The organism is Enterobacter sp. PL1 (assembly GCF_945957325.1).
Taxonomy (GTDB): domain Bacteria; phylum Pseudomonadota; class Gammaproteobacteria; order Enterobacterales; family Enterobacteriaceae; genus Enterobacter; species Enterobacter roggenkampii.
This window is the reverse complement of the sequence record NZ_CAMFKT010000009.1, coordinates 1-112217: the sequence shown is the minus strand read 5'-3', so window position 1 is coordinate 112217 and position 112217 is coordinate 1. Positions and strand designations below refer to the sequence as shown.

At 56.0% G+C, this 112217-nt stretch carries 114 protein-coding genes, 2 tRNA genes, 1 other RNA gene and 1 other annotated feature; of the genes, 58 read left to right on the top strand and 59 right to left on the bottom strand.

Annotation, left to right across the window (positions count from 1 at the left end):
- Positions 1-87: 87 nt before the first annotated feature.
- Positions 88-378 carry a type V toxin-antitoxin system endoribonuclease antitoxin GhoS gene (ghoS, locus tag N6P30_RS10580; protein WP_008500661.1) on the bottom strand — a complete coding sequence of 97 codons (291 nt, stop codon included), beginning with the start codon at positions 376-378 and terminating at the stop codon, positions 88-90.
- Between the two features lie 106 nt (positions 379-484).
- Positions 485-1417, bottom strand: coding sequence for a 6-phosphofructokinase II (gene pfkB / locus N6P30_RS10575; protein WP_021241080.1), 933 nt, complete (start codon positions 1415-1417; stop codon positions 485-487).
- 295 nt (positions 1418-1712) lie between these two features.
- On the opposite strand from pfkB, the gene N6P30_RS10570 reads away from it, so the two are divergent.
- A complete protein-coding gene (locus tag N6P30_RS10570; RefSeq protein ID WP_021241081.1) occupies positions 1713-2471 on the top strand; it encodes a YdiY family protein in 759 nt (252 codons plus the stop codon).
- A gap of 80 nt (positions 2472-2551) precedes the next feature.
- On the opposite strand, the gene yniD is transcribed toward N6P30_RS10570, so the two are convergent.
- Positions 2552-2659 carry a small membrane protein YniD gene (gene yniD / locus N6P30_RS10565; protein ID WP_008500658.1) on the bottom strand — a complete coding sequence of 36 codons (108 nt, stop codon included), beginning with the start codon at positions 2657-2659 and terminating at the stop codon, positions 2552-2554.
- A 98-nt stretch (positions 2660-2757) separates the two neighbouring features.
- On the bottom strand, positions 2758-2850 hold the full coding sequence (yncL, locus tag N6P30_RS10560) for a stress response membrane protein YncL (protein ID WP_021241082.1): 93 nt from the start codon (positions 2848-2850) through the stop codon (positions 2758-2760).
- A gap of 324 nt (positions 2851-3174) precedes the next feature.
- Here yncL and thrS point away from each other — a divergent pair, with 324 nt between their 5' ends.
- The 14 genes from thrS to selO all read left to right on the top strand — a co-directional run bounded on the left by thrS (position 3175) and on the right by selO (position 15811).
- On the top strand, positions 3175-5103 hold the full coding sequence (gene thrS / locus N6P30_RS10555) for a threonine--tRNA ligase (protein WP_008500657.1): 1929 nt from the start codon (positions 3175-3177) through the stop codon (positions 5101-5103).
- A 3-nt stretch (positions 5104-5106) separates the two neighbouring features.
- Positions 5107-5649, top strand: a complete 543-nt coding sequence (gene infC / locus N6P30_RS10550; RefSeq protein ID WP_023616141.1) for a translation initiation factor IF-3 — start codon at positions 5107-5109, stop codon at positions 5647-5649.
- A gap of 97 nt (positions 5650-5746) precedes the next feature.
- Positions 5747-5944: a 50S ribosomal protein L35 gene (gene rpmI, locus N6P30_RS10545; protein WP_001124225.1), complete on the top strand. Its 198-nt coding sequence runs from the start codon at positions 5747-5749 to the stop codon at positions 5942-5944.
- 49 nt (positions 5945-5993) lie between these two features.
- Complete coding sequence (gene rplT / locus N6P30_RS10540; RefSeq protein ID WP_000124850.1) at positions 5994-6350, top strand: 50S ribosomal protein L20; 357 nt, start codon at positions 5994-5996, stop codon at positions 6348-6350.
- A 117-nt stretch (positions 6351-6467) separates the two neighbouring features.
- Positions 6468-6592, top strand: a sequence feature (Phe leader region).
- A complete protein-coding gene (gene pheM, locus N6P30_RS10535) occupies positions 6473-6517 on the top strand; it encodes a pheST operon leader peptide PheM (protein ID WP_001386830.1) in 45 nt (14 codons plus the stop codon). It overlaps the preceding feature by 45 nt.
- Before the next feature lie 62 nt (positions 6593-6654).
- Positions 6655-7638 (top strand): phenylalanine--tRNA ligase subunit alpha, encoded by a 984-nt coding sequence (gene pheS / locus N6P30_RS10530; protein WP_010426091.1) that lies wholly within the window; start codon positions 6655-6657, stop codon positions 7636-7638.
- A 15-nt stretch (positions 7639-7653) separates the two neighbouring features.
- Positions 7654-10041, top strand: coding sequence for a phenylalanine--tRNA ligase subunit beta (gene pheT / locus N6P30_RS10525; RefSeq protein WP_023292673.1), 2388 nt, complete (start codon positions 7654-7656; stop codon positions 10039-10041).
- 4 nt (positions 10042-10045) lie between these two features.
- A complete protein-coding gene (ihfA, locus tag N6P30_RS10520; protein ID WP_003857805.1) occupies positions 10046-10345 on the top strand; it encodes an integration host factor subunit alpha in 300 nt (99 codons plus the stop codon).
- Between the two features lie 103 nt (positions 10346-10448).
- A complete protein-coding gene (gene btuC / locus N6P30_RS10515) occupies positions 10449-11429 on the top strand; it encodes a vitamin B12 ABC transporter permease BtuC (RefSeq protein WP_021241086.1) in 981 nt (326 codons plus the stop codon).
- A 22-nt stretch (positions 11430-11451) separates the two neighbouring features.
- Complete coding sequence (locus tag N6P30_RS10510; protein WP_023292671.1) at positions 11452-12003, top strand: glutathione peroxidase; 552 nt, start codon at positions 11452-11454, stop codon at positions 12001-12003.
- A complete protein-coding gene (gene btuD, locus N6P30_RS10505) occupies positions 12003-12758 on the top strand; it encodes a vitamin B12 ABC transporter ATP-binding protein BtuD (protein ID WP_008500651.1) in 756 nt (251 codons plus the stop codon). Before N6P30_RS10510 ends, btuD begins: the two co-directional genes overlap by 1 nt.
- 74 nt (positions 12759-12832) lie before the next feature.
- The gene (locus tag N6P30_RS10500) at positions 12833-13297 is read left to right on the top strand and encodes an NlpC/P60 family protein (RefSeq protein WP_008500650.1); all 465 of its coding nucleotides are present in this window, start codon (positions 12833-12835) and stop codon (positions 13295-13297) included.
- A gap of 293 nt (positions 13298-13590) precedes the next feature.
- Positions 13591-14307 (top strand): EAL domain-containing protein, encoded by a 717-nt coding sequence (locus tag N6P30_RS10495; protein WP_008500649.1) that lies wholly within the window; start codon positions 13591-13593, stop codon positions 14305-14307.
- A 61-nt stretch (positions 14308-14368) separates the two neighbouring features.
- Positions 14369-15811 carry a protein adenylyltransferase SelO gene (selO, locus tag N6P30_RS10490; RefSeq protein WP_023292670.1) on the top strand — a complete coding sequence of 481 codons (1443 nt, stop codon included), beginning with the start codon at positions 14369-14371 and terminating at the stop codon, positions 15809-15811.
- A 38-nt stretch (positions 15812-15849) separates the two neighbouring features.
- On the opposite strand, the gene N6P30_RS10485 is transcribed toward selO, so the two are convergent.
- From N6P30_RS10485 to ppsR, 8 genes are all read right to left on the bottom strand, one after another.
- Positions 15850-16629, bottom strand: coding sequence for a heme ABC transporter ATP-binding protein (locus tag N6P30_RS10485; RefSeq protein WP_023292669.1), 780 nt, complete (start codon positions 16627-16629; stop codon positions 15850-15852).
- Positions 16622-17614, bottom strand: coding sequence for a FecCD family ABC transporter permease (locus tag N6P30_RS10480; protein ID WP_023292668.1), 993 nt, complete (start codon positions 17612-17614; stop codon positions 16622-16624). The genes N6P30_RS10485 and N6P30_RS10480 overlap by 8 nt, the downstream gene beginning before the upstream one ends.
- Positions 17614-18435, bottom strand: a complete 822-nt coding sequence (locus tag N6P30_RS10475) for a hemin ABC transporter substrate-binding protein (protein WP_023292667.1) — start codon at positions 18433-18435, stop codon at positions 17614-17616. The genes N6P30_RS10480 and N6P30_RS10475 overlap by 1 nt, the downstream gene beginning before the upstream one ends.
- Positions 18432-19460: a hemin-degrading factor gene (locus tag N6P30_RS10470; protein WP_023292666.1), complete on the bottom strand. Its 1029-nt coding sequence runs from the start codon at positions 19458-19460 to the stop codon at positions 18432-18434. The genes N6P30_RS10475 and N6P30_RS10470 overlap by 4 nt, the downstream gene beginning before the upstream one ends.
- A gap of 35 nt (positions 19461-19495) precedes the next feature.
- Positions 19496-21478, bottom strand: coding sequence for a TonB-dependent hemoglobin/transferrin/lactoferrin family receptor (locus tag N6P30_RS10465; RefSeq protein ID WP_023292665.1), 1983 nt, complete (start codon positions 21476-21478; stop codon positions 19496-19498).
- A gap of 72 nt (positions 21479-21550) precedes the next feature.
- Positions 21551-21733: a hemin uptake protein HemP gene (hemP, locus tag N6P30_RS10460; protein WP_021241095.1), complete on the bottom strand. Its 183-nt coding sequence runs from the start codon at positions 21731-21733 to the stop codon at positions 21551-21553.
- Between the two features lie 196 nt (positions 21734-21929).
- On the bottom strand, positions 21930-22976 hold the full coding sequence (gene aroH, locus N6P30_RS10455) for a 3-deoxy-7-phosphoheptulonate synthase AroH (protein ID WP_008500645.1): 1047 nt from the start codon (positions 22974-22976) through the stop codon (positions 21930-21932).
- 152 nt (positions 22977-23128) lie between these two features.
- Positions 23129-23962 carry a posphoenolpyruvate synthetase regulatory kinase/phosphorylase PpsR gene (gene ppsR, locus N6P30_RS10450; RefSeq protein WP_008500644.1) on the bottom strand — a complete coding sequence of 278 codons (834 nt, stop codon included), beginning with the start codon at positions 23960-23962 and terminating at the stop codon, positions 23129-23131.
- Between the two features lie 335 nt (positions 23963-24297).
- Between ppsR and ppsA the strand changes: the two genes are divergently transcribed.
- The 3 genes from ppsA to N6P30_RS10435 all read left to right on the top strand — a co-directional run bounded on the left by ppsA (position 24298) and on the right by N6P30_RS10435 (position 30690).
- The gene (ppsA, locus tag N6P30_RS10445) at positions 24298-26676 is read left to right on the top strand and encodes a phosphoenolpyruvate synthase (protein ID WP_023292664.1); all 2379 of its coding nucleotides are present in this window, start codon (positions 24298-24300) and stop codon (positions 26674-26676) included.
- A 234-nt stretch (positions 26677-26910) separates the two neighbouring features.
- Positions 26911-28311 (top strand): MFS transporter, encoded by a 1401-nt coding sequence (locus N6P30_RS10440; RefSeq protein ID WP_023292663.1) that lies wholly within the window; start codon positions 26911-26913, stop codon positions 28309-28311.
- A 3-nt stretch (positions 28312-28314) separates the two neighbouring features.
- Complete coding sequence (locus N6P30_RS10435; RefSeq protein ID WP_023292662.1) at positions 28315-30690, top strand: glycoside hydrolase family 3 N-terminal domain-containing protein; 2376 nt, start codon at positions 28315-28317, stop codon at positions 30688-30690.
- A 5-nt stretch (positions 30691-30695) separates the two neighbouring features.
- Here N6P30_RS10435 and rprA read toward each other — a convergent pair.
- Together rprA and ydiK are read right to left on the bottom strand one after the other, a co-directional pair.
- An RNA gene (gene rprA, locus N6P30_RS10430) (antisense sRNA RprA) lies at positions 30696-30803 on the bottom strand.
- A 207-nt stretch (positions 30804-31010) separates the two neighbouring features.
- Entirely contained in the window at positions 31011-32126 is a 1116-nt protein-coding gene (gene ydiK, locus N6P30_RS10425) for an AI-2E family transporter YdiK (RefSeq protein WP_021241100.1), read from the bottom strand.
- Between the two features lie 200 nt (positions 32127-32326).
- Between ydiK and N6P30_RS10420 the strand changes: the two genes are divergently transcribed.
- The 3 genes from N6P30_RS10420 to N6P30_RS10410 all read left to right on the top strand — a co-directional run bounded on the left by N6P30_RS10420 (position 32327) and on the right by N6P30_RS10410 (position 36070).
- Positions 32327-35383 carry an FAD-binding and (Fe-S)-binding domain-containing protein gene (locus N6P30_RS10420; RefSeq protein WP_023292661.1) on the top strand — a complete coding sequence of 1019 codons (3057 nt, stop codon included), beginning with the start codon at positions 32327-32329 and terminating at the stop codon, positions 35381-35383.
- Complete coding sequence (gene menI / locus N6P30_RS10415; protein WP_008500638.1) at positions 35380-35790, top strand: 1,4-dihydroxy-2-naphthoyl-CoA hydrolase; 411 nt, start codon at positions 35380-35382, stop codon at positions 35788-35790. The genes N6P30_RS10420 and menI overlap by 4 nt, the downstream gene beginning before the upstream one ends.
- An 85-nt stretch (positions 35791-35875) precedes the next feature.
- Positions 35876-36070: a YdiH family protein gene (locus N6P30_RS10410; RefSeq protein WP_003857766.1), complete on the top strand. Its 195-nt coding sequence runs from the start codon at positions 35876-35878 to the stop codon at positions 36068-36070.
- A 50-nt stretch (positions 36071-36120) separates the two neighbouring features.
- Here the strand turns inward: N6P30_RS10410 and N6P30_RS10405 are convergent, their stop codons facing one another.
- Together N6P30_RS10405 and N6P30_RS10400 are read right to left on the bottom strand one after the other, a co-directional pair.
- On the bottom strand, positions 36121-36750 hold the full coding sequence (locus tag N6P30_RS10405; RefSeq protein ID WP_023292660.1) for a helix-turn-helix domain-containing protein: 630 nt from the start codon (positions 36748-36750) through the stop codon (positions 36121-36123).
- A gap of 69 nt (positions 36751-36819) precedes the next feature.
- Positions 36820-37479, bottom strand: coding sequence for a winged helix-turn-helix transcriptional regulator (locus N6P30_RS10400; protein ID WP_023292659.1), 660 nt, complete (start codon positions 37477-37479; stop codon positions 36820-36822).
- 444 nt (positions 37480-37923) lie between these two features.
- Between N6P30_RS10400 and N6P30_RS10395 the strand changes: the two genes are divergently transcribed.
- Genes N6P30_RS10395 through N6P30_RS10370 form a run of 6 tightly spaced genes read left to right on the top strand, consistent with a single transcriptional unit; the run spans position 37924 to position 43938 of the window.
- Positions 37924-38454, top strand: a complete 531-nt coding sequence (locus tag N6P30_RS10395; RefSeq protein ID WP_023292658.1) for a fimbrial protein — start codon at positions 37924-37926, stop codon at positions 38452-38454.
- A 55-nt stretch (positions 38455-38509) separates the two neighbouring features.
- Positions 38510-39187, top strand: a complete 678-nt coding sequence (locus N6P30_RS10390) for a molecular chaperone (protein ID WP_023292657.1) — start codon at positions 38510-38512, stop codon at positions 39185-39187.
- Positions 39188-39231: 44 nt separating this feature from the next.
- Positions 39232-41772, top strand: a complete 2541-nt coding sequence (locus tag N6P30_RS10385) for a fimbria/pilus outer membrane usher protein (RefSeq protein ID WP_023292656.1) — start codon at positions 39232-39234, stop codon at positions 41770-41772.
- Between the two features lies 1 nt (position 41773).
- Entirely contained in the window at positions 41774-42721 is a 948-nt protein-coding gene (locus N6P30_RS10380) for a fimbrial protein (RefSeq protein WP_023292655.1), read from the top strand.
- An 11-nt stretch (positions 42722-42732) separates the two neighbouring features.
- Positions 42733-43245 (top strand): fimbrial protein, encoded by a 513-nt coding sequence (locus N6P30_RS10375; RefSeq protein ID WP_032663709.1) that lies wholly within the window; start codon positions 42733-42735, stop codon positions 43243-43245.
- Positions 43246-43296: 51 nt separating this feature from the next.
- The gene (locus N6P30_RS10370; protein WP_023292653.1) at positions 43297-43938 is read left to right on the top strand and encodes a helix-turn-helix transcriptional regulator; all 642 of its coding nucleotides are present in this window, start codon (positions 43297-43299) and stop codon (positions 43936-43938) included.
- A gap of 86 nt (positions 43939-44024) precedes the next feature.
- On the opposite strand, the gene fdhF is transcribed toward N6P30_RS10370, so the two are convergent.
- The 4 genes from fdhF to ycgZ all read right to left on the bottom strand — a co-directional run bounded on the left by fdhF (position 44025) and on the right by ycgZ (position 47237).
- Entirely contained in the window at positions 44025-46175 is a 2151-nt protein-coding gene (gene fdhF / locus N6P30_RS10365) for a formate dehydrogenase subunit alpha (RefSeq protein ID WP_023292652.1), read from the bottom strand.
- A 189-nt stretch (positions 46176-46364) separates the two neighbouring features.
- Entirely contained in the window at positions 46365-46643 is a 279-nt protein-coding gene (locus N6P30_RS10360) for a biofilm/acid-resistance regulator YmgB/AriR (protein ID WP_008500635.1), read from the bottom strand.
- A 29-nt stretch (positions 46644-46672) separates the two neighbouring features.
- Positions 46673-46993: a hypothetical protein gene (locus N6P30_RS10355; protein WP_021241105.1), complete on the bottom strand. Its 321-nt coding sequence runs from the start codon at positions 46991-46993 to the stop codon at positions 46673-46675.
- A 4-nt stretch (positions 46994-46997) separates the two neighbouring features.
- Positions 46998-47237 carry a regulatory protein YcgZ gene (gene ycgZ / locus N6P30_RS10350; protein WP_008500634.1) on the bottom strand — a complete coding sequence of 80 codons (240 nt, stop codon included), beginning with the start codon at positions 47235-47237 and terminating at the stop codon, positions 46998-47000.
- A gap of 340 nt (positions 47238-47577) precedes the next feature.
- On the opposite strand from ycgZ, the gene N6P30_RS10345 reads away from it, so the two are divergent.
- The 9 genes from N6P30_RS10345 (at position 47578) to N6P30_RS10305 (ending at position 56657) form a co-directional block, all read left to right on the top strand.
- A complete protein-coding gene (locus tag N6P30_RS10345) occupies positions 47578-48798 on the top strand; it encodes a diguanylate phosphodiesterase (protein WP_023292651.1) in 1221 nt (406 codons plus the stop codon).
- A 188-nt stretch (positions 48799-48986) separates the two neighbouring features.
- Entirely contained in the window at positions 48987-49715 is a 729-nt protein-coding gene (locus N6P30_RS10340) for a MerR family transcriptional regulator (protein ID WP_008500632.1), read from the top strand.
- Between the two features lie 313 nt (positions 49716-50028).
- Complete coding sequence (sufA, locus tag N6P30_RS10335) at positions 50029-50397, top strand: Fe-S cluster assembly scaffold SufA (protein ID WP_008500631.1); 369 nt, start codon at positions 50029-50031, stop codon at positions 50395-50397.
- An 8-nt stretch (positions 50398-50405) separates the two neighbouring features.
- Positions 50406-51896: a Fe-S cluster assembly protein SufB gene (sufB, locus tag N6P30_RS10330; RefSeq protein WP_021241107.1), complete on the top strand. Its 1491-nt coding sequence runs from the start codon at positions 50406-50408 to the stop codon at positions 51894-51896.
- A gap of 9 nt (positions 51897-51905) precedes the next feature.
- On the top strand, positions 51906-52652 hold the full coding sequence (sufC, locus tag N6P30_RS10325) for a Fe-S cluster assembly ATPase SufC (protein ID WP_008500629.1): 747 nt from the start codon (positions 51906-51908) through the stop codon (positions 52650-52652).
- Positions 52627-53898 carry a Fe-S cluster assembly protein SufD gene (gene sufD, locus N6P30_RS10320; protein WP_023292650.1) on the top strand — a complete coding sequence of 424 codons (1272 nt, stop codon included), beginning with the start codon at positions 52627-52629 and terminating at the stop codon, positions 53896-53898. Before sufC ends, sufD begins: the two co-directional genes overlap by 26 nt.
- The gene (gene sufS, locus N6P30_RS10315; RefSeq protein WP_023292649.1) at positions 53895-55115 is read left to right on the top strand and encodes a cysteine desulfurase SufS; all 1221 of its coding nucleotides are present in this window, start codon (positions 53895-53897) and stop codon (positions 55113-55115) included. Before sufD ends, sufS begins: the two co-directional genes overlap by 4 nt.
- Positions 55116-55129: 14 nt before the next feature.
- The gene (gene sufE, locus N6P30_RS10310) at positions 55130-55546 is read left to right on the top strand and encodes a cysteine desulfuration protein SufE (protein ID WP_008500626.1); all 417 of its coding nucleotides are present in this window, start codon (positions 55130-55132) and stop codon (positions 55544-55546) included.
- Between the two features lie 97 nt (positions 55547-55643).
- Positions 55644-56657 carry a L,D-transpeptidase family protein gene (locus N6P30_RS10305; RefSeq protein WP_023292648.1) on the top strand — a complete coding sequence of 338 codons (1014 nt, stop codon included), beginning with the start codon at positions 55644-55646 and terminating at the stop codon, positions 56655-56657.
- A gap of 60 nt (positions 56658-56717) precedes the next feature.
- Here the strand turns inward: N6P30_RS10305 and lpp are convergent, their stop codons facing one another.
- The 4 genes from lpp to N6P30_RS10285 all read right to left on the bottom strand — a co-directional run bounded on the left by lpp (position 56718) and on the right by N6P30_RS10285 (position 61581).
- Positions 56718-56954, bottom strand: a complete 237-nt coding sequence (gene lpp / locus N6P30_RS10300; RefSeq protein WP_001082307.1) for a murein lipoprotein Lpp — start codon at positions 56952-56954, stop codon at positions 56718-56720.
- Positions 56955-57263: 309 nt separating this feature from the next.
- On the bottom strand, positions 57264-58676 hold the full coding sequence (gene pykF, locus N6P30_RS10295) for a pyruvate kinase PykF (RefSeq protein ID WP_008500621.1): 1413 nt from the start codon (positions 58674-58676) through the stop codon (positions 57264-57266).
- Positions 58677-59053: 377 nt separating this feature from the next.
- The gene (locus N6P30_RS10290; protein ID WP_023292647.1) at positions 59054-60199 is read right to left on the bottom strand and encodes a trans-sulfuration enzyme family protein; all 1146 of its coding nucleotides are present in this window, start codon (positions 60197-60199) and stop codon (positions 59054-59056) included.
- 11 nt (positions 60200-60210) lie between these two features.
- Positions 60211-61581, bottom strand: coding sequence for a pyridoxal-phosphate dependent enzyme (locus N6P30_RS10285; RefSeq protein WP_032663697.1), 1371 nt, complete (start codon positions 61579-61581; stop codon positions 60211-60213).
- 400 nt (positions 61582-61981) lie between these two features.
- On the opposite strand from N6P30_RS10285, the gene N6P30_RS10280 reads away from it, so the two are divergent.
- The 4 genes from N6P30_RS10280 to fumD all read left to right on the top strand — a co-directional run bounded on the left by N6P30_RS10280 (position 61982) and on the right by fumD (position 64946).
- Positions 61982-63004 carry a methionine ABC transporter ATP-binding protein gene (locus N6P30_RS10280; RefSeq protein WP_008500618.1) on the top strand — a complete coding sequence of 341 codons (1023 nt, stop codon included), beginning with the start codon at positions 61982-61984 and terminating at the stop codon, positions 63002-63004.
- The gene (locus tag N6P30_RS10275) at positions 62997-63665 is read left to right on the top strand and encodes a methionine ABC transporter permease (RefSeq protein WP_008500617.1); all 669 of its coding nucleotides are present in this window, start codon (positions 62997-62999) and stop codon (positions 63663-63665) included. The genes N6P30_RS10280 and N6P30_RS10275 overlap by 8 nt, the downstream gene beginning before the upstream one ends.
- 148 nt (positions 63666-63813) lie before the next feature.
- Complete coding sequence (locus N6P30_RS10270) at positions 63814-64626, top strand: MetQ/NlpA family ABC transporter substrate-binding protein (RefSeq protein ID WP_008500616.1); 813 nt, start codon at positions 63814-63816, stop codon at positions 64624-64626.
- 110 nt (positions 64627-64736) lie between these two features.
- Positions 64737-64946 carry a fumarate hydratase FumD gene (gene fumD, locus N6P30_RS10265; protein ID WP_008500615.1) on the top strand — a complete coding sequence of 70 codons (210 nt, stop codon included), beginning with the start codon at positions 64737-64739 and terminating at the stop codon, positions 64944-64946.
- On the opposite strand, the gene N6P30_RS10260 is transcribed toward fumD, so the two are convergent.
- The 4 genes from N6P30_RS10260 to N6P30_RS10245 are packed head-to-tail and all read right to left on the bottom strand — an operon-like array spanning position 64927 to position 68021.
- Positions 64927-65613, bottom strand: coding sequence for an amino acid ABC transporter permease (locus N6P30_RS10260; protein WP_023292645.1), 687 nt, complete (start codon positions 65611-65613; stop codon positions 64927-64929). The genes fumD and N6P30_RS10260 overlap by 20 nt on opposite strands.
- Positions 65597-66373 carry an amino acid ABC transporter permease gene (locus N6P30_RS10255; RefSeq protein ID WP_023292644.1) on the bottom strand — a complete coding sequence of 259 codons (777 nt, stop codon included), beginning with the start codon at positions 66371-66373 and terminating at the stop codon, positions 65597-65599. Before N6P30_RS10255 ends, N6P30_RS10260 begins: the two co-directional genes overlap by 17 nt.
- Positions 66373-67188 carry an amino acid ABC transporter ATP-binding protein gene (locus N6P30_RS10250; RefSeq protein ID WP_058673547.1) on the bottom strand — a complete coding sequence of 272 codons (816 nt, stop codon included), beginning with the start codon at positions 67186-67188 and terminating at the stop codon, positions 66373-66375. The genes N6P30_RS10255 and N6P30_RS10250 overlap by 1 nt, the downstream gene beginning before the upstream one ends.
- A 2-nt stretch (positions 67189-67190) precedes the next feature.
- Positions 67191-68021 (bottom strand): ABC transporter substrate-binding protein, encoded by an 831-nt coding sequence (locus N6P30_RS10245; protein ID WP_072207185.1) that lies wholly within the window; start codon positions 68019-68021, stop codon positions 67191-67193.
- A 245-nt stretch (positions 68022-68266) separates the two neighbouring features.
- Here N6P30_RS10245 and N6P30_RS10240 point away from each other — a divergent pair, with 245 nt between their 5' ends.
- Together N6P30_RS10240 and N6P30_RS10235 are read left to right on the top strand one after the other, a co-directional pair.
- Entirely contained in the window at positions 68267-68434 is a 168-nt protein-coding gene (locus tag N6P30_RS10240) for a hypothetical protein (protein WP_008500610.1), read from the top strand.
- A 144-nt stretch (positions 68435-68578) separates the two neighbouring features.
- The gene (locus N6P30_RS10235) at positions 68579-69985 is read left to right on the top strand and encodes a DUF1996 domain-containing protein (RefSeq protein WP_023292640.1); all 1407 of its coding nucleotides are present in this window, start codon (positions 68579-68581) and stop codon (positions 69983-69985) included.
- A gap of 45 nt (positions 69986-70030) precedes the next feature.
- Here the strand turns inward: N6P30_RS10235 and N6P30_RS10230 are convergent, their stop codons facing one another.
- Entirely contained in the window at positions 70031-70171 is a 141-nt protein-coding gene (locus N6P30_RS10230) for a hypothetical protein (RefSeq protein ID WP_008500607.1), read from the bottom strand.
- A gap of 125 nt (positions 70172-70296) precedes the next feature.
- On the opposite strand from N6P30_RS10230, the gene N6P30_RS10225 reads away from it, so the two are divergent.
- A complete protein-coding gene (locus tag N6P30_RS10225; RefSeq protein WP_008500606.1) occupies positions 70297-71079 on the top strand; it encodes an MBL fold metallo-hydrolase in 783 nt (260 codons plus the stop codon).
- 72 nt (positions 71080-71151) lie between these two features.
- Positions 71152-71787, top strand: coding sequence for a carbonic anhydrase (locus N6P30_RS10220; RefSeq protein ID WP_023292639.1), 636 nt, complete (start codon positions 71152-71154; stop codon positions 71785-71787).
- Positions 71788-71815: 28 nt separating this feature from the next.
- On the opposite strand, the gene N6P30_RS10215 is transcribed toward N6P30_RS10220, so the two are convergent.
- The 4 genes from N6P30_RS10215 to mdtK form a co-directional block, all read right to left on the bottom strand.
- A complete protein-coding gene (locus tag N6P30_RS10215; protein WP_023292638.1) occupies positions 71816-73411 on the bottom strand; it encodes an FAD-NAD(P)-binding protein in 1596 nt (531 codons plus the stop codon).
- Between the two features lie 119 nt (positions 73412-73530).
- Positions 73531-73607 (bottom strand) — tRNA-Val (locus N6P30_RS10210).
- A 4-nt stretch (positions 73608-73611) separates the two neighbouring features.
- Positions 73612-73688 (bottom strand) — tRNA-Val (locus tag N6P30_RS10205).
- Positions 73689-73841: 153 nt separating this feature from the next.
- Positions 73842-75215 carry an MdtK family multidrug efflux MATE transporter gene (gene mdtK / locus N6P30_RS10200; protein ID WP_032663687.1) on the bottom strand — a complete coding sequence of 458 codons (1374 nt, stop codon included), beginning with the start codon at positions 75213-75215 and terminating at the stop codon, positions 73842-73844.
- A gap of 225 nt (positions 75216-75440) precedes the next feature.
- Here mdtK and N6P30_RS10195 point away from each other — a divergent pair, with 225 nt between their 5' ends.
- Positions 75441-76082 (top strand): riboflavin synthase, encoded by a 642-nt coding sequence (locus N6P30_RS10195; protein ID WP_008500602.1) that lies wholly within the window; start codon positions 75441-75443, stop codon positions 76080-76082.
- Positions 76083-76113: 31 nt separating this feature from the next.
- Here the strand turns inward: N6P30_RS10195 and cfa are convergent, their stop codons facing one another.
- Complete coding sequence (gene cfa / locus N6P30_RS10190) at positions 76114-77262, bottom strand: cyclopropane fatty acyl phospholipid synthase (RefSeq protein ID WP_008500601.1); 1149 nt, start codon at positions 77260-77262, stop codon at positions 76114-76116.
- A gap of 298 nt (positions 77263-77560) precedes the next feature.
- Positions 77561-78760: a purine nucleoside transporter PunC gene (punC, locus tag N6P30_RS10185; RefSeq protein WP_023292636.1), complete on the bottom strand. Its 1200-nt coding sequence runs from the start codon at positions 78758-78760 to the stop codon at positions 77561-77563.
- Between the two features lie 114 nt (positions 78761-78874).
- Here punC and punR point away from each other — a divergent pair, with 114 nt between their 5' ends.
- Positions 78875-79786 carry a DNA-binding transcriptional activator PunR gene (punR, locus tag N6P30_RS10180; protein ID WP_008500598.1) on the top strand — a complete coding sequence of 304 codons (912 nt, stop codon included), beginning with the start codon at positions 78875-78877 and terminating at the stop codon, positions 79784-79786.
- A 17-nt stretch (positions 79787-79803) separates the two neighbouring features.
- On the opposite strand, the gene purR is transcribed toward punR, so the two are convergent.
- A complete protein-coding gene (gene purR, locus N6P30_RS10175; protein WP_014883552.1) occupies positions 79804-80829 on the bottom strand; it encodes an HTH-type transcriptional repressor PurR in 1026 nt (341 codons plus the stop codon).
- A 297-nt stretch (positions 80830-81126) separates the two neighbouring features.
- Between purR and N6P30_RS10170 the strand changes: the two genes are divergently transcribed.
- Both N6P30_RS10170 and N6P30_RS10165 read left to right on the top strand, forming a co-directional pair.
- Complete coding sequence (locus N6P30_RS10170; RefSeq protein ID WP_008500596.1) at positions 81127-81216, top strand: YnhF family membrane protein; 90 nt, start codon at positions 81127-81129, stop codon at positions 81214-81216.
- Between the two features lie 163 nt (positions 81217-81379).
- Entirely contained in the window at positions 81380-82546 is a 1167-nt protein-coding gene (locus N6P30_RS10165; RefSeq protein WP_023292634.1) for an MFS transporter, read from the top strand.
- 38 nt (positions 82547-82584) lie between these two features.
- On the opposite strand, the gene sodB is transcribed toward N6P30_RS10165, so the two are convergent.
- On the bottom strand, positions 82585-83166 hold the full coding sequence (gene sodB / locus N6P30_RS10160) for a superoxide dismutase [Fe] (protein WP_023292633.1): 582 nt from the start codon (positions 83164-83166) through the stop codon (positions 82585-82587).
- Positions 83167-83288: 122 nt separating this feature from the next.
- Positions 83289-84062, bottom strand: a complete 774-nt coding sequence (locus N6P30_RS10155; RefSeq protein WP_021241128.1) for a C40 family peptidase — start codon at positions 84060-84062, stop codon at positions 83289-83291.
- A 338-nt stretch (positions 84063-84400) separates the two neighbouring features.
- On the opposite strand from N6P30_RS10155, the gene grxD reads away from it, so the two are divergent.
- Positions 84401-84748, top strand: a complete 348-nt coding sequence (gene grxD, locus N6P30_RS10150; RefSeq protein WP_003832760.1) for a monothiol glutaredoxin 4 — start codon at positions 84401-84403, stop codon at positions 84746-84748.
- A gap of 75 nt (positions 84749-84823) precedes the next feature.
- Here grxD and rnt read toward each other — a convergent pair whose 3' ends face one another.
- From rnt to eptA, 5 genes are all read right to left on the bottom strand, one after another.
- A complete protein-coding gene (rnt, locus tag N6P30_RS10145; RefSeq protein ID WP_023292632.1) occupies positions 84824-85483 on the bottom strand; it encodes a ribonuclease T in 660 nt (219 codons plus the stop codon).
- A 95-nt stretch (positions 85484-85578) separates the two neighbouring features.
- Positions 85579-85986, bottom strand: a complete 408-nt coding sequence (gene gloA / locus N6P30_RS10140; RefSeq protein WP_008500591.1) for a lactoylglutathione lyase — start codon at positions 85984-85986, stop codon at positions 85579-85581.
- Between the two features lie 100 nt (positions 85987-86086).
- On the bottom strand, positions 86087-87184 hold the full coding sequence (locus tag N6P30_RS10135) for an alkene reductase (RefSeq protein ID WP_023292631.1): 1098 nt from the start codon (positions 87182-87184) through the stop codon (positions 86087-86089).
- Positions 87185-87238: 54 nt separating this feature from the next.
- On the bottom strand, positions 87239-87838 hold the full coding sequence (locus tag N6P30_RS10130) for a TetR/AcrR family transcriptional regulator (RefSeq protein ID WP_023292630.1): 600 nt from the start codon (positions 87836-87838) through the stop codon (positions 87239-87241).
- Between the two features lie 41 nt (positions 87839-87879).
- Positions 87880-89505, bottom strand: coding sequence for a phosphoethanolamine transferase EptA (gene eptA / locus N6P30_RS10125; RefSeq protein ID WP_260629943.1), 1626 nt, complete (start codon positions 89503-89505; stop codon positions 87880-87882).
- A 149-nt stretch (positions 89506-89654) separates the two neighbouring features.
- Here eptA and N6P30_RS10120 point away from each other — a divergent pair, with 149 nt between their 5' ends.
- From N6P30_RS10120 to sodC, 3 genes are all read left to right on the top strand, one after another.
- The gene (locus N6P30_RS10120) at positions 89655-89894 is read left to right on the top strand and encodes a DUF1289 domain-containing protein (RefSeq protein WP_008500587.1); all 240 of its coding nucleotides are present in this window, start codon (positions 89655-89657) and stop codon (positions 89892-89894) included.
- A gap of 48 nt (positions 89895-89942) precedes the next feature.
- A complete protein-coding gene (locus N6P30_RS10115) occupies positions 89943-90839 on the top strand; it encodes an aldo/keto reductase family oxidoreductase (protein ID WP_021241132.1) in 897 nt (298 codons plus the stop codon).
- Positions 90840-90918: 79 nt separating this feature from the next.
- Complete coding sequence (sodC, locus tag N6P30_RS10110; RefSeq protein ID WP_008500584.1) at positions 90919-91437, top strand: superoxide dismutase [Cu-Zn] SodC; 519 nt, start codon at positions 90919-90921, stop codon at positions 91435-91437.
- Here sodC and N6P30_RS10105 read toward each other — a convergent pair.
- Genes N6P30_RS10105 through N6P30_RS10095 form a run of 3 tightly spaced genes read right to left on the bottom strand, consistent with a single transcriptional unit; the run spans position 91416 to position 94548 of the window.
- Positions 91416-93449 (bottom strand): FUSC family protein, encoded by a 2034-nt coding sequence (locus tag N6P30_RS10105; protein WP_023292628.1) that lies wholly within the window; start codon positions 93447-93449, stop codon positions 91416-91418. The two genes, sodC and N6P30_RS10105, sit on opposite strands and share 22 nt — an antisense overlap.
- Positions 93449-94309: an HlyD family secretion protein gene (locus N6P30_RS10100; protein WP_023292627.1), complete on the bottom strand. Its 861-nt coding sequence runs from the start codon at positions 94307-94309 to the stop codon at positions 93449-93451. Before N6P30_RS10100 ends, N6P30_RS10105 begins: the two co-directional genes overlap by 1 nt.
- Positions 94310-94311: 2 nt before the next feature.
- On the bottom strand, positions 94312-94548 hold the full coding sequence (locus tag N6P30_RS10095) for a DUF1656 domain-containing protein (RefSeq protein WP_008500581.1): 237 nt from the start codon (positions 94546-94548) through the stop codon (positions 94312-94314).
- Between the two features lie 186 nt (positions 94549-94734).
- On the opposite strand from N6P30_RS10095, the gene slyA reads away from it, so the two are divergent.
- Positions 94735-95175 carry a transcriptional regulator SlyA gene (slyA, locus tag N6P30_RS10090; RefSeq protein WP_021241135.1) on the top strand — a complete coding sequence of 147 codons (441 nt, stop codon included), beginning with the start codon at positions 94735-94737 and terminating at the stop codon, positions 95173-95175.
- 35 nt (positions 95176-95210) lie between these two features.
- On the opposite strand, the gene N6P30_RS10085 is transcribed toward slyA, so the two are convergent.
- Both N6P30_RS10085 and slyB read right to left on the bottom strand, forming a co-directional pair.
- Complete coding sequence (locus N6P30_RS10085) at positions 95211-96572, bottom strand: GGDEF domain-containing protein (RefSeq protein ID WP_023292626.1); 1362 nt, start codon at positions 96570-96572, stop codon at positions 95211-95213.
- 199 nt (positions 96573-96771) lie between these two features.
- Positions 96772-97239 (bottom strand): outer membrane lipoprotein SlyB, encoded by a 468-nt coding sequence (slyB, locus tag N6P30_RS10080; RefSeq protein ID WP_008500578.1) that lies wholly within the window; start codon positions 97237-97239, stop codon positions 96772-96774.
- Positions 97240-97494: 255 nt separating this feature from the next.
- On the opposite strand from slyB, the gene anmK reads away from it, so the two are divergent.
- The 5 genes from anmK to pdxY all read left to right on the top strand — a co-directional run bounded on the left by anmK (position 97495) and on the right by pdxY (position 102077).
- Positions 97495-98619, top strand: a complete 1125-nt coding sequence (gene anmK, locus N6P30_RS10075; RefSeq protein WP_023292625.1) for an anhydro-N-acetylmuramic acid kinase — start codon at positions 97495-97497, stop codon at positions 98617-98619.
- A gap of 87 nt (positions 98620-98706) precedes the next feature.
- The gene (mliC, locus tag N6P30_RS10070; protein WP_085930290.1) at positions 98707-99036 is read left to right on the top strand and encodes a C-type lysozyme inhibitor; all 330 of its coding nucleotides are present in this window, start codon (positions 98707-98709) and stop codon (positions 99034-99036) included.
- A 57-nt stretch (positions 99037-99093) separates the two neighbouring features.
- Positions 99094-99750, top strand: a complete 657-nt coding sequence (pdxH, locus tag N6P30_RS10065; protein ID WP_008500575.1) for a pyridoxamine 5'-phosphate oxidase — start codon at positions 99094-99096, stop codon at positions 99748-99750.
- Positions 99751-99875: 125 nt separating this feature from the next.
- A complete protein-coding gene (tyrS, locus tag N6P30_RS10060; RefSeq protein WP_008500574.1) occupies positions 99876-101150 on the top strand; it encodes a tyrosine--tRNA ligase in 1275 nt (424 codons plus the stop codon).
- Positions 101151-101216: 66 nt separating this feature from the next.
- The gene (gene pdxY, locus N6P30_RS10055; protein ID WP_023292624.1) at positions 101217-102077 is read left to right on the top strand and encodes a pyridoxal kinase PdxY; all 861 of its coding nucleotides are present in this window, start codon (positions 101217-101219) and stop codon (positions 102075-102077) included.
- Positions 102078-102168: 91 nt separating this feature from the next.
- Here pdxY and gstA read toward each other — a convergent pair whose 3' ends face one another.
- From gstA to ydgT, 11 genes are all read right to left on the bottom strand, one after another.
- Positions 102169-102774, bottom strand: a complete 606-nt coding sequence (gene gstA / locus N6P30_RS10050; protein ID WP_008500572.1) for a glutathione transferase GstA — start codon at positions 102772-102774, stop codon at positions 102169-102171.
- A gap of 105 nt (positions 102775-102879) precedes the next feature.
- Positions 102880-104388: a dipeptide/tripeptide permease DtpA gene (gene dtpA, locus N6P30_RS10045; RefSeq protein ID WP_008500571.1), complete on the bottom strand. Its 1509-nt coding sequence runs from the start codon at positions 104386-104388 to the stop codon at positions 102880-102882.
- Between the two features lie 592 nt (positions 104389-104980).
- Positions 104981-105616, bottom strand: a complete 636-nt coding sequence (gene nth, locus N6P30_RS10040; protein WP_008500570.1) for an endonuclease III — start codon at positions 105614-105616, stop codon at positions 104981-104983.
- On the bottom strand, positions 105613-106299 hold the full coding sequence (locus N6P30_RS10035; RefSeq protein WP_008500569.1) for an electron transport complex subunit E: 687 nt from the start codon (positions 106297-106299) through the stop codon (positions 105613-105615). Before N6P30_RS10035 ends, nth begins: the two co-directional genes overlap by 4 nt.
- 2 nt (positions 106300-106301) lie before the next feature.
- Positions 106302-106922 carry an electron transport complex subunit RsxG gene (rsxG, locus tag N6P30_RS10030; protein ID WP_023292623.1) on the bottom strand — a complete coding sequence of 207 codons (621 nt, stop codon included), beginning with the start codon at positions 106920-106922 and terminating at the stop codon, positions 106302-106304.
- Between the two features lie 10 nt (positions 106923-106932).
- Positions 106933-107985, bottom strand: coding sequence for an electron transport complex subunit RsxD (rsxD, locus tag N6P30_RS10025; protein ID WP_008500567.1), 1053 nt, complete (start codon positions 107983-107985; stop codon positions 106933-106935).
- Positions 107986-110007, bottom strand: coding sequence for an electron transport complex subunit RsxC (gene rsxC, locus N6P30_RS10020; protein ID WP_023292622.1), 2022 nt, complete (start codon positions 110005-110007; stop codon positions 107986-107988).
- The gene (rsxB, locus tag N6P30_RS10015) at positions 110000-110578 is read right to left on the bottom strand and encodes an electron transport complex subunit RsxB (RefSeq protein ID WP_008500565.1); all 579 of its coding nucleotides are present in this window, start codon (positions 110576-110578) and stop codon (positions 110000-110002) included. The genes rsxC and rsxB overlap by 8 nt, the downstream gene beginning before the upstream one ends.
- Positions 110578-111159, bottom strand: a complete 582-nt coding sequence (rsxA, locus tag N6P30_RS10010; protein ID WP_008500564.1) for an electron transport complex subunit RsxA — start codon at positions 111157-111159, stop codon at positions 110578-110580. The genes rsxB and rsxA overlap by 1 nt, the downstream gene beginning before the upstream one ends.
- Before the next feature lie 76 nt (positions 111160-111235).
- Positions 111236-111676, bottom strand: a complete 441-nt coding sequence (locus N6P30_RS10005; protein ID WP_021241142.1) for a DUF2569 domain-containing protein — start codon at positions 111674-111676, stop codon at positions 111236-111238.
- An 86-nt stretch (positions 111677-111762) separates the two neighbouring features.
- Positions 111763-111978, bottom strand: a complete 216-nt coding sequence (ydgT, locus tag N6P30_RS10000; protein ID WP_006174966.1) for a transcription modulator YdgT — start codon at positions 111976-111978, stop codon at positions 111763-111765.
- Positions 111979-112217: the final 239 nt, after the last annotated feature.

The window sequence follows — 112217 nt, the reverse complement described above, 5'->3', positions numbered from 1 at the left end:
TCTGCCAGATCATAAAGTTAGCGCATTATTGCGGTAAAAAAATACGAACTAACGCACACCTGAGCGGTTTAATTTCATACAGGGCACTTATTGTTCTTTTTTCTGCCAGCTTTCCCAGGTGTCGACGTCAATTTCGGCTGGCTTGTCGGTCACACTTTCCACCAGGCTGGCGGCCAGCGCATGGACCTCTTCTTTATTCAGGGCACCGATCAGACCAAATGCCAGGGTGCCTAAATCATGAATATTGCCTTCGTCATCCGTCAGGGTGAGGAGAAAATTAGCCCGGGTAAAGGCATTGTTGAGCTCATTTAGCTCGGTAAGCGATGCCTCATGAAGGTTGACGGTTACGACATAACGAGTGATGTCACCACTGCTCATAATTCACCTCATTGTTATCATGGAAGTTTTCTTAGCATAGTCGATAGTTTGCGTTTGGCGACTCGGGGATGACGTTCCCCTCCATGCAGATGAAGGGGAACAGACGTTAATTTCGGGACAGGTAATCGACGATTTTTTGCGTATCGGCCAGCGAACAGAGGCGCGTGCCCTGGTTGATGGTGGCGGCGCTACCCGCCGCCACGCCGTAGCGCGTCATCTCCAGCAGTGACGCACCCTGCGCCAGTTTAAGCGTCATCGCACCCACCATGCTGTCACCCGCGCCAACCGTGCTCTGGCTCTTCATCGGCGGTGGAACAACCTGAACGGACGACGTTTCATCGACGGCCAGCGCCCCCTGCGGACCGAGGGAAACCACCACGCGTCGCGCTTTGCCGCTGCGTACCAGCTCCTGCGCGGCGGTGCGCACATCGTCAGGCTGCGTCAGTTCGCGGTTGACCAGCGCGCTTAGCTCTTTCTGGTTGGGTTTGACCAGCTCAAGATTGCCCGGCACTAAGGCCGCCTGCAGAGCCTCGCCGCTGCTGTCAACGATGCATCGGATACCGCGTTGCTGCGCCGCCTGAATCAGCGCGGTTAATTTTTCCGTACTGACGCCGGGCGGCAGGCTGCCGCTGACCACCAGCAGCGCGCCGCTTTCTATCGTCAGCACTTTCTCTTCAAGCTGACGAAACTCGTCATCGGTGAGTTTCGCGCCCGGCATGACAAACCGGTACTGCTCGCCGCTGGATTCCACGTGGACATGCAGGTTTTGCCGCGTCCAGTCTTTCGCCTCGACGGTCTCTACGGCCACCTGTTCATCTGCCAGCAGGGAGACCAGGTGTTCACCGGTAGCACCGCCTGCGGGGAAAATGGCCGTGGCTTTGCCGCCGAGGTGGGTAATGGCGCGCGCCACGTTGATACCGCCACCGCCGGGCTCAAAGACCGGGGCGCTACAGCGCAATTTACCTTCCGGATAAATCTGCGGCGTCAGGGTGGCGGAATCAAGGGAAGGGGAGAGCGTCAGGGTGTAGATAGGAACCATCATTACCTCCTTTTAGCATGGGTTCCTTTTAGTCTGGCACCATTTGTCAGGAAGGCAATGTAAATAACAGTATGATTTTAAATATGAATAGTGAATAAAAGTGAGGCCGGAGACATATAAAATAAAACGCTTTTTGGGATCGTTCTTATTCAAAAAATGAAATAAGAAAACATTGCTATGTTATTTGCGGCTTTTTATAATTTGTTACCTTTCTCTGGACGCCTTGTCATTGATCCTCAAGAAAGATTCCGGGACCGTGTGGTCTCTTTTTTTGTTGTACGGACTCCTTAATAAAATGAAGCTTTTAAAGACAGTGCCCGCTGCACTGATGCTGGCGGGTGGCGTGTTTGCGGCTATGAACGCGACCGCCGATGATTCCGTTTTTACTGTCATGGACGATCCCTCCACCGCGAAAAAACCGTTTGAAGGTAACCTGAACGCGGGGTACCTGGCACAATCCGGTAACACGAAAAGCTCTTCTCTGACGGCGGACAGTACGCTCACCTGGTACGGTAATACCACCGCCTGGTCTCTGTGGGGTAATGCCAGCAATACGTCCGCTAATGACGAACGCTCTTCCGAGAAATATGCGGTAGGCGGACGTAGCCGTTACAACATGACCGACTATGACTACCTGTTTGGTCAGGCAAGCTGGTTAACCGACCGTTACAACGGTTATCGCCAGCGTGACGTGTTCACGGCGGGTTATGGTCGTCAGTTCCTGAACGGTCCGGTACACAGCCTCCGTTTTGAATTCGGTCCCGGTGTGCGTTATGACGAGTACACCAATGGCGATACCAAAACCCAACCGCTCGGTTACGCTTCTGGTACCTATGCCTGGCAGATGACTGATAACACCAAATTTACACAGGGTGTTTCTGTATTTGGTGCCGACGACACGACGCTGAACTCTGAGACGGCGCTCAACGTGGCCATCAACGAACACTTTGGTCTGAAAGTCGCCTACAACGTGACCTGGAACTCTTCACCACCAGAGTCTGCACCGGATCATACCGACCGCAGAACCACGGTTTCACTGGGTTATAGAATGTAATGAAGACGGGCCGATGATAATGTCGGCCCGTTTATTCTCTCTGATCTTGTGACGTCCCTTCTGATGAGCTGTACTCGCCCCTAACCCCAAATCATCGCCGCCCAACGGAGTAACAGCATTGCGCCGCAGATGGCAATCAGCACCAGCACCATTTTCCAGTGTTTTACGGCAAATCGTTTTGTTGGCATAACCTAATCCTTGTTCGTTGATATCCACAGTCTACCAAACAGGGCCTGAATATGCCCCTTCGCAGGAACGATTGGGTTATGCCAGCGTAGGGGGCGGTTCAGAACCAGTGGAATCGTTCGGCGAGAATCAACAATAAACCTGTGGCGGAAAGGATGTTCAATATCACAACCGTTCTACTGGATACGTTCATGGTATGCACCTTTGGGTTTAAAGACCTGTTCAAGAGTAGCCCTGCATTTCTAAATTGCGAGCGCCGGGAATATGCAACCTGCAAATTCATGCGAAAGTGCCAGCACATCAATCTGCCAGCAGAGGGTGCAATCTCCCTTTTGTTAGTGTTAACATTGCAAGGCTTGCCGTATATCCGGCGTTGTCTGATTTTCCGGCAGGTGAATGATGACGAACCAATTTGACGATTGTTGGTCAGATGGTGTCGTAATCTATTGTCAAATCACGATTATTTTCTTTGTATATGCTCTTATGTGTGGGGCATCACTGCAAATAAGGATATAAAATGCCTGTAATTACTCTTCCTGATGGCAGCCAACGCCATTTCGACCGCGCTGTTAGCCCAATGGATGTTGCCCTGGACATCGGTCCTGGTCTCGCGAAAGCGACCATCGCCGGCCGCGTCAACGGTGAGCTGGTGGATGCCTCCGATCTGATCGAAAACGATGCGACACTGGCCATCATCACCGCAAAAGATGAAGAAGGTCTGGAGATCATTCGTCACTCCTGCGCGCACCTGTTGGGCCATGCCATCAAACAGCTGTGGCCAAACACCAAAATGGCGATCGGTCCGGTTATCGATAATGGTTTCTACTACGACGTTGACCTTGACCATACCCTGACTCAGGAAGATATCGACGCGCTCGAAAAACGTATGCACGAGCTCGCCGAAACGAACTATGACGTCATCAAGAAGAAAGTCAGCTGGCACGAAGCGCGTGAAACCTTCGTGAAGCGCGGCGAGAGCTATAAGGTCTCGATTCTTGACGAAAACATTTCGCATGATGACAAGCCTGGCTTGTACCATCACGAAGAATACGTCGACATGTGCCGTGGACCGCACGTGCCGAACATGCGCTTCTGTCATCACTTTAAGCTGATGAAGATCGCAGGCGCCTACTGGCGCGGCGACAGCAACAACAAGATGTTGCAGCGTATCTATGGTACCGCATGGGCCGATAAAAAAGCCCTGAACGCTTACCTGCTGCGTCTGGAAGAGGCGGCGAAGCGTGACCACCGTAAAATCGGCAAGCAGCTTGACCTGTACCACATGCAGGAAGAAGCGCCGGGTATGGTGTTCTGGCATAACGACGGCTGGACCATCTTCCGTGAACTGGAAACCTTCGTACGCTCCAAGCTGAAAGAGTACCAGTATCAGGAAGTGAAAGGCCCGTTCATGATGGACCGTGTGCTGTGGGAAAAAACCGGCCACTGGGACAACTACAAGGATGCGATGTTCACCACCTCGTCTGAGAACCGTGAATACTGCATCAAGCCAATGAACTGCCCGGGCCACGTACAGATCTTCAACCAGGGCCTGAAATCCTACCGCGACCTGCCGCTGCGTATGGCGGAGTTCGGTAGCTGCCACCGTAACGAGCCATCAGGCGCGCTGCACGGTCTGATGCGCGTGCGTGGCTTTACGCAGGATGATGCGCATATCTTCTGTACCGAAGATCAGGTCCGTGATGAAGTTAACGCCTGTATTCGTATGGTCTACGATATGTACAGCACCTTTGGCTTCGAGAAGATCGTGGTCAAACTCTCAACGCGTCCGGAAAAACGTATCGGTAGCGATGAGACCTGGGATCGCGCAGAAGCGGATCTCGCCGTGGCGCTGGAAGAGAACGGCATTCCGTTCGAATACCAGCTGGGCGAGGGCGCATTCTACGGTCCGAAAATTGAATTTACCCTGTATGACTGCCTCGATCGCGCATGGCAGTGCGGTACTGTACAGCTGGACTTCTCCCTGCCGCAGCGTTTAAGCGCCTCTTATGTTGGCGAAGACAACGAGCGTCAGGTGCCGGTAATGATTCACCGCGCCATTCTCGGTTCTCTGGAGCGCTTCATCGGCATCCTGACCGAAGAGTTCGCCGGCTTCTTCCCAACCTGGCTTGCGCCGGTGCAGGTGGTGGTGATGAACATTACCGATTCTCAGGCAGATTACGTTAAAGAATTGACGCAGAAACTACAAAATGCGGGCATTCGCGTAAAAGCAGACTTGAGAAATGAGAAGATTGGCTTTAAAATCCGCGAGCACACTTTACGTCGTGTCCCGTATATGTTGGTCTGTGGTGATAAAGAGGTGGAAGCAGGCAAAGTTGCCGTTCGCACCCGCCGTGGTAAAGACCTGGGCAGCCTGGACGTAAGTGAAGTGATTGAGAAGCTGCAACAAGAGATTCGCAGCCGCAGTCTTCAACAACTGGAGGAATAAGGTATTAAAGGCGGAAAACGAGTTCAAACGGCACGTCCGAATCGTATCAATGGCGAGATTCGCGCCCAGGAAGTTCGCTTAACAGGTCTGGAAGGCGAGCAGCTGGGGATTGTGAGTCTGAGAGAAGCAATCGAAAAGGCTGAGGAAGCTGGAGTAGATTTAGTTGAAATCAGCCCTAACGCCGAACCGCCAGTTTGTCGTATCATGGACTACGGCAAGTTCCTTTATGAAAAGAGTAAGTCTTCTAAGGAACAGAAGAAGAAGCAAAAAGTTATCCAGGTTAAGGAAATCAAATTCCGTCCTGGTACCGACGATGGCGATTATCAGGTAAAACTCCGCAGCCTGATTCGCTTTCTGGAAGATGGCGATAAGGCCAAGATCACACTGCGTTTCCGCGGTCGTGAGATGGCCCACCAACAGATTGGTATGGAAGTGCTTAACCGCGTCCGTGACGATCTGAGTGAACTGGCAGTAGTCGAATCCTTCCCTACGAAGATCGAAGGCCGCCAGATGATCATGGTGCTCGCTCCTAAGAAGAAACAGTAAGGCCTTCAAGCAGCAAAATCTGTGGAGCCTTCGGGTTTCATAGGTTTTGTTCGCCTATGTTTCGTTTATTTAACAATGCGAAGTGGAATTTATTAAAATGCCAAAAATTAAGACCGTACGCGGTGCTGCTAAGCGCTTCAAAAAAACCGGTAAAGGTGGTTTTAAGCACAAGCACGCTAACCTGCGTCACATTCTGACTAAGAAAGCTACCAAGCGTAAACGTCACCTGCGTCCAAAAGCCATGGTTTCTAAAGGCGATCTGGGCCTGGTCATCGCGTGCCTGCCGTACGCATAAGTCGTTTCGTTTAACTTTTTTAACTTAGAATAGATACAGGAGAGCACACATGGCTCGCGTAAAACGTGGTGTAATTGCACGTGCACGTCACAAGAAAATTTTGAAACAAGCTAAAGGCTACTACGGTGCGCGTTCACGCGTATACCGCGTTGCCTTCCAGGCTGTTATCAAAGCAGGTCAGTACGCTTACCGTGACCGTCGTCAGCGTAAGCGTCAGTTCCGTCAACTGTGGATTGCGCGTATCAACGCAGCAGCACGTCAGAACGGTATTTCTTACAGCAAATTCATCAACGGCCTGAAAAAAGCCTCTGTTGAAATCGACCGTAAGATCCTGGCTGACATCGCAGTATTCGACAAAGTAGCGTTCACCGCTCTGGTCGAAAAAGCGAAAGCAGCACTGGCATAAGCCAGTTGAGAGAGGGGGCCTGGCTCCCTCTTTTCATATAACCCTGTAAGAAGATTGACATTTACCCGTGCAGGCTTTTCAATAAGGTCTCAACGTTTTTTACCCAACAAGGTAACGCAAGCATGAATGCTGCTATTTTCCGCTTCTTCTTTTACTTTAGCACCTGACTTCAGGAGGCTAGCGCGTGAAAGATGAAACGAAAAACAGCGCCAGATAAGCCTCCCGATGGAGGCTTTTTTTGTGCCTGAATTTGAGAGAATAACTCCACCAAATCGGTGTCTGCACCGACATAATGAGGAAAATCATGTCACATCTCGCAGAGCTGGTTGCCAGTGCAACAGCCGCCATTAATCAGGCCTCAGATGTTGCCGCGTTAGACAATGTCCGCGTCGAATATCTTGGGAAGAAAGGGCACCTGACCCTTCAAATGACAACCCTGCGTGAGCTGCCGCCAGAAGAGCGCCCGGCAGCGGGGGCGGTGATTAACGAAGCCAAAGAGCAGGTACAGCAGGCGCTGAACGCACGCAAAGCCGAGCTGGAAAGCGCGGTGCTGAATGCGCGTCTGGCCGCAGAGACGATCGACGTTTCTCTGCCGGGTCGCCGCATCGAGAACGGCGGTCTGCACCCGGTTACCCGCACCATCGATCGCATTGAAAGTTTCTTCGGTGAGCTCGGCTTTACCGTGGCGACTGGCCCGGAAATTGAAGATGATTACCACAACTTCGATGCTCTGAACATTCCTGGCCATCATCCGGCACGCGCTGACCACGACACTTTCTGGTTCGACGCGACGCGTCTGCTGCGTACCCAGACCTCCGGCGTTCAGATCCGTACCATGAAGGATCAGGAGCCGCCAATCCGTATTATCGCGCCGGGCCGCGTCTATCGTAACGACTACGATCAGACCCACACCCCAATGTTCCACCAGATGGAAGGTCTGATTGTTGATAAAAACATCAGCTTCACCAACCTGAAAGGCACGCTGCACGATTTCCTGAACAACTTCTTTGAGGAAGATCTGCAGGTTCGTTTCCGTCCGTCCTACTTCCCGTTCACCGAACCGTCTGCGGAAGTTGACGTGATGGGCAAAAACGGCAAATGGCTGGAAGTGCTGGGCTGCGGCATGGTGCATCCAAACGTCCTGCGCAACGTGGGTATCGATCCGGAAGTTTACTCCGGCTTCGCCTTCGGTATGGGCATGGAGCGTCTGACCATGCTGCGCTATGGCGTCACCGACTTACGTGCATTCTTCGAAAACGATCTGCGTTTCCTCAAACAGTTTAAATAAGGGCAGGACAGAACAATGAAATTCAGTGAACTGTGGTTACGCGAGTGGGTGAACACCACGCTGGACAGCGACGCGCTTTCTAACCAGATTACCATGGCAGGTCTGGAAGTGGACGGCGTTGAGCCGGTTTCAGGGGCATTCAACGGCGTGGTCGTCGGTGAAGTGGTAGAGTGCGGTCAGCACCCTAACGCGGACAAACTGCGCGTAACAAAAGTAAACGTAGGCGGTGACCGTCTGCTGGATATCGTCTGCGGTGCGCCAAACTGCCGCCAGGGGCTGAAAGTGGCCGTGGCGACCGTCGGTGCGGTACTGCCGGGCGATTTCAAAATCAAAGCGGCTAAGCTGCGCGGCGAGCCGTCTGAAGGCATGCTGTGTTCCTTCTCCGAGCTGGGTATTTCCGACGATCACAACGGCATCATTGAGCTGCCGCTGGATGCGCCAATAGGCACCGACATCCGCGAATACCTGAAGCTTGATGACAACACCATCGAAATCAGCGTCACGCCAAACCGTGCTGACTGCTTAGGGATCATCGGCGTGGCGCGCGACGTTGCCGTGCTGAACCAGACCGAGCTGAACGCGCCGGAGATCGTCCCGGTTGAAGCGACCATCAGTGACGTGCTGCCTATCCAGGTTGACGCTGCGGATGCCTGCCCGCGCTATCTCGGTCGCGTGGTGAAAGGCATCAACGTGAAAGCACCAACCCCGCTGTGGATGAAAGAGAAGCTGCGCCGCTGCGGTATCCGCTCTATCGACGCCGTGGTTGACGTGACTAACTACGTTCTGCTGGAACTGGGCCAGCCAATGCACGCCTTCGATAAAGATCGTATCGAAGGCGGTATTGTGGTGCGCATGGCGAAAGAGGGCGAAACCCTGGTTCTGCTGGACGGCACCGAAGCGAAACTGAACGCCGACACCCTGGTGATTGCTGACCACAGCAAAGCGCTGGCAATGGGCGGTATCTTCGGAGGCGAGCATTCAGGCGTCAACGACGAAACGCAAAACGTCCTGCTGGAGTGCGCGTTCTTCAGCCCGCTTTCCATCACCGGTCGCGCGCGCCGTCACGGCCTGCACACCGATGCGTCCCACCGCTACGAGCGCGGCGTGGATCCTGCGCTGCAATACAAAGCGATGGAGCGTGCGACTCGCCTGCTGATCGACATCTGCGGCGGCGAAGCGGGCCCGGTTATCGACGTCACCAACGAAGCCACGCTGCCGAAGCGTGCTACCATCACCCTGCGTCGCAGCAAGCTGGATCGCCTGATTGGGCACCACGTTGCCGACGCGCAGGTGACCGATATTCTGAAGCGTCTGGGTTGCGACGTAACCGAAGGTCAGGACGAGTGGAAAGCCGTTGCGCCGTCATGGCGTTTCGACATGGAAATTGAAGAAGATCTGGTGGAAGAAGTGGCCCGTGTTTATGGCTACAACAACATCCCTGACGAGCCTGTGCAGGCAGGTCTGGTGATGGGCACCCACCGTGAAGCCGACCTGTCCCTGAAGCGTGTGAAAACCATGCTGAACGACAAAGGCTATCAGGAAGTGATCACCTACAGCTTTGTTGATCCAAAGCTGCAGCAGCTGATCCACCCGGGTCAGGAAGCGCTGATCCTGCCAAGCCCAATTTCCAGCGAAATGTCCGCGATGCGTCTGTCCCTGTGGACGGGCCTGCTGGGCACTATCGTTTACAACCAGAATCGCCAGCAAAACCGCGTGCGAATTTTCGAAAGCGGTTTGCGCTTTGTACCGGATAATCAGGCAAATTTAGGCATCCGTCAGGATCTCATGCTGGCTGGCGCCATCAGCGGTAACCGTTATGAAGAGCACTGGGACCTGGCAAAAGGCACGGTTGATTTCTACGATATGAAGGGCGATCTGGAAGCGATTCTGGATCTGACCGGTAAATTATCTGAAATTGAATTCCGCGCAGAAGCCATTCCGGCCCTGCATCCAGGCCAGAGCGCCGCCCTCTATTTAGACGGCAAACGCATTGGTTTTATTGGGGTTGTTCACCCTGAGCTGGAGCGTAAACTGGACCTGAATGGCCGTACCATCGTGTTTGAGCTGGAATGGAACCTGGTGGCAGACCGCGTGATTCCTCAGGCTCAGGACGTCTCCCGCTTCCCGGCAAACCGCCGTGATATCGCGGTTGTGGTCGCGGAAAATGTGCCCGCAGCAGATATTTTGGCCGAATGTAAGAAAGTTGGCGTAAATCAGGTAGTTGGCGTAAACTTATTTGACGTGTACCGCGGCAAGGGCGTAGCAGAGGGCTTTAAGAGCCTGGCTATCAGCCTGATCCTTCAGGATACCAGCCGTACACTCGAAGAAGAGGAGATTGCCGCTACCGTCGCCAAATGTGTAGAGGCATTAAAAGAGCGATTCCAGGCATCATTGAGGGATTGAACCTATGGCGCTTACAAAAGCTGAAATGTCAGAATATCTGTTTGATAAGCTTGGGCTTAGCAAACGGGATGCCAAAGAGCTGGTAGAGCTGTTTTTCGAAGAGATCCGTCGTGCTCTGGAAAATGGTGAGCAGGTAAAACTCTCCGGCTTTGGCAATTTTGATTTGCGAGACAAAAACCAACGTCCGGGCCGCAACCCGAAGACGGGGGAAGATATTCCCATTACAGCCCGCCGCGTGGTGACCTTCAGACCCGGCCAGAAGTTAAAAAGCCGTGTCGAAAACGCAACGCCCAAAGCAGAGTAATATGAACTAACTAAAAAGGCCGCCCACGCGGCCTTTTTTCTTTGCGCTCTCAGGCAAACCCGCCGTAAAATCAATTACATCTCTCGCTACGAAAACCGTAAACATGCTTGATTATGTCCATCTCCAGCACCGTTCCGATCGGCGTCACCTGCTTTTTCTGGTGCTGCTGCTCATTGTCGCCGCAGGCGTTAGCCTCTGCGCCGGTGACCGGTGGATAGGGCCCGAAAGCTGGTGGGGACCTGACGGACAGCTCTTCGTCTGGCAAATTCGTCTGCCGCGTACCGTCGCGGTGATGCTGGTGGGGGCCGCGCTGGCGCTGTGCGGCACCATTATGCAGGCGTTGTTTGAGAATCCTCTGGCGGAGCCCGGGCTGCTCGGCGTGTCTAACGGTGCGGGCGTGGGGCTGATTGCAGCGGTGATGCTGGGCGGAGGAGAACTCTCCGGCTGGAGCATTAGCCTGAGCGCGATCCTCGGCGCATTACTGATAACGCTCATCCTTCTTCGTTTTGCCAGACGGCACTTATCGACCAGCCGTCTGCTGCTTGCCGGCGTGGCGCTGGGGATCATCTGTAGCGCGCTGATGACCTGGGCGGTCTACTTCTCGACCTCTTTTGACCTTCGGCAGCTCATGTACTGGATGATGGGCGGCTTTGGCGGCGTCGACTGGCAGCAGGGCTGGCTGATGGCGCTGCTGGTGCCGGTCATCGTATGGGCTGCCCTGCAGGCGCAGCCGTTGAATATGCTCGCGCTGGGTGAAACCTCAGCCCGCCAGCTGGGCATGCCGATTGGGTTCTGGCGTAATGTGCTGGTCATCGCCATTGGCTGGCTGGTCGGCGTCAGCGTGGCTCTGGCGGGCGCGATTGGCTTTATCGGTCTGGTGATTCCGCATATGCTCCGACTCTGCGGAATCACGGACCATCGAACCTTGCTTCCGGCCTCGGCGGTTGCCGGGGCCGTCACGCTGCTGGTGGCCGACATCATCGCCAGGCTTGCCCTGACGGCCGCAGAGCTGCCCATTGGCGTGGTGACCGCCACGCTGGGCGCGCCGGTCTTTATCTGGCTACTATTAAAAGCTGGACGTTAAATCGACAACCTGAGGAAATGCTATGCAGTCAGATATCCTGAATACTGAAGTGACCACCATTGATGGCGATAAAACCACGCTGGAAGGCTACAAAGGCAATGTGTTGCTGATCGTCAACGTGGCATCCAAATGCGGCCTGACGCCGCAGTACGAGCAGCTGGAAAACATTCAGAAGGCCTGGGAGAAAGACGGTTTTACCGTGCTGGGCTTCCCCTGCAACAAGTTTCTGGGGCAGGAGCCGGGCAGCGAAGAGGAGATTAAAACCTTCTGCAGCACTACCTACGGCGTAACGTTCCCGCTGTTCAGCAAAATCGATGTCAACGGTGAAGATCGCCACCCGCTGTATGCGAAGCTGATCGCTGCCGCACCCAAAGCCGTCGCGCCGGAAGGCAGCGGTTTTTATGAACGCATGGCCAGCAAAGGCCGCGCGCCGCTTTATCCGGACGATATTCTGTGGAACTTTGAAAAATTCCTGATAGGTCGCGACGGCCAGGTCGTACAGCGTTTTTCACCGGATATGACCCCTGAAGATCCGATCGTTATGGAATCGATCAAGCTGGCGCTGGCGAAATAATGTCGCTGCTGATGCAGCTCACGGACGTTGCCGAGAAGGGACGTCTGGAGCCGATAACCGGCGCCGTCAATGCGGGAGAAATCCTGCATCTTGTCGGGCCAAACGGCGCAGGAAAGAGCACGCTGCTGGCACGGATGGCAGGCATGACTGCCGGAGAAGGGCAGATAATGTTGCTGGAGCATACGCTGGCCGAGTGGTCGCCGGTCTCGCTGGCGCATCGGCGCAGCTATCTCGTGCAGCAGCAGGTGCCCCCCTTTGCGATGCCGGTCTGGCACTATCTGATGCTGCATTTGCACGACAAACATTCTACGGCACTGCTGACGGACGTGGCCGCGGCGCTGGGGCTGGAGGATAAACTCTCCCGGCATGTCAGCCAGCTATCCGGCGGCGAATGGCAGCGGGTGCGTCTGGCGGCTGTCATTGTTCAGATCCACCCGGCCGGTAATCCTCATGGGCGGATGCTGCTTCTCGATGAACCGATGAGCGGTCTGGATGTGGCGCAGCAGGCGGCCCTGGATACCCTGCTAAGTGCGCTCAGCCGAAAAGGCATCGCCGTGGTGATGAGCAGTCATGACCTCAACCACACCTTGCGTCATGCCCACCGGGTGTGGCTGCTGTCGCAGGGGAAGATGATCGCCAGCGGTACGCGGGATCAGGTTCTTACGCCGCCCAATCTTGCCCGCGCGTACAACATGTCGTTCCGCAGGCTGGATATTGAGGGCCATAAGATGCTGATTTCGACCGGGCAGGAGTAAGCGTTTCTTGCCTGCGAGCACAATTGCACGCTAAATTACGAAAAGAACAAAAAAAGCAGAGGATTCGTCTGAAAATGCGATTCTGGTTTCTCCTGATGGCCGCACTTTTTCTTGCGGGATGCAGTAGCCATCGTGCACCGCCGCCTAACCCACGGCTTTCAGATTCGATCACCGTCATTGCCAGCCTCAACGATCAGCTGAGCAACTGGCGCGGCACGCCTTATCGCTACGGCGGCATGAGCCGTGGCGGTGTAGATTGCTCCGGCTTCGTTCTGATGACGTTTCGCGACAAGTTTGATTTACAGCTGCCGCGTGAAACGCGTAAACAGGCAGAAATCGGCACGGAAATTGATAAAGACGACCTCCTGCCCGGGGACCTGGTTTTCTTCAAAACCGGATCGGGGGAAAGCGGACTTCATGTGGGCATTTATGATACTGACAACCAGTTCATTCACGCCTCGACGAGCCGCGGCGTGATGCGCTCTTCTCTTGATAATGTTTACTGGCGTAAAAATTTCTGGCAGGCACGACGTATATAATCTTCGTCGTATACCTCTCTTATGACGGCATGGTAGCGAATAAACATGCCGTTTTTTCTCAAATAAGATGATTAAAGTTAAATTTACCTAAAATTAGCGAATCCCTCATGTATCTGTTTTATCTAAAACTGGCTATTATTTTGCAACCAGGATAAGATTATTTTAGATTCAGGGAAAAATCTGAAAATTAATACGGAACTAATGAAATTAATCTTATTAAAATCAAGACAGTGGAATTGTGTCGGCAATTGCTCCAGGATGTCCTCTCTCATCTTTAATGCGGGGCGAGTGCAATGATAATTACGCTAGATAATGCTTACCAGTCTGAACTGCTGCTTTTGCCTGCCCGTAATAGCGCAGGGGAGCTTAAAGGTTTAGAAATTCTGGTTAACTTTACTGGCGTCGACAGCGATGTGCGGATCCCCACTGAGCTTGTTATCCCACGACTTTCAGCGGCTGAAGAGTTAGCGCTGTTTAACGAAAAACTGCAATTGCTTGATACCTGCAAACTGTTTTTTATTCAGCATCAGTTAATTGCATGGATCAATATTACACCTGCAATAGTTGAATTTTTATTAAGTAATGGAAACGCTGTTTCAATTCTTGAGCGTTATCCGTTTCTTGAGTTTACTGTTAATGAGAATTATCCAGGTTTAAATAACGGAAAGGACGATCTTCAGCTGGCGAGAATGGCAATCCATTTCCCATTGGTGCTGGCAAACTTTGGTGCAGGCGCTGCATCGCTCAAAGCGGTGTATGATGGATTATTTAAACGGGTTATTCTCGATAAAGGCTTCATTCAGCAGCGTGCTTCAGAGCTCTCTTTTGAGCCATTTATGCGCGCCATCCTCTGGCAAATCACGCCGCACTGCCAGTCTGTGATTGTCTCGGGCATTGACGACCACGGTCTGTTGCAGCGCGTGTTGTCCTTTAATTTTGGCGCCATGCAGGGAACACTCTGGCCTGCCGTCTCGGCGGAACACGTCACTACGCTGGTTCAGCAGCGATAACCCTTGCTTTCGCCCGTGTTTAAGTCCGGGTAAACCCTCTACACTAAAAGCAGGAGGACTTATGACCCTGTCTTTTACTGCTCACTGGCATGACGAGTTGCCGGGATTTTATACCGCACTCAAACCCACACCGTTACAAAATTCACGCCTTATCTGGCATAACGATCGGCTGGCAGAAGAGCTGGCCATTCCGCCTGAGCTGTTTCAGCATTCAGGAAGCGCTGGCGTCTGGGGAGGCGAAACGCTGCTCGCCGGTATGCAACCCCTTGCTCAGGTCTATAGCGGGCATCAGTTTGGCGTCTGGGCTGGGCAACTGGGCGACGGCAGGGGGATCCTGCTCGGTGAACAACAGCTTCCCAACGGGGAGACGGTTGACTGGCACCTGAAAGGTGCGGGCCTGACGCCCTATTCGCGGATGGGCGACGGGCGTGCGGTTCTGCGTTCAACGATTCGCGAATGCCTGGGCTCCGAAGCGATGCATGCCCTGGGTATCCCCACCACCCGTGCGCTGTCGATCGTGACCAGCGACACGCCGGTTGCGCGCGAAACCGTGGAAAAGGGCGCAATGCTGATGCGCATTGCGCAAAGCCATCTGCGCTTCGGTCATTTTGAACACTTTTACTATCGCCGCGAGCCGGACAAGGTGCGCCAGCTGGCTGACTTTGCCATTCGTCACCACTGGGCGCATTTGCAGGACGACGCGGATCAATACGTTCTCTGGTTCAGGGACGTGGTGGCCCGTACCGCAGCCCTGATTGCTCGCTGGCAAACGGTAGGTTTTGCCCATGGCGTCATGAATACGGACAACATGTCGCTTCTCGGGTTGACCTTTGACTACGGTCCGTTTGGTTTCCTGGATGATTATCAGCCAGGGTACATCTGTAACCACTCCGACTATCAGGGGCGCTACAGTTTTGACAATCAGCCCGCGGTGGGCCTGTGGAACCTGCAGCGGCTTGCGCAAACCCTGTCGCCGTTCATCGACGTTGATGCCCTCAATGATGCGCTCGACAGCTATCAGGAGATCTTACTGCGAGAGTATGGCTCGCTGATGCGCAACAAGCTGGGGCTAGTCACGCAGGAGAAGGGCGATAACGACATCCTCAATGGCCTGTTTGCCCTGATGGCGCGCGAGGGCAGCGATTACACGTGCACCTTCCGGATGCTGGGCCAGACGGAGCAGCACAGTGCCGCCTCGCCGCTGCGCGATGAGTTTATTGACAGACAGGCGTTTGACGACTGGTTTGCATCGTACCGCGCGCGGCTGCAGCAGGAGCAGGTGGATGATGCGACCCGCCAGGCGCAGATGAACGCTACGAACCCTGCGATGGTGTTGCGCAACTGGCTGGCGCAGCGGGCGATTGAGCAGGCCGAGCAGGGCGAGTACGACGAGTTACACCGTCTGCACGTGGCGTTGCGCACGCCGTTTGCCGACCGGGATGATGATTACGTCAGCCGCCCGCCTGAGTGGGGCAAGCGGCTGGAGGTCAGTTGCTCAAGCTAGTGTCTGGCCGGAGTCGGCGTCGTCAGAATCCGGCCCGGTCAGGGGACGAGAAACACCTGCGGCACGGCGTGAGCGGGATGCCTGCCGACGTGAACCTGTGCGCCGTACCAGCGCGCCAGCGCATCGGCCTGCAAAACGGTTTCCGGCTCTCCCTGGGACACGATCCTGCCGCTGTGCAGGAGCAGGATGCGATCCGCCCACAGCGCTGCCAGGTTGAGGTCGTGCAGCACCGCGCACACGTGCAGATGTCCCCGGCTGGTCAGGGATTTCAGCAGGCGCAGCAGATGCTGCTGGTGATAGAGATCCAGCGCGGACGTCGGTTCATCAAGAAACAGCCAGCCGCGCGGCGCCCCGTCGCACCAGAGCTGAGCCAGCGCGCGGGCGAGCTGAACGCGCTGCTGCTCGCCGCCTGAGAGCGCGGCAAACTGCCTGCCCGCCAGTGGTAAACAGCCGGTGATGGCCATCACCTCCTCGATCACCGACGCTTCTGGCGTGCGGGTCCAGGGCGCACGCCCCATACCGACCACCGCCTCAACCGGCCAGTCAAATCCGAGCTGCGTGCTCTGGCGCATCACCGCCCGGTAGCGGGAGAGCCTTTCCGGTTGCCAGGCCGCAAGCGGTGTGCCCGCCAGGCTGCACCGTCCCCCAGCAGGTTTAAGATAGCCGGTAAGCAGTCGCAACAGCGTCGATTTCCCGGCGCCGTTGGGGCCAATCAACGCCACCAGCTCGCCCTGAGATAAGGTCAGCGACACGTCGTTAATCAGCGTGCGTTGCCCGGCGCGAAAAACAAGGTTTTCTGCACAATAGCGTTCAGCCATGCGTACCTCCACGACGAAAGATCAGCCACAGGAACCACGGCGCGCCGAGAAGGCTGGTCAATAAGCCAACCGGCATTTCCGCCGGAGCGACCACGCTGCGCGCCAGCGTGTCGGCCATCAGCAGGAGCAGCGCACCGGCCAGCACCGAGCCGGGGAGCGTGGCCCGATGGTCGGCTCCCAGCCACATGCGCACCAGGTGCGGCACCACCAGGCCAACAAAACCGATCACGCCGCTGATCGCAACGGCGGCAGCCACCAGCAGGGCGCTGCACAGCAGCAGGATCCGCTGCACGGCGGCCACCTCCACGCCGAGATAGTGCGCCTCTTCGTCGCCCAGCTGCAGCAGGTTGAGGGGCCCTGCCAGGCGCCAGATAACCAGCACGGTGGGGATCATCAGCGACGCGACGGCCAGCAGCGTCGACCACTGCGCCTGGCCAAGGCTGCCCATTCCCCAGAGCGAAAGCTGGCGAAGCTGGGCATCATTGCTGAGCCATGACAGCACGCCGACGGCCGCACCGCACAGGGCGTTGATGGCAATGCCCACCAGCAGCAGGCGCGACAGGGAAGCGTCACGCTGACGGCTGAGCAGGAAAATCACGAAGGTGGCGGCCAGCGCGCCGAGAAACGCCGCTATCATCGGGGCATACAGCATCACCAGTGCAGGCAGCGAGAGCGGAAGCACCATCCACAGCGCGACGGCAAGTGCCGCGCCGCTGCTGATGCCGAGCAGGCCCGGGTCCGCCAGCGGGTTGCGGAACAGCCCCTGCATCACGCAGCCCGCGAGCGCCAGTGAACCGCCGATCGCCAGCGCCAGCAGCACGCGTGGCAGGCGGATCGTCAGCCAGATCTGACGCAGGGACTCGTCGGTGCCGTTCCAAAGCAGGCTGATTGGCAGGCGCAGCGCGCCAATACCGCTGGCCGTCAGCGTCGTGACGACCAGCAGCGCAGCCAGCATCCACAATGACAGGGCGACTCGCCGGGACATCAGGGCAGTTGCTCCGCTTTTGTACGCAGCTGCCGGATGGCTTCCGGCGTTCGCACGCTAAAGCCCAGCAGCGCCATATCATCAATCGCCAGCACCTGCTTATTGCGTCCTGCCGGGGTTTGCGCCAGCCCGGGCAGCGTCCAGAGTTTCGCTTCGCCACCCAGGGCGTTGATGCCGTCCTGCGAAATCACCACCAGATCGGGCCGGCTGGCAATCATCCCTTCCTGAGACAGCGGCTGATAGCGGGTGAACCCCTGCATCGCATTCTGCAGCCCCGCCGCGCGAATGGCCGCGTCCGCGCCGGTCTGTTGTCCGGCAGCCATCGCGGTCATCCCGCCGTGGTTGAGAATAAACAGCACCCGCTTGTTGAGCGGCGATGTGGGCAGGGTTGACAGCGCCTGACGCAGCTTGCCGCGCAGGGCATTCCCCTCGGCTTCGCGGTGCGTCGCTTCCGCCACGATCCGCACCTTGTCGTCAATGACGCTCAAATCGTTAGCGGCTGGAACCGTGATAACCCGGACGTGGCTTTGCTCAACCTGCTTTAGCGCCAGGGAGGGCTGCGCCTGGGCACTGGCCAGCACCAGCGTGGGGCGCATGGACAAGATCCCTTCCGCGTTGAGCTGACGCAGATAGCCCACGTCCGGCAGCACGTTCGCCGCCTGCGGCCACTGGCTGGTGCTGTCGCGGGCCACCAGGGAAGACGACGCGCCGAGGGCGTAGACAATCTCGGTGACGTCGCCGCCGAGCGTGACGATTTTCTCCTGCGGCGCAGCAAACGCCAGCAGGGGCAGGGCGCTGAACAGGACAAGCCACCGTTTCATGCGGCCAGCCCTTTCGCCGTCAGGGCGTCTATCTGGCTGCGCCACTGGCTTTGCTCCGGCTCGCCTTCGGTGCGCTGGCCGTACAGCTGGGCGATTTGCGTCCCGTCGGCGGCAAACAGCTCCAGGCTGGTGACATGCCCGTCAGCGGTTGGTTTGCGGGTAACCCACGTCTCCGCAATGGCGTCTTCAAGCAGGTGCAGGGTAAAGGTTGAGTTGAAGATGTTCAGCCAGCCTTTCATCGGCGCCAACTTTTCCACCACGCCGGTGAAAATCTGTACGCAGCCGCGGTTGCCGACGAAGACCATGATTTCATTGCCGTCCCGGCGCGCCGTCTCCAGCAGTTGCGCCAGCTCGCTGTTCTCTACCCGACAGGCCAGATCGTCCCCCACCAGGCGAAACGCCTGCTGGCGGCTGAGGTTATGGCGTTTCAGCAGGCTGAAGAACTGGTGCACGTCGGTCATGGCGCGCCACTCGTTGTCCACGAGCGCAGCTTGCGCATTTTCCGCGTGAGCAGGCATATCGGGCTTCTTCAACGCCAGCGATGGATTATCGGCAATGATAAAGCGAGTCAGCACGTCGCCCCAGGCGGAAACGTCGGTGTTATCCGTGGCGTAGACCTTCAGCAGGGCATCGCCCTGGTGGTCGAAGAACTGAATGCTCTGCCGCTCGCCGCGGGCGGTGGCTTCACTGATGTGAAACGCGCTTGCCCACTGGTTGAGGAACAGGCGCAGATCCAGCGCGCGCGGGTTCAGCACCAGCCCGGCATGGCCGTTCAGGTGCTGGTTGGTGAAGCTTCCGACCTGCTCGTGAACGGCGTAGTTGTTGCGGCAGATGCATTTGGTTTCGCCCACCGCCTCCAGCGCGCCCAGGATCTCGCGGATCTCACCGCGCAGTCGCCAGGCGTCGTGACCCACGCGGGCAAAGGTCAACTCTGCTTCGCTGATATTCATTAACCCTGCGATGTCGCGCGCGTACTTACCCGGATTGTCTTCTTTCAGCTCAAGCCAGCGCGTGTAGTGATTCATTTTCTTATCCTTCTGAAGAGTTGCCCCGACGGGAATTACCACTGATAGCTTACGAAAATCTTGCCGTTACGGCCGTCCTGCGGAATGCCCTGAGGTGACCAGTATTCTTTGTCAAAGGCGTTGCCGAGCACCAGCGTCGTGGTCACGCCTTTGAGCTGCTCCTGGCCCTTATAGCTGACGTAGAAGTCATTGACCGCGTAGCCCGGCTGCTTGCTGTAGCTGCTGCTGATATGCGTTGAGCGATCGACAAAGGTGCCAATCCAGCCGACGGAAAAACCGCTCTGCGCCACCGGAATGTCCAGCTTGCTGGTGACGGTATCCGGGTTGATGCTGGAGATGTACTCGCCCGTATCGGTGTCTTTCCCGCGCGTGCGGTTATAGGCCAGGTCGAGGTTGAAGAGGTCGGCAGAGTATTTTGCCATCATGTCCCAGCCCCAGATTTTGGCGTTCGGAACGTTATAAGACATGGTGGTCGCGGCGGCAAAATTGACGGTGGTGGAGATATAGTCTTTGGCTTTGGTATCGAAATAGCTGGCTTTAAACTCCAGCGCATCGTTAGCAAGCAGCAGATCGTCAAAGCGCAGACCGAACCCAAACTCCTGCGTTTCGTTGGTTTCCGGGCGCAGGTTCGGGTTTGGCACCCAGTAGTTGGTATAGAAGCGGCCAATAGAGAAGTGTTTGGCGTCGTTGTACATCTCGCCCATGGTGGGCGCGCGGAACGCCTGCGCGTATGAGCCAAACAGCATCAGCCAGTCAGTCGGGCTGACGGTCAACCCGGCGCGGGAGGACCATTTATCGGCATCCACGTCGTCGTAGCCATTGCTGCTGCCGCGGTAGTTGTCATAGCGCGTACCGCCCAGGAGGGTGACCGGCAGATCGCGCAGGGTGATCTCATCCTGCAGCCAGCCGGAGCTGAAGTCGATTTTCGCCTCCGGGAAGCCGGTGGTCGCGCCGCCCGGATGCTGCTCCTGACGGTAGTATTCCCCACCGTAGGTCAGCAGATGTGCTGCTAAAGTGTCGCTGAACAGGCGGGTGCGGTTTTCCACCTTGCCGCCTTTGGTGGTTTGCTTGCGGAACTCACCGCTGTTGTCGATATTCTGGGCATTAATGCGCGCTTCGGACCAGTAGACCTTCGCGTCGGCGTTCAGCCAGTCGTTACCTTCCGGGGCGATGCGGTAGCCCACCTGCGCGTCACGCTGGATGGTGGAGCGATCGGTCATCGGGTTACTGCTGTCCGCCCCGGTGGTTTGCGGGTTTTTTGGTTCCTGCGCATCGTTGTTGTAGTAGCGCAGGGCGCCGCTCAGGGTCTGGGCCGGGTCGATTTTCCAGCTGCCTTTCGCCAGCATGTTATTGATGGACTCGTCGTTAGGGGCGGTTGCTCCGTCGCTCTGGCGGATATCACCGCGATCCCGGCTGGACCAGGCCACCAGACCGTCCAGCGTGTCGGTGCGGCCATAGGCGCTGGCCCCCATGCCAAGACTGTGATCGCCTGTCGCCCCCGTACCAAACACACGATAACCGCTGTTTTTACCCGTTTCCAGCAGGTCTTTTGCATCGACGGTGTCATAGGAAATCACGCCGCCCAGCGCGCCGCTGCCGTACAGCAGGGCCGACGGGCCGCGAACCACTTCGATACGTTTAATCAGCGCCGGATCGAGGAACGTGCTGTTCAGGTGGCCGGTGTCGGTGCCCTGACGCACGCCGTCAACCAGCACCAGCACGCCGCGACGATCGTAGCCGCGCAGGTTCACGTCCTGCCCGTTGGTGCGCCCGGTGCCGTCCAGCGTCAGGCCGGGAACGTTACGCAGCAGGTCAGCCGCCGAGCTGGCGGTTTGTTTCTCCGGCGCGCTGGCGTCAATCACGCTCACCATCATGGGGGCTTCAAAGGCGCTGCGGGCGTTGCCCGTGGCGGTGACGGTCATTTCATCTGCGGCAGCAAACGCGACGCCCGGCAGGGTGCTGACAATCGCCAGCGCCAGAAGTGACGGGCGTAAAGACGCGGAAGGCAGGTGTGGCATAGCAACTCTCCATAAAGAATCGAAAGCGCTGGCTGCCTGGGGATCACCTGGGTGGCTGGCGAAGTTTTTGGTTTATTTTGTGAGGATCAGTTTTCCGGCATGGGTCTGGCGCAGCAGATAGCGCTGGCCGTCATGCTCGATAATGACCCGCCCCGCATCGCCGAGCAGGGTTTTGCTGTCAATCCGACGCTCGGTAGGGGCTGGTGCTGTGTCTGTTTTTGCTGGCGTTGCCGCGCTGTTATCCGTACGTGACATAATGTTTATAAATAACAATCAATGTAACAATGATAATCATTATCAATAAACTGCAAATTTACGGCAAGCGTTTTTGTGAAAAAAGGGTGAGAGGATCAATATTGTGCAATGAAAAGCCCGGTGGCGGCTTCGCCTTACCGGGCCTACAACGGCAAGAATCGTAGGCCGGGTAAGCGCAGCGCCACCCGGCAGGATGTTAAAAGCGCGTGTCTACGGCTGCAGCCAGCTTCTCCAGCAGCAGCTCGCTGTCTTCCCAGCTCAGGCACGGGTCGGTTATCGACTGGCCGTATACCATCTGCTGGCCAGCAACGATTTTCTGCGTGCCTTCTTTGATAAAGCTCTCCGCCATAATCCCTGCAACGGCGGTTGAACCGCTGCGGATCTGCTGGCAGATCTCATCGCAGACGTCCAGCTGGCGGCGATGCTGCTTCTGGCAGTTGCCGTGGCTGAAGTCCACCACCAGATGTTCCGGCAGGTCGAATTCCGCCAGCGTTTCACAGGCCGCAGCAATATCTTGTGCATGATAATTGGGCTTCTTCCCGCCGCGCATGATGATATGCCCGTACGGGTTACCGCTGGTCTGGTAGATGGTCATGTGACCGCTCTTGTCCGGCGACAGGAACATGTGGCTGGCACGGGCCGCGCGGATGGCATCAACCGCAATACGGGTGTTGCCGTCGGTCCCGTTTTTAAAGCCGACCGGACAGGAGAGGGCGGAGGCCATCTCGCGGTGGATTTGGCTCTCGGTGGTGCGTGCGCCAATCGCGCCCCAGCTGATCAGATCGGCGATAAACTGCCCGGTCACCATATCAAGGAACTCGGTGGCGGTCGGCACGCCCAGCTCGTTGACCTGCAAAAGCAGCTTCCGCGCCAGCTCGATGCCGTGGTTCACGCGATAGCTGCCGTTGAGGTCAGGGTCGGAAATCAGTCCTTTCCAGCCCACCACGGTCCGCGGTTTTTCAAAGTAGGTTCGCATCACAATCTCAAGGCGGTGCTGATACTTATCCCGCAGGCCCTGAAGCCGTTTTGCATAATCCATCGCGGCATCCAGATCGTGGATGGAGCAGGGACCAATCACTACCAGAAGACGCTTGTCTTCACCATTGAGGATTTTTTCAATGCGGCGGCGGGAGGCCGTCACGTGTTCCGCAACGGCCGCGGAAACAGGATGCCGCTGGGCCAGTTCAGCCGGCGTGACCAGGCTGTCAATGCGCGCAGTGCGGAGTTCATCGGTTTTATTCATGGAATGTCTCAGAAAATTTTTGCTTCATCGGCAGACTACCGGGAAGTGATGGGCATCACCTTAAACCAATCCCTGCTGATTTCAAGTTCGGGGCGATACCGCCCCGTGGTTGCCGATGATGATACCTGAATCTGAGCTAATGTACTAGCATATTAGTACATGCGGCGATTAAGCCCCATGATGTCGAGAATTTTGGTGGCAATTTCTTCCACAGAGTAGTTGGTGCTGTTCAGCCACGGGATCTGATTTTTGCGGTACAGGGCTTCCACTTCGGAGACCTCCATCCGGCACTGGCGCATGGAGGCGTAGCGGCTGTTCTCGCGGCGTTCTTCGCGGATGGCGGCAAGGCGCTCCGGATTAATGGTCAGCCCGAACAGCTTGTGCTGCAGCGGCTTCAGGGCGGCGGGCAGCACCAGGTTATCCATATCGTCAGCGATGAACGGGTAGTTGGCGGCGCGAATGCCGAACTGCATCGCCAGGTAGAGGCTGGTCGGCGTTTTGCCGCAGCGCGACACGCCAAGCAGGATCACCTGCGCCTGGTCGAGATTACGCAGCGAGATGCCGTCGTCGTGCGCGAGGGTATAGTCAATGGCGGCGATACGGGCATCGTACTTGGTCAGGTTGCCGGGGTTCAGCCCGTGGGTACGGTGGGCGATAGGCGTTGGGTCGAGCTTCAGCTCGCTTTGCAGCGGAGCCACCAGCGCCTGCACGATATCCTGGCAGAAGCCTTCACTCTGCAGAATGATGGCGCGGATCTCGGGGATCACGATGGAGTAGAACACCAGCGGGCGGACGCCGGTCTGCTGGTAAATGGCGTCGATCTGGTCCTTCACCGCTTTGGCGCGGCTCTCATTTTCGACAAACGGCAGCGTAATGCTGTTGATCGATACGGGAAACTGCGACATCACCGCGTGGCCCAGCACCTCGGCGGTGATCGCCGTACCATCAGAAATATAAAAAACGTGACGATCGACAGCACTATCCATTTTACCCACCCTGAATATCAGACGTAATTGTCTGAAAGCATAAATTAAAAAAGTAATTTACACAGCAAAGAACTTATCCTAATTATGAATGAAACGCTGTTTTTGATTTTCCTGAAAAGTGGATTTCATTTTTCAAATAGCGACTTTATTTTTGGGGTTTCTGGCTGAATATAGAGGAATCATCGGGTTAATCGTTGATGGGAAAGTATCCGAAAAGTTGAAAATTTAAATTGCTTACACGATTCACCGTTTTTTTAGCGGAAATAATTATGCCAGTATAAATACGTAGTCAGGTGTTTCTTACTCCGATCAAATATCACAAAAGGATTGTTTCGATGTCCAACAATGGCTCGTCACCGCTGGTGCTTTGGTATAACCAACTCGGCATGAATGATGTAGACAGAGTTGGGGGCAAAAATGCCTCCCTGGGTGAAATGATTACAAACCTGTCGGGTATGGGTGTCTCCGTACCGAACGGGTTTGCCACCACCGCCGATGCCTTTAACCTGTTTTTAGACCAGAGCGGTGTTAACCAGCGCATTTACGACCTGCTGGATAAAACGGATATTGATGACGTGACCGAGCTTGCGAAAGCCGGGGCGCAGATCCGCCAGTGGATCATCGACACACCTTTCCAGCCGGAACTGGAAAAAGCCATTCACGACGCGTACAACCAGCTCTCCGCTGATGACGCGCAGGCCTCCTTTGCTGTGCGCTCCTCTGCCACCGCAGAAGACATGCCGGACGCCTCGTTTGCCGGGCAGCAGGAAACCTTCCTGAACGTCCAGGGTTACGATGCGGTGCTGGTGGCGGTGAAGCACGTGTTTGCTTCCCTGTTCAACGACCGCGCCATCTCCTATCGCGTGCACCAGGGCTACGACCATCGCGGCGTGGCGCTCTCCGCTGGCGTACAGCGCATGGTGCGCTCGGACGTGGGCTCATCCGGCGTGATGTTCTCCATTGATACCGAATCCGGCTTCGACCAGGTGGTGTTCATCACCTCCGCTTGGGGGCTGGGTGAGATGGTCGTGCAGGGTGCGGTAAACCCTGACGAATTCTACGTTCACAAGCCTACGCTGGCCGCTGGCCGTCCGGCGGTGGTGCGCCGCACCATGGGCTCGAAAAAAATCCGCATGATCTATGCCCCGACCCAGGAGCATGGCAAGCAGGTCAAAATTGAAGATGTACCGCAGGAGCAGCGCGACCGCTTCTCCCTGACCGACGCCGAAGTGCAGGAGCTGGCGAAGCAGGCGGTGCAGATTGAAAAACACTACGGCCGTCCGATGGATATCGAATGGGCGAAAGACGGGAACACCGGCAAGCTGTTTATCGTGCAGGCGCGCCCGGAAACCGTTCGCTCACGCGGTCAGGTGATGGAGCGTTACACGCTGCACGCCCAGGGCAAAATCGTAGCGGAAGGCCGTGCTATCGGTCACCGCATCGGTGCCGGTCCGGTGAAGGTGATCCACGACATCAGCGAGATGAACCGCATTGAGCCAGGCGACGTGCTGGTGACCGACATGACCGACCCGGACTGGGAACCGATCATGAAGAAAGCGGCGGCTATCGTTACCAACCGCGGCGGCCGTACCTGCCACGCGGCGATCATCGCCCGCGAGCTGGGGATTCCTGCGGTTGTCGGCTGCGGTGATGCTACCGAGCGCATGAAGGACGGACAGAACGTGACCGTCTCCTGTGCCGAAGGTGATACCGGCTACGTGTATGCCGATATTCTCGACTTCAGCGTGAAGAGCTCCAGCGTGGATACCATGCCGGATCTGCCGCTGAAGATCATGATGAACGTCGGTAACCCGGACCGCGCGTTCGACTTCGCCTGCCTGCCGAACGAAGGCGTAGGCCTGGCGCGTCTGGAATTTATCATCAACCGTATGATCGGCGTTCACCCGCGTGCGCTGCTGGAGTTTGACGACCAGGAGCCGAAGCTGCAGAACGAAATCCGCGAGATGATGAAAGGCTACGACTCGCCGAAAGAGTTCTACGTCGGCCGTCTGACCGAAGGGATCGCGACGCTGGGTGCCGCTTTCTATCCGAAACGCGTGATTGTGCGTCTGTCTGACTTTAAGTCTAACGAATACGCCAACCTGGTCGGCGGCGAGCGCTACGAGCCGGAAGAAGAGAACCCGATGTTGGGCTTCCGCGGGGCCGGACGCTACGTGTCCGACAGCTTCCGCGACTGCTTCGCGCTGGAATGTGATGCGGTGAAGCGCGTGCGCAACGACATGGGGCTGACCAACGTCGAAATCATGATCCCGTTTGTGCGTACCGTGGATCAGGCGAAAGCGGTTGTTGACGAGCTGGCGCGTCAGGGTCTGAAGCGCGGCGAGAACGGGCTGAAGATCATCATGATGTGCGAAATCCCGTCCAACGCCCTGCTGGCCGAGCAGTTCCTGGAGCACTTCGACGGCTTCTCTATCGGCTCGAACGACATGACGCAGCTGACGCTGGGTCTTGACCGCGACTCTGGCGTGGTCTCCGAGCTGTTCGACGAGCGCAACGAGGCGGTGAAAGCATTGCTCTCCCTGTCCATCCGCGCGGCGAAGAAGCAGGGCAAATACGTCGGGATTTGTGGTCAGGGGCCATCCGACCATGAAGACTTTGCCGCCTGGCTGATGGAGGAGGGGATCGATAGCCTGTCCCTGAACCCGGACACCGTGGTGCAAACCTGGCTGAGCCTGGCGGAACTGAACAAGTAACGCCACGCTGACCCGAAAAGGCGAGGATATTATTCCTCGCCTTTTTTATTTCCGCCCGAATATGCTCCCCATCACAAATAAAGTAAAAAACCAAATATCATAATTTGCCTGTCAATTTAGACAATTGTTAGCGCGCAAACCGTTGCTAATACTTGAGCCTTACATGCGCATTTCCTTTCTGATGATGCGCAACTGGTTGAAATACGTTTTAACCTGATAAAAAGGCAAATAACAATGACACTCTCCTCTGTATTGCGTACCAAAGATAAAATAGGTTATGGCTTAGGTGATATGGCCAGCGCGCTGGTCTGGCAAACGGCAACGTTATTTCTCGCCTATTTCTATACGGACGTTTTTGGACTGCCCGCTGCAATCATGGGCACCATGTTTTTAGTGGTGCGCGTGGTCGATGCGTTTGTCGACCCGTGCATTGGCGCGCTGGTGGATCGCACTCAAACGCGCCACGGCCGTTTCCGTCCCTGGCTGCTGTGGTTCGCCATTCCGTTTGGCGTAAGCTGCCTCATCACCTTCTATGTACCGGACGTGGGGCCGACGGCGAAAATCGTTTATGCCTGCCTGACCTACGCGATCTTAAGCCTGATTTACTCCGCGATTAACGTGCCTTACTGCGCCATGCCCGGTGCGCTGACGCTGGATCCGCGCGAGCGTCACTCCCTGCAGTCGTGGCGCTTTGGCCTGTCGTTTATCGGCGGGTTGATTGTGACGGTGATTGCCCTGCCGCTGGTCTCACTGTTAGGCCAGGGCAACGTGCAGAAAGGCTATTTCTACGCCATGAGCCTGATGGGGCTGCTGGGCATTGTGCTGTTTTTCTGCTGCTTCCTGATGACCCGCGAGCGTTATTCTCCGCGCAGTGATACTTCCGGCTCGATGCTCACCGATTTAAAACTGCTGGCCGGAAACAGCCAGTGGCGCATTGTTTTCCTGTTTAATATTTTGCTGTTAACGGCGGTGGTAACGCGCGGTTCCGCCACCATGTATTACGTGAACTACGTGCTGTTGCGCCCGGAACTGGTTTTTGCCTTTATTGTTTCCGGAATGGTCGCCTCCTTAAGCGGCGCACTATTATCTGAACGGCTGCTGGGGAAATTTGACCGCGTGCGCGCCTACCAGTGGACCATTATTTCCTTCGTCATTTTCGGGGCGCTGATTTTCTTCCTGCCGCCTTCGCAGGTGTGGCTGATTTTTGGCCTCAACATTGTCTTTAGCTTTGTGCAAAACCTCACCACGCCGCTGCAGTGGACCATGTTCTCCGATGTGGTCGATTACGAAGAGCATCGCAGCGGCCGCCGCCTGGACGGGCTGGTTTTCTCTACCGCGCTGTTTGCCATCAAATTTGGGCTGGCGCTGGGTGGGGCGGTCGTCGGCTGGGTGCTTGGCATGGTGGATTACGCCCCGGGACAGGCAGCCCAGGCGCCGCACGTGCTCTCTACGATCAACGCCCTGTTCACCCTTATCCCTTGCGCGCTGTTCCTCTGCATGGTCGCGCTGCTTTCAATCTACAAGCTTAACAGTCGGCTGGTGGATTCCATCGCCCGGGAGCTGGCCAGCAAGCGTGAGGTGAGACCCGAAGCAGGGCCGCTCAGCCCGGCAACCCCTTCCGCACTACAGGAGTAAAACATGACAGCTATCTATAAGGACGCGGGACGTCCCGTGCACGAGCGCGTCGCCGATTTACTGGCGCGTATGACCCCGGAAGAGAAGTTCGCCCAGATGCATGCGTACTGGCTGATCCTCGATGAAAACGGCAACCACCGCGAGCGCAGCGATCTCAGCGACGAATTCGCTGGCGTGAGCGAGCAGGCTGCACTGAGCGAACGGCTGAAGCTGGGCGTCGGGCAGATCACCCGTCCGCTGGGTACCCATATCGTTGACGCGAAAACCGGCGTGCGCGCCGCTAACCGCCTGCAGCGCATGATGATGGAGGAGACGCGACTCGGCATTCCGGCACTGTTCCATGAAGAGTGCCTGGTGGGGCTGCTGTGCAAAGACGCCACGCTGTTCCCGTCGTCGCTGAACTACGGTTCGACCTGGGATCCGGAGCTGGTGCAGCGCGCGGCACAGCAGATTGGCAAAGAGGCGCGATCCGTCGGCTGCCAGCAGGGGCTGGCGCCGGTGCTGGACGTTTCCCGCGACGTGCGCTGGGGGCGAACCGAAGAGACCTTCGGGGAAGATCCGTGGCTGGTGGGGGTGATGGCGACCGCCTACGTGAAAGGCTTACAGGGCGATAAGCGCGACCTGCTGGCGACGCTCAAGCACTACGTGGGCCACTCGTTCAGCGAAGGGGCGCGCAACCATGCGCCGGTACATCTGGGCTTTAGCGAGCTGAATGACACCTTCCTGCTGCCGTTTGAAATGGCGGTGAAGCTGGCAAACGCCGGTTCGGTCATGCCCGCCTACCACGATATCGATAACCAGCCGGGGCACAGCGACAGCTTCCTGCTGACCACCGTCCTGCGCGAACAGTGGGGCTTCGACGGCATTATTGTGGCGGACTACGGCGGCGTCAGCCTGCTGCACCAGCATCACGGCATTTCCCACGATGCGGCCGAATCCGCCGCGCTGGCGTTTAACGCCGGGCTGGACGTTGAGCTGCCGAAAGATGACTGCGCGCGGCATCTGGCGGACGCCGTTGAGCGCGGGCTGATCTCTATGGCGAAAGTGGATGAGATTGTGGGCCGTGTGCTGACCGAAAAATTCCGTCTCGGCCTGTTTGAGAACCCGTATGCCGATGAAAACGGCATCGATCTGCAAAATGAGACGACCCGCCAGGTCGCGCGGGAGGTGGCGACGAAATCGGTCACGCTGCTGGAAAACAACGGTATTTTACCGCTCGGCGGTAAGCCCCGCGTGGCGGTGGTGGGGCCGACGGCAGACGATCCGCTGGCGTTGCTCAGCGGCTACAGCTTCCCGGTACATCTGATCATCAGCGATATGGTTGAAGAGACCTCGCAGGTAACGACCCCGCGCGCGGCGCTGGAGCAGTACCTGGGTGCATCGAACGTGCGCTACGCGAAAGGGTGTCACATCATCGAGAAACGGATGGCGGGTGCGCCGGTCTTCCCGGGCGACAGCGGCGGTAAACCGATGCAGCAGTCTCCCGTGTCGCAAAGCACCGCCCTTATCCCCGAGGCGGTTAATGCCGCGCAGGAGAGTGACGTGGTGGTGGCCTGCGTGGGCGATCTCGCTGGGCTGTTCCAGAGCGGTACCGTGGGGGAAGGTTCCGACACCGATTCCCTGAATCTGCCGGGCGTGCAGCAGCTGCTGCTGGAGGCGCTGGTGGCGACGGGCAAACCGGTGATTGTCGTGATGACCGGCGGGCGTCCTTACAATCTTCAGGGCCTGGAGGACAAGGTGGCCGCGCTGATCGTGGCGTGGGCACCGGGGCAGGAAGGGGGCTGGGCGATTGCGGACGTGTTAACGGGACGGGCAGAGCCGCAGGGCCGTCTGGTGGTGAGCGTGCCGAAAAGCGCCGGTGCCATGCCGTATTACTACAATCACAAGCTCAAAAGCGGGGGCACGCCGTTTGCGTTCCACTTCGGTTCACGTTATCCGTTTGGCTTCGGCCTTGGCTGGACGACGTTTCGCTGGAATGCTGCCCGCGTCGCTGAAAGCAGCGTGCCGGTCGACGGCGAGGTGAGGCTGAGCGTGGATATTACCAATACCGGAGAGCGCAGCGGCAGCGAGGTGGTGCAGGTTTACGTCAGGGATAAGGTCGCCACCCAGGTGCGGCCGCTCCAGGAGCTGAAGGCCTTCCAGCGCGTCACGCTCTCGCCGGGCGAAACCGCCACGCTCAGCTTTACGCTGCCGGTGGAGATGTTCAACTTCACCCGTCGCGACGGGAAACGCATCGTTGAGCCGGGCGACTTTGAACTGCAGGTTGGCGCATCGTCGGCGGATATCCGCGAGAGGGTGACGGTCAATGTGACCGGGGAAACGCGGGTGCTGCCTGCCGAGTGGCGGATGCTCAGTACCTGTGAGGTTACGCGCGCGTAGTCAGGATAAAAAAAAGCCCATCGTGGGAGATGGGCAAAGACTACACACAGCAATTCGTTGTTTCACTCAGGGGATTTCCATGCTTATAAATCAAGGTGTTGATTTATAACCGTGTGCTAATAGTAGGCATGTCCGCTTTTAGCGTCGATCGGATTCGTCTCAATAGTTAAAGAGATATAAAGATTTCTTGAGGTTATGAGCAGATTGAGTGCAGAAATTGCGGGTCTGACCAGTGTGCAACGAATAAATACTTTAGCAGCGTTAAAGTATTGGGTGGGGGAATGTAGGCCGGGTAAGCGTTAGTGCCACCCGGCAAAAACTTAATGCGTGTTCTTCTCTTCCAGCTCTTCCAGTTCGCTCAAAATCACGTCCGGATCCGTTCCCGGCGGCGGAATTTCATGCACCCAGGCGGAGAACAGACGCCAGGTGACGGCGAGCAGCACCGGGCCGATAAACAGGCCAATCATGCCGAAGGCAATCAAGCCGCCAATCACCCCGGAGAGGATCAGGATCAGCGGCAGGTCGGCGCCCATGCGGATGAGAATCGGGCGAATGACGTTATCCATGGTGCCGACCACGCAGCTCCAGACCAGCAGCACCGTTCCCCATGTGGTATCTCCCGTCCAGTAGAGCCAGATAATGCAGGGCACCAGCACCAGCAGCGGCCCCAGTTGTGCAAGACAGGTCATCAGCATGACAACGGTGAATATCGTGGCATACGGTACGCCGGAAATCGCCAGACCAATACCGCCCAGCACCGCCTGCACCAGCGCGGTGACCACCACGCCCAGCGCTACCGCGCGTACGGCCTGCGCCGCCAGCAGTACCGCCGCGTCACCGCGTTTGCCCGCCAGGCGGGTGGCAAAGTGACGAACGCCCAAAGCCACCTGCTCACCGCGCCAGTAAAGCAGGGCGCTGAAGAGCAGCATCAGGGTACAGTGCATCATAAAGCGGCCAATATGCGCCGCCTGACCCACAAACCAGGTGGTGGTGGTGCCAATATACGGGCGCACTTTTGCCATCAGCGCGCTGCCGCCCATCTCCAGCAGGCTGTGCCAGCCGCTGTAGAGCTTGGCGCCCACGACCGGAATGCTGTTCAGCCAGGCGAGATCCGGCAGCGTGAGATCGCCGCTGGTCACGGCGCGGATCACCGGGCCGCTGGAGTCGACGAGACTGTTTACCAGCAGCGCAATGGGAATAATAAACAGCAGGAACAGCAGCAGCGTCATGACCAGCACCGCTAACCCGCGGCGGCCGAACAGCAGCTTCTGCAAGCGCAGCAGCAGAGGCCACGTGGCAACGACAACGGTCGCGGCCCAGGCGAAGCCAAGAATAAAGGGTTGAACAATCCACAGACACGCAATGATCATGAGGGCCAGGAACAGCACCGACAGCAAAATTTGCGCAACATCCCTGGGCTGGCGAAGATTGACCATAAATGAAACTTTCCTTAAAAGAACGCCAGCGCGGCTGGCGGGAACGGAAAACCGCATCTCTTTAATCATTAATGATCTCAGCGGTTTTTGACAGGCGGATTTTGCCCGTAATTCTACGAAGCACATAAGAAAAAAATGTGATAAAACTTTCCGGACACAACGCAAACGATTTCACATTACTCTAATTAGGGTCGACAGTCATGATCCCACAGATTTCCCAGGCACCCGGCGTCGTTCAGCTGGTGCTTAATTTTTTGCAGGCACTGGAGCAACAGGGTTTTACAGGTGATACCGCCACGAACTATGCCGACAGGCTGACGATGGCAACCGATAACAGTATTTACCAGCTTCTTCCCGATGCCGTCGTTTTCCCTCGTTCTACGGCCGACGTGGCGCTGATTGCCCGACTCGCCACGCAGGAACGCTTTGCCTCGCTGGTCTTTACGCCGCGCGGCGGCGGCACCGGGACCAACGGTCAGGCGCTGAACCAGGGCATTATTGTTGATATGTCGCGCTATATGAACCGCATCATTGAAATCAACCCGGAAGAGGGGTGGGTGCGGGTCGAAGCGGGCGTTATCAAAGATCAGCTTAACCAGTACCTCAAGCCTTACGGCTACTTTTTTGCCCCGGAACTTTCCACCAGTAACCGCGCGACCCTCGGCGGGATGATCAACACGGATGCCTCCGGTCAGGGCTCGCTGGTCTACGGCAAAACCTCCGATCACGTGCTGGGCGTGCGTGCGGTTCTGCTGGGCGGCGATATTCTCGATACGCAGCCGATGCCGGTCGAACTGGCGGAAACGCTGGGGAAAGATAACACCGCCAGCGGACGCATCTACCGTACCGTGCTGGAGCGCTGCCGCGACAACCGCCAGCTTATTCTCGACAAATTCCCCAAACTGAACCGCTTCTTAACGGGCTACGACCTGCGCCACGTCTTTAACGACGACCTGACCCAGTTCGATTTAACCCGCGTGCTCACCGGTTCCGAAGGGACGCTGGCGTTTATCACCGAGGCGCGGCTGGATATCACCCGCCTGCCGAAGGTGCGTCGTCTGGTGAACGTCAAATATGACTCTTTCGACTCCGCGCTGCGCAATGCGCCGTTTATGGTGGAGGCGAAAGCGCTGTCGGTTGAGACGGTCGACTCCAAAGTGCTCAACCTGGCCCGGGAAGATATTGTCTGGCACTCCGTCAGCGATCTCATTACCGACGTGCCGGACAAAGAGATGCTCGGTCTTAACATCGTGGAATTTGCTGGCGACGACGCGGCGCTGATTGAGCGTCAGGTCACCACGCTCTGCCAGCGACTGGATGAGCTGATTTCGCAGGGCGAAGGCGGCGTGATCGGCTGGCAGCTCTGTAACGATCTGGCCGGGATTGAGCGTATCTATGCGATGCGTAAAAAAGCCGTGGGTCTGCTCGGCAATGCGAAAGGGGCCGCGAAGCCCATTCCTTTTGCCGAAGATACCTGCGTGCCGCCTGAGCATCTGGCGGATTATATCGTCGAGTTTCGCGCCCTGCTGGACAGCCACGGCCTGAGCTACGGCATGTTTGGTCACGTCGATGCCGGGGTGCTGCACGTGCGTCCGGCGCTGGATATGTGCGACCCGCAGCAGGAGATCCTGATGAAGCAGATCTCCGACGATGTGGTGGCCTTAACCGCTAAATACGGCGGTCTGCTGTGGGGCGAGCACGGGAAAGGGTTCCGCGCGGAATACAGCCCGGCGTTCTTCGGCGAACAGCTCTATGCGGAGCTGCGCAAGGTGAAAGCGGCTTTCGACCCGCATAACCGCCTCAACCCGGGTAAAATCTGCCCGCCAGAAGGCGTGGACGCCCCCATGCTGCAGGTGGATGCCGTCAAGCGCGGCACCTACGACAGACAGATCCCGATTGCGGTGCGCTCCTCCTGGCGCGGCGCGATGGAGTGCAACGGCAACGGCCTGTGCTTTAACTTTGACGTGAAAAGCCCGATGTGCCCGTCGATGAAAATCACCAGCAACCGCATTCATTCGCCGAAAGGGCGGGCGACGCTGGTGCGCGAGTGGCTGCGTCTGCTGGCGGACCGTGGCGTCGATCCCCTGAAGCTGGAGCAGGAGCTGCCGGAAAAACGGGCCAGCCTGCGCTCGCTGATTGAGCGCACCCGCAACAGCTGGCATGCCAACAAGGGCGAGTATGATTTCTCCCATGAGGTGAAAGAGGCGATGTCCGGCTGTCTGGCCTGTAAAGCCTGCTCGACCCAGTGCCCGATTAAAATCGACGTCCCGGAATTCCGCTCGCGCTTCCTGCAGCTTTACCACACGCGCTATCTGCGTCCGGTGCGCGACCATCTGGTGGCGACGGTAGAGAGCTATGCGCCGCTGATGGCGCGCGCGCCGAAGACCTTCAACTTCTTTATCAACCAGCCGCTGGTGCGCAAGCTTTCCGAAAAGCATATCGGCATGGTCGATCTGCCGCTGCTGTCGGTGCCGTCTCTGCAGCGCCAGCTCGTCGGGCATCGTTCGGCGAACATGACCCTGGAGCAGCTGGAGGCGCTCACGCCTGAGCAAAAAGCGAAGGTGGTGCTGGTGGTGCAGGATCCGTTTACCAGCTACTACGATGCCCAGGTGGTTGCGGACTTCATCCGCCTGTCTGAAAAGCTGGGCTATCAGCCGGTTGTGCTGCCGTTCTCGCCCAACGGCAAGGCGCAGCACATTAAAGGCTTCCTGACGCGCTTTGCGAAGACCGCGCAGAAAACAGCTGACTTCTTAAACCGCGTGGCGCAACTCGGGATACCGATGGTCGGCGTCGACCCGGCGCTGGTGCTGTGCTACCGCGATGAATACAGGCAGACGCTGGGCGATAAGCGCGGTGATTTCCACGTCATGCTGGTGCACGAGTGGCTGCCGACGGCCCTGGAAGACAAAGCGGTTCAGGACGTCAGCGGTGAGCCGTGGTATCTGTTCGGACACTGCACGGAAGTCACCGCGCTGCCTGGTGCCCCCGCGCAGTGGGCGTCCGTCTTTGCCCGCTTCGGCGCGAAGCTGGAGAGCGTTAGTGTGGGCTGCTGCGGCATGGCCGGCACGTACGGACACGAAGTGAAAAACCACGCCAACTCGCTCGGCATTTATGAGCTGTCCTGGCATCAGGCGATGCAGCGCTTGCCGCGAAACCGCTGTCTGGCGACGGGATACTCCTGCCGCAGCCAGGTGAAACGGGTAGAGGGTAACGGCGTACGCCACCCATTGCAGGCTTTACTGGAGATAATTGGATGATCTGGAAACGTGCCGTGACGCTGCAGGCGCTGAACGCCATGGGCGAGGGGAATATGGTGGGGCTGCTGGATATCCAGTTCACCCGCATTGGCGACGATGACATTGAGGCCACCATGCCTGTCGATCATCGCACCCACCAGCCGTTTGGTTTATTGCACGGCGGGGCGTCCGTCGTGCTGGCCGAAACCCTGGGCTCGGTGGCGGGATATCTCTGTACCGAAGGGGAGCAGAAGGTGGTCGGACTCGAGGTGAATGCTAATCATATCCGCTCGGTACGCAGCGGGCGCGTGCGCGGCGTGTGCCGCGCGCTGCACGCCGGTAGTCGCCACCAGGTGTGGCAGATTGACATTCTCGACGAGCAGGATCGCCTGTGCTGCTCTTCAAGGTTGACGACAGCGGTCGTGTAAAGTTTTCAGATGTTTTGCCTTTGGTCAAAAACTAGCCAGCGGGTTGTGATATACTGGTCAGGTTTTGTACATAAGCGAGGACATCATGGATACTGAAATAACCCCAACACAGCTGGCAATTGAATATTTACGTCGCGATAAGAGCAATCTGTCCCCGGCGCAGTACCTGAAAAAGCTGAAACAGCTTGAGCTGGAATTTACAGATTTGCTGGCGCTCTCTTCGAATGAGCTGAAAGAAGAGATCTACTTTGCCTGGCGGTTGGGCGTTCACGTCCATTGAGAGAGTAATGTTGAAAAGGCCGCAACTGCGGCCTTTTTTGTGCCTGAGATTCAGTATTTAGCGGGGAGCTTGTTGATTTTGATAAGCCTGCCTTCTTCCATTTCGATAAATCCGCCGGTTTTCAAATCCGCCAGAATGCGCATCACGCCGCTGCGGGAGAGGTGGGTTTTCTCCCTGATATACTTTTCCGCCGTCACGCTGAGCCGATAACTCTCCTCTTCCTCCGTCAGCTTCATTAACTGCTGGCGAATCATCTCATACGCCGTCGGCGCGCCCTGCGGCATCACGTTGTTGTAGAGACGGCTATACACATACATGAGCTGTTGAGAGAGCAGTCCCCAAAGCGCCTTCTCTTTAATAATGGCATTCACCCTTTCTGTGGTGATCGTCCCGATCAGGCACGGGCTGACAGTCTTAAGATAATCACTAAAATAGATATCAGTGAGGTTAGCGAGGCCGAAAACAGCAGGGCTACGGGCCGTAGACAGCATCATGTTATCGCTTCTTCTGTAGACGGCGATGGTTCCTTCAAGAATTAAATAGCACATGCCCTGACCATTGACCTGCAGGTCCAGCCGCTCGCCGCGGGCGGTATGTCGCGTTGTGCAATCAGGTAACAGGTGTGAAATAAGCGCTTGCGCGTGGGGAGAACCCCGCTGAGACTTTTCTGGAAGGGACATGGTAGCCGACAACCTTAAAAATAACCTGGCTAATTATAGCGCTTCTCCTGGAAGCAGGCACGCCGGCTATCAATATTTTCGCGGCAGATGGTGAACGTCAAGCAGCACCCCACGCTCCATGGTGATGTACTTCCCAGTGCGTAATTCCGCCAGTATTCGCATGATCCCACTTCGTGAAAGATACGTTCGGCTTTTGATATACGCCGCCGCAGTAATATTTTGCCGTATTGCGTCCGGCTCCTGCATGAGTTCAACAAGCTGAAAACGAATGATGTCATAGGCCGACATTTGCGATATTTGCGCGCAATGTTCATACACGCGTGAAGCCGTATAAATCAGCAGCTTTGAAAAATGCTCCCATAAGTTTTGCTGTGCAACCACATGGTTAAAGCACTCCAGCGAAACGGCTGCTATTTCGGCGGTTTCCAGAACCCTGACATAAAGATGCTCGGAGGAAAACTGACTGCTCACGCCGAGAATAAAGGGGGATGATTCAGAATTTAGCACAATGCCGTCGCCGCGGCGGTGTAAGGCCACGCTGCCCTGGGTAAGTAAAAAACACTGGCGAATATCGTTTTGATAATAATGGACGATATCACCTTTTAACACGATCCGTCTTTCTGCAAAGGGAAGGATGTTATCAATTAATTTTTCAATGTGCTCAAAGGGTTTTACACCCAACACGGTTGAGCGTTCTTTACTTAATTCCGGTGCCATTCGCGTGTTCATCAGATACCTCACTCACTGATTCGATCATTTTTTGATCGGCATAGAGAATTATCTTAAAAAACAGCATGTCAGGGAATGATTTAGGCAGGTCTAATAATAGACCTGAAAGCTGTTATAACCTAATTTTCTGAATTTTAAGTAATTGTGCTACTGGTCTAAAAATAGACCTGGAGTAGTAGGGATAAGGTGTTTCTTAGGGAAGTGTTTTATTTTTGTTAAGGGCGAGTCTACAGCTAGACCTCAAAATAGATTGTGCGCTGAAAAAGAGTTGTATAAATTTTACTCGTCAGCAGGCATAACCCGGAATGTTTAACCTGAGCTGCGAAGCGATGTTATTTAATGGGCTCCTGGCAGTATATAAATGACAAGGTAAGGCGGGCGTGAACACCATTAAACCGCTTTGTCTGGATTTCTGTAATAAATAAAGTGATACAGGATTTACTTATGAAAAATAAAATGATGATAGCAATGCTGGCAATCGGCTCCACTCTGGCAACAACGCACGCTTTTGCCGCCGCCGGTACCGTTAATTTTAACGGTAATATTCTGGATTCCGCCTGCGATGTGGATGTCGCTTCTCAGAATCAGGTAGTGGTATTAGGGGATTATTATAAAACAGAATTCCCTACTACCGGGGCCAGAACGGCAGCAACGCAGTTTAATATTGTGTTGAAAAACTGCCCGGTGACGGTTACCAACGCCAAAGTGCGTTTTGATGGTACGCCGGATGCCACCAATGCCAGCCTGCTGGCGATTGATTCGTCTGCGGCGGGTGCGGCTATCGGGGTGGCTATAAACCTGATGACGGCAGATAAAGCGGATCTCCCGCTTCATGGCAGCAACAGCTATAGCTATGCGTTGAGCAGCACGGCGGATAATACCCTGAGTTTCTATGCCCAGTATATTTCCACTGCAGCGACAGTCACCGCCGGCCCGGCAAACTCTGTCGCCAACTTCTCAGTGGTCTACAACTAATAGTTTCAGAATCATTAAGGGGCCAACCCGGCCCCTTTGTTGTATGAGGTTTATCATGCGTTTTATCACAACAACAGGATTGGCCCTGGCGATGTCTGCGCTCACGCTGAGCACAGCCAGCGCCGGCGTCATTATTGGCGGCACCCGTCTCATATTCGATGGGGCTAAAAAGGAAGCGTCAATAAGCATAAATAACCCTGACAGTGCGCCTTATTTAATTCAGTCATGGATAGATATGCAGGAAGGGAGCTCAGATAAAGCGCCTTTTATTATTACACCGCCATTATATAGACTGGATGGCGGGCAAAAAAACATTGAGCGAATTGTGATGACGGGCGCATTGCCACAGGAGCGGGAGAGTCTGTTCTGGCTGAATATTAAAGCGATCCCATCGGCATCAAAACAGACGAACTCCCTGCAAATTGCAGTGAAAACCCGCATCAAATTGATTTACCGTCCGGAAGGTCTCCGGGCGTCAACACCAGAGGAACAGGCCAGTAAATTAACCTGGCAACGAATCGGGGATAACCTCGAGGTTAAAAACCCTACGCAATTCGTCATTAATTTTAATGAAATTACGCTGGCGGGAAAAAAACTGGAAGACGTGACGTATGTTTTACCCGGCGCTTCAGCCCGGTTTGCATTACCAAATGAGGTCAGGGGAAATTCACTCACGTTTAAAATCATTAACGACTATGGCAGTCCCGGCGTTTTACATCAGGCCAGTTTGTAATGTGTTAGCAAACGGCAACGCCCGTATTCATCAGGTAATTCGTCATGAAAGTAATAAACAGGATGCGGCCTGCGCGCCTGGCGACCTTTATCGCCCTGGCGTTTGCCGGATCCTCTCCGTCGCTCTGTGCCAGTGTTGCATTTAACACGGATCTGATTGAGCTGGACAATCCCGGCATGGATAAAGCCGATTTGTCGGCTTTTGAATCAGGCTCTCAGGCGCCGGGAAACTACCATGTCGATATTATCGTTGACGACGCATTAGTGGAGACGGGGGATATTCGCTTTTCCGCGGGCAAAAACGCGAACGGCGATGAGATATTGCAGCCGTGCCTGAGTATTGAACAATTAAAACGGTGGGGGGTAAAAACCGCATTATTTCCCGCACTCAGCGCGGAACAGGGCGAATGTGTCAATCTTCAGGCGATACCGCAGGCCAGTTCGGATTTCCAGTTTAGCGCCCTGCGCCTGGTGCTCAGCATCCCTCAGGCAGCCATCGATCTGCCGGCGAGAGGCTATGTACCGCCGCAGATGTGGGATGAAGGGATAACCACAGCCATGCTTAATTACAGCCTGAGCGGGGCGACCAGCCGGGCGAAAACGGGGGAGCGGGCCAGCAGCAACAGCCAGTATGCGAACCTGCGTCCGGGGATCAATGTCGGGCCATGGCGTTTACGCAACTATACTACCTGGTCGCGGGATGCTTCCGGAAAAGATCAATGGGACACGGTCTACAGCTACCTGCAACGCGCTGTGATCCCGCTGAAAGCGCAGCTGACCGTCGGGGACAGTTCCGCGCCGGCGGATGTCTTTGACAGCATGCCGTTTCGCGGCGTCCAGCTGGCGTCGGACGATGATATGCTGCCGGATTCCCTGAAGGGCTATGCGCCTGTGGTTCGCGGGGTTGCCCGTACCAATGCCCAGGTGGTGATCCGCCAGAATGGCTATCAGATCTACCAAAGCTATGTGGCACCGGGCGCGTTTGAGATTACCGATATGTACCCCACCGGCGGTGCGGGCGACTTAGACGTGACCATCAAAGAGGCGGATGGCAGCGAGCAGCATTTCACGCTGCCGTATGCCTCGGTACCGGTATTGCAGCGCGAAGGGCGACTGAAATACGCCCTCTCCGCGGGACAGTATCGCTCTTATAACAGCAGCGTGGAGAAAACCCCGTTCGGGCAGATCGCCGCGATTTATGGCCTGCAGGATGGCATCACGCTCTATGGCGGCGTGCAGGGCTCCGGCAAGTACCGGTCGCTTGCGCTCGGGGTAGGGAAAAACATGGGTGATTTCGGTGCGCTTTCCGCAGATATCACCCAGGCCTGGTCGTCACCGGAGGGTACCGCAAAGACGCAGGGGCAGTCCTTGTGCGCGCGTTACAGCAAGAACCTGCTGAATACCGGCACGAATTTTTCGATTGCAGGATACCGGTATTCAACCCGTGGCTATTACGGGATGCAGGAAGTGCTGGATTCTTTCGGGGACAGCAGCGCGCTTCAGGAAAGACGGCGCAATCGCGTTGAGCTGACGATGAGCCAGACGCTGGGTGGCGACCTGGGCGCGCTGACGCTTAGCGCCGCACGGGAAGATTACTGGAATGCTGCCAGATCAATGGCGTCCTGGAGTGTTGGTTACAACAACTACTGGCACAACATCAGCTATGGCGTGACCTGGACATACAGTAAAAATGGTACCCCGGCGTCTTCCCCTGGTGGAAGTAAAAATGCCTACGATCGCGACCAGCTTCTGGCGTTTACCGTCAGCGTGCCGCTGGACACATTTCTGCCGCAGACTTGGGCCAACTATGGCCTGAACGCCAGTCAGAATAATGGCACAACGCACAGTCTCGGCATGAACGGGGTTGCTCTCGAAAACAGCGCCCTGAACTGGAATATCCAGCAGGGATACGGTACGGATGGCGTGGGTTATACCGGCAGTATGAACGGCGACTATAAAGGCACATACGGCGAGGTCACGGCGGGCTATGGCTACGACAGCAGTAGCGAGCGCCTGAATTATGGTTTACAGGGCGGCATCCTCGCGCATGCTGACGGCATTACGCTGTCTCAGCCGCTGGGCGAAACCAACGCGTTAATCAAAGCTCCTGGCGCGCACGGCGTCAATATTCGCAATCAGGCTGGCGTGCGTACGGATTACCGGGGCTATACGGTGGTAAATAACCTCTCCGTGTACCGGAAAAACGATCTCGCCCTCGATCCTGAGAATATGCCTGATGATGTGGAGCTGGAGATCAACACGCGCACGGTTACGCCGACACGCGGTGCGGTCGTGAAAGCGGATTATCTCTCCAAAGTGGGGCGTCGGGTGTTGATGACCTTAACGGACAATAACCGTTTTGTGCCGTTTGGCGCGGTGGTCACGCTGGAGGGCGATGCCAGCAGCAGTTTTATCGTCGGCGATCGCGGTCAGGTGTATTTAACCGGCCTGCGTGAACAGGGCACCGTTCTGGCGACATGGGGGACGCAATCCCACCAGCAGTGTCGGGCGGATTTTAATCTGCCGCAAGGATCTCAATATGGTGGCATCGCTGACATTAGCGTCACGTGTCGCCAGGAGCATTAATATGAAGGTAATCAACGTTATTTTACTGCTGTGTTGTCTGTGTAGCTGGCAAGAGGCCAGGGCCGGGACCTGCACGACGATCTTGCCGCAGCTGTCGACGCTGTCGGTGGGAACAATTAATGTTCAACGTGATGCACCTGTCGGCACGGTGATTTTTTCCGGCGCAGGAACGTATACGAGCTCCTATCTTACCGGATGTACCAATCCGTTAATGCTGGGTTTTAGCATGCGGTATAACAACGCCACGCTGAGCAGCTACGGCAATCATGTGTATAACACCAACATCAGTGGGATAGGTATTCGGTTTTCATCGAATGCCTATTTCGAGAACCCGAGCAATACGTTCTCTTACGGTGCGCAGACCTCTTATGTGGACTGGTATGGCGGTAGAGTCGAACTGGTGGTGACCGGCCCGGTGTCATCCGGTGCCTTAACCCCGGGGGTCATTGGCGTGGTGACGCTCCAGGGCAGCGACGGTGTTTATCGTGACGGGCTGACCGAGCAGCTTACCGGCGGAACCATCAACGCCCTGGCATGCACGATCGCCACGCCGCAGCTGACGTTCCCGATCGGTGATATTTCCGCATCCGCCTTTGGTACCGTGGTGGGGACCACGCCGGGCGTGGCGCAGAATACGCAAAACCTGGGATTAACCTGCAGCGCTGGCACCAATATTACGGTCTCGCTCAGCGGAATACAGAATCCTGACAGTGCAAATACCAGCGTTATGGCCTTAACGGGACAGGGGAGTGCCGGTACTGCAAAAGGTGTTGGCGTGCAGCTTTTATATAACGGTACGCCGCTGGCATTAAATAGCCGTCTGTTGCTCAAACAGTCTGCGGGTGGACAAGAGACGCTCCCGTTAACGGCGCGTTATTACCAGACATTAACCTCCGTCGAGTCCGGCTCCGCGAATGCGTCCGCCACGCTTAATTTGACGTATCAGTAACGGGTGGAACAATGAAATTACATTATCAGCGTGGGCTTATTCTGCTTTTATTCTGCGGGCACGCTTTCGCTGCTGACAGCGTAAATCTTGGCGTCACGGGAAATATCGTTGCCTCGCCCTGTATCTTTAACGGCGGGAGCACCAGCATGGATATTAACCTCGGGAATATACAGGCCACCAATATGGCGACGCCGGGGTCATCATCCGATCCGGTGCCTTTTAACCTGCTGTTTACTCAGTGTCCGGCGGGAACCCGCAGCGTCACGGTCTCGTTTACCGGAAGCCCCGATCCGGTTGCCGGGGCAGACTACTATATGAACAGCGGCTCGGCGACAAATGTGGCGGTTGCTATGCGTGAGGCCGGAACGGGAACGCTAAAGGGAACGGGTTCCAGCATAACGCAAAATATTGCGGCAGACAGAGCCGCCACCATGGCCATGCAGGCGGCGGTTGAATCGGTTAGCGGTGGTGCGACGCCGGGGAGTATCAGTGCAGTTGTTGTCATGACGATGCAATACAACTAAGTCGCAAGCGTGTTGATAAGCCTTATTGATTAACAGACATTGGTACTCGCTATGCTGAATATCCTGATTCAAGAGACAGATCAATTTTTTCACCATGGGCTACAGCGCTTCTTTATGGAATTCTTCTGGCGCAATTTTAAGCGGGAAATCCACTTTGGCGTTGAGCTTAGCCACGATAACGTCAGTGCGGCGGATATTATCGTTATTACGCTATGTCAGGGAGAGACGCTCACCTGTTTTCCTGAATTGCAGGCGCGACAAAAAGGTATCGTGATAGGTCTGGTTGAGGATGCCCTGCGTTTTTCAGCGTTGCCGTCCTGTTTTCAGGATATTATTTTTATTCCCCGCAGCGCCTCGCTCGATTATTTAAGCCAGGTGCTGTTTATTGCCTGGCATAGCGTGCAGTCACCCGGTTATATCTGGAAGAAAATTAGCTGTTTCGAATGTCAGTATAAAATACTATCACCGCAGCAAATTCGCATTATGGGCAATTTCTACAGGGGATTATCGGTGGTGCAGATCGCCCGCGTGCTGAAGATGAGCGATAAAACCGTTTTTACGCATAAGTATATGATGATGCAGAAATTCAATCTGCGAAGTGATTTTGAACTGATTGCGCTGATTCGCAAAATGGTGGAGAAGAACAATCACCCGAACATGCTGCGTGACTATCTGGTCAATAACTCCGGGTAATACGCTTAGGCGTAGCGCCGCCGGGAGAAACTCACAAAGTGCACTTTGTCAGCAGTCTGAGGCTCACCGCGTGAGCCTCTTTTTCCTTACACATTCACCGCGCTAATTAGCCGCGACTTCATGGACTGATACGCCGACGCGGCATAGTCCTCCGCCCAGCGCTGGTCCTCAATGGCCTCCAGCTGCACCGCGCAGTACTTCGTTTCCGGGGTTTTGGAGATGGGATCGAGGTTGTCCTGGGTCAGCTCGTTGCAGGCGCCAATCCACCACTGATAGGTCATATAGACGGCCCCGGCGTTGATGCGCTCGCTGATGCTGGCGCGGGAAATTACTTTCCCCCGGCGGGAGCGCACCCAGACCAGCTGTCCGTCGGTAATGCCCAGCTTGTCCGCATCGGCAGGGTTCATTTGCACCCGGCCCGGCTCGTCGGCCAGGCTTTGCAGCGCGGCACAGTTCCCGGTCATGGAGCGGCAGGAGTAGTGGCCCACCTCGCGGACCGTACAGAGCACCAGCGGGAAATCCGCATCCGGAGTTTCCGCCGGCGCGCGCCACGGTGCGGCAAAGAGCTGCCCTTTACCGCTCGGGGTATCGAACTGATTATCTTTGTACAGGTACGGCGTACCGGGATGATCCAGCGTCGGGCACGGCCATTGAACGTGACCCATCTCGCCCATTTTTTCATACGTCACGCCGTAGAAGAGCGGGCACAGCTCGCGCATCTCGTCCCAGATCTGCTGGTTGGAGTCATAATGCATCGGGTAGCCCATCTCGGTGGCGAGCAGGCTGATGATCTCCCAGTCGCGCTTCACGTTGCCGCTGGCTTCAATGGCTTTGCCAAAACGCTGGAAGCCGCGATCGGCACAGGTAAAGACGCCGCCGTGTTCACCCCATGAGGTAGCCGGAAGCAGAACGTCCGCCACCTCTGCCGTTTTGGTCATAAAGATGTCCTGAACCACGACAAAATCGAGCGCTTCAAAACCGCTGCGCACCAGGCTGAGATCGGCTTCCGTCTGGAGCGGATCTTCTCCCATGATGTAATAGGCTTTGACCTTGCCTTCCAGCGTAAGATGCGGCACTTCGGTAATGCGCGTCCCGACGCGATCGTCCATTTTATTGACATCAATACCCCAGGCATCGGCGAACTTCTGCCGGACCGCCGGGTCGGTCACATCCTGATAGCCGGGGAACATATTCGGCAGTACGCCCATATCGCAGGCACCCTGGACGTTGTTCTGACCGCGCACCGGTCCGACGCCGACGGCGGGGCGACCGAGATTCCCGGTCAGCAGCGCCAGGCTGGAAAGCCCTTTGACCACATCAACGGCCTGACCAAACTGGGTCACGCCCATTCCCCACATCACGGTAGCAGAAGGAGCCGCCGCGAACGTGCGCATCGCCTGGCGGACATCACGGGCGGGGATGCCGGTAAGATGATCGACCTTCTCAGGCGCATAGTCTTTTACCGTTTGCCGGTAGGCCTCAAGCCCTTCCGTAAAGCGCGCCACGTAGCTTTTGTCGTACAGCTCCTCTTCCAGCAGCACATAGCCAAAGGCGTTCACCAGCGCCATGTTGCTGCCGTTATTCAGCTGAAGATGTTGGTCGGCAATACGCGCCGTTTCAATACGGCGCGGATCGCAGACAATAATTTTTGCGCCGTTTTCACGCGCTTTCAGCACGCGGCGGGCAACGATAGGGTGGGAGTCCGCGCAGTTATAGCCAAACACCAGCAGGCATTTTGAGTTTTCAATATCGTTAATGGAGTTGCTCATCGCGCCGTTGCCGAGCGTTTCCTGTAAACCCGCCACGGACGGGCCATGACAGACGCGCGCGCAGCAGTCCACGTTGTTGGTGTTCAGCACCGCGCGGGCAAACTTTTGCATCACGTAGTTGGTTTCATTGCCGGTGCCGCGAGAGGAGCCGGTGGTCATGATCGACCGCGGCCCGTGCTGCGCTTTAATGCTGCTGAGCCTGTGGGCGGTGTAGCGGATCGCCTCTTCCCAGGTAACGGGGGTGAAGGCTTCGCCTTTGCGGTAGCGGATCATGGGCTGGTTAAGGCGGGGGGTGAGAAGACGGGTGTCGTTGAGGAAGTCCCAGCCGTAAAACCCTTTCAGACATAAGGTGCCCTGGTTTGTGACCCCCTCTGCCGCTTCGGCACGGATGATACGGTTATTTTCAACGACAAGGTTCAATTTACAGCCTGCACCGCAGTACGGGCAGACGCTGGCGATCTTTTTCATCAATAACAGACCTGTTAAGAAATGAAGCAAAGTTGACTGGAAAACCAGTCCCGTATGCGGAGATAAGCAGGAAGCGTGCCAGGTTGGCTTTGCGTGTATTACAGGGTGTTATGGGGGAGGGCACGTGTCATCGTCAGGCCGATCGTCAGTTTTGACGATGACACGTTAGGGGGCGCGGCGAGCAGGAACTCAGAGATCGTCCATGGTGTAACCCACCACGATTTCCAGCGTCTTACGAATCACATCCGCCTGAACCACGTCGTTGGTGGATTCCAGCGTCTGAATGAGCCAGAGGATGATCGCTTTATTGGAAAGATGACCTTCGGAGGCCAGAACACAGCGTACTGCAGTAGAAAAAATAGCGGACTCTTCAGCAAAACGATCGCCTGCATGGCGGAAATACTCCGCCAGCGCACTGTCTAAAAAAGCAGAGTGATATTCGGGTTGAAGCTGAATATTTTGTCTCATTTGTTCTCACCGTAGCTGTTAAATTGCAGTCAATGTATTTTTTTGGGATCGGACGGTTTTCCACTTCCAAATAACGGCACTACATTGTCTCGGTTATCGTTGAGAGATCCCTCTCTTTTTGTTCGTCCTTGCGCGGTTCTGCGACGTGTAAAGGCGATGCTGTTTGAGCCGATCTCGGCAATCACCATCGCAAGTGTCTCCCGCCGCTGGGGATCCTTTTCATGTTCTTTCATGACCCGCAGACGCTGTAGCAAGCCTTCTGTTGTCACCGGCCCCCGCTCTTTCAGAAGAGAGAGAACGGCTTCACCGATAAGCTGGTCTATCAGTCGGTCTGCGTTACTGCGATTCATATCCTTACCGTTCGAAGAGCAGACCAAGCAGCATGTGGTAATGCTCTTCCTCTTCCGGCCCATCGGCCTTTTCGAGGCGGCTGAGCAATTTTGTACAAAGCGATTTGCGATTAAGGTTTCGCCCGTCGCTGAGAATTTCAACAACCACCTGGCCCAGCGTTTCCTGTTGGGTCGGAAGCGCGGCTTTTTCGAAGTACTGTGCGATTGCTGCTGCGGAATCTGCGACGTAACCTTTCTGCTGCATGTTTCGCTCCTGTAAAATTTTGTAATCAGTAACGTTACATTTAAGGTATACACAATTTCCAAATCTGTACATCTAAAATGTACAGATTTTTAGATTTTTTACGATATATTTTATAAATCATTTATTTTTCATTACGTTGGGTTGGCGTTGTGATGGGGGGTGAGTGCAGGATATATTGTACAAAAAGCGCAGGTGCTGGTAAGTTGTACAGCCGAGTCAAACGGTCTCATTAACTGCCGTAAATGGTTGAGATGTAAATTATTTGTCAGGCAATTAATGTGCTATAAATGAACATTCCCCACGTCTTTTGTGGCCAAAACCCTAACCTCCCAGGAATAGCATGCTCACAACCATCATTTACCGCAGTCATATCTGCGAGGACGTTCCAGTGAAAGCGCTGGAAGCAATGGTCGCTGCTGCAAATCGTAAAAATCGGCAATCCAATGTCACGGGGATCCTGCTGTTTAACGGCACACATTTTTTTCAACTGCTGGAAGGGCCGGTGGAGCACGTTTCGGCTATCTATGAGCAGATCTGCAACGACCCGCGCCACCATAACGTAGTCGAGTTGATGCGCGATCACGGCCCTGTCCGGCGTTTTGGCAACGTGGGTATGGAGCTTTTTGATTTGCGCCACTTCGACAGGGACGAGGTACTGCAGCAGGTGCTCGACAAGGGGACGACACGCTACCAGCTGACGTATAACGACCGCCCTCTGCAGTTTTTCCGCACCTTTGTCGAGGCCACGGAAAAAGCGAACTATTTTGAACTGCCGCCTGCGGACTCATGGGAATTCGTTCGCGAAGAGACGCGCTTGTCCGCGCAGCCTGAGGTGGTCGCGAAAGGGGCGGATTGCAGCTTCGCGTTCCAGCCGATAGTCGATCCGTTTATGCAGCAGGTTGTCTCCTGGGAGGCGCTTCTCCGCACCCCGTCCGGCGACTCGCCGGGGGCCTATTTCGCCAGCCTTCCGCAGGAGGAAGTGTACACCTCTGATTTGCAGAGCAAGCAGGTGGCTCTGTCTATGGCCAGCGCGCTGGGGTTACAGGACCAGACGTTATCCCTGAACCTGCTGCCTATGACGCTGGTTAACATTCCCAACGCCGTGGATTTTCTGCTCACCGCGATTGAAGCAAACGGTTTTGTACCTGAGCAAATCGTGGTGGAGTTCACCGAGAGCGAAGCCATTTCCCGTTTTGATGAATTCACGGATTCGGTCAGGCAGTTAAAAAGCGCGGGTATCAGCGTGACGATCGATCACTTTGGTGCCGGTTTTGCCGGGCTGCAGCTGCTGGCCCACTTCCAGCCTGACAGAATTAAGATTAATCGCGATCTGGTCGCGAACGTGCATAAAAGTGGCCCCCGACAGGCCATCATTCAGGCGATCATCAAATGCTGTTCCTCGCTTGAAATCCAGTTCTGCGCGGTGGGGGTAGAGAAGGCAGAAGAGTGGATGTGGCTGGAATCTGCGGGAATTTCCCAGTTCCAGGGGCATCTTTTTGCCAGCCCCCGGCACGGCGGGATTCCAGCCATTGCCTGGCCGGAGAAAAAGTTCGAATTGTGATAAAGCTGTACACAATCTGGCAGACGTTACTGTACGAACGGTAAATTTTATACAACAATGTATTAACAGGTGGATGGGGTGGTAAGCCATTCACCCGTTCAAAATGCGGTCTTAGTTATACAAATGGTTTGTACAATCTGATAAGGTTGGTGCAGTTAGGTATGGAAGTTCTGAGCGTGAGGGAGTTAATGGCCTATTACAGTATCGGCGAAGTGGCCGAACGATGCGGTATCAACCCCGTTACGCTGCGTGCCTGGCAGCGCCGTTATGGATTGTTGAAGCCGCAGCGCAGCGAAGGGGGCCATCGTCAGTTTGACGATGAAGATATCCTGCGTATAGAAGAGATCAAACGCCTGATGAAGAGCGGCGTTTCGGTCGGGAAAGTAAAAGCCTTGCTGGAAAACAAGGAAGTGTTGACTCAGGGCAACTGGGTCTCGTTCCAGGAAGAGATGATGACCGTTCTGCGCTACGCCAGCCCGGCAAAGCTGCGCGCCAAAATTGGCGAGTTCCGCCGCGATCACCCGATAGATTCCCTGATTGACAATATCATTTCTCCCGTCCGGCAGCGGATGAACCAGGACCAAAATACCGTGCGACACATGGCGAGCCTGTTAGACGGAGTCCTGATTGAATTCGCGATTGCAAGCCTGGCGGAGTCCCGTAAGAAAGCCGGTAAAGACGCTCTCCTGATCGGCTGGGAGTGCGATGACCGCACCCATCTGTGGCTCGAAGCCGCGCGCTTGGCGCAGAAGGGCTGGCACATTGACGTCCTGGCAGAACCGATTGATTCGCCGCGTCCTGAACTGTTCCCGGGACAAAAAATCTTCGTCTGGACGGGGAAATCCCCAACGCCTCGACAGCAGGAACAGCTCGACCACTGGCGTGAACAGGGGTTTGCTGTCTCATTTCATCATTAAGTGTAAGAGGCCTTGAGGGCCTTTTTTTATTTTTGTCACTTTCCACGCAAAAGCTATCTCAAAAATAGGCATTTCCAATGCATATTTTACGTTTCTCCTCTCCTGCCAAAATGCCACAACGAAATGCATTATTAATCAATGTATTGAACAATTAAATCCATCCTGCCTGCATCCTGCCACAGGGTCTATGCTTAATAAAAGTAGGCAAAAAGGGCGGTTTAGCCGAATGCCCCTGCTGACAGAGGGTTGAAGTGATAATCGTTATCACTAACATGGTGTTATGCCCTGATGGCTTATCAGATGAGGTGGACCTATGGAACTGCATTCAGAAACCTTTAATCCTGCCGATTTCGCCTGGCGCGGGTTAACGCTCACGCCGGCTGCGGCGGCACATATTCACGAGCTGGTGGCGAAAAAGCCCGAGATCCTTGGCGTGCGTTTAGGTGTCAAACAGACCGGCTGCGCAGGTTTCGGTTACGTGCTTGATACCGTCACCGAACCCGAGAAAGATGACCTGGTGTTCGAGACCGACGGCGCAAAACTGTACGTCGCGCTGCAGGCCATGCCCTTTATCGACGGCACCGAAGTGGACTACGTCCGCGAAGGCTTAAACCAGTTATTCAAATTTCATAACCCGAAAGCCCAGAACGAATGCGGCTGCGGCGAAAGCTTTGGGGTATAGGCGGAACTATGTCTCGTAATACTGAAGCAACGAGTGAAGTAAATACCTGGAGCGGCGGGCACCTCAACTATAAAGAGGGGTTCTTCACCCAGCTGCAGACCGATGAGCTGGCAAAAGGCATCAATGAAGATGTCGTGCGGGCGATCTCGGCGAAACGTAACGAGCCCGAGTGGATGCTGGAGTTTCGCCTGAGCGCCTACCGCGCCTGGCTGGAGATGGAAGAGCCGCACTGGCTGAAAGCGCATTATGACAAGCTGAACTATCAGGACTACAGCTACTACTCCGCGCCCTCCTGCGGCAGCTGTGATGACACCTGCGCCTCGCAGCCCGGCGCGGTGCAGCAAACCGGAGCGGAGAACAGTTTCCTCAGCAAAGAGGTAGAAGAGGCGTTTAACCAGCTGGGCGTACCGGTGCGCGAAGGAAAAGAGGTGGCGGTGGACGCCATTTTTGACTCCGTCTCGGTGGCCACCACCTACCGCGAGAAGCTGGCAGAGCAGGGGATCATTTTCTGCTCCTTCGGCGAAGCGATTCACGATCATCCTGAACTGGTGAAAAAGTACATCGGAACCGTGGTGCCCTCTAACGACAACTTCTTTGCGGCGCTTAACGCGGCGGTGGCCTCGGACGGCACCTTTATTTACGTGCCGAAAGGCGTGCGCTGTCCGATGGAGCTTTCCACCTATTTCCGCATTAATGCCGAAAAAACCGGCCAGTTCGAACGTACCATTCTGGTCGCGGATGAAGGCAGCTACGTCAGCTACATCGAAGGGTGTTCCGCTCCTGTGCGCGACAGCTATCAGCTGCACGCGGCGGTGGTGGAGGTCATCATCCATAAAGACGCCGAGGTGAAATACTCGACGGTGCAAAACTGGTTCCCGGGCGACGGCAATACCGGCGGCATCCTGAACTTCGTGACCAAGCGTGCGCTGTGCGAAGGCGAAAACAGCAAGATGTCGTGGACCCAGTCCGAAACCGGTTCGGCCATCACCTGGAAATACCCGAGCTGCATCCTGCGCGGGGATAACTCCATCGGCGAGTTTTACTCGGTGGCGCTCACCAGCGGCCATCAGCAGGCGGACACCGGCACCAAGATGATCCACATTGGTAAAAACACCAAATCGACCATTATCTCGAAAGGGATTTCCGCCGGACACAGTCAGAACAGCTATCGCGGGCTGGTGAAAATCATGCCGACGGCGACCAATGCGCGAAACTTCACCCAGTGTGACTCGATGCTGATTGGCGCTGACTGCGGGGCGCATACCTTCCCATACGTCGAATGCCGTAATAACACGGCCCAGCTGGAGCACGAGGCGACCACGTCACGGATTGGGGAAGATCAGCTCTTCTACTGCCTGCAGCGCGGGATCAGCGAAGAGGATGCCATCTCGATGATCGTCAACGGCTTCTGTAAGGACGTGTTCTCTGAACTGCCGCTGGAATTTGCCGTTGAAGCCCAGAAACTCCTCGCCATCAGTCTTGAACACAGCGTCGGTTAAGGAAAGCACATGTTAAGCATTAAAGATTTACAGGTCAGCGTAGAAGATAAAGCCATCCTGCGTGGCCTCAATTTTGACGTCAAGCCGGGCGAAGTCCACGCCATCATGGGGCCGAACGGTTCCGGGAAAAGTACGCTTTCTGCGACGCTGGCGGGACGCGAAGATTATGAGGTGACCCACGGCTCGGTCGAATTTAACGGCAAAGATCTGCTGGAGATGTCGCCGGAAGACCGCGCGGGCGAGGGCATCTTTATGGCCTTCCAGTATCCGGTAGAAATCCCCGGCGTCAGCAACCAGTTCTTCCTGCAAACCGCGCTCAACGCGGTGCGGAAATACCGAGGGCTGGAGGCGCTCGACCGCTTCGACTTCCAGGATTTAATGGAAGAGAAAATCAAGCTGCTGAAAATGCCGGAAGATTTGCTCACCCGCTCGGTGAACGTCGGTTTTTCCGGCGGCGAGAAAAAGCGTAACGACATTCTGCAGATGGCGGTGCTGGAGCCCGAGCTGTGCATTCTGGATGAGACCGACTCCGGTCTGGATATCGACGCCCTGAAGATTGTCGCTGACGGGGTGAACGCCCTGCGCGACGGCAAGCGCTCGTTTATTATCGTCACCCACTACCAGCGCATTCTGGACTACATCAAGCCGGATTACGTCCACGTGCTTTACCAGGGGCGCATTGTGAAATCCGGTGATTTTACGCTGGTTAAACAACTGGAGGAGCAGGGTTATGGCTGGCTTACCGAACAGCAGTAATGCGCTCCAGCAGTGGCACCGGCTGTTTGAAGCCCAGGGCGGCACGCGCTCCGAGCAGGCGCAACAGCATCTGCAGCAGATGCTGCGTCTTGGCCTGCCGACGCGTAAGCATGAGAACTGGAAGTACACCCCGCTTGATGGCTTGCTGAACGCCGAGTTTGTGACCCGCCTGGCGTATCTCACGCCTGCACAGCGTGACGCGCTGGCAGTGGGCGTGGATGCCGTGCGCCTGGTGTTTGTCGACGGTCAGTTCCGCCCTGAGCTGAGCGACACGCTCCAGGAGAGCGGATTTGAGATTGAGATAAACGACGATCGCCAGCGCCTGAACGCCCCGGTTCAGCCTGAGGTCTTTCTGCACCTGACCGAAAGCCTGGCCCGCAGCGTGACGCATATCGGCGTGAAGCGTAACCAGCGTCCGGCCAAACCGCTGCTGCTGATGCACATCACTCAGGGTCTGGACGGCGCCGAAATCAATACCGCGCACTATCGCCACCATCTTGAGCTGGCGGAGGGGGCGGAGGCCACGGTCATCGAACACTACGTCAGCCTCAATGAGACGCGTCACTTTACCGGGTCGCGACTGACGATGAACGTGGCGGCGAATGCCCAGCTACACCACATCAAGCTGGCGTTTGAGAATGCGCAGAGCCACCACTTTGCCCATAACGACATTGTCCTGGGACAGGATGCCGCCGCGTACAGCCACAGCTTCCTGCTCGGCGGGGCGGTGCTGCGCCACAACACCAGCACGCAGCTCAACGGTGAAAACACCACGCTGCGCATCAACAGCCTGGCGATGCCGGTTAAATCGGAAGTGTGTGACACGCGCACCTGGCTGGAGCACAACAAAGGCTACTGCAACAGCCGCCAGCTGCACAAAACCATCGTCAGTGATAAAGGGCGCGCGGTGTTTAACGGCCTGATTAACGTGGCGCAGCACGCCATTAAAACCGACGGGCAGATGACCAACAACAATCTGCTGTTAGGTCGCCTGGCAGAGGTGGACACCAAGCCGCAGCTGGAGATCTACGCGGATGACGTGAAATGCAGCCACGGTGCGACGGTCGGGCGAATCGACGACGAGCAGATGTTCTACCTGCGCTCGCGCGGCATCGACCAGCAGGCGGCGCAGAAAATGATTATCTTCGCGTTTGCCGCCGAACTGACGGAAGCGCTGCACGATGGTCAGTTAAAACTGCAGGTGCTGGATCGGATCGGTCAGCGCCTGCCTGGAGGCGAAGCATGAGTTTTCCCGTCGAAAAAGTACGGGCAGATTTCCCGGTTCTGACCCGTGAAGTAAACGGTCTGCCGCTGGCCTACCTGGACAGCGCGGCCAGCGCGCAGAAGCCGAATCAGGTGGTGGATGCCGAAGCCGAGTTCTATCGCCACGGCTATGCCGCCGTGCATCGCGGTATTCACACCCTGAGCGCCGAGGCGACCCAGCGGATGGAAAACGTGCGCACGCAGCTTGCCGCCTTCCTTAACGCCCGCTCGCCGGAAGAACTGGTCTTTGTTCGCGGGACCACCGAAGGGATCAACCTTGTCGCTAACAGCTGGGGCAACGCGCAGGTCCACGCGGGGGATAACATCATCATCACCCAGATGGAGCACCACGCCAATATCGTGCCGTGGCAGATGCTCTGCGAGCGCGTAGGGGCGCAGCTGCGGGTGATCCCGCTAAACGCTGACGGGACGCTTCAGCTTGAGCAGCTTGACCTCTTGCTGGACGACCGCACGCGGCTGGTGGCGGTTACCCAGGTCTCCAACGTGCTGGGGACCGAAAACCCGGTGGCAGAGATCGTCGAGAAGGCCCATCAGGCGGGCGCAAAGGTCCTGATTGACGGTGCCCAGGCGGTAATGCACCACGCGGTGGATGTGCAGGCGCTGGACTGTGATTTCTACGTCTTTTCAGGCCACAAGCTCTATGGGCCGACCGGGATTGGCGTGCTGTATGTGAAAGAAGAGATCCTGCAGGCGATGCCGCCGTGGGAAGGGGGCGGGTCAATGATCGCCACCGTCAGCCTGACGGAAGGCACGACCTACGCGCGCGCCCCGTGGCGTTTTGAGGCGGGCACGCCCAACACCGGGGGCATTATCGGGCTGGGGGCGGCGGTCTCTTACGTCTCTGCCATCGGTCTTGATGCCATTCAGGAGTATGAACAGCTGCTGATGCACTACGCGCTTGCAGAGCTTGCCAGCGTGCCGGATTTGACCCTCTACGGGCCTGCCGATCGGCAAGGGGTAATCGCGTTTAATCTTGGGAAACACCACGCCTATGACGTGGGCAGCTTCCTCGATAACTACGGCGTGGCGGTCCGCACCGGGCACCACTGCGCCATGCCGCTGATGGCGTTTTACCAGGTACCGGCAATGTGCCGCGCATCGCTGGTGATGTACAACACGACGGAAGAGGTCGACAGGCTGGTGGCGGGGCTGAAGCGCATTCATCAGCTGCTGGGCTAACGGAGAGGCGAAAGATGGCAGAGCTGCCGGACAAAGATAAATTACTGCGCAACTTCTCGCGTTGCGCAAACTGGGAAGAGAAGTATCTCTATATCATCGAGCTGGGACAGCGTTTGCCGCCGCTCGGTGAAGAGGCGCACAGCCCTGAGAACAGTATTCAGGGCTGCCAGAGCCAGGTGTGGATTGTGATGGCGCAGTCGGATGACGGCACGATCGAATTGCGCGGCGACAGCGATGCCGCCATTGTAAAAGGGCTTATTGCGGTCGTCTTTAGCCTTTACCAGCAGATGTCGGCGCAGGATATCGTCGCGTTCGATGTTCGTCCGTGGTTTGAAAAAATGGCCTTAACCCAACACCTCACCCCGTCCCGCTCTCAGGGACTGGAAGCGATGATTCGCGCCATTCGCGCCAAAGCTGCAATCCTTAGCTAGACTTACAGAACAGCATTCATTCTGTTTCGCGAGGTGGTTCCCGCCTCGCTGGTTTTTCAGCTTTCTGGCGTTCTGTCAGTGAATAAGGAATCTCAGCATGAAGCGCGCGTCTCTCATTACTCTATTACTCCTCAGTTCGCTCGGCGCCCTTCATTCGGCCCGCGCGATGGACTATCCGTTGCCGCCCGCAGGCAGCCGTCTGATTGGGCAAAATCAAACCTACACGATACAGGAAGGGGATAATAAGCTGCAGACCATCGCCCGCCGGTTTAATACGGCGGCGCAGGTGATCCTGGAAACCAACAATACCATTGCGCCGGTAAACCCTGCGCCGGGCACCGTGATAACCATTCCGTCGCAAATGCTGTTGCCGGATACGCCCCGCGAGGGGATTGTGGTGAATCTTGCTGAGCTTCGGCTCTACTACTTCCCGCCGGGGCAAAATATTGTTCAGGTTTATCCTCTGGGTATAGGGCAACTGGGGCTGGAAACGCCGGTGACGACCACGCGGGTGAGCCAGAAGATCCCGAATCCCACCTGGACACCCACGCCGGGCATACGAGCACGTTCTCTGGAGCAGGGCATTAAACTGCCTCCGGTGGTCCCTGCCGGGCCAAATAACCCGCTAGGACGCTTCGCACTGCGTTTAGGCGTGGGGAATGGGGAATATCTCATTCATGGCACCAGCGCGCCGGACAGCGTTGGCCTGCGTGTCAGCTCTGGCTGTATGCGGATGAACGCCCCGGACATTAAGGCGCTGTTCGAACAGGTGCGGGTGGGCACGCGGGTGCAGATTATCAATGAACCCGTGAAGTTCTCCGTGGAGCCGGATGGTAAACGCTATATTGAGGTCCACCGTCCGCTGGCGCAGGTAGAAGGGGAAAATCCGCAGGTCTCGCCAATTACCCATTCTGCCGACTTTGCGGCCTTTGTTTCTCAGGCAGGAAGCGATAAGGCGCTGATTGATAAAGCGCTGTCACGTCGTGCCGGGATCCCGGTTATCGTGTCGTCCGGTAGCGGCCCGTCAGCCAGCAATAGCGTGTTGTCGGTGCAGAACAGCCGGGTGTCTGCTGCGGTGGCGGAAAATGAAGGGGAGAGGGTGACGCAGTAGGCGTTTGACGCAGGCAAAAAAAATGGCGCACAATGTGCGCCATTTTATTAACAGGTACTATTACTTACGGTATTTAGTAGCCTGGTTGTCCAGACGCTGGTTAGCGCGAGCTGCGTCGTCTTTAGCAGCCTGAACGTCGGAACGCATTGCGTTCACGTCGTTGCTCAGCTGGTCAACTTTAGCGTTCAGAGTCTGAACGTCAGAAGACAGCTGATCGATTTTAGCGTTGCTGGAGCAACCAGCCAGCAGAGTAGAACCCAGGATTACCGCGCCCAGTACCAGTTTAGTACGATTCATTATTAATACCCTCTAGATTGAGTTAATCTCCATGTAGCGTTACAAGTATTACACAAAGTTTTTTGGGTTGAGAATATTTTTTTGATGGGAATACACCTATTTTTGATCGTTCGCTCAAAGAAGCACCGAATCAGCCCTTTTCGGGCAAAAATCTAAGGAAAAAAAGGCATTTATCATCGGATTCATCTTAGATAATTCGCAATTAAATAGAAAAACCCGATTTGCATTTTGAATGCGTTTGGCTAATGCCGGGAATAAAAAAAGCGCCCAATGGGCGCTTTTTATCCAAATTAATTCGTTCGGGAATTATTACAGCACGTGAACAGATGCGGTATTGGTGGTGCCGCTTGGTACCAGGGCGCCAGAAACCATGACCACAACGTCGCCTTTCTGTGCCAGACCGCTTTCCAGAGCCAGTGCTTTACCCTGAATGTAGAAATCGTCAGTAGAGGCGATCTCTTTAACCAGGTGCGCAACGACGCCTTTGCTCAGCACCAACTGACGAGCGGTGGTTTCGTTGGTGGTCAGGGCCAGGATGGTCGCATCCGGGAAGTATTTACGCACGGCGCGCGCAGATTTACCGCCCTGAGTAGCAACCACGATCAGTGGGGCTTCCAGTTTCTCAGCGGTTTCTACTGCACCGCGGCATACTGCTTCGGTGATACGCAGCTTGCGGCTGTCGTTATTGAAGTCCAGACGGCTGGTCATCACGCGGTCAGTACGTTCACAGATGGTCGCCATGATGCCGACCGCTTCCAGCGGGTATTTACCTTTCGCGGATTCACCGGACAGCATTACTGCATCAGTACCGTCGAGGATGGCGTTTGCCACGTCGCCTGCTTCAGCGCGGGTTGGGCGTGGGTTTTTGATCATGGAGTCCAGCATCTGCGTGGCGGTGATAACCACTTTACGCGCGCGCACACACTTCTCGATCATCATCTTCTGCGCGAAGATCACTTCTTCAACCGGGATTTCAACGCCCAGGTCACCACGTGCAACCATGATGCCGTCAGACGCTTCGAGGATTTCGTCGAAGTTGTTCAGGCCTTCCTGGTTTTCGATTTTGGAGATGATCTGGATCTTCTCGCCGCCGTGTGCTTTCAGGTGCTCACGGATTTCAACCACGTCGGAACGCTTACGGATGAAGGAGGCCGCGACGAAGTCAACGCCTTGCTCGCAGCCGAAGATCAGGTCCTGTTTGTCTTTTTCAGCCAGGGCTGGCAGCGCGATGGAGACGCCCGGCAGGTTAACGCCTTTGTTTTCGCCCAGGTCGCCGTTGTTCAGCACTTTACAGATAACTTTGTTGCCTTCGATAGCGGTGACTTCCATACCGATCAGGCCATCGTCAACCAGCACGGTGTTACCAACGGACAGATCGCTGGTGAAGCCTTCGTAGGTCACTGCAACGATTTCGCTGTTGCCGATAACGGATTTGTCGGTGGTGAAGGTGAAGGTCTGGCCCGCTTTCAGAGAGACGTCGTTACCGCCTTCCAGCTTGATGGTACGGATTTCTGGACCTTTGGTATCCAGCAGGATGGCCGCTTTTTTACCGGTCTTGCTCATCACGTTGCGCAAGTTCTGGATGCGCTGGCCGTGTTCTGCGTAGTCGCCGTGGGAGAAGTTCAGACGCATCACGTTCATGCCGGCATCCAGCATTTTGCTCAGCATCTCTTCAGATTCGGTTTTCGGGCCGATAGTACAAACAATTTTCGTCTTTTTCATGACAGTCTTAGTCTTTAAGTTGGGAAGGATATGGAAATCTCGCTCCGGGGGCGCACCGCCGCGGAGTCAAACCTGTGTTGCAAAAGAGTATATGACACGCACTAAGGATAGGAGACATCAAATGAGCGTGCAGAAGAAAGTGTGCCTGAGTGACAGCCCAACGAAGGAGAGGAGAAGTTGTACGTTGTTTTTTGTATTCCAAGCGCTGAAACCATTCACCAGGGATTAGGCGCGCATTATACGCTGATTTTAAGATAAAAGGAAAATGGAAACGGTGTTTCAGAAATAATCTGTGCTGTTTCACATAATATTGTTATCAAGGCGTTAAGCCATGATGACAACTTATCGCGGCAGGTGAGGGACCTGCCGCACTTTGCTTATTTTTGCAGCGCCTGGCTGAGGTCGGCAATCAGGTCTTTAGGATCTTCAATCCCCACCGACAGGCGGATCAGCTGCGGCACAATGCCGTTCGCAAGACGTTGCTCAAGCGGAATTGAGGCGTGGGTCATGCTGTAAGGCTGGCTCACCAGACTTTCCACGCCGCCCAGGCTTTCCGCAAGGGTGAACAACTTCAGGTTGCGAATCACCTCGGTGGCGCGTTGCGCATCGCCTTTTACCACGACGGAAATCATGCCACCGGGCAGCGCCATCTGCGTGCGGGCAAGCTGGTACTGCGGATGCGATTCCAGTCCTGGATAGTACACGTTTTCGACCAGCGGATGCTGCTCCAGCCATTGCGCAATCGCCAGCGCGTTGGTGCTGTGCTTTTCGACCCTCAGCGCGAGCGTGCGAATACCGCGCAGCGTCAGGAAGCTGCTGAACGGATCCAGAACGCCGCCCACCGCGTTCTGCAGATAGCCGAGCTTGTCCGCCAGCGCCTTGTTATCGCCCACCACCGCCAGCCCGGCGACGACGTCAGAGTGGCCGTTAAGGTATTTAGTGGCCGAGTGCACCACGATATCGAACCCGGACTCCAGCGGACGGTGGATCACCGGCGACGCGAAGGTGTTATCCGCCACGCTGATGACGTTATGGCGACGAGCGATCGCCGCAATCGCCGCCAGATCCGCCAGCTTCAGCAGCGGGTTGGTTGGCGTTTCGACCCAGACCATACGCGTTTCCGGGCGAATGGCGGCCGCGAGCCCGGCCAGGTCGTCCGGTTTGACCCAGCTGACCTGCAGCCCGGTGCTGCGCTTGCGCACGTTTTCAATCAGGCGGTACGTCCCGCCGTAAACGTCATCAATGGCGACAATATGGCTGTCTTTATCCAGCAGTTCGAGCACCGTGGAGATGGCCGCCAGACCGGAGGCAAAAGCGTAGCCCCGCGTGCCGCCTTCCAGTTCGGCAATCGCCGTTTCCAGCGCATGGCGGGTAGGGTTGCCGCTGCGGGAGTACTCATAGCCGGTATGCTCCCCGGGCGCGGGTTGCGCAAACGTCGAGGTGGCATAAATTGGCGGCATAACGGCGCCGTGCTGGTCGTTAAATTCGCCGCTGTGGACGCTGAGGGTGGCCAGATTTTTCATCATTGATTCCTTTATTGCTGTAGACGGTTGCGCCAGGCGGTCAGAACGTCGCTGCGCGTAATCAGACCGAGAAAACGGTCGTTGTCATTAATGACGGCCACCAGGCCGCGGTCGAAGATGGCGTTCAGGGCGCTTTCCGGCGCGTGTTTATCAAGGAATTCGACCTGACGCGTCATGGCTGCCGTCACCGGCAGCGCGAAGCGATCGCCGTCGCCGCCGATATGCCGCAGGAGATCCCACTCGTCGATAATGCCCACCACCTTGCCGTTCTCCAGCACCGGCAGCTGGGAGATGTCATACAGACGCATGCGCGCCAGGACGGTGGAGAGCGTGTCGTCCGGGGCGGCGGTGACGGTCGCACCTTCGTCGTGGCGCAAGGCGATGTAGTCGGAGAGATCGCCGGCCTGAGGACGCGTGATGAGCCCCTGCTGTCGCATCCAGTCGTCGTTGAACATCTTCGAGAGATATTTATTGCCGCTGTCGCAGGCGAAGGTCACCACCCGCTTCGGCGTGGCTTGTGCCTGGCAATACCTCAGCGCGGCCGCCAGCAGCGTACCGCTGGAGGAGCCCGCCAGAATGCCCTCCGTTTTCAGCAGCTCGCGCGCGGTGGTGAACGCTTCGCGGTCGGTGATGCGCCAGGCGCGATTGACGCCTTCAATGTGGGCCAGCGGAGGAATAAAGTCTTCGCCAATTCCCTCAACCAGCCAGGAGCCCGCGTCGTGGTAGCGTCCGGTTTCCACCTGGTCGGCGAGAACGGATCCGGCCGGGTCAGCCAGGACAAATTCCGTGTGCGGAGAGTGCTCGGCGAACCACGCCTGCAGGCCGCCCAGCGTGCCGCCTGAGCCAACGCCCACCACGATGGCGTCGATTTTGCCGTCAAGCTGCTCATACAGTTCCGGCGCCGTGGTGGTGCGGTGCGCCAGCGGGTTGGCTTCGTTGTTGAACTGGTCGATGTAAAACGCGCCCGGCAGTTCGTTAGCCAGACGCTGGGCATAATCCTGGTAATAGGCAGGATGGCCTTTGTTAACGTCGGAGCGGGTCAGCACCACCTGGGCACCCAGCGCGCGCAGGTGGAAAATCTTCTCGCGGCTCATTTTGTCCGGCACTACCAGGATCAGCGAGTAGCCTTTCTGGGCGGCGATCAGGGCCAGGCCGAGACCGGTATTGCCCGCCGTGGCCTCAATTATCGTGCCGCCAGGCTGCAGCTGGCCGGTACGTTCCGCTTCGTTAATCATCGACAGCGCAACGCGATCCTTAATCGACCCGCCCGGATTCTGGTTTTCCAGCTTCAGAAAGAGCGAGCAGGGACCGGTATCAAGCTTATGCAGCTGGATCAGCGGGGTACGACCAATCAGTTCGGTGACGGAGTGATAAATCGTCATGATGTTTTCCTTTCTGGATGTCATGACGGGATGATAGGGCGGTGAAATTTTCTCAAGAAAGAACCATTCACTGCTTTTTAGAACAGAAAGGAATATAAATGATGTTTTTGGATGTCAGGACAGCAAGACGTAAAGTTGTCTGGATGTGAGGATGGCTATATCCGCATAAAATGCTGCAAAAATGAGCGTTTTTGCAGGGTGTCAGCCAGCAGATATGCATCCGGCAGATAATCATTGCTGAAATTGGTCTAAATGCTTCCCACCCGGTAAATCCGCTGTTTATTTCGGAAAGTTATAACACATTCTTTTTTGTTCATTTAAAAGCTGATAACGCCTGTTTACTATCGTTTGGACATCCATACTGCTAAACCGCCGCGGGCGGCACGGATAACGAATAAGAATGATAGTTCTCAGCAATATTTCGAAGGTTTTTGACAACGGAAAGGTGGCGCTCACGGCCGTTGATAATGTCAATTTGACGATAGCACAGGGACAGATATACGGGATCATCGGTTACAGCGGCGCAGGTAAAAGTACGCTTATTCGCCTGCTGAATGGTCTGGAAAAACCGAGCAGCGGCAGCGTAACCATCAACGGGCAGAACATTTCTGCCGCAAAAGGTGAAGCCCTGCGCCAGGCGCGTCTGAAGATCAGCATGGTGTTTCAGCACTTCAACCTGCTGTGGTCGCGCACGGTCAGCGAGAATATTGCGTTCTCGATGCAAATTGCCGGCGTACCGAAAGCCGACATTAAGGCCCGCGTGGCCGAGCTTATTGAACTCGTTGGCCTGAAAGGTCGCGAGCATGCTTATCCGTCACAGCTGAGCGGTGGGCAAAAGCAGCGCGTGGGCATTGCGCGTGCGCTGGCTAATCGCCCGGATGTGCTGCTCTGCGATGAAGCTACCTCCGCGCTTGACCCGCAGACCACCGATCAGATCCTCGATCTGCTGCTGGATATTAACCGTCGTTTCAGGCTGACCATCGTGCTGATCACGCACGAGATGCACGTGGTGCGCAAAATCTGCGACCGCGTGGCGGTGATGGAGAACGGTAAAGTGGTGGAAGAGGGAGACGTGCTGAGCGTCTTTACCCATCCGCAGCAGCCGATTACGCAGCAGTTTGTGCGTCAGGTGAGCCAGTACGCTGAAGAAGAAACCTTCAATCCCGAACTGGCAAACGAACTGGAAGGGACGGTCATCAGGCTGACCTTTACCGGGCACAGCACGCATAAACCGATTGTGGGCGAACTGACGCTGCGCTACGGCCTGCCGTTTAACATTCTGCACGGAAAAATGACCCAAACCGCTCACGGCGTGTTTGGTCAGCTCTGGGTGCACGTCGTGGCATCTGATGAACAACTGAACAATATCCTCGCCGACCTGCAGCACAGCGATATTGAAGGCGAGGTGATTAAACATGGCTGAGAATCTCTTTCCGCATCTCAAGTGGGATCAGCTCTGGGCGGCGACGCTGGAGACGCTGTACATGACTGCGCTGTCCGGCGTAGCGACCTTTGTACTAGGCATCGTGCTGGGTCTGGCGCTGTTTTTAACCGCGCGCGGCGGATTGTTCCACAACCGCACGGTGTATAGCGTCATTTCGATTGTGGTGAACGTGTTCCGCTCGATTCCGTTCATCATTTTGATTGTGCTGCTGATCCCGTTCACCAAGACCGTTGTCGGCACCATTCTTGGCGCCAACGCGGCGCTGCCGGCCCTGATTGTGGGTGCCGCACCGTTCTACGCACGCCTGGTGGAGATCGCCCTGCGTGAAGTGGATAAAGGCGTCATCGAAGCCACACGCTCGATGGGCGCACGACTGAGCACGCTCGTGTTTCGGGTTTTACTGCCGGAATCATCACCCGCACTGGTCTCGGGTATTACGGTGACGCTGATTGCGCTGGTGAGCTACAGCGCCATGGCGGGGGTGATTGGCGCCGGTGGTTTGGGAAATCTGGCTTATCTGGAAGGATTCCAGCGCAACCATGGTGACGTCACGCTGGTGGCAACGGTGACCATTCTGATCATCGTTTTCATTATCCAGTTCTGCGGCGATGTCATTACTTCACTGTTAGATAAACGCTAATACCCGTCATATTTCGAGCCTCAGGCGCGTTGGCTGCATTCGTTCACCCCAGTCACTTACTGTATGTAAGCTCCTGGGGATTCACTCACTTGCCGCCTTCCTGTGACTCGAACTATTTAGGGTAACAACAACACACAGGAACCACATCATGAAAAAGACACTGACACTGATCGCCGCTGCAACCCTGAGCGCCCTGAGCTTCGCCTCCTGGGCCGACACCCTGACCGTGGGCGCGTCCAACACGCCGCATGCGGAAATTCTGGAGCAGGCAAAGCCGATTCTGGCAAAGCAGGGTATCGACCTGGAGATTAAACCGTTCCAGGACTACATTCTGCCGAACACCGCGCTGGCGGGTCATGACATCGACGCGAACTATTTCCAGCACATTCCTTACCTGAACAGCGTGCTAAAAGATCATGCGGGCGATAAGGACTACGATTTTGTCAGTGCGGGCGCGATTCACATTGAGCCAATCGGCATCTACTCCAAAAAATACAAGTCGCTGAAAGACCTGCCGGAAGGTGGCAAGATCATCATGCGTGACGCGGTTTCTGAAGAGGGCCGTATTCTTTCCATCTTCGAGAAAGAGGGCGTGATCAAGCTGAAGCCGGGCATCGATAAAGTCACCGCGCGCATCAGCGACATCGTCGAGAACCCGAAAAAACTGAAGTTTACGCCTAACGTGGAAGCGTCTCTGCTGCCGCAGATGTACAACAATAACGAAGGCGACGCGGTGGTGATTAACGCCAACTACGCGATTGACGCGGGTCTGGATCCGGTTCATGACCCGATTGCGGTAGAGAGCGGTGAAAACAACCCGTACGCTAACATCATTACCGTGCATCGCGGTGACGAGAAGAAGAAAGACATCGTCGCGCTGGTGAACGTGCTGCACTCGAAAGAGATTCAGGACTGGATCCGCACCAAGTACAAAGGCGCGGTCATTCCAGTAAACAACTAATTGACTGATTTTACAGATGAAGCCCGGCGAGTCTCTCGCCGGGCTTCTTTTTTGTATCCGGCAGGAGAATCATTTAAGCTCAACGTTTAACAGGCAATGGAGTGATGACGATGGGTAACGTGACCAAAGATGAAGCGCTGTACCAGGAGATGTGCCGGGTGGTCGGAAAGGTGGTGCTTGAGATGCGTGATTTAGGGCAGGAGCCAAAGCATATTGTCATTGCCGGTGTTCTGCGTACCGCGCTGGCGAACCAGCGCGTGAAACGCAGTGAATTGACAACCGAAGCGATGGAAACGGTGGTTAAAGCGCTGGCCGGGTAAGGCGCCAGCGTTTCGCAATCTGCTCAAGCGAGCAGCAGAGCAGGTAATAGACCACGCCCGTAAAGATAAAAATGGCCGCCGGGTAGATTTGCACCCGGTTGTTGACCTGTCCCGCCACCGTGGTCAGCTCCGGGACGTTCACGATAAACGCCAGCGACGTATCCTTCAGCAGGCTGATAAAAATCCCCACCAGCGACGGCAGAATATTCCCCAGCGCCTGCGGCAGCAGCACGCGCCACAGGGTTTGCTGCGTGCTGAATCCCTGTGACAGCGCGGCTTCGAACTGCCCGGTCGGCAGCGCGCTCAGCCCGGCCAGCACCGAGTGCATCACGGTGGCCGCCGTAAACCAGGCCAGCGCCAGCGTGACGGTCAGCGCTCCCGGCAGATCGCCCCCGGTGATGAGCGGCAGGAGATACCACATCCAGAAAATCACGAAGATTAGCGGGATCCCGCGAATCAGCTCTGCCCATAAAAAGAGGGCTTTGCGCACGAGCCCGGTAAAGCGCCAGGCCAGGCACGCGAGCGCAATCCCCGCGGGCAGGGCGATAACGGCTGCTCCAGTCGCCATCATCAGCGAGAGCAACACGCCCCCCGGTTCACCGGCTGCCGCGCGTCCCCACAGCAGATAATCGAGGTTATCGGTGATGACATTAAGTCCGGCAATCATGTTTTTCACTCCCTGCGGTGACGACGATCGGACGTTTACGTTTCGCCTGCGGCCCAAGGCGAACCAGCACCATTCCCATGACCAGACCGGTCAGGAGATAGAGTGCGGTACCGAGGGTAAATGCCTCCAGCGCGTGCGCGTTATAGCTTTCGATCTGCCTGACCTGGTAGGTGAGTTCGGCGAAGCCAATCCCGCTGGCGAGCGAGGAGAGCTTCATCAGGTTGAGATACTGTCCCACAACGGGCTGCCAGGCGTTAGCCAGCCCCTGCGGCAGCAGGATGTAGCGAAACACGCGCCACGTAGAGAAACCCTGGGCGAGCGCCGCCTCCCGTTGCCCGGCTGGCACAGACCGCAAGCCTGATTCCACTTCTTCGATTAAAAACGCCGAGGTAAATACGCCCAGCCCCCAGGCAGAGCATAAAAATTCGGGCGTAAACCACCAGACGTCGCCGGGCAGAATGGACCAGCTGTGATCGGCGTTGACCGCGTCGCGAAACGCCTGCGGCAGGCCGTTCCAGGCGGCAAAATACCAGAACAGCAGCTGCACCAGCAGCGGGGTATTGCGAAACAGCGATACCCAGCCGCTGACGATCGCTTTCCCGACGCGTCCACCGGACAGGCGCAGGAGCATAAAGAGCAGTGCGAGCAGGCTGGCCAGCGCGATCCCCGCCAGCGTTACCCACAAGGTGGTGAGAAATCCGGAAAGTATCCACTGCAGAGGCTGTCCGGTCAGTACCCCCTGCCAGTCGAGCGCGGGCATTACAGATGCTCCTGATGCAGCGGGTCCAGCACCTTTTGCAGGAACCGCTGCGCGCGCGGATGCGCTGGCTGGCTGAAAAACTGCACCGGCGGCGCGGTTTCCAGAATTTGCCCGCCGTCGATAAAGACAATCCGGTCGGCGATTTCCCGGGCAAACTGCATCTCATGGGTCACCACGATCATCGTGATCCCGCTGTGGGCGAGGGCTTTCATCACAAACAGCACTTCACCAATCATCTCGGGATCGAGTGCCGACGTCGGCTCGTCAAAGAGAATGATTTGCGGTGACGAGGCCAGGGCGCGGGCAATCGCCACCCGCTGCTGCTGTCCACCGGAAAGCTCAGCCGGGTAATGGTGGGCTTTTTCCAGCATCCCGACTTTCTCCAGCAGGGCCAGCGCGCGCTCCTGAGCGGGCAGCGGCTTCCAGCCGTGGACGTGCTCAAGCGCCAGGGTGATGTTCTGGCTGGCGGTAAGGTGGGCATAAAGATTGAACTGCTGAAACACAAACCCCACGCGGCTTCGCAGCTGGCGCAGCCCGCTACCGGATAGCTTTCCGGTAGGCTTGTTGTCGACCAGGATCTCCCCGCCGCTCAGGGGTTCAAGCTGGTTGATAAGACGAATCAGGGTGGATTTACCGGAACCCGACGGGCCGAGGATGGCCACCACTTCACCGGGCGTAATAGTGAGGTTAATGTCGTTCAAAACCTGATGGTCACCGTAGCGTTTGTCCACATGACGAAACTCGACGCTGGCCTGTTCCAGATGTGAAAAATCCGCGGCACCGGCCGCGGAGTGGGAAAATAAACCTGAGAGCATCATTATCTGGCTTCTATTTTAAAGGCGCGGGGCTGTGGGGCTGGGGTGCCTGGACCAAACCAGACGTCGTAGATTTTTGCCGCCTGACCGTTCTTCTCGAGATTGACCAGCTCATCGTTGACGGCTTTCAGCAGCGCCGTTTCACCTTTTTTCACCCCGACGCCAATCTCTTCTTTGCTCAGCAGGTCGGGCAGGATTTTGAAGTTGGCTTTGTCCGGCGCCTGCGCCAGCAGACCGGCCAGAATGGTGCTGTCCTGGGTAATGGCCTGCACGTTGCCGTTGCGCAGTGCGGTCAGCGCCAGGGGAATGTCGTCATAAGAGAGGACGCGGGACTGCGGAAAGCGCTGGTGCAGCGCCTGCTCGCCCGTCGTGCCTTTGACCGCGCCAATGCGCGCCCGGCTGTAGTCATCGAGCTTGTCCGGAGATTTCGCCGGAACCAGGAACTGCTGGCCGGTGACAAAGTAAGGCGTCGAGAAGTCAATCACCTGCGCGCGTTCCGGCGTGATGGTGATATCCGCCACAATCAGGTCCGCTTTGCCGGACTGCAGCAGCGGAATGCGGTTGGCCGGATTGGTGGCAACCAGTTCAAGCTTCACGCCGAGCGATTTTGCCAGAGCTTTGGCGAAGTCTACGTCGTAACCCACGATCTCATGCGTTTTGGCATCAATCGAGCCAAACGGCGGGTTGGCATCAAACGTGGCGACTTTCACCACCCCTGCTGCCTTGATATCCGCCAGCTGATCGGCCTGCGCCTGCGCTGAAAACAGGCCCCAGGCTGCCACTACGCCCAGAACCAGCGTCCGTTTTTTAAACCCTTTCATTTTTGCTGCCATAGTCATTCGCCATCCCGTTGTTTTTGTTTTACCCCGTTACGCTCCCATAAGGGAAAGCTATCGCCAAATAAGAAATCGTTCTTTGCTATGAGCAAAAAAGCATTAGTGAACAAGGTGTTAATGAAGCGTGAAAAGGACGGGGCGCTATTTGCAGATCCTGCACATCGACAGTGGATTTTGGTATTTCCCCTGCACGGGAGTGGGGTGCTTAACTGAAGGCAGATACGGCGAGAGAGGGTAAGACGATGAAAAAATGGATCAGCACGTTACGGCGGTTTTTTGCGACCCGACCAGCGAATGCGGAGAACAGCGCGCAACGTGTTCTTGAGTCGATACTGCCTGTCGCCAGCCTGTATGGCGTAGACGTTGCCAACATTGACCCGGAGTGGTTCCATGACAAAACGCCACGCTGAACTGCGCCGCACGCGCGAAACGTACTGGAATGAGGTGTGCGTGACGTCTGTAAAGCCTCAAAAGACGGAAAAGTACGCTCTGAATCATTCGGTTAATTAGCCCGCTTTTGTTACCAATGTGTCCTTTCAGTCATGGAGAAAATGATGAAACGGACCACGTTAACACGCGCGCTTTCTGTCCCTGCGCTACTTTTCACAATTCATGCGGCACACGCCGCACCGCAGGCGCATGTTGTTTGCGGCTATTCCCATACCCTTGGCGATGACGCCATTATGATGTACGGCATGCCCAACGAGGCCATGCTGCACGACTTCTTCGGCAACGTGCAAACGGATGCTGACTCCAGCCGTGAATCCCTGCGCCGGGATGAAAAGACCACCTGCGATAACAAAGCCGACAGCTCTGCCTACTGGGCACCTTCGCTTCGCCTGCCTGACGGCACGGTCGTCAAACCGGCGTATCAAAAAACCTATTATCAGGCATCGAACGTGGACGCCTGGCCGCTACACCCTTTCCCGGCGGGGCTGTCTCTGCTGGCGGGCGACCATCACGGTAGTGCGCCGAATTCACATATCACCTTTTTATGTGCCAACGGCAAGGGTTACACCACCAAAACCGGTGAGGTCTGCGGCTTGCGCAAGGCGAACGATGCCGTGCAGTTTAATATCGGCATTCAGTTTCCTAACTGCTGGGATGGAGTGAACCTGAAGCCTGCCCATGGTCTGATTAACGCCACCTATGACGTCAAGGGGCAGTGCCCGTCCACCTTCCCGGTGAAAATTCCCACCGTGAACATGAACATTGCTTACGTACTCCCGACGATTAGCTCGCTTGATACCAGCAAAGTGCAGCTCTCCATGGACCCCATCATGCACGGCGATGAGCGAGAAGAGCGGTGGGGTAGCCTGTATACGGCGCATGCAGATTTCATGAACGGCTGGACGGAAGACGCCGCGCGCTTTATGACTGACCTGTGCATGAACCGCGGGTTAGATTGTGGCACCACCGTCCCGTATGGTTATTCCAGAGCGAAGGCCAACGTCTGGCTCAGCAGCCTGGAGCCAGACCTCTCCCAGCCCGAACCGCAGGTTTTACTGGTGCAGGATAACTGGCAGAACGGGGGGCGCACGAAAAACAGCGAAACGCTGTCGCTGGTGAAGTTCCACATTCCTCCTCTGCCTGCCGGGCAGGATCCTTCGCAGTTTACGTACCGCGTGCGGATTTATGGCGGCAAAGTGGAAACTAACGGTGCCGATCAGATCTTCTTCTATCCGGCCAGCAATGACTGGGATCCTGCTACCGTAAGATGGGCCTCGCGTCCGGCCTGTAACTATCGCTCCGACGCAGTGCTCTATCTGAACCATTCTCGTGAATACCGGATGGTGAACGTGGACAAAGCCGTGCGCAAGGCGCTGGCGGAAGGAAAAACCGAAATCTCGTGGTATATCGGCGGTGACCGCCAGGGGAATCATTACCAGTTCGAACCGGCGTCTTCATCAGAAAGCCTGGTTCTGATGCTAACGGGGTTTAAAAAGACGCCTGAGCTGTGATCTTCCCCGCAATGAAAAAAGCACCGGTTTTCCGGTGCTTTTTTATCAGATCTTGCAGGCGTCGCCGCAGTCGTCGTCGGCAATAATCGCCTGCGCTTTTTTATCCGCATCATCCAGACGTTCTGCGTTACGCTCTTCCGCTTCATCCAGACCGTTAAAAACTAAGTTATCGAGATCAATTTCCATCTTGCACCTGCTCTGTTCGGTTTTTGATACTGGCACAGTATAGGGTAAAAAACGCCAGCAATGTACCTCGCAGCACATAAGGATAATCCCTGCCATACTCAGTGCTTTATCACTGAGGAGCGCTCATGATTACACTCTGTAGAACCTGCGGTACTTCTTATGAGGGAACGCCGGAGAGATGTGCCATTTGCGAGGATGAACGTCAGTATGTCCCGGCCAGCGGCCAGGCGTGGATCGATTACGCGACGGTAACGGCGACACACGCCAACAAATGGCAGCAGCTGGAGCCGCAGTTATTCAGTATCAAGACGGTACCCGCTTTTGCCATTAACCAGCGGGCACTCCTCCTGCGTACCCCCCACGGTAACATTCTCTGGGACTGCATCGCCAACCTTGATCCTGCAACCCAAACGCTCATCGCCGCACTCGGCGGCCTTCGCGCGATTGCGATTTCTCATCCGCACTATTACACCACGATGCAGGAGTGGGCCGCGGCTTTCGACGCGCCGGTCTATCTGCACGTGAGCGATAGCGAATGGGTGATGCGCGACAGCCCGGCGATTCATTTCTGGGATGGCGATGCGCTGGAGATAGTCCCATCGGTTACGCTGCTGCGTCTCGGCGGGCATTTTGCGGGCGGAACGGTACTGCACTGGCAGGAGGGCGAGGGCGTTTTACTGGCGGGAGATATTTTGCAGGTGACCCCAGGGAAAGAGGCCGTGTCGTTCATGTGGAGCTACCCGAATATGCTTCCGCTGCCTGCCCGTACGGTTGAGGACGTGACCCGGCGCCTGGCGGGAAAATCGTTCGCCCGTCTTTACGGCGCGTTCGAAGGGCAGAACATTCCGGCAAACGCCGATGACATCGTGCAGCGGTCGGGCCAGAAATATATTGCTTGTCTCAAGTGAAGCACGGTGGGTAAACTTTGCGAGTGTGATCTCGATCATGCCTAAACGAAAACAGATAAAAGAGAAATTGCTATGCAACATATCATTGAAGGTTTTCTCAGCTTTCAAAAAGAGATTTTCCCGCAACGTAAAGAGCTCTTTCGCAGTTTAGCGTCCAGCCAGAATCCCAAAGCGCTGTTTATCTCCTGCTCCGACAGCCGTCTGGTCCCTGAACTGGTCACCCAGCAAGAGCCGGGACAACTCTTTGTTATTCGTAATGCTGGCAACATTGTTCCACCGTTCGGGCCGGAGCCAGGCGGAGTCTCTGCAACTATCGAGTACGCGGTAGTGGCGCTGGGCGTGACCGACATCGTGATCTGCGGCCACTCCAACTGCGGCGCGATGAAGGCGATTGCCGATAACGCGAACCTGGAGCCGATGCCTGCTGTATCGCACTGGCTGCGCTATTCCGACGCGGCAAAAGCCGTGGTAGAGAAGAAAAGCTGGGATAAGCCGATCGATAAAGTGAATGCGATGGTGCAGGAAAACGTCTTTGCGCAGCTCAGCAACATCAAGACCCACCCGTCCGTCGCGGTGGGCCTGCGTAATAACTCGCTTCGCCTGCACGGCTGGGTATACGACATTGAAAGCGGCAAAATTCTCGCCCTGGATAAAGCGACGAAAACCTTCGTCTCGCTGTCGGAAAACCCGGAAGTGTTCTTCGAATAATCTCGCGTTGCAGGGCATGGAAGCCCTGTCAGTTCTCTACGTACGGCAACCGACGCCGTATACCTGAGGCCGGTTTTTCAGCCGCCTTCGCCATTGCTTCTGCAATCTCCGCACACTCTGCCAGCCCCTGAACGAAGGGACGATCGTGCATCAGCCACGGTATAGCGCCGAAGGCGATGCGCCCACGAACCGTTTCTGGCGCTTTTAACGTGTAATCCTCGCCGATGTCGGGGATCTCATCGCCCGTCTCCTCAAGCTGTCTGCGCAGCGATGGGAAAGGCAGATCGTTTGTTTTAAGCGGTTTTTGCCCGCGCGCATCAATAAACACGTCGAAACGATAAACGGTCTCTTGTGTGGTGATGACTGTCCGATCGCTGCCGGCATCAAGCGTGTAATCATCGCCGAGCGCCGCCACGCTAATGATGCCAGCCTCGCGAAGCGCGAGAAGCCTGCGAATAGACTGCGGCGGGATGGCAGCATAATTGTCGATAAACACGCGAGCCAGGCCCTGCTTAAAGCGTTTTCTGTCCTGCTCGCTAAGATGGGGTACGATCTCCTGAACGACCTCATGCAGCCGAAGCACGGTGTAGCGCCACGCCACGGTACGGCGCTCGCGTTTATTGCGTTCAACCTCGTTGAGATTCTCTTCCGCCCAGGTAAAGGGCACGTGGCGCTTACGATCCTCAAACCAGGCCTCACGAATGGTGTCCGCATTCAGCGTATGCAGAGACATTTTCTCGCACCACGCCGGGTCGGCGAGTTCAAGCTCTTTCACCATCAGGGCAAAGACTCGGTCAAGCAGGCCATCCGGTCCTTTGGCTATCTCGCTTTCCACTACGAATTCGGTCAATACCGACAGCGGTTCATAAGGGATGGGGCAGTAAAAATCGGCTTCCGGCAGAATGCCCGTCCGGGACATCAGCGTAATGTTTAACCCTTCGCTGCCGCTGTCGAGGATGAATTTACCGTCACGAAACTCGCCGTGCTGCATCACCACCGCCATAGCCGCGTCCAGGCCACTCAATGAGGTGCCCATAATGCCCACGCGGCAAGGGGGAATGCGGGCGTCCATCAGGCCGGACCACGGGCTTGGGAAGAACGTGCGCGTGGCTTCATCCTCCTCTGGCCAGACGTGGCCGGTGGCAATAACCGCCAGGTCGAATTGATCCGGTAAGGTACGGTCGTTGACCGAAATCGTCACGCCGGTTGTCGAAGGGATGATGTCGGTGACCTTCGCGGATTCATGGACCTCAACCTGGAACCCCAGCTTTTTCGCCTCTTTTACGATTGAACGAAAGCTGTCGCGAAAATACTCTCCCAACAGGATCCTGGGCAGGAACTGCCGATCGTGCAGGCTCGCTTTATCAACTTTAAAGTGCGCCAGATGGTCGTCGCTTTGCTCCTTAAGCCAGTCGAGGTAGGTCATAAAAATGGGCGGGATTTCAATGCTCGCAATGTTCGCCAGCATCAGCCGGGAATTATCGTCATCGTTATAGGGCATGCCCACGCCAGCTTCATCGGCCTGTTCAAAGACGGAAACGGAGAGTGGGGTATTGTTATTAAGCAGATGATAAAAGGTGTAAATTCCCGTGGGGCCGGAGCCGATAATCGCGATCTTCTTCATCAACACGCTTCCTGTGTTTTTTTCCATAGGAAAAGCGTAGCAGGAGAATAATGATGAAAATAAGGGATTAAGAAAATTCAGGGTAACTGAGGAGAATTTGCACCATTTCAGGACTGAAATGGTGCGTCCGAGTGGACTCGAACCACCGACCCCCACCATGTCAAGGTGGTGCTCTAACCAACTGAGCTACGGACGCAGAATGGTGCGTTCAATTGGACTCGAACCAACGACCCCCACCATGTCAAGGTGGTGCTCTAACCAACTGAGCTATGAACGCAACGTGTTGTCGGTGACAACGGGGACGAATATTAGCGGCACAGCACCGAGGTGGCAAGAGGGAAAATGCAATTTTCTCTCTGATTTCACGCGATTGCTGTATTACCGCGCAAAGTGAAGAGAAAGTAGCCGCCGGGCGGCGGCTACTGCGTATTTAACGTGCAGCGCGTTGCAAAATGAGCGTTGATGGCTGGCGCTGCAGGAAGCGCATGCGCAACATCATCATAATTGCCGCCGACGTCAGGCCGATGATAAAGCCCATCCAGAACCCCGCCGGTCCCATGCGGTCAACCACCAGGTCGGTCAGGGCCAGAATATACCCACACGGAAGACCCAGCACCCAGTAGGCGATGAAGGTGATAAAGAAAATGGAACGCGTGTCTTTATAGCCGCGCAGCACCCCGCTGCCAATCACCTGGATGGAGTCCGAAATCTGGTAAATCGCGGCCAGCAGCATCAGGTGCGAGGCCAGCGCGACGACTTCCGGATTGTCGTTGTAGAGCAAGGCAATCTGCTCGCGCAGCGCCACGGTAAAAAGCGCCGTGCAAATGGCCATGCAGACGCCGACGCCCAGTCCGGTGCGCGCGGCGGTTTGCGCATCGAGCGTCGAGCCTTGCCCCAGGCGGAAGCCCACGCGAATCGTCACTGCTGCGGCCAGCGACATCGGCAGGACAAACATCAGGGAGCTGAAGTTGAGCGCAATCTGGTGCCCGGCGACGTTCACAATGCCCAGCGGGGAGACCAGCAGGGCGACCACGGCAAACAGGGTCACCTCAAAGAACAGCGCAAGGGCAATCGGCAACCCTAACTGCACCAGGCGCGTCATGATGTTCCAGTCCGGCGTGCTGAATCTGTTCTCGTTACGAATATCGCGCATGGAGCGGGCGCGCTTCACGAAGGTAAGCATTGAGAAGAACATGACCCAGTAAACGGCGGCCGTCGCCACGCCGCAGCCGACACCGCCCAGCTCCGGCATCCCGAAATGACCGTAAATAAAAACATAGTTAACGGGAATGTTGACCAGCAACCCGATAAAGCCCATCACCATGCCGGGCTTGGTTTTCGCCAGACCTTCACACTGGTTACGCGCCACCTGGAAGAAGAGATATCCAGGCGCCCCCCAGAGCAGGGCGCGCAGATAGCCCACGGCTTTGTCCGCCAGGGCCGGGTCAATGTTATGCATAGCGCGAATGATATGGCCCGCGTTCCAGAGCACGACCATGATCAGCACAGAGACAAACCCGGCCAGCCAGAAACCCTGGCGGACCTGATGGGCAATGCGCTCGCGGCGCCCCGAGCCATTGAGCTGAGCGATAACAGGCGTGAGCGCGAGCAGCAGACCGTGGCCGAACAGGATGGCCGGAAGCCAGATTGACGTGCCGATAGCCACGGCCGCCATGTCGGTGGCGCTGTAGCCACCTGCCATTACCGTATCCACAAATCCCATTGCGGTCTGGGCCACCTGCGCGACGATCACGGGTATAGCCAGTGCCAATAACTGGCGCGCTTCATTCATGTACTTCTGCACGTGAACACCTTTATTTTGTAGTTATATGAGAGACTAAAAAAGCCGCCGAAACGGGCAGCAAGAAGAAAATGCAGGGGGGTGCCAGCTATTGTAGCGGGCTTTAGCTATTTATCTAGTGAAAAAATCGCCAGAAAATGCGCTCCGCTGGCAACCTGTTTTTCCAACTGTTATTGTGGAGGGATTAAACGGTGTCATCACCGTTCGGAAAAAACAGGAGTTGTAAGCATGTTTACTGGTATTGTGCAGGGCACTGCCAAAGTGGTGTCCATTGATGAAAAACCTAATTTCCGTACTCATGTTGTTGAGCTGCCGGAATATATGCTTGAGGGCATCGAAACCGGTGCCTCGATTGCCCATAACGGCTGCTGCCTGACCGTGACCGAAATTAACGGCAACCAGATTAGCTTTGATTTAATGAAAGAGACGCTGCGGATCACTAACCTGGGCGAGCTGGTGGTAGGCGATACCGTCAACGTTGAGCGCGCGGCGAAGTTCAGCGATGAGATTGGCGGCCATTTGATGTCCGGGCACATCATGACCACTGCCGAAGTGGCGAAAATCGTGACCTCGGAAAATAACCGTCAAATCTGGTTTAAAATGCAGGACCCGTCATTAATGAAATACATCCTCTATAAAGGATTTATTGGCATTGACGGGATTAGCCTGACGGTGGGAGAAGTGACGCCAACGCGTTTTTGCGTGCATTTAATTCCTGAAACGCTGCAGCGCACCACGCTGGGCGCGAAAAAATTGGGGCATCGCGTGAATATCGAAATCGATCCGCAAACCCAGGCCGTGGTTGATACGGTGGAGCGCGTGCTGGCAGCAAAAGAAGCCGCAATAATAAAGACCGCAGAAGAAGAATAAAAAATAACCCCGGCTATCCGGGGTTATTTTTTTAGCGTGCGACACGCAGTCCGTGTTCAATCCCCCGGCTGAATACCACCTGCCAGAGCTGAATATCCCGTGCGCGAAACGCCCCCGCGCAGGCATTCAGATAATAGCTAAACATCCGTTTAAATCGTTCTGAATAGTTGTCCGCAATCTCGGGCCAGGCTTTCTGGAAACGTTCATGCCATGCCATTAAGGTGGTGTCGTAGTCTGCGCCAAAGTTATGCCAGTCTTCCATTACGAAATGGGATTCACTGGCGTTGGCAATCTGGCGAACGGACGGTAAACAGCCATTCGGAAAGATATATTTATTGATCCACGGGTCAACGTTGTTGTCGGTCCGCTTAGAGCCGATGGTGTGCAGCAGGAAGAGGCCGTCCGGTTTCAAATTACGATCCACCACCTCAAAGTAGGTGTCGTAGTTTTTTGGCCCCACGTGCTCGAACATGCCGACGGAAACGATCCGGTCGAACTGCTCGTTCAGGTCACGGTAGTCCTGCAGCCGGATATCCACGTCAAGACCCTGACAGCGCTCCCGCGCCATTTTTTGCTGTTCCGCTGAGATCGTGACGCCGACCACGCTGACGCCGTAGTGCTTCGCCATAAAATACGCCAGCCCGCCCCAGCCGCAGCCGATATCCAGCACGCGCATGCCGGGCTGTAGCTGCAGCTTCTCGCTGATCAGGCGCAGCTTGGCCTGCTGTGCTTCCTCAAGCGTCGACGCGTCTTTCCAGTAGGCGCAGGAATATTGCATGAAAGGGTCCAGCATGCGGCTGAACAGGTCGTTGCCGAGATCGTAATGTTCTTTGCCGACGATCCATGCGCGTTTTTTACTTTGCAAGTTAAACAGTCGGGCAGAGGCGACACGCAGGGTGTCTTTCAGATTGCGGGGGAGTTGATTTTCCAGACCGGCGCGCAACACGCTGGCAAAAAAGATATCCAGACGTTCGCACTCCCACCAGCCGTCCATATAACTTTCTCCCAGGCCTAACGATCCTTCCCGCAACACGCGTTTAAAAAAGTCGGGATGTTTTACCTGGGGATCGGATGGCGAAGATCCGTTGATAGTGATGCCTGCTCGACCTAACAGTTCACTGACGATCCGGGACCAGTTGTCGTCCGGAACGCTGACTTCTTCTATACACGATGAACTCATAGCTTCTCCATCACCCTGATGTGATCAGAACCTTCAAACAGCGTAGACGCTTTTTTTGGTTTGTGAGAAATCTCACGGTAAATACCGCGAGGCTAGTATCCGACGTAGAACAGAGGAAGGGAGATAACCCTTGCCGAAATGCCTTCCATGGTAAAACGGGAGCACTCCGGCTCCCGTTAACACTTAATATTTATCGTATTTAATCGAACCAAATTTAGTATAGGCCTCAAAATTTGGTGATTCAATAGAAAATTGTTAGCAACCTAATCACTGAAATGTAACATGATTTCTGGCGCAATCAGGCATGCGAAGTTTCCACCTGCGCGCCGTTATCCTGCTCGCGCTGCGCGGACGCCTGCATGCGGTAACCCAATACCGCCAGCGCTACGGTGAACAGCATCACGCTGGTGGTGGTCAACAGCGGCGTGGCAATCAGCGCGGAGACCACCAGACTTGCGAGGAAGCACAGACCCAGCTGCAGGGTATTTTGCAGCGCGGCGGCGCGGCCTGTCGCCTGCGGGAACGGACGTAACGCTTGTGCCACCACGATCGGGTAAATCGCCCCGTTCGCCACGGCCATCACGCAGAAGGGGATCAAAATTTCAGCCAGACCCGCGCCCGGAATAAACCCGACGGCCCAGGTGCCGATGACGCTCAGGGCATACAGCACCAGCAGCCATGGCAGCATCTGCTGACCTTCCCATTTTTGCAGCGCCGCGCGGCAGCCGTACCCGCCCACCAGGAACGCGATGGTCTGCGGAACATAGCTCAGACCGATGGCCGCCGGGCTGTAGCCCATATCGTGCAGAATAAACGGCGAGCCGGTGAGCCACGCGAAGAAGCTGGCCGAACAGGCGGCATAAATCAGGACATTCCCTCGATACGCTTTGGCGCTCAGCAGGGAGGTGAAGGTAATCGGCGTCGCGTCGGCATGCGCCTCTTTTTTATGCGCGGGCTTAAGGGCAAACGCCGGCAGCATCAGCACCAGCGTGATGGCAAACAGCGTGGCAAAAATGGCCTGCCAGTCAAAGTGCGCGAGGATCCAGCTGCCCAGCAGCGGAGCCAGGGCAGGGGAGAGGCCCACCAGCGGCATAATGGTGGCGAAAATACGGTTTGTGCGGTTAGCCGGGTAGTAGTCGGTCACCAGCGCCTGCCAGGTCACCGCCGCAGCACAGACGCCCACGGCCTGAACGAAGCGCAGTACCAGCAGCCAGGTAGCATCGCGCACCCACAGCATCCCCAGGCAGCCCACGGCAAAAATGGCCAGACCCAGCAGCAGTACCGGTTTACGACCGAAGCGATCCGAGAGGGGGCCCCAGAGCAGTTGGGCGAAAGCAAAACCGGCAAGGAACAGGCTCAGGCTGGCGCTGATGGCCGCGGCAGGGGTTTGCAGGTCTTCCTGCATCGCGGCAAACGCGGGCAGGTACATGTCGGTGGCCAAAAAGCCCAGCACGCTTAAGCCGCCGAGCCAGACTAAAAATCCTTTCCTGGGTTGCATTCTTTTATTCTCCTGAGGAGGCAGGTGTACGTTGGCGCAGAGTGTAGGGAGTGCAAAGCGGCTTGTGAAACGCTAATATTTGGCGGGTGCATTCAAATTTTTTGCAGGCAGAAAATGTGGTCAGATTATTCTCTTGAAGTGGTCGATGCTGTTGCGCGTAACGGCAGCTTTAGCGGTGCAGCGCAGGAGTTGCACCGCGTCCCTTCGGCCATCAGCTACACGGTGCGTCAACTGGAGGAGTGGCTGGCGGTTCCGCTGTTTGAACGGCGGCATCGCGACGTGGAATTAACGCCCGCCGGAGCATGGTTTTTGAAAGAAGGGCGTTCTGTTATCAAAAAAATGCAGATCACCCGCGAACAGTGTCAGCAGATCGCCAACGGCTGGCGGGGGCATCTCGCCATCGCGGTAGATAACATCGTGAAGCCGGAACGCACCCGACAAATGATCGTGGATTTCTATCGTCATTTCTCTGACGTCGAGCTACGGGTCTCGCAGGAGGTGTTCAACGGCGTCTGGGATGCGCTGGCGGACGGCAGGGCGGAGATGGCGATTGGCGCGACGCAGGCGATCCCGGTCGGGGGACGTTACGCCTTTCGCGACATGGGGATGCTGAGCTGGAAATGCGTGGTGGCCAGCGATCATCCTCTGGCGGCGATGGAAGGTCCGCTGAGCGACGATACGCTGCGCAACTGGCCGTCGCTGGTGCTGGAGGATACGTCCCGTTCATTGCCCAAGCGTATCACCTGGCTTCTGGATAACCAGCGGCGGGTGGTGGCCCCTGACTGGGAATCATCGGCGACGTGCCTCAGCGCCGGGCTGTGCGTCGCGATGGTGCCCGCTCATTTTGCGCGTCCACGCATCGATACCGGAGAATGGGTTGAACTGACGCTGGAGAATCCGTTCCCGGACGCAGCCTGCTGCCTGACCTGGCAACAAAATGATGTCTCGCCCGCCATGGCCTGGCTGCTGGATTATCTGGGAGACAGCGAAACCCTAAACCGGGAATGGTTACGGGAGCCAGCGTAGCTGGCCCCGTCAAGGGATTAACGACGGTAGTCGCGGAACGGACCGTCCGCAACGGAACGGCGTTCAATCAGGCGCGGGTGAACTTCAATGGACTGCGACTCTTCGCGCTTGTTGACGATCCTGTCCAACAGCATATTGAAGGCCGTTTCGCCCAGCGAATCTTTTGGCTGGTGAATGGTTGTCAGCGCCGGGGTGAAGAAGCGCGCGTTGCGCACGTTGTCATACCCGATCACGGAAATATCCTGCGGTACGCGCAGACCCAGCTCATCGGCGGCGCAGAGTGCGCCCATGGCCATGATGTCACCGCCGCAGAAAACGGCGGTCGGGCGGTGCTGCTGGGAAACGATCTGCTGCATCGCGCGGTAGCCTGATTCCGGCTCAAAGTCGCCCTGCACGATCCAGTTTTCCGGCACGGTGATGAGCGCTTCTTCCATCGCTTTCATAAAACCGGCCAGACGGCCCGCGCCGGTGTTACGCTCCAGCGGACCGGGGATCACGCCAATCTCGCGGTGACCGCGTTCGATCAGGTAACGACCCGCCATGTAACCGCCTTCGAAGGCGTTGTCGATGACGGAGTCGGTGAAGTCCGCGCGCGCTTCACCCCAGTCCATGACCACCATGGGGATATGGCGATACTCTTCCAGCATCGACAGCACGGATTCCGGGTACTCGGAACACATGACCAGCAGGCCATCGACGCGCTTTTGCGCCATCATCGACAGGTAGGCGCGCTGTTTTTCTATGCTGTTCCACGCGTTGCCCAGAATCAGGGTATAGCCTTTCTGGAAGCAGTTCTTCTCTACCGCTTCTATGATCTCGGCAAAATAGGCCGCTTCACTGCTGGTCGCCAGCAATCCAATGGATTTGGTGTGATTAACCTTGAGGCTGCGCGCAACCGCACTTGGCGAATAGTGCAGCTCTTTGATTGCTGCCCAGACGGCGTTGCGCGTCTCTTCCGCCACAAAGCGGGTTTTGTTAATTACATGTGATACGGTTGTAGTGGAAACGTTTGCGCGTTTTGCTACGTCTTTAATTGTTGCCATTAAATGTCACTCCAGACCATATCCTAAACTCCTGAAAAACTTGAAGGTAAACGTTTGCCTTCTCTCACCCTTATCACGCAATCTTGAATTGCGGCACGCCGGGAAAACGACACGGGACGTCAGGAGGGGGTCAATGGCCGGTACGCTAATAAATTTAGCGTGGAATTTTGTCCTATCTTGATGAAAAGGGGAAGAGGTAAAGTGTTTATCAGCCTAAATCCAGGAAGATTTTTGACGTAAATTATGCAAAAATGAGCAGGCTCACTTTTCGTGGGGGGATTAAAAGGAGAAAAATTGATGAGTTCCGATCTGAAGTTTTCGCTGTTCACCACCGTGGTTGTGCTGGCTCTGATTGTCGCGGCGGGTCTGACGGCCGCGCTGCACTGATTTACGCGGAGGGAGAGCCTTCTCCCTCCCGCTCCCCCCGATTGTTACTCCTAAGGCAAAAATCTTTTGCCATTTTGTTAACTTCTCATTTTTTGTGATTGATGTCATGCTTTCCGCTTCTTTGTTCTGTGTCACCACATGACACGGCATCCGGAGTTGACGCATGAAAATCAATTTTCCCCTGCTGGCCCTGGCGATTGGCGCTTTTGGGATTGGCACCACTGAATTTTCCCCGATGGGGTTACTGCCCGTTATCGCCCGCGGCGTGGACGTCTCGATCCCTGTGGCCGGCATGTTAATCAGCGCCTACGCCATTGGCGTGATGGTGGGGGCGCCGCTGATGACGCTTCTTCTTTCACACCGCGCGCGCCGCAATGCGCTGATTTTCCTGATGGCGATTTTCACCCTCGGCAACGTGCTTTCGGCCATTTCGCCGGATTACACCACGTTGATGCTGTCGCGTATTCTGACCAGCCTTAACCACGGCGCGTTCTTTGGGCTGGGGTCGGTTGTGGCGGCAAGCGTGGTGCCGAAACACAAGCAGGCCAGCGCCGTAGCCACCATGTTTATGGGCCTGACCATCGCTAACATCGGCGGCGTTCCTGCGGCAACCTGGCTGGGCGAGGTCATTGGCTGGCGAATGTCCTTCCTGGCGACGGCCGGACTGGGCGTGGTCGCGATGGTGGCCTTGTTCTTCTCCCTGCCAAAGGGCAGCGCCGGAGAACGTCCGGAAGTGCGTAAGGAGCTGGCAGTGCTGATGCGCCCGCAGGTGCTCTCCGCGCTGCTGACCACCGTGCTGGGGGCAGGGGCGATGTTTACCCTCTACACCTATATTTCACCGGTGTTGCACGATATCACCCACGCAACGCCTCTCTTTGTGACCGCGATGCTGGTGCTGATTGGCGTGGGCTTCTCGATTGGCAACTATCTCGGCGGGAAATTTGCCGACCGTTCCGTGAGCGGAACGCTGAAGGGCTTCTTAACCCTGCTGATTGTTATCATGATCGCCATTCCGTGGCTGGCGCGTAACGAGTTTGGTGCCGCGATCGCAATGGTTGTCTGGGGGGCTGCAACGTTCGCGGTGGTGCCACCGCTGCAGATGCGCGTGATGCGCGTCGCGCATGAAGCACCGGGCCTCTCATCCTCGGTCAATATTGGCGCCTTTAACCTGGGCAATGCGCTCGGTGCGGCGGCCGGTGGGGCCGTGATTTCCGGTGGGATGGGATACAGTTTTGTGCCGGTGATGGGGGCGATTATTGCCGCGCTCGGTCTGCTGCTGGTGATGATGTCGGGTCGTAAACAGCCAGAAGCAGCCTGCGCTGCGGAATAAACCAAAAACGCAGAAGGGCGAGCCCTTCTGCGTGTCTCTTACGCGGCGAAGTTCTTCGCCACAAAGTCCCAGTTGACCAGTGCCCAGAAGTGCTCCAGGTAGTTAGGGCGCGCGTTACGGTAATCGATGTAGTAAGCGTGTTCCCATACGTCCACGGTCATCAGCGGCTTCGCGCTGGTGGTCAGCGGGGTGCCTGCGTTAGAGGTAGACACGATAGCCAGTTTGCCATCCGCCTCTTTGACCAGCCACGTCCAGCCTGAACCGAAGTTCTTGATGGCGGCATCGGTGAACTTCGCTTTGAATTCCGCGAAGCTGCCAAAGGCGGCGTTGATGGCGGTAGCCAGTTCACCGACAGGTTCGCCACCGGCGTTTGGCGCCAGGCAGTGCCAGTAGAAGGTGTGGTTCCACACCTGAGCGGCGTTGTTGAATACGCCACCCTCAGAACTGCGCACGATCTCTTCCAGCGTTTTGCCTTCAAAATCGGTGCCCTTGATCAGGTTATTCAGGTTGGTGACGTACGTCTGGTGATGCTTGCCGTAGTGATATTCCAGGGTTTCCGCAGAAATGTGCGGGGCCAGGGCGTCTTTTGCATACGGTAGTGCAGGTAATTCGAACGACATTGCTTCTCTCCTTATTGTATTTTGTGTTGTCAATAACCACACAGACAACAAGGACAGGATAGCAAATTGAAAGGGTATGCAAAAGAGGAACTTACCCTGCCACGGGTGTGGCAGGGCAGGGGTTAGCGAATGGTTTTCGGCGTCATCACGCGGCGTGCGCCGACGTAATGGCGTACCCAGTAGTCTTCACTGAGAGAGGTGATCTGAATATCCTGGCCGCTACGCGGTGACTGGATGAATTTTCCGTTGCCGACATAGACGCCAACGTGGTCAGCTGTCCCGCGACCCTGCGTGCGGAAGAAGACCAGATCGCCGTTCTCCAGCTCTCCACGGTTGACCGGGGACGCGTCGCGCAGGTGGTACATTTCGTTGGCGGTGCGCGGAATGCGGAACTTGACCAGATCTTTATAGGCGTAATAGACGAGGCCGCTGCAGTCAAAACCGGTACGCGGTGAAGTCCCGCCCCAGTGATACGGTTTGCCGATCTGCCCCATCAGCTTGTTCATTGCGGTTTTTTGCGCTTTCTGGACGCGTACTTTATGCACTTCCGCTATTTTGGTGACCTTGGTGCATTTCGCCTTATGGCCTTTACGCGCGATGCATTTTTCAGTCACGAGGTTAGCGGCGGTTTGCGAAGCTTTACTTTTGGCGGTGTGGGCAGTGCGGGAAGAGGTGGTTTTCGTCTTGCTGGAAGCGGTTTTTTTAGTCTGTGTGGTTGTCTTTTTCTTGTCGTTCTTAGCGGTGGTTTTTTTCTTACGTTCTGTGGCTTTCACCAGATGGTTTTTTTGTACAGCAGAATGCCGCGCCTGCTGAGAGGCGTTTGCCACTGGCGTGAAGGTGAGTGAAGTAAACAGTAAAGCACAGAGCGTGATCGAGATTTTATTTATCCGCGCCACTGGGCAGTCCCCTGATAAATGCAGGTCATCAATAATACCCGCGTGTGATTTACAAAGCCCGTCGATTCTAATCCATAAAAAGCCAGAAAGTTAATACCATTTTTCAATCTCTAATCCTGTTTCGTTAGCAAGTGCAAAAAAATTCATCGTTCTGTTGTACATTTGCCCATTCCCTAAGCAAAACCCTGGCCGCCGCAGGGGTAAACACCATTTGCAATGCAACTTTTCGTGACTCGGCGTAAAATGTCTATACGTGACAAAAATGTTATTTTCCGATGCCAGTCTGAACCGCTACAATGTCAGACGAATGCCGTAACAGAAGTTAAAGGAAGCAAGACATGAGCACCACTATTGAAAAAATCCAGCGCCAGATCGCTGAAAACCCGATTCTGCTGTATATGAAAGGTTCTCCAAAGCTGCCAAGCTGCGGCTTCTCCGCGCAAGCGGTTCAGGCGCTGTCTGCCTGTGGTGAGCGTTTTGCTTACGTTGATATCCTGCAGAACCCGGACATCCGCGCTGAGCTGCCGAAGTACGCGAACTGGCCGACGTTCCCACAGCTGTGGGTAGACGGTGAACTGGTTGGCGGTTGCGATATTCTGATTGAAATGTATCAGCGCGGCGAACTGCAGCAGCTGATCAAAGAAACCGCGGCGAAGTACAAAACGGAAGAGCCGGACGCAGAGTAACTTTCTGCGGAAATAAAAAAGCGACCTGCTATGTGGTCGCTTTTTTTTTGTCGGGTGGCGCTGTGCTTACCCGACCTACGATTGGCGCTCGGCCTCATCATCCATCGGCAGCGGCCAGCCGCCCAGACGCTTCCAGCGGTTGACGATCTCACAGAACAGCTCTGCGGTACGCTCCGTGTCATACAGCGCGGAGTGCGCCTGCGTGCCGTCGAACGGAATGCCAGCCGTAATACAGGCCTTTGATAACACCGTTTGTCCCAGCGCCAGGCCGCTCAGCGCGGCGGTATCGAAGGTCACAAACGGGTGGAAGGGGTTGCGCTTGAGCGCGGCCCGCTCGGCGGCGGCCATGGTAAAGCTGTGATCGAAGGTGGCGTTATGAGCCACCATAATGGCGCGGCTGCAGTTGTTCTCCTTCATGCCTTTGCGCACCATTTTAAAAATGGCGTGCAGCGCATCATATTCACTGACGGCACCGCGCAGCGGGTTATGCGGATCGATACCGTTAAACGCCAGCGCTTCCGGCTGTAAGTTTGCCCCTTCGAAAGGTTCAACGTGGAAATGCAGCGTGGTGTCCGGTGTAAGCCAGCCCTGTTCATCCATCTTCAGCGTGATGGCGGCAATTTCGAGCAGCGCATCGGTTTTAGCGTTAAATCCGGCTGTTTCTACATCAATGACAACGGGATAAAAACCACGAAAACGGTCGCACAGACCGCTAAATTGAGCGTTATCGGACATCAGGGTCTCTTACATGGGGAAAAAGCAGAGCGCATTATGGCAAATTTTGCGGGGTGATGCAGTAAAACTACGGGCGCACGTTGCGCCCTGAGGGATCAGTTGCCCAGACCGCGGCCGGCGTCTTTGGCTTCAATCAGCTCGATTTTGTAACCGTCCGGATCTTCCACAAACGCAATCACGGTGGTGCCGCCTTTTACCGGGCCCGCTTCGCGCGTAACGTTACCGCCATTTTTGCGAATGCGTTCGCACGCGTCGGCTGCGTTGTCTACTTCCAGCGCGATATGGCCGTAGGCCGTGCCCAGCTCATAGCTGTCAACGCCCCAGTTGTAGGTCAGCTCGATCACCGCTTCATCCGTTTCCGGGCCGTAACCCACGAACGCCAGCGAGTATTTGTATTCCGGGTTTTCGCTGGTGCGCAGCAGCTTCATGCCCAGGACGTTAGTGTAGAAATCGATTGAACGTTGCAGGTCGCCAACGCGCAGCATGGTGTGAAGTAGGCGCATAATTTCCTCATTAACCAATGGAATAAAAAAGCTTTTTGAACAGAAACGATGTTTTAGTATAGCGGCGAAGTGTCGCCGCTATCAATGAACAATGGCGAGATTACAGAGAAGGGTAGTCGGTGTAGCCTTCCGCGCCGCCGCCGTAGAAGCTTTCCGGACGCTGCGGGTTCAGCGCCGCTTTCTGCTGCAGACGGGCAACCAGATCCGGGTTGGCGATGTAGTCGCGGCCAAACGCGACGGCATCGATCAGCCCTTTATTGATCAGATCTTCGGCTTTCTCAGGCGTATAAGCACCTGCACCGATGATCACGCCGTGGAAGCGCTCGCGCACTTTCTGGCGGAAGGCTTCAGTGTAAGGCTTACCGCCAGCCCAGTCAGGCTCGGACATGTGCAGATAGGCAATACCGCGTTTGGCCAGCTCTTCAATCAGATAGAGCGCGTCCGCTTCCTCGTTCGGGCCGTTGTCGACGTTCTGGAAAGACCCGATTGGGGAGACGCGGATCCCGATACGGTCCGGGCTCCACTCCTTGCATACCGCATCCACCACTTCCAGCACCAGACGGGCGCGGTTTTCGACGCTGCCGCCGTACTGGTCGGTGCGGTGGTTTGACGACGGTGACAGGAACTGGTGCAGCAGATAGCCATGCGCGGAGTGCAGCTCAATCAGGTCAAAGCCGGCTTCACGGGCGTTGGCCACGGCCTGACGGAAGTCGTTAACAATCCCCGGGATTTCGTCCAGCTCCAGCGCGCGCGGCATAGAGGTATCCACGCGGATCGCATTGCCGTTTTCATCGCGCAGGGACGTACGGGTATTGGCGCTCAGGGCCGACGCGGAGACCGGTGCCTGACCGCCAGGCTGGATGCTGCTGTGAGAGATACGACCGGTGTGCCACAGCTGAACCGCAATGCGGCCCTCTTCAGCGTGAACGCCCGCGGTGATTTTCTGCCATGCCGCGATCTGCTCCGGGCTATGGAGGCCCGGCGCACCGGCGTAACCCTTCGCCTGAGCAGAGATCTGCGTGGCTTCCGTAATGATCAGGCCAGAGCTTGCGCGTTGACGGTAGTATTCGCCCATCAGCGGGGTTGGGATGTCACCCGGCTCAATGCTGCGCAGACGGGTCAGCGGAGCCATGAACACGCGGTTTGGCGCCGTGACGGCACCCACTTTCAATGGGGTAAACAGTTTTTCAGCTGACATAAAGACTCCTGAGTAGACCAGTCGACTAGTAATAAGGTAAATAAAAAGCGCCTGTTATACGCCAGGCGCAGTAATGCTGTTTTTCACATGTGCCAGCGCGCTTTCCAGCGGCACGGCACTGCGCGAAATTTTTGCCTGCAGATTGGCCCCTAACCACAGGGAATAGAGCACCTGAGACTGCATTAAGGGGTCGCCGGTAAAGGCCAGCGTTTTTTCGTCGCGGCCTTTTTCCAGCGCCTGGGCCAGCAAGGCGATCACGCCGCGGGCACCCTTATCCATCGCCGAGCGCATATCTTCGGAAAGATCGCACACCTCGGCAGACAGCTTGACCGTCAGGCATCCGCTGATAATGCCCTGCTGACAGAACTGGTTCAGCGTTTCCTGATAGTAGTTCAGAACACGATCCCGATAGTTTCCTTCACCCGACGCAAAGTGGGTCGCCAGACGCTGGTGGTAGCCCGCGTAATGACGCTCCAGCATTGCCACGCCAAAGGCTTCTTTGGACCGGAAGTAGTGATAAAACGACCCCTTCGGTACCTCAGCGGTTTTTAATAACTCGCTCAACCCCATACCGGTAAACCCGCGATGCATGCAAAGACGCTCGCCGGTTGCCAGGAGATGATCGCGGGTATCGTGTTCAGTATTTCTGCTCATGGCCGCACTCTAATAGACCGTTCGGTCTAATGCAAGCAAGTTTATTGCCGACATGCGCTCAGAATATCCAGCTGCTGTTGATAAACGCTTGATTTCACGTCCATCATACCCAGTACGGTCGAGAACAAATTGTCCTGGGAAACCGCATTTTTTGCAGCGTGGTCACGCAAACACTGTTCGTTGATGCCAAAGTTTTTCGCGTAATCCGGTGACAGCCAGAACATAAATGGAATATGCGTTTGCTGCTCCGGCGCCAGCATGTACGGCGTACCGTGCAGATAAATACCGCTTTCACCCAGTGACTCGCCGTGATCCGAGAGATAAATCAGCGCGGTGTTCATGCTCGCCTGACGGGCTTTCAGCGCATCAATGGTTTTGCTGACCATGCTGTCGGTATACAGGATGGTGTTGTCATAGGTATTCATCAGCGCCTGATGGTCGCAATCCTGAATTTCATTGGTGTCGCAGGTAGGGGTGAATTTCCGGAAATTGTCCGGGTAACGGCGATAGTATGCCGGTCCATGACTCCCCATCAGGTGGATAACCAGCACCGTGTCCTGCTTCAGACCATCCAGCACGTTGTCCAGACGGTAGAAATTCACATCATCAATGCAGGATTTGTCTTTGCAGAACTGATCCAGATTCCACTGCGTCATATCGGTATGCGGCACGCGATCGCAGGCGCCTTTACAGCCGCCGTCGTTGTCGCGCCACAGCAGGTTGATCCCCGCATGCTTCAGCACATCGAGCAGGCCTTCCTGATGGTGAGCCTGGTCGGCATCGTATTTGCTGCGCGTCATGCCCGAGAACATGCACGGTACGGAAACGGCGGTTTCGGTGCCGCATGAGGAGGCCTGCGGGAAGTTAATCACATCCTGATTTTTCAGCTCCGGGTTCGTTTCACGATCGTAACCATTCAGGGAGTAGTTCGCCGCGCGAGAGGCTTCCCCAACGACCAGCACCAGAACGGTTTTCTTTTGCTGGCCGGTAATCAACGGTCCTTTATGGGCATCTTCGCCAATCCGCACCAGCGTTTGATCGCCGGCAAACCAGCGCATTTTGGTGTACTTCACCACGGCGCTGACATAGTTGGCCGGGGTCACCATTTTGACGATGCTTTTGTTGTTGCGAAACAGCGACGCGTAATCTTTATAAAACAGCGCCGCAATCAGGATAATCACCAGCAGGGCACCGAGCATCGCGGCGACGCGCGTCAGCAGGGCATACCACCATTTCCCGGTACGAATGCGGGTCAACGCCAGCACCACGGAGGGAACGAGGCCTGCGATAACAATCCACAGAATCATCTGCGGGGTCACCAGGGCTGTCGCTTCCTGAGAGTTGGTTTCGAACACGTTCACAATCATGTTCTGATCGATCACCGCGCCGTAGGTGTACATAAAGTAGGTGGCCGCGGCGCATCCGACCTTTAAGACGATCAGCAGCGGCTTACGGATATAGGGGATATTCAGCAGGCTAAAGACAATCACCCAGCCGCAAAACAGCACCAGCGGTACGGACGCGGCAAAGAGGATGTCGTGCAGGTGCGCAGGGGCAATAATGGCCCAGCTGCGCTGGATAAACAGCCCATTAATCAACGTAAAAAAGAGTGCACAGCCCAGAGTAAATTTAATGTCGTTACATTGTAACTTTTTGATTAACCACATCGATCGGTAAACCTGTCATTGTCATGATGGGCCGAGTATAAAGAAGGAAGATTAGTGAAACCTTAATGCCACAAATCTGTGGTATAGGCCTTGCACGAGGCGCGTTTAGCGTCTTCACTGTAGGTGAGAGTGGTTATCCGGAGGTGAGTGTGGCAGAGCAGCTGGAGTTTTTCCCCATCCAGAGCCCGTGCCGGGGGATTTGTCAGGTGGATGAACGCGGATATTGCCGCGGGTGCATGCGTACTCGCGACGAGCGTTTTAACTGGCAAAACTTTAGCGACACGCAAAAGCAGGAGGTGTTACGCCTCTGCCGTCAGCGTCTTCTGCGCAAAATACGCGCAAACAAAGCCGGTGAGACCGAAGAACCCCAGCAACCTTCACTTTTTTAACACGGTAATTGCGTATACTCATGACATCACGTCCTTGAGGAAAATGTTATGGTTCAGCGAATTACCCTTGCCCCCCAGGGGCCAGAATTCTCCCGTTTTGTGATGGGCTACTGGCGCCTGATGGACTGGAATATGTCCCCCCTCCAGCTGGCGAGCTTTATTGAAGAGCATATCGATCTGGGCGTTACCACGGTCGACCATGCGGATATTTACGGTGGCTATCAGTGTGAAGCCGCATTCGGCGAGGCGCTCAAGCTGGTTCCCGCACTCCGCGACCGCATGGAGATCGTCACGAAGTGCGGGATTGCCACCACGGCAAAACCGGAACACGCCCTTGGGCATTACATCACCGACAGCGCGCATATCATCAAGAGCGCTGAGCAGTCGCTGGTCAATCTGGCGACCGACCGTATCGACCTGTTGTTAATCCATCGTCCGGACCCGCTCATGGATGCCGATGAGGTGGCAGAAGCCTTCCTGAACCTGCATCAGAGCGGCAAAGTGCGTCACTTTGGCGTTTCCAACTTTACCCCGGCGCAGTTTGCACTGCTTCAGTCTCGTCTGCCGTTTACCCTGGCCACCAACCAGGTGGAGATCTCCCCGGTACACCAGCCGCTGCTGCTGGACGGTACGCTCGACCAGCTGCAGCAGCTGCGTATTCGCCCGATGGCCTGGTCGTGCCTGGGAGGCGGACGCCTGTTCAATGATGATGAATTCCAGCCGCTGCGCAACGAGCTGGACACCATCGCCCGCGAGCTGAACGCGGAGAGCATCGAACAGGTGGTTTACGCCTGGATCCTGCGTCTGCCGTCAAAACCGCTGCCGATTATTGGTTCTGGCAAAATTGAACGCGTGCGTTCTGCACTGGCCGCTGAAGAGCTGCAGATGACCCGCCAGCAGTGGTTCCGCATCCGCAAGGCTGCGCTGGGTTACGACGTGCCATAAACCGCCAGAAGATGACTTTCGGTGAAATCTTTGCCCCTGGTATACACTTAAGGGGCAAAAAATAACCAGCGGAGGTCATATGAAGCGTTTTGCTCTGGCAATGGTCGCGCTGGTTGTTTGCGCAGGGGCGCAGGCAGCCAGCGACGAAGTGGAAATGAATCTCGTCACCTCTCAGGGTGTGGGTCAGTCCATCGGAACAGTGAAAATCACGGAAACCGATAAAGGACTGGAATTCGCCCCGAATCTTAAAGCACTCCCTCCCGGTGAGCATGGTTTTCATGTTCACGCCAAAGGAAGCTGTCAGCCCGCGTTAAAAGAGGGGAAACCGTCGGCTGCGGAAGCGGCAGGCGGTCACCTTGACCCGCAGCACTCCGGCAAGCATGAGGGCCCCGAAGGCATGGGACATCTGGGCGATCTGCCCGTGCTGGTGGTCAATAACGACGGTAAAGCCACCGATCCCGTTGTCGCGCCGCGTCTGAAAAAGCTGGATGAGGTGAAAGGCAAAGCGCTGATGATCCACGTCGGCGGCGACAATATGTCCGATCAGCCTAAACCGCTTGGCGGCGGCGGGGCGCGTTATGCCTGCGGCGTGATCTGATCCCCAATCGTACCCGGCGGTGGTGCCTGTTCCAGCTGCGACAGCGAGCAGTGTAGCCGCCAGATTATCGAGGCCAAATCGCGGGCGGCGGGGAGATGATGTCGTGCAAGCGTATCGCAGATCCGCTGCAGTTCATTCAGCGTGGCTTCCAGCGGCCGCTGCTGGACCCCGCGTTCGCTCATGACATCGCGCAGCAGGGAGATGCAAACGTCACGCACCTGCGACAGCGGGTCGGAACGCGTTTCCCACCCGCGAAGCTGCCAGACCACGTGCGAGCAGTTCAGCAGCACCACGCCCCAGCGCAGCAGCCAGCGCCGGGAAAGCGCGTCCTGGCTGTTATTGAGCTGGCTGACGTGATGATAAACCAGCGATTCATATTCACTCTCACGAAGATGCGGTTTGCGGCTGAGCTGATCGACAAACCCCCGGCGTAACTCCCGGATATGCCTGCGGCTTTTGCGGGCATCGGAGCCGGGACGCAGCACCGCGAAGGCCAGCCACGCCAGCCCCACGCCGAGGATCTTTGCGAGGTTGTCATTGAGAAAATCGGCGTAATCGTACACCGGTGGATTCGTCACGGAGATAAACGAGCCCATAAAGACAATCAGCTGTCCCCACAGTCCCGCCAGCTTCGGCATCTGCAGCTTGAGTAGCTGCATGGTGGTCAACAGCGGAAAGAGGAACAGCAGGAACTGCCAGAGATCGCTTATCTGCACCATCAGGCCAAACTTCACCACAAAACTGAACAGCGACAGCAGCACCAGGGTGCGCAGCAGGAGCGTCAGCGAGTTAAACGGCGAGGCCGCGACGGAGTAAAGCACGCAGCTGATGGCGGCGAGCGTCAGGGCCGCCGTACCGGACTCCCACTGCGTGGTGATACTCCACGCGCCCACCAGCATCAGCGCGCAAAAGGTGCGAAAACCGCTCCACAGCGCCTCCAGGTAGTCAGTATGGCGGGCGAGAGCCGGGCTCCCGGGAACGTTGAACTCCGTGACCGGCGTGGCGTTCTCTACCGCGTTAATCCAGCGGCTGCTGCGCAGGTAGAGTCGGCAAAAGTAATTCAGACGCTGCCAGAAGGCGCGATGGCGATAATCATATTCATCCACCGGGGCGAGCGGGGCGATTATTCGCGCGACCGTGTAGATGTCTGCATCCGGGCGCGCAAGGGTTGCGAGCAGCGTTTCAATCACCGCGCGCGTGTTTTCCGGCGGCGTTGGCCAGTTGAGCAGCATCCGGCGCAGGCTGGAGATGGCGCTGGTCATGCGCAGCTGCTGGTGCAGCAAATAGTTAAGCAGGGTATTCTGACGGCGAAAGCGGTAGTGGCTCCAGAACGCCTGAATACGCAGCAGATTCATTGTCAGGATCTGTCCTATCACCTTTTCATGGGCGAGACGGATCTCATCGCTGGTATCCGGTTGCCACAGCAGGCTCGCGTGTTCAAGCAACCGGGTGTGCATGGTTTTAAGGGCGGTGATGAGTGCGGTGCCGTCGGAAGTGCTGGGGAGGATCATCATCATAAATCCGCCGCAGAGGATCCCGACAATCACTTCGCAGACGCGCGCCTGTGCAATATCCCACAGCTCGGTGGTATCGAGCACATTCACCACCGGGAAGGCAATAATGGCGGCGGTATAGCCCGCCAGCTGGAAAGCGTAGGCGACGTTGTTGGTGAAATGGGCGCAGGCCCAGGTACAGCATCCCAGCCATGCCGCCATGCTCAGCAGGAACAGCCATGGGTCGTTCAGAGTGTGGCCGGCGATAATTAACGCCGCCGTGGCACCCAGCAGGCTGCCGGCGATACGCCCAAGGCTTTTACTGATCACCCCACCAACGGTGGGAAAACTCACCACTGCGGCAGAGGTCATCGCCCAGTACGGCTCATCCAGGTTCAGGTAATAGGCGACGGTCAGCGCCAGACACATGGCAATGCCGTTACGCAGCGCGTAGCGCCACTGAGGACGCGTCGCTTTCATCCACGGCGAGTTTTGCCAGGAGAGTGCCTGCAGTTTCATTAAGGGGTTCCGATGGAGACAGTGCAGGTGGTGCCGGATACCAGCGTGATGCCCTGCGGTAAATGGTCAAACTCCACGCGAACAGGCACGCGTTGAGCGAGACGCACCCAGGGGACGTTCGGCTTGATATCCGGCACCAGGCCGGAATCTGTTTCAACGCTTTGATCGTAAATGGCGCGACCAATGCTGGAGACGTGACCCTGTAACCTTTGCGAGCCGCTGTACAGCGTAATCGCAGCTGGCGATCCCTCGCGAATATGCCGAAGCTTGGTCTCTTCGAAGTAGCCCACTACGTAGAAGGAGTGGCTGTCGACCAGGGCGAAAACGGGCTGTCCCGTGGTGGCATAGTTACCCACGCGGGCGGAAAGGTTGGTCACCCATCCATCGACAGGGGCGGTAATCACGGTTTGGGTTAGCTCCCACTGCGCCTGCTTCAGCGTCGCCTCAGCCACGTTGACGCTCGCCTGCATCGCCTTAACGTTGAGGTTGGCGGTGTCTAAATCTTCCGCGGAGATGTAGTTTTGCGACAGGTGACGGCGGCGGTTGGCCTCGTTGTTGGCCTTTGCCAGATCAGACTGGGCTTTTGCCAGCTGCGCCTGGGCATTCAGAATCGCGATATGGTACGGCGTGTCGTCGATTCGGAATAAAACCTCTCCCTTTTTAACGTACTGGTTATCCTTAACCAGCAGCGACGTAATGCTTCCCGATACCTGCGGGGTAATGCTGACCTGCTCAGCGCGAATCTTACCGTCACGCGTCCAGGGAGACTGCATGTAATAATTCCAGAGCCACCATCCGGCGACCAGCGCAAGGACCAGAACAAACAGGGTGGAAAAGTACTTCAGCGTTTTCAGGGGCATAGTCACCACACGATCAGAACAGCAAGGCCCAGGCATACACAGAGGGCAAACAGGGAAAGATCCATCAGCATGGGATGCCAGATTTCGCCGGAATACATCCAGTCGCGAAGCAGGCGATGCGCGATGAGCCAGAGAATAAAGCCCACCAGCACGGCCTTAAACAGAGGGGGAAAGTAGACTGACGCACCGAAGATCAGGTCCTGGAGGGGTAAACCCTCTGAGCGATGAAAAAAGGTCACGAGCAGAGATCCTTTGCAGTGAACAGAATGCCGTGTTGGCTTGTCTGAGTATGAAGAAGCATCACAATTCAGTGTAAGTCATACTTTTGAGTTAGATGAATGCAGTATTGCATTTGTTTTGCCATTACAAATGCTGCACACTATTCTAAAATCAGTATAATAACTTAGCAAGCTAATTATAAGGAGATGAAATTGGAATCGCCATTAGGTTCTGATCTGGCAAGGTTGGTACGCGTCTGGCGTGCTCTGATTGACCATCGCCTGAAACCTCTGGAATTGACGCAGACGCATTGGGTCACGCTGCACAACATTCATCAGCTGCCGCCCGACCAGTCGCAAATTCAACTGGCAAAAGCGATAGGCATTGAGCAACCGTCACTGGTGCGCACGCTTGACCAGCTGGAAGAAAAGGGGCTGATCTCCCGACAAACCTGCGCCAGCGATCGTCGCGCCAAGCGGATAAAACTCACTGAGAAAGCGGCGCCTATCATTACTGAAATGGAAGCTGTGATTACCAAAACGCGCGGTGAAATCCTTTCAGGCGTTTCACCGGCGGAGCTGGAAATGCTCATTAGCCTCATTGCTCGCCTTGAGCAAAACATCCATGAGCTACAGTCTCGCGACTGATAAACACTAAGGCCTTGCAGCAGCAAGGCCTTTTATTACTTAAAGACCACCACTCGATTACGGCCTGTCTCCTTCGCTTCATACATCGCCTTGTCGGCACTCTCCACGCACGCTTCTGCGGTCATGGTCGATGACGTCGCCGTAAATACTCCCATGCTGATGGTAATCGGCTCAGGTAGCTGCCCTCCGCTGCTGGTTTTATCAAAGCTGCTTAGCTTCAACCGAATACGTTCCGCCACCTGGTGGGCTGCATCTGAAGAGGTGTTGGCCAGCATCAGCACAAACTCCTCACCGCCGATTCGAGCCGCGATGTCCTGCGGGCGTACGGAATCCATCAGCAGATTGGCGACAAACTGTAAGACTTTGTCTCCCTGAAGGTGGCCATAGTTATCGTTGATACGCTTGAAGCGGTCGAGATCGCTGACGATAACCGAAACTGGGCGGCTGGGTTTCGCCATGTCCAGCGCCTGGTTTAACGATTCATAAAAATAGCTGCGGTTATACAGGCGCGTAAGCGGATCGCGAATCGAATTTTGATATGACTGCTGATATTTTAAATGGGAATCACGGTACAGCATGAAGACGTCGTAGAGCAGTACAAAAATAATCATCAGCGTAGCGACGGTTTCAAATAGCCGGGCGCGATACCACGATATATCTTCAGCATGTCCGCCTACTAACAGCATGGCGAGCGTGACGATATAGCAAACGCACAGGAAATTTCCGCCTACCCAGAATAAATTGCGCACGCGCGTGACAAACATCAGCGTTACTAATGAAACCACCCAGAAGACAATTAAAGAAATATTTATGCATTGGCTCCAGAGCACCATAAACTGACGGGTTTCGTTATCAACCAGGTCAATGGATAACAAGGGCGAGTGACTGGAATATATCCAGGCCAGTCCCACAACACAGGCGGTAAAGAGAAACGCCCCGCTCACAATTGAGATATGCGCCAACCGTGAAAAGGGGTAATCGCGCGTAGGATAGAGTATTGCCGCAACGATGAACAACACCGCCATTAAAAAGTGGCGGAACATAAAGTAGATCATCGCATCGTTGTAGTTCACGACGTTGAACTGATAGAGGTTCAGCCACGCTGGAAAGCTGGACAGCGTTCCGACCATCAACAGTGCCGAACCGGCAAAGGCAAAGGCGATCGCAATCAGATAGAGCCGCCGCTTATCACACCAGTATTTCATTGCCATAAAGCAGGCAATAAACAGGTGAAACACGAGTAAAAAAATGGTGAGCGTAGGGAACAAAAGAGGCGAGAAGGAGGGAACCCATTCAACCACTTTTGAAAAGAGAGCTTGTAATATTCCGATGACGACAAGGCAACCGAAACAGAACGAGATATAACGACCTTTTAGACAACGACTATTCGCAAGCATATAAGTTTTTACAAAATGAGAAATAAATTATGAAGAGGTAATTGCGAAGAGTCTAAGCAAGTAATGCAATAAATACTTTGCGCGGAGACAATATACGATGAGATTAAATATTTGTGGGGCGAATATATTTTGTAAAAATATTCGTATAAGTGATGTATATTGTAAATGGATGTGGCCCAATGGCCACATCCATTTTTAATTAACGTGGAGAAACGGTCACCTGGCTTCCGTTGCTTGCCAGCACAACGCGCTGACCTGCGGAGAAGCGGGTGCTGCCTTGTTTCTGAACAACCATAATGGTGCTGCCGTCGTCTTTACGAATTTCCAGCTCGACGCCCTGGGTTTTGTTCATCGCACCCTGAACACCCTGGCCTGCTACACCACCGGCCACTGCGCCTGCGGCTGTTGCCAGAGAACGGCCCGTACCGCCGCCGACGGTATTACCCAGGAAACCACCCAGAACGGCACCGCCGATGGCGCCCATCACGTTGTTTTCATCACCACCCTGAATCTGTACAGGGCGTGCGTTAACAACGGTACCGTAAGTCACGTTCTGAACCTGTTTCGCTTCAGAAGCGCTATAAACGTCGCCAGAAAGTGAACTGTCATTCACACAGCCAGCCAGAGTTAAACCAATCAGCGAAACGCCCAGTACACGTAAAATCATTTGAATCTCCTGTTCACCAAAAACGCCCGATGGGGGGCATCCGTTATGGCTAAATTATATGGCATAAAGGGCCATCGTTCATATCTTTGCACTAACAATAGGAAAATTGTACTTGAATTTGACTTAACGAGACATAAACAGGATCCGCCCACGCTACCCGTCTGACATTGTTAAAAAATATTATTGTCGGATGGCAAAGCGACGCCGTTTATGGTTGAGTGGATATCCTTAGCCCACGCAACGTAAGGAAAGCGCATGAAATCGGGTCGCTACATTGGTGTGATGTCAGGCACCAGTCTGGATGGGGTAGATGTCGTTCTGGCTGCCATTGATGAGAACATGGTGGCGCAGCAGGCGAGCCTGACCTGGCCAATCCCCATTTCACTGAAAGAGGATATTCTCAGTATCTGTCAGGGGCAGCTGCTGACCCTTTCGCAGCTTGGACAGCTGGATGTCCGCCTGGGGGCGCTGTTTGCGGATGCGGTGCAGGCTTTGATGCAAAAAGAACATCTTCGTCCGCAGGATGTGGTGGCCATCGGGTGTCACGGACAAACCGTCTGGCATGAACCCATCGGCGATGCCCCGCACACCCTGCAAATCGGCGATAACAACCAGATTGTGGCGAAAACGGGCGTCACGGTGGTCGGCGATTTCCGTCGTCGCGATATTGCTCTTGGCGGACAGGGCGCACCGCTGGTGCCCGCGTTTCATCAGGCGCTGCTGGCGCACCCTTCAGAACGGCGTATGGTGCTCAACATTGGTGGGATCGCCAATCTGTCGATGCTTATTCCGGGGCAGCCGGTCCGCGGCTACGATACCGGCCCGGGCAATATGTTAATGGATGCCTGGATCTGGCGTCAGTGCGGTCAACCGTATGATAAAAACGCGGAGTGGGCGAGTGAGGGTAAGGTGATTCTCCCGCTGCTGCAGTCCATGCTGAGCGATCCTTATTTTGCCTTACCGGCACCGAAAAGCACGGGGCGTGAATACTTCAACTTTGGCTGGCTTGAGCGCCAGCTGGCGTCATTCCCGGCGCTCGCGCCGCAGGATGTTCAGGCGACGCTTGCCGAGCTTACGGCCGTGTCGATTTCTGAACAGGTGCTGCTTAGCGGCGGATGTGAACGCCTGCTGGTGTGCGGCGGGGGAAGCCGTAACCCGCTGGTGATGGCGCGTCTTGCCGGGCTGCTGCCGGGTACCGAAGTGTCGACGACCGATGAGGCCGGCATCAGCGGGGATGATATGGAGGCGCTGGCCTTTGCCTGGCTTGCCTGGCGCACCGTTGCCGGGCTGCCGGGCAATTTACCGTCGGTCACCGGCGCGCGCGAGGCGAGCGTTCTTGGGGCGATTTTCCCGGCAAATCCGCGTCATAATCAGAGTTAACTGAAATTCAGCGCGGCGCGTCGTCGTTAGAATGGAACGAAACAGGGGGGCAGCCATGCCCTCCAGGACCAGGATAGTCTTCGGAATATGCCCATGAAAAAACTTCTTCTTATTGCCGCCCCTTTGCTGCTGTCAGGATGCAGCGTCTACAACCAGCTCGTTGAGCGCATGCAGACCGATACCCTGGAGTATCGCTGCGACGAAAAACCGCTGACCGTGAAGCTGAACAATCCGCGCCAGGAAGCCAGTTTTGTTTACGACAATAAATTGCTGACGCTGAAGCAGGGCATTTCGGCCTCGGGCGCACGCTACACCGACGGTATCTATGTCTTCTGGTCGAAAGGCGACAGCGCCACGGTCTACAAACGCGACCGTATTGTGCTGAACAATTGCCAGCTCGAAAATCCGAAGCGTTGAGATTTTTACAGGGGCGGCGCACAATAGCGCCACCCACTCTCAATGTCAGCTAACGCCATGTCAGATAACGACGAACTGCAGCAAATTGCGCATCTGCGCCGTGAATACACCAAAGGCGGCCTGCGTCGCCAGGATCTTCCCGCTGAACCCCTCGTGCTTTTTGAACGCTGGCTGAAACAGGCCTGCGAAGCGAAACTTGCCGACCCAACGGCGATGGTTGTCGCAACGGTAGATGAAAACGGTCAACCGTATCAGCGTATCGTATTGCTCAAGCATTATGACGAGAAAGGGCTGGTGTTCTATACCAACCTTGGCAGCCGCAAAGCGCATCATCTGGAAAACAATCCGCGTATCAGCCTGCTGTTCCCGTGGCACATGCTGGAACGTCAGGTGATGGTGACCGGCAAAGCGGAACGTCTCTCGACGCTGGAAGTGGTGAAGTATTTCCACAGTCGTCCGCGTGACAGCCAGATTGGCGCCTGGGTATCAAAACAGTCCAGCCGCATTTCCGCCCGCGGCGTGTTGGAAAGTAAATTCCTCGAGCTGAAGCAGAAGTTCCAGCAGGGTGAAATCCCGCTGCCGAGCTTCTGGGGTGGTTTCCGCATCCCGATTGAGCAAATCGAATTCTGGCAGGGGGGCGAACATCGCCTGCACGACCGCTTTTTATACCAGCGCGAGAATGGCGGCTGGAAAATCGACAGACTGGCGCCGTAATCCCCGAAATTTGTTGATTTAAGCGCTAGCGCACACCGCGCTTGCGCTTTATTCTATGGTCCTTTCGCATCAGGCGAAAAGTCGTGTACCGGCAAAGGTGCAGTCGTTTATACATGGAGAATTTGATGGCAAGCAGTAACTTGATTAAACAATTGCAAGAGCGGGGCCTCGTGGCCCAGGTGACGGACGAGGAAGCGTTAGCAGAGCGACTGGCGCAAGGCCCGATCGCGCTCTATTGCGGCTTCGATCCCACCGCTGACAGCTTGCATTTGGGGCATCTTGTTCCATTGTTATGCCTGAAACGCTTCCAGATGGCGGGCCATAAGCCTGTTGCCCTGGTGGGCGGCGCGACCGGTCTGATTGGTGACCCAAGCTTTAAAGCCGCTGAGCGTAAACTGAACACCGAAGATACCGTGCAGGAGTGGGTCGATAAGATCCGCAAACAGGTTGCACCGTTCCTCGACTTCAACTGTGGCGATAACGCCGCGATTGCCGCGAACAACTACGACTGGTTTGGCAGCATGAACGTGCTGACCTTCCTGCGCGACATCGGCAAGCACTTCTCTGTTAACCAGATGATTAACAAAGAGGCCGTGAAGCAGCGTCTGAACCGTGACGACCAGGGTATCTCCTTTACCGAGTTCTCCTACAACCTGCTGCAGGGGTATGACTTTGCCTGCCTGAACAAGCTGCACGGCGTTTCCCTGCAGATTGGCGGTTCTGACCAGTGGGGTAATATCACCTCCGGTATCGACCTGACCCGTCGCCTGCACCAGAATCAGGTCTTTGGTCTGACCGTTCCGCTGATTACCAAAGCTGACGGTACCAAATTTGGTAAAACCGAAGGCGGCGCGGTATGGCTCGATCCGAAGAAAACCAGCCCGTACAAATTCTACCAGTTCTGGATCAACACGGCGGATGCCGATGTTTATCGCTTCCTGAAGTTCTTCACCTTTATGGATATTGAAGACATCAATGCGCTGGAAGAAGAAGACAAGAACAGCGGTAAAGCGCCACGCGCGCAGTACGTGCTGGCAGATGAAGTGACCAAACTGGTTCACGGTGAAGAAGGTCTGGCCGCGGCAAAACGCATTACTGCAAGCCTGTTCAACGGTACCCTGAGCGATCTGAGCGAAGCGGACTTCGAACAGCTGGCGCAGGACGGCGTGCCAATGGTTGAGATGGAGAAAGGGGCTGACCTGATGCAGGCGCTGGTGGATTCTGAGCTGCAGCCTTCCCGCGGTCAGGCGCGTAAAACCATCGCCTCAAACGCGATCACCATCAACGGTGAAAAGCAGGCTGACCCGGAATACACCTTTGTTGATGGCGACCGTCTGTATGGCCGCTACACCCTGCTGCGTCGCGGTAAGAAAAACTACTGCCTTGTCTGCTGGAAATAATTAACAGTCTCGAGGGGCGTGGGAAACCACGCCCCTTTTGTTTTTTCAGGGTTTGGTAAGCATAAAATGAAGAACATCCTCGCCATTCAGTCCCACGTTGTTTTTGGACATGCTGGCAACAGCGCTGCGGAATTCCCGATGCGCCGCCTCGGCGTCAACGTCTGGCCCCTCAATACCGTTCAGTTCTCTAACCACACGCAGTATGGCAAATGGGCCGGCTGCGTGATGCCGCCTTCGCACCTCACCGAGGTGGTGCAGGGCATTGCCGATATCGACCAGCTCAAGCGCTGTGACGCCGTATTGAGCGGTTATCTTGGTTCAGCGGAGCAAGGGGAACATATCCTCGGCATCGTGCGTCAGGTAAAGGCTGCCAACCCGTCGGCAAAATACTTCTGCGACCCCGTTATGGGCCATCCGGAGAAAGGCTGTATCGTGGCGCCAGGCGTGGCAGAATTCCACGTTCGCCATGCGCTGCCCGCCAGCGATATCATTGCGCCAAACCTGGTCGAACTGGAAATTCTCTGCGAGCATCCGGTTAACAGCGTAGAAGAGGCCGTAAGCGCGTCACGCGAGCTGATCGCGCAGGGGCCTGAGGTTGTGCTGGTAAAACACCTCGCGCGCGCAGGGCTAAGCCAGGATCGCTTTGAGATGCTGCTGGTGACGAAAGAGGATGCCTGGCATATCAGCCGCCCGCTGGTGGATTTTGGCACGCGTCAGCCGGTGGGCGTGGGCGATGTGACCAGCGGGCTGCTGCTGGTGAAACTGCTTCAGGGTGCAACGGTGAGGGACGCGCTGGAGCACGTTACGGCAGCGGTGTACGAAATTATGATTGCGACGAAAGAGATGCAGGAATATGAACTGCAGGTGGTCGCGGCACAGGATCGTATCGCGAAGCCGGAGCACTATTTCAGCGCAACCCAGCTTTAAACGATGCCAGGTGGCGCTGACGCTTGCACGGGTCTACGGAATTCGTAGGCCGGGTAAGCGTCAGCGCCACCCGGCAACACAGTCTGCTCGGTTAATTCAACCCTTCCGCTTTCAGCGCTGCAGCCACCGCAGGACGTTCAGCCACGCGTTTCATATACGATGCAATGTGGTCTAACCCTTCCAGATTCAGCTTAACCGCACGTGCCCAGCGCAGCACGGTGAACAGGTACGCATCAGCGATCGTGAAGCGCGAGCCGCCAATCCACTGTTCGTCTTTCAGCGATTCGTTAACGTACTGCAGCTTTTTCTCCAGCAGGGCGCGCAGGGTCGGCTTAAACTCTTCCGGCGTATCCGGGCGGAACAGCGGCGTAAAGCCTTTGTGCAGCTCGGTGGCAATGTAGTTCAGCCATTCCAGCGTTTTATAGCGAGAAATGGTACTGACCGGGGCCAGCAGCTGGCGATCGGGCACGCTATCGGCCAGGAACTGCATAATCGCCACGCCTTCGGTCAGCAGGGTACCGTCATCCAGCAGGAGCGCCGGAACCTGTCCTTTCGGGTTAATGGCAAGAAAGTCATCGCCGTTTTCCAGACGTTTTTTCATCAGATCAACGCCATCCAGCGTGAAATCTTTGCCGCTCTCGCGCAGGGTGATATGGGAAGCAAGAGAGCACGCGCCCGGTTTGTAGAACAGTTTCATCGGTAACTCCTTTTCGCTGAGGTTTCAGCTATGTTAGTGCGCAAACGGATAAAAAAAAAGCCGCTAATCAATTAGCGGCTTCTGGTCAGTCGTTTCTCACGGATTTCACGCAGTAGCAGTTTTGGTCGCCTTAGCGGTCTTGTCGTCGTCCTGAGTCATGCGATTCAGTTTCGGTGCGGTCAGCAGCATCAGAGCGGCAATAACGGCAGTCGCGATACCAATCTGCATGAACACGGTACCGTAGACGTTCAGGGAAACCAGTGGGTCAGTGACGTTTTCCGGCACGGCCATCAGGTTCGCAATCTTACCGGCGATAATTGCTGCACCGGCAGTGGTCAGGAACCAGCTACCCATAATGAAGCCCATCAGACGCTGCGGAACCAGCTGTGCAACCATTGCCAGACCCAGACCAGAGATCATCAGTTCGCCGATAGACTGCAGCGCGTAGCTCAGGATCAGCCAGTTAACGGATACGATACCGGCGTCGGTAGCAAATTTGGTACCCAGCGGCAGCACCAGGAACGCGCCGGAGCACAGCACCATACCGATAGCAAACTTGTGCGGCATTGGCAGGCGGTCGCCCATCTTGTTATAGATCGCGGCCAGAATCGGGCTACCAATCATGATCCAGAACGGGTTCAGTGCCTGATACTGCTCCGGTTCGAACGCGATGCCCAGAATAGAGTGCTCGACGTTACGAATGGCGAAGAAGTTCAGAGAGGTTGGCATCTGGCTGTACAGCACGAAGAAGATAATCGCTTCCAGCATCAGAATGAACGCCACGATCATCTTACGACGGGCGGCACCCTGCATAGCGAATGCTTCTTTCGCGAAGATAACCACGATACCCAGCGCCACAACGCCCAGAACGGCACGTGCGATACCCTGGTTGTGCAGCAGCCAGGTAGCGATGGCCGCCAGGACCACAACGCCTACGATGGTCGCCAGCAGTTTGCCCATATGCACAGGCTCGAAGTCTGGTTTTGAACCGTAGTTTTTAACCCAGCTGCGGCAGAACAGGAAGTTCACCACGGTGATCAGCATACCGACGAAGCTCAGTGCAAACGCCACGCTCCAGCCGAATTTTGCTGCGAGCCATGGGGTTGCCAGCATCGAGAAGAACGAACCGATGTTGATGGACATGTAGTACATGGTAAATGCACCGTCCAGACGCGGGTCATCTTTGCTGTAGCAGGTAGAGAGCAGGGAAGACGGGTTCGCTTTGAACAGACCGTTACCCACGGCGATCGTGGCCATGCCCATATACACGACAGCGGCATCATGCCCTGACCATGCTACCAGTCCATAGCCAATCGCCAGAACAATGGCGCCCAGCATGATGACGCGCTTAGTTCCCAGAACTTTATCACCCAGCCAGCCGCCGATAGCAACCAGACCATAGACCAGGGCACTGAAGGAGGAGAACAGCGTGATGGAATCGGCTTCGGACATACCCAGCTGTTTCACCAGGTAAACCGCCATGATCCCTTGCAGGCCGTAGTAACCAAAACGCTCCCATAACTCGATAGAGAAGATGAGATAGAACGCTTTAGGTTGTTTAAAAGCGTTCAGACTCACGCTTTCATCTGTTGGTTTATTGTTTGCAGTCGACACATATACCTCTTTTTTTACATCCCATATTAACGGGGGTGTTCATAGCGTGATGGCCGTAGTCCATACGCCTTATAGTTATATTGGGAGGAGAAACGGCGGGTAATGTTCACTATCCTGCCCCATCTGGCAATACGTTTGTAATAATCTGTTACATATATCCTGAGTGGTATAATCGTCGGTTCATGCAAATGTTATTCAGCGTTAAATTTCATACGCTGAGTAAAGGTAGTTTTTTCGACTGGTAATCACCAGTCAGTACGGGCTATTGGCGATATGTTCTGCTATTTGCCGCTTGTGGCAGTGATATAGCCCATATTCTGAAAAATAGCTGGTCTTATCGTCGGCAAAGAAAGAGGAGTGTCTTGTCAGATAAAGGGTTTAGGTCGATTTTGACAACAAAAATACAACATGAAGTTATCAGGGTGATCGCGATCACAGATGTATAGAAATTTTCGGCTATGAAAAAACTATTAACCTGTTTCAGCGTTAAAGGGCCGAATAAGTGACAGGTGAGGCGAAACGAAAGGCGAACAAATAACGGTCAAAAGAAGAGCGCTTGAAAGCCCTTCTTTAGCCAGGGGATTGAGATGCCTCAGGGGTACACTTTTTCTTTGTATTCGCAGAGATCTTCAATAATGCAGGAGCCGCAGCGAGGCTTACGGGCAATACACGTGTAACGACCGTGCAGAATCAGCCAGTGATGGCAATCAACCTTAAATTCTGCCGGAACCACTTTCAGCAGCTTCTCTTCGACCTGCTCGACATTTTTTCCCGGCGCGAAGTTGGTCCGGTTAGACACGCGAAAGATATGCGTATCGACGGCGATAGTGGGCCAGCCAAACGCGGTATTGAGTACTACGTTCGCGGTTTTACGACCCACGCCCGGCAAGGCTTCCAGCGCAGCGCGGTCTTCCGGCACTTCGCCTCCGTGCTGCTCCAGCAGAATTCGGCAGGTCTTGATGACGTTCTCGGCTTTGCTGTTAAACAGGCCGATGGTTTTGATATAGGACTTCACGCCTTCCACGCCCAGCTCCAGCATGGCCTTCGGCGTATTGGCGACCGGATAGAGCAGGGCGGTAGCTTTATTGACGCTCACGTCGGTAGCCTGTGCAGAGAGCAACACGGCGATCAGCAGCTCAAACGGGGAGGTAAAATTCAGCTCCGTCGTCGGGTGCGGGTTCTCGTCCCGCAGACGGGTCAGGATCGCAATGCGCTTTTCTTTATTCATGAGGCCTTCTCGGGTGTCCCTTCCAGAACGCTGCGCTCAGCCGCGCGGCGCTTACGTTTCTCATCAATCAGGTATTTTATCGCCAGCATCATGCCAAGACCAATAAACGCGCCAGGCGGCAGCATCGCCAGCAGGAATGGCGTATCGGTGTGGAACACTTCAATACGCAGCGCTTTAGCCCAGCCGCCCAGCAGCGCATCAGCGCCGTCGAACAGCGTACCGTTGCCGAGGATCTCGCGCAGCGAGCCCAGCACGAACATGGCGCAGGTGGCACCCATGCCAATAGAAAAACCGTCCAGCGCCGACATGGCCGGACTGTTTTTCACCGCAAAGGCTTCCGCACGCCCGACCACGATACAGTTGGTGACGATAAGGGGAATGAAGATCCCGAGCGACTGGTACAGACCGAACGCGTAGGCGTTAATCAGCATCTGAACAATACTGACCACCGATGCAATGATCATGACGTAAATAGGAATACGAATTTCCGACGGCGTCCAGCGGCGCAGGGCAGAGATGGAGAGGTTGGTCAGGGTCAATACCAGCGTGGTTGCCAGACCCAGACCGAGCGCGTTGGTGGCGGTGGATGTCACCGCCAGCAGTGGGCACATCCCCAGAAGCTGTACCAGCGCGGAGTTGTTCTTCCACAACCCCTGGACAATAACCTCTTTAACCTGGCTCATGATTACTCCTCACAGGCCGGAAGATTGTTGATTTGCGCGGGCAGCGTTTCAGCGTACAGCCCGGCTCGTTTTACGGCATTCACCACCGCACGTGGGGTGATGGTCGCCCCGGTGAACTGGTCGAACTCGCCGCCATCTTTCTTCACCGCAAACGCGGTATCACCTTCGCCATGGATCACTTTACCGGCAAAGTGCAAAATCCAGTCGCTCAGACGGGTTTCAATTTTATCGCCAAGACCCGGCGTTTCATGGTGTTCCGTCACGCGGGTGCCCAGTATGGTGCCGGAAAAATCACTGCCCACAAGCAGCTGAATGGCACCGGAATAGCCGTCAGGCGCCGTCGCTTCCATCACCGCGCCAACCGGTTTATCCCCTTTGCGGGCAATAAAGAGGCGGTGCGGGCCTTTCCCAAGCTGCGGCGCGTCTACCACAAAGCAGCTTTTTTGCAGGTCGTTATCGTAGAATTCCGCCGGGATCACCTGATCGAACAGCGCCTTTTGCTGCTTCGAGGCCTGCTCTTCGATGGTCGTTTTGGTCAGCGCATTAACCAGCGCCGTCAGCCCTGTCAGGACCGCGGCGAAGACAGCCAGCGTGACGCCGTGTTTTTGCATCGTTTTGAACATGGCGAGACCCTTAGCGATGACCGTACACGCGCGGACGCGTGTAATAGTCGATGAGCGGAACGGTAATGTTGGCAAGCAGGACGGCAAAAGCCACGCCGTCCGGGTACCCGCCAAAGCTGCGGATGAGCCAGACCAGCAGGCCTGCCAGCGCGCCGAAGATCAGGCGCCCGCGGTTAGTCGTTGAGGCCGTCACCGGATCCGTCAGGATAAAGAAGGCACCCAGCATGGTCGCCCCGGAGAGCAGGTGCAGCTGCGGGCTGGCCAGTGATTCAGGAGAGAATACCCAGCCCAGCGTGGCGCAGACCGCCAGCGTCACGAGGAAGCTGACCGGAATATGCCAGCGGATGGCTTTCTGCTGCAGCAGGAACAGGCCGCCCAGCAGATACGCCAGGTTGACCCACTGCCAGCCAGCTCCCGCCAGTACGCCGCTGTAGATGGCGGATTTCATGATCTGCTCAACGCTGTGCCCGGCATGCAGGGACGTTTTAAAGGTATCAAGCGGCGTCGCCTGGCTGATCCCGTCCACGCCCATGCGCAGCGCGTTCATATCCGCACCGAGTGCCGTATGACCGGTAAAGATCACGTGCAGAGCATCCATGAAGCCCGGAACCGTGGCCGCAATCTCGTGCGGTGGCAGCCAGCTGGTCATCTGTACCGGGAAGGAGATCAGCAGCACCACGTAGCCAATCATCGCCGGGTTAAACGGGTTATGGCCCAGTCCACCATACAGCTGTTTGGCAATGATCACGGCAAACACGGTGCCGAGGACCACCATCCACCATGGGGCAAACGGCGGGATACTGATCGCCAGCAGCAGCCCGGTCAGCAGCGCGGAGTTATCGGCCAGAATGCGGGAGACCGCCGCCTTGCGCAGCTTAAGGACAAGGGCTTCCGCCGCTAAGGCGCTGGCACAGCCCAGGATTATCTGGAACAGGGTTCCCCAGCCGAAAAACCAGCACTGAACGGCAATGCCCGGCAGCGCCGCCAGGCAGACCAGCATCATAATGCGCGATGTCTGGCGCTGATTGTGGGTGTAAGGGGAGCTTGCGATTCTGAAAACCATTTAATCCTCGTTAACTGCTTGCTGTGCGGCTTTCTTTGCCTGAACGCGCGCAATGGCGGCGGCGACGGCGGCTTTGCGCGGGTCATCGTTGGCGGCCTGCGGTTGCTCATCCTGCTGCGCCGCTTTGCGTGCTTTAGCGCGGGCAATCGCCGCTTCGACGGCGGCTTTACGCGGATCGACCGGCGCGTCGGGTTCTGCGGTTGGCGTCTGCTGCGCCGCTTTGCGGGCTTTGGCACGGGCAATCGCTGCCTCAACGGCCGCTTTGCGAGGGTCGACCGCTTCCTGCTCAACCACCACGTTCTGTTCGCCGGCTTTGCGCGCTTTGGCGCGGGCTATCGCCGCCTCAACGGCGGCTTTACGCGGGTCGATCTCCGTCTCTGCCTGGCCCGTTTGCGCTTTTTCAGCCTGACGGGCGCGAGCCTGAGCTTTACGCGCTTCACGCGCCGCAATGGCTTCGCTGTTGTCCGGCTTCTCGCCGGCCGAGATCACCACAGGCTGCGCCGCGGTCGCTTTTTTCTCGCGAACGCGGGCCAGTGCGGCATTAATCGCATCCTGATCTTTCTCGCCGGGCTGAACGGCGGCCTGCTTATGGCGCTCCTGACGGGCGATTTTTTCACGCTCCAGTCGCGCCTGGCGCGCTTCAAAGCGTGCCTTGGCTTCCGCCGCGCGTTTTTCTTCCATGGAGATGGCATAAATTTCCGCCTTCTCCTGGCGGAAATACTGCACCAGAGGAATGTTGCTAGGGCAGACCCAGGCGCAGGCGCCGCATTCGATGCAGTCGGCCAGGTTATGGGCTGTCGCCTTGTCGTGCAGCTGGCCTTTGCTGTACCAGTACAGCTGCTGCGGAAGCAGATCCGCCGGGCAGGCGTCGGCACAGGCGCTGCAGCGAATACAGCCTTTTTCTTCCTGCTCTTCACCCATCTCGGTCGGGGAAGGGGCGAGCAGGCAGTTGGTGATTTTGACTACCGGCACATCGAGCCACGGCAGGGTAAAGCCCATCAGCGGGCCGCCCATGATCACCATCTGGTCGCTGGACGGGCAAAACTCAGCCTGCTCCAGCAGGTGACGCACCGGCGTACCCAGACGCGCCCAGACGTTGCCCGGACGAGAGACCGCTTCCCCGGTCAGCGTTACCACGCGCTCGGTCAGCGGCTCGCCGTCGATCACCGCGCGCTTCACGGCGTACGCGGTCCCGACGTTCTGCATCAGCACGCCGATATCTGAAGAGCGTCCGCCGTGCGGAACCTGCTTACCGGTGAGAATTTGCGTCAGCTGTTTAGCACCGCCAGAGGGGTATTTGGTCGGGATAACGCGCAGGCTAATATCGTGACTGCCCGCCAGCACGGCGCGCAGCATTGATATAGCCTGCGGTTTATTGTCTTCGATACCAATCAGCACTTCTCGCGGCTGCAGAATGTGCGCGAGGATGCGGATGCCTTCCACCACCTGGGCGGCGCAGTCCTGCATCAGACGATCGTCGGCGGTGATGTACGGTTCGCATTCGGCGGCGTTGATAATCAGCGTCTGAATGTTATCGCCACCGCCGCGCAGCTTGACGCCGGTCGGGAAGCCTGCGCCACCCAGGCCAGCAACGCCGAACTGATGAATGCGTTCGATAAGCGCCTCGCGGCTGCGGGAGCGGTAGTCACTCCAGCCATCGCGGTCGATCCAGCGGTCTTCGCCGTCGGCTTCAATAATCACGCTCAGCTCTGCGAGCGCTGACGGATGCGCCACCGTATGAGGCGCGATAGCGACCACCTTACCGGAGGTGGGGGCGTGCACCGGCAGCATACGTCCGCGACCAAAGGTCAGCGGCTGGCCGCGAAGAACCGTATCGCCTTCTTTCACGCACAGCTCACCCTCAGCGCCAATGTGCTGCTTGAGCGGCATGACGAAACGGGTCGCCAGCGGAATTTGACGCAGCGGCGTGCCGTTAGACTGGGTTTTCATCTCCGGTGGGTGAATACCGCCGTCAAAGTCCCAAATCTTCTCTTTTCTGAAAGCAGAAAATAACTTAAGCATGTTGTTCCACAGGAATATTGCGAACCGGAATGGTCTGAAGATCCCATTTCCAGCTTTCGGTAGTCGTTTCAACCGGGCGCAGCTCGATACATTGCGTCGGGCAGGGGGCTACGCAGAGGTTACAGCCGGTGCACAGGTCCGCCACCACGGTGTGCATGGCGCGCGTTGCGCCAACAATGGCGTCGACCGGGCAGGCCTGAATACATTTGGTACAGCCGATGCAGTTCGCTTCGTCGATCACGGCCAGCGCGCGGACCGGCTCCTGCACGTCCGCGTCGCCATCAACCGGCTGCGGATCAACGTTAAGCAGGGCTGCAATTTTCAGCATGACTGCTTCGCCGCCGGGGGCGCAGCGGTTAATTTTTTCGCCCTGGATGCCTACCGCTTCAGCGTAAGGGCGGCAGCCCGGGTAGCCACACTGCCCGCACTGGCTTTGCGGCAGAAGCTCATCAATTTTCTCAACAACGGGATCGTCCTCTACCGCGAAACGGCGGGAGGCGTAACCCAGGATAAGGCCAAACACCAACCCCAGGACGCTGATAGAGGCGATGGCAATCCAGATAGCATTCATTACAACTTCACCAGACCACTAAAGCCCATAAAGGCCAGAGACATTAAACCGGCGGTGACCAGCGCAATCGCGTTACCGCGGAAGGGCGCAGGAATATCCGCTGCTGCCAGGCGCTCGCGAATAGAGGCAAACAGCACCATGACCAAAGAGAAACCGACAGCCGCAGAAAAACCATACAGCGCCGATTGCATAAAGTTATGACCCAGGTTGATGTTCAGCAGCGCCACGCCGAGAACGGCGCAGTTAGTGGTGATCAGCGGCAGGAAGATACCCAGCAGGCGATAGAGCGCCGGGCTGGTTTTGCGCACCACCATTTCGGTAAACTGCACCACCACCGCGATAACCAGAATAAAGGCCAGCGTACGGAGATAGGTTAACCCCAGCGGGATGAGGATCCAGGTATCAATCCACCATGCGCAGATGGACGCCAGCGTCATGACGAAGGTCGTCGCCAGCCCCATACCCATTGCCGTTTCCAGCTTTTTGGAAACGCCCATAAACGGGCACAGGCCAAGGAACTTCACCAGAACGAAGTTGTTAACCAGCACGGTGCCGACAAAGAGCAGTAAGTAATCGGTCATTATTTAGCCTGAAATAAAAAAGCCGCCTATTATCGGACAAACCCAGGCAGGCGACAACAGGTTATCTGTAGGGTTATTACGGGTTCACGAAGGTGTTTTTCACCCGCGTCGAACGCTTGAAGTAGGGCACCAGCAGCGCCGCGGCCAGCAACGGGAAAAGCAGCTGACGAACGGCCAGCGCGTCTGAAACGGGCGAAAAAGCAAACGCCTTCACCGCCAGCAGGACCGAAACCAGCAGCCAGATAATGTAGTGCTTAGGCACATTCTTACGGCGCTTAAAGAAGGCGATGGTCAGCCACAGCGTGTAGTACCACATCCCGATCGCGAAAACGAACGACACAAACCACAAAGCAATATTAAGCACGCTTTGCGACAACAGGGTCTGAATGGCGTGAGGGGTAATCAGTGCGGTGGTATAAAGCAGCAGCGCAAGTGATGCGCTTAATAAGGCAACCAGCAGCCATGCCAGTGGGGCGATTAACCAGCCTCCAATGCGTTCTCCAGGCGTTGCGGTCATGAACTCTCCCATAATCTGCGCGAAATGTTGTACAGCCAGTTGGCAGGGCGGAGAGTATATAACATTTCGCGCGGATGGCTACTTTCTTATAAAACGTAACGCCACACGGACTTTGGCACTTCGCCGACGTTGAACAAACGGCCACCGGAGACCAGCTCCGCACGGCGATGGTCAGCGGCGCGATACATATTAATGATTTCCTGATTATCCGACAGGGTGTAGTTCAGATGGTCAAACAGTTTTTCCAGGCTCTCAAGCGAATTGATCTTGCGAAATTTTAATAAATAGTCCTGAACTGTCATATTAATAAGTTTCCATATAAAAGTGAGTAATACCAGTTAAGGTAATTCGTTCGAATAATAAACGGATTAATAAAGACGTAAACAGCCCACTCAGGTAACGCGACGAAATTAGGAGTTTTCTTTGCTGAAATTCAGGCATCAGACGATGCCTGGAAGAGAAGGTTAACCGTGTTCACCAGGGCTGGCAATAAGTAACTGACATATTATGTCACTCTTTATTGCAGTAACCGGTTACTTAG

Excerpts from the sequence above, each read along its gene's own strand:
- sodB (WP_023292633.1), bottom strand. The coding sequence starts at position 83,166 with ATGTCGTTCGAATTACCTGCACTACCGTATGCAAAAGACGCCCTGGCC.
- N6P30_RS10135 (WP_023292631.1), bottom strand. The coding sequence starts at position 87,184 with ATGTCAGCTGAAAAACTGTTTACCCCATTGAAAGTGGGTGCCGTCACG.
- sodC (WP_008500584.1), top strand. The coding sequence starts at position 90,919 with ATGAAGCGTTTTGCTCTGGCAATGGTCGCGCTGGTTGTTTGCGCAGGG.
- sufC (WP_008500629.1), top strand. The coding sequence starts at position 51,906 with ATGTTAAGCATTAAAGATTTACAGGTCAGCGTAGAAGATAAAGCCATC.
- sufD (WP_023292650.1), top strand. The coding sequence starts at position 52,627 with ATGGCTGGCTTACCGAACAGCAGTAATGCGCTCCAGCAGTGGCACCGG.
- sufB (WP_021241107.1), top strand. The coding sequence starts at position 50,406 with ATGTCTCGTAATACTGAAGCAACGAGTGAAGTAAATACCTGGAGCGGC.
- N6P30_RS10245 (WP_072207185.1), bottom strand. The coding sequence starts at position 68,021 with ATGGCAGCAAAAATGAAAGGGTTTAAAAAACGGACGCTGGTTCTGGGC.
- rsxC (WP_023292622.1), bottom strand. The coding sequence starts at position 110,007 with ATGCTTAAGTTATTTTCTGCTTTCAGAAAAGAGAAGATTTGGGACTTT.
- N6P30_RS10380 (WP_023292655.1), top strand. The coding sequence starts at position 41,774 with ATGAAGGTAATCAACGTTATTTTACTGCTGTGTTGTCTGTGTAGCTGG.
- N6P30_RS10230 (WP_008500607.1), bottom strand. The coding sequence starts at position 70,171 with ATGGAAATTGATCTCGATAACTTAGTTTTTAACGGTCTGGATGAAGCG.
- N6P30_RS10260 (WP_023292645.1), bottom strand. The coding sequence starts at position 65,613 with ATGATTGCCGGACTTAATGTCATCACCGATAACCTCGATTATCTGCTG.
- sufE (WP_008500626.1), top strand. The coding sequence starts at position 55,130 with ATGGCAGAGCTGCCGGACAAAGATAAATTACTGCGCAACTTCTCGCGT.
- N6P30_RS10105 (WP_023292628.1), bottom strand. The coding sequence starts at position 93,449 with ATGAAACTGCAGGCACTCTCCTGGCAAAACTCGCCGTGGATGAAAGCG.
- N6P30_RS10165 (WP_023292634.1), top strand. The coding sequence starts at position 81,380 with ATGAAAATCAATTTTCCCCTGCTGGCCCTGGCGATTGGCGCTTTTGGG.
- cfa (WP_008500601.1), bottom strand. The coding sequence starts at position 77,262 with ATGAGTTCATCGTGTATAGAAGAAGTCAGCGTTCCGGACGACAACTGG.
- N6P30_RS10345 (WP_023292651.1), top strand. The coding sequence starts at position 47,578 with ATGCTCACAACCATCATTTACCGCAGTCATATCTGCGAGGACGTTCCA.
- pdxH (WP_008500575.1), top strand. The coding sequence starts at position 99,094 with ATGTCAGATAACGACGAACTGCAGCAAATTGCGCATCTGCGCCGTGAA.
- sufS (WP_023292649.1), top strand. The coding sequence starts at position 53,895 with ATGAGTTTTCCCGTCGAAAAAGTACGGGCAGATTTCCCGGTTCTGACC.
- N6P30_RS10235 (WP_023292640.1), top strand. The coding sequence starts at position 68,579 with ATGAAACGGACCACGTTAACACGCGCGCTTTCTGTCCCTGCGCTACTT.
- N6P30_RS10340 (WP_008500632.1), top strand. The coding sequence starts at position 48,987 with ATGGCCTATTACAGTATCGGCGAAGTGGCCGAACGATGCGGTATCAAC.
- pheT (WP_023292673.1), top strand. The coding sequence starts at position 7,654 with ATGAAATTCAGTGAACTGTGGTTACGCGAGTGGGTGAACACCACGCTG.
- rnt (WP_023292632.1), bottom strand. The coding sequence starts at position 85,483 with ATGTCCGATAACGCTCAATTTAGCGGTCTGTGCGACCGTTTTCGTGGT.
- N6P30_RS10215 (WP_023292638.1), bottom strand. The coding sequence starts at position 73,411 with ATGAAGAAGATCGCGATTATCGGCTCCGGCCCCACGGGAATTTACACC.
- ppsA (WP_023292664.1), top strand. The coding sequence starts at position 24,298 with ATGTCCAACAATGGCTCGTCACCGCTGGTGCTTTGGTATAACCAACTC.
- N6P30_RS10500 (WP_008500650.1), top strand. The coding sequence starts at position 12,833 with ATGCGATTCTGGTTTCTCCTGATGGCCGCACTTTTTCTTGCGGGATGC.
- ppsR (WP_008500644.1), bottom strand. The coding sequence starts at position 23,962 with ATGGATAGTGCTGTCGATCGTCACGTTTTTTATATTTCTGATGGTACG.
- ydiK (WP_021241100.1), bottom strand. The coding sequence starts at position 32,126 with ATGGTCAATCTTCGCCAGCCCAGGGATGTTGCGCAAATTTTGCTGTCG.
- N6P30_RS10570 (WP_021241081.1), top strand. The coding sequence starts at position 1,713 with ATGAAGCTTTTAAAGACAGTGCCCGCTGCACTGATGCTGGCGGGTGGC.
- eptA (WP_260629943.1), bottom strand. The coding sequence starts at position 89,505 with ATGTGGTTAATCAAAAAGTTACAATGTAACGACATTAAATTTACTCTG.
- N6P30_RS10225 (WP_008500606.1), top strand. The coding sequence starts at position 70,297 with ATGATTACACTCTGTAGAACCTGCGGTACTTCTTATGAGGGAACGCCG.
- N6P30_RS10290 (WP_023292647.1), bottom strand. The coding sequence starts at position 60,199 with ATGAAAAATCTGGCCACCCTCAGCGTCCACAGCGGCGAATTTAACGAC.
- pheS (WP_010426091.1), top strand. The coding sequence starts at position 6,655 with ATGTCACATCTCGCAGAGCTGGTTGCCAGTGCAACAGCCGCCATTAAT.
- N6P30_RS10005 (WP_021241142.1), bottom strand. The coding sequence starts at position 111,676 with ATGACCGCAACGCCTGGAGAACGCATTGGAGGCTGGTTAATCGCCCCA.
- menI (WP_008500638.1), top strand. The coding sequence starts at position 35,380 with ATGATCTGGAAACGTGCCGTGACGCTGCAGGCGCTGAACGCCATGGGC.
- gloA (WP_008500591.1), bottom strand. The coding sequence starts at position 85,986 with ATGCGCCTACTTCACACCATGCTGCGCGTTGGCGACCTGCAACGTTCA.
- N6P30_RS10470 (WP_023292666.1), bottom strand. The coding sequence starts at position 19,460 with ATGAATCACTACACGCGCTGGCTTGAGCTGAAAGAAGACAATCCGGGT.
- rplT (WP_000124850.1), top strand. The coding sequence starts at position 5,994 with ATGGCTCGCGTAAAACGTGGTGTAATTGCACGTGCACGTCACAAGAAA.
- N6P30_RS10355 (WP_021241105.1), bottom strand. The coding sequence starts at position 46,993 with ATGAATCGCAGTAACGCAGACCGACTGATAGACCAGCTTATCGGTGAA.
- nth (WP_008500570.1), bottom strand. The coding sequence starts at position 105,616 with ATGAATAAAGAAAAGCGCATTGCGATCCTGACCCGTCTGCGGGACGAG.
- btuC (WP_021241086.1), top strand. The coding sequence starts at position 10,449 with ATGCTTGATTATGTCCATCTCCAGCACCGTTCCGATCGGCGTCACCTG.
- N6P30_RS10400 (WP_023292659.1), bottom strand. The coding sequence starts at position 37,479 with ATGAACACGCGAATGGCACCGGAATTAAGTAAAGAACGCTCAACCGTG.
- N6P30_RS10480 (WP_023292668.1), bottom strand. The coding sequence starts at position 17,614 with ATGTCCCGGCGAGTCGCCCTGTCATTGTGGATGCTGGCTGCGCTGCTG.
- punC (WP_023292636.1), bottom strand. The coding sequence starts at position 78,760 with ATGCAACCCAGGAAAGGATTTTTAGTCTGGCTCGGCGGCTTAAGCGTG.
- selO (WP_023292670.1), top strand. The coding sequence starts at position 14,369 with ATGACCCTGTCTTTTACTGCTCACTGGCATGACGAGTTGCCGGGATTT.
- N6P30_RS10375 (WP_032663709.1), top strand. The coding sequence starts at position 42,733 with ATGAAATTACATTATCAGCGTGGGCTTATTCTGCTTTTATTCTGCGGG.
- N6P30_RS10220 (WP_023292639.1), top strand. The coding sequence starts at position 71,152 with ATGCAACATATCATTGAAGGTTTTCTCAGCTTTCAAAAAGAGATTTTC.
- N6P30_RS10390 (WP_023292657.1), top strand. The coding sequence starts at position 38,510 with ATGCGTTTTATCACAACAACAGGATTGGCCCTGGCGATGTCTGCGCTC.
- punR (WP_008500598.1), top strand. The coding sequence starts at position 78,875 with ATGTGGTCAGATTATTCTCTTGAAGTGGTCGATGCTGTTGCGCGTAAC.
- N6P30_RS10485 (WP_023292669.1), bottom strand. The coding sequence starts at position 16,629 with ATGGCTGAACGCTATTGTGCAGAAAACCTTGTTTTTCGCGCCGGGCAA.
- grxD (WP_003832760.1), top strand. The coding sequence starts at position 84,401 with ATGAGCACCACTATTGAAAAAATCCAGCGCCAGATCGCTGAAAACCCG.
- pfkB (WP_021241080.1), bottom strand. The coding sequence starts at position 1,417 with ATGGTTCCTATCTACACCCTGACGCTCTCCCCTTCCCTTGATTCCGCC.
- ydgT (WP_006174966.1), bottom strand. The coding sequence starts at position 111,978 with ATGACAGTTCAGGACTATTTATTAAAATTTCGCAAGATCAATTCGCTT.
- gstA (WP_008500572.1), bottom strand. The coding sequence starts at position 102,774 with ATGAAACTGTTCTACAAACCGGGCGCGTGCTCTCTTGCTTCCCATATC.
- N6P30_RS10435 (WP_023292662.1), top strand. The coding sequence starts at position 28,315 with ATGACAGCTATCTATAAGGACGCGGGACGTCCCGTGCACGAGCGCGTC.
- N6P30_RS10130 (WP_023292630.1), bottom strand. The coding sequence starts at position 87,838 with ATGAGCAGAAATACTGAACACGATACCCGCGATCATCTCCTGGCAACC.
- rsxG (WP_023292623.1), bottom strand. The coding sequence starts at position 106,922 with ATGTTCAAAACGATGCAAAAACACGGCGTCACGCTGGCTGTCTTCGCC.
- slyA (WP_021241135.1), top strand. The coding sequence starts at position 94,735 with ATGAAATTGGAATCGCCATTAGGTTCTGATCTGGCAAGGTTGGTACGC.
- N6P30_RS10405 (WP_023292660.1), bottom strand. The coding sequence starts at position 36,750 with ATGTCCCTTCCAGAAAAGTCTCAGCGGGGTTCTCCCCACGCGCAAGCG.
- N6P30_RS10240 (WP_008500610.1), top strand. The coding sequence starts at position 68,267 with ATGAAAAAATGGATCAGCACGTTACGGCGGTTTTTTGCGACCCGACCA.
- N6P30_RS10100 (WP_023292627.1), bottom strand. The coding sequence starts at position 94,309 with ATGCCCCTGAAAACGCTGAAGTACTTTTCCACCCTGTTTGTTCTGGTC.
- N6P30_RS10440 (WP_023292663.1), top strand. The coding sequence starts at position 26,911 with ATGACACTCTCCTCTGTATTGCGTACCAAAGATAAAATAGGTTATGGC.
- N6P30_RS10255 (WP_023292644.1), bottom strand. The coding sequence starts at position 66,373 with ATGCCCGCGCTCGACTGGCAGGGGGTACTGACCGGACAGCCTCTGCAG.
- rsxD (WP_008500567.1), bottom strand. The coding sequence starts at position 107,985 with ATGGTTTTCAGAATCGCAAGCTCCCCTTACACCCACAATCAGCGCCAG.
- N6P30_RS10510 (WP_023292671.1), top strand. The coding sequence starts at position 11,452 with ATGCAGTCAGATATCCTGAATACTGAAGTGACCACCATTGATGGCGAT.
- N6P30_RS10275 (WP_008500617.1), top strand. The coding sequence starts at position 62,997 with ATGGCTGAGAATCTCTTTCCGCATCTCAAGTGGGATCAGCTCTGGGCG.
- rsxB (WP_008500565.1), bottom strand. The coding sequence starts at position 110,578 with ATGAATGCTATCTGGATTGCCATCGCCTCTATCAGCGTCCTGGGGTTG.
- N6P30_RS10495 (WP_008500649.1), top strand. The coding sequence starts at position 13,591 with ATGATAATTACGCTAGATAATGCTTACCAGTCTGAACTGCTGCTTTTG.
- aroH (WP_008500645.1), bottom strand. The coding sequence starts at position 22,976 with ATGAATAAAACCGATGAACTCCGCACTGCGCGCATTGACAGCCTGGTC.
- fdhF (WP_023292652.1), bottom strand. The coding sequence starts at position 46,175 with ATGAAAAAGATCGCCAGCGTCTGCCCGTACTGCGGTGCAGGCTGTAAA.
- rpmI (WP_001124225.1), top strand. The coding sequence starts at position 5,747 with ATGCCAAAAATTAAGACCGTACGCGGTGCTGCTAAGCGCTTCAAAAAA.
- N6P30_RS10250 (WP_058673547.1), bottom strand. The coding sequence starts at position 67,188 with ATGCTCTCAGGTTTATTTTCCCACTCCGCGGCCGGTGCCGCGGATTTT.
- N6P30_RS10285 (WP_032663697.1), bottom strand. The coding sequence starts at position 61,581 with ATGACGATTTATCACTCCGTCACCGAACTGATTGGTCGTACCCCGCTG.
- N6P30_RS10385 (WP_023292656.1), top strand. The coding sequence starts at position 39,232 with ATGAAAGTAATAAACAGGATGCGGCCTGCGCGCCTGGCGACCTTTATC.
- tyrS (WP_008500574.1), top strand. The coding sequence starts at position 99,876 with ATGGCAAGCAGTAACTTGATTAAACAATTGCAAGAGCGGGGCCTCGTG.
- yniD (WP_008500658.1), bottom strand. The coding sequence starts at position 2,659 with ATGCCAACAAAACGATTTGCCGTAAAACACTGGAAAATGGTGCTGGTG.
- lpp (WP_001082307.1), bottom strand. The coding sequence starts at position 56,954 with ATGAATCGTACTAAACTGGTACTGGGCGCGGTAATCCTGGGTTCTACT.
- pdxY (WP_023292624.1), top strand. The coding sequence starts at position 101,217 with ATGAAGAACATCCTCGCCATTCAGTCCCACGTTGTTTTTGGACATGCT.
- N6P30_RS10395 (WP_023292658.1), top strand. The coding sequence starts at position 37,924 with ATGAAAAATAAAATGATGATAGCAATGCTGGCAATCGGCTCCACTCTG.
- btuD (WP_008500651.1), top strand. The coding sequence starts at position 12,003 with ATGTCGCTGCTGATGCAGCTCACGGACGTTGCCGAGAAGGGACGTCTG.
- hemP (WP_021241095.1), bottom strand. The coding sequence starts at position 21,733 with ATGTCACGTACGGATAACAGCGCGGCAACGCCAGCAAAAACAGACACA.
- N6P30_RS10085 (WP_023292626.1), bottom strand. The coding sequence starts at position 96,572 with ATGCTTGCGAATAGTCGTTGTCTAAAAGGTCGTTATATCTCGTTCTGT.
- yncL (WP_021241082.1), bottom strand. The coding sequence starts at position 2,850 with ATGAACGTATCCAGTAGAACGGTTGTGATATTGAACATCCTTTCCGCC.
- pykF (WP_008500621.1), bottom strand. The coding sequence starts at position 58,676 with ATGAAAAAGACGAAAATTGTTTGTACTATCGGCCCGAAAACCGAATCT.
- N6P30_RS10370 (WP_023292653.1), top strand. The coding sequence starts at position 43,297 with ATGCTGAATATCCTGATTCAAGAGACAGATCAATTTTTTCACCATGGG.
- N6P30_RS10115 (WP_021241132.1), top strand. The coding sequence starts at position 89,943 with ATGGTTCAGCGAATTACCCTTGCCCCCCAGGGGCCAGAATTCTCCCGT.
- N6P30_RS10420 (WP_023292661.1), top strand. The coding sequence starts at position 32,327 with ATGATCCCACAGATTTCCCAGGCACCCGGCGTCGTTCAGCTGGTGCTT.
- sufA (WP_008500631.1), top strand. The coding sequence starts at position 50,029 with ATGGAACTGCATTCAGAAACCTTTAATCCTGCCGATTTCGCCTGGCGC.
- N6P30_RS10410 (WP_003857766.1), top strand. The coding sequence starts at position 35,876 with ATGGATACTGAAATAACCCCAACACAGCTGGCAATTGAATATTTACGT.
- mliC (WP_085930290.1), top strand. The coding sequence starts at position 98,707 with ATGCCCATGAAAAAACTTCTTCTTATTGCCGCCCCTTTGCTGCTGTCA.
- N6P30_RS10270 (WP_008500616.1), top strand. The coding sequence starts at position 63,814 with ATGAAAAAGACACTGACACTGATCGCCGCTGCAACCCTGAGCGCCCTG.
- purR (WP_014883552.1), bottom strand. The coding sequence starts at position 80,829 with ATGGCAACAATTAAAGACGTAGCAAAACGCGCAAACGTTTCCACTACA.
- N6P30_RS10035 (WP_008500569.1), bottom strand. The coding sequence starts at position 106,299 with ATGAGCCAGGTTAAAGAGGTTATTGTCCAGGGGTTGTGGAAGAACAAC.
- N6P30_RS10170 (WP_008500596.1), top strand. The coding sequence starts at position 81,127 with ATGAGTTCCGATCTGAAGTTTTCGCTGTTCACCACCGTGGTTGTGCTG.
- N6P30_RS10465 (WP_023292665.1), bottom strand. The coding sequence starts at position 21,478 with ATGCCACACCTGCCTTCCGCGTCTTTACGCCCGTCACTTCTGGCGCTG.
- ihfA (WP_003857805.1), top strand. The coding sequence starts at position 10,046 with ATGGCGCTTACAAAAGCTGAAATGTCAGAATATCTGTTTGATAAGCTT.
- N6P30_RS10360 (WP_008500635.1), bottom strand. The coding sequence starts at position 46,643 with ATGAGACAAAATATTCAGCTTCAACCCGAATATCACTCTGCTTTTTTA.
- rsxA (WP_008500564.1), bottom strand. The coding sequence starts at position 111,159 with ATGACCGATTACTTACTGCTCTTTGTCGGCACCGTGCTGGTTAACAAC.
- ghoS (WP_008500661.1), bottom strand. The coding sequence starts at position 378 with ATGAGCAGTGGTGACATCACTCGTTATGTCGTAACCGTCAACCTTCAT.
- N6P30_RS10195 (WP_008500602.1), top strand. The coding sequence starts at position 75,441 with ATGTTTACTGGTATTGTGCAGGGCACTGCCAAAGTGGTGTCCATTGAT.
- anmK (WP_023292625.1), top strand. The coding sequence starts at position 97,495 with ATGAAATCGGGTCGCTACATTGGTGTGATGTCAGGCACCAGTCTGGAT.
- N6P30_RS10475 (WP_023292667.1), bottom strand. The coding sequence starts at position 18,435 with ATGAAACGGTGGCTTGTCCTGTTCAGCGCCCTGCCCCTGCTGGCGTTT.
- fumD (WP_008500615.1), top strand. The coding sequence starts at position 64,737 with ATGGGTAACGTGACCAAAGATGAAGCGCTGTACCAGGAGATGTGCCGG.
- N6P30_RS10305 (WP_023292648.1), top strand. The coding sequence starts at position 55,644 with ATGAAGCGCGCGTCTCTCATTACTCTATTACTCCTCAGTTCGCTCGGC.
- thrS (WP_008500657.1), top strand. The coding sequence starts at position 3,175 with ATGCCTGTAATTACTCTTCCTGATGGCAGCCAACGCCATTTCGACCGC.
- N6P30_RS10280 (WP_008500618.1), top strand. The coding sequence starts at position 61,982 with ATGATAGTTCTCAGCAATATTTCGAAGGTTTTTGACAACGGAAAGGTG.
- ycgZ (WP_008500634.1), bottom strand. The coding sequence starts at position 47,237 with ATGCAGCAGAAAGGTTACGTCGCAGATTCCGCAGCAGCAATCGCACAG.
- slyB (WP_008500578.1), bottom strand. The coding sequence starts at position 97,239 with ATGATTTTACGTGTACTGGGCGTTTCGCTGATTGGTTTAACTCTGGCT.